Raw genomic sequence first — 115,343 nt, 5'->3', positions numbered from 1 at the left:
GGCCGATCTGGAATGGTGTAATGGTTTTGAACAATTGAAATTTCAAGATCTGATTCGACCATATATGGTATTGCAACTCAAACTGTCACGAAAATTGCACAAAGTGAGTTTTGAATTGATCCATGCAGATCAGACCTTGGCATCGGGGCGTTTGTTGTTTAAAACACAAACTGAGCAGGTTTAAAAGAGAATGTATATGCAGCATTGTTTTGTGATTCCTGTTTATAACCATCCGCATTATATTGAGGCTTTGGTTGCACATTTGAAGCCGTTTCAGTTACCGATTATTTTAGTTAATGATGGTTGTGATGCAGTATGTAGCGCACTTTTACATGACATGAAAGCCCACAATAACCGTGTTGAGTTGGTTGAGCATTCGCACAATCAAGGTAAAGGGCAGGCGGTCATGAGCGGTTTACGTCATGCCTATGCTTTAGGGTTTAGTCATGCCTTACAACTTGATTCTGATGGTCAGCATGACTGGCAGGATGTAGCCAAATTTTTAGACATTTCTCAGCAGCATCCAGAAGCGATGGTGATTGGTCAGCCAATTTTTGATGAGAGCGTGCCGAAAAAACGCTTATATGGTCGTTATGCCACGCATATTTGGGTCTGGATTAACAGTCTATCCTTCGATATTAAAGACAGTATGTGTGGATTTCGAGTCTATCCACTGGCCCAGACCATTCAAATTCTAAATTCGGCAAAATTTCAGCCGCGCATGGGTTTTGATAGTGAAATTTTAGTGCGACTCAAGTGGGCGAATGTTGCTTTTATTAATGTGCCGACCCAAGTGATTTATCCTGAAGATGGGATTTCTCATTTCAATGTATGGCGCGATAACCTTGGCATGAGTCAGGCACATGTGCGTTTATTGGGTGGGATGTTGCTACGGTTGCCTAAATTAGTGTCACAGAAAGTGAAAGGTTAATGGCGTGACTGAGCAGCTCAAGCAAACCCAATGGAATGACATCAAAGAACGCGGTGGCATGTGGTCACTGACGTTAATGTTGGCATTTTATCGTTTAGGGGGTCGTTGGCTCTGCCGTGTGGTGTTGTATTTTATTATTTTGTGGTACTGGATCTTTTCAGTCACGGCACGTCAGGCATCATTGTTGTATTTAAGCAAGTTACATCATTTTGCAGGGCAACAATCACCCTTTACCACAGAGCCGAGTCTGAGTCATAGCTATCAGCATTTAATGCAATTTGGCGAATGTATTTTAGATAAAATTGAAGGTTGGCTGGGCAAAATACCTGAGCAGCAATTGGCTTTATATGGACATGAACATTTTCGCGCACATTATCAAAAAGGTGCGGTCATTGTGGTGTCGCATTTTGGCAATATTGAATTGTTAAGAGCGATTAAATCAGAACATACACAAAAAATTAATGTTTTGGTTTATCAAAAACATGCCACTAAATTTAATCAATTTTTAAAAAAACTCAATGCGCATGCAGATGTCAATTTAGTTTCAGTGGATGAGCTGGGTATTGAAACAGCTTTGATTTTGCAAGAAAAACTCGACCAAGGCGAATGGGTGATTGTGGCAGCAGATCGTGTACCTATTGAATCTGATCGTGTGCAGCCGATTGCATTTTTAGGCGCAGAGGCGAATTGGCCACAAGGCGCATGGATTTTAGCCAGTCTATTGAAAGTGCCTGTATTGGCGGTCTTTTGTTATCGCATTGGCAATTGCTTTGAAGTGCATATCCATGCGATTGCTGAGCAGCTTCATTTCCCTCGAAAAACTCGGATGCAGGCACTGCAAAGTACCATGCGTCAATATGTCATTTTGCTTGAACAGCACTGTATGCGTGCGCCGTATCAATGGTTTAATTTTTATAATTTTTGGAACAAAAAATAATGCAAGTATTAGTTGTTGGGGAAACACCGCTCTCAATTGAAGATGTGGTGGCTGTAGCGCGTCAGGAAAAATCTGTGGCTTTACCAGTATCCACTGAATGGCGTGATCTGATTCAACGCGGTGCAGATTTTTTAGATCAACTGTTACAAGATGAAGGCGTAATTTATGGCGTGACCACAGGCTATGGCGACTCTTGTTTGGTGGGAATCCCTGCGCATCAAGTCAATGAACTGCCTTTGCATTTATTACGTTTTCATGGCTGTGGCTTAGGTCAAAATTTGGATTTAATCACGGCGCGTGCGGTATTGGTGACGCGTTTGTGTTCTCTGGCACGGGGTTATTCAGGTGTATCACATGCATTGTTAGAACGCCTCACGTGGATGCTAAATGAAAATGTCATTCCTGTGATCCCATCGGAAGGTTCAGTGGGGGCCAGTGGTGATTTAACCCCATTGTCCTATATTGCAGGGGCTTTGGTCGGTGAACGTGATGTTTATGATCAAGGTCAAATTGTGCCTGTTAGTGCGGTGTATGCTGAAAAAGGCATGCAGGCGTTAGTGTTACGTCCGAAAGAAGGCTTGGCACTGATGAATGGCACCGCAGTAATGACAGCTATTGCCTGTTTAAACTATAAAAAGGCGGAACAAATTGCTTTGGCCAGTACCTGTATTACGGCACTCAATGTTTTGGCTTTGGAAGGCAACCCAAGTCATTTTGATGAAGTGCTGTTTGCTCAAAAGCCCCATCTGGGTCAGCAAAATATTGCAGCACAACTCAGAACTTGGCTGAACAGTGAGGTGCAAACTGAGCATCAAAGTTCACGTCTGCAAGATCGTTATTCTTTACGCTGCGCGCCGCATATTATTGGCGTATTTGAAGATTCTAAAACGTGGTTACGTCAATTTATTGAAAATGAACTCAACTCAAGTAATGACAACCCATTGATTGATCCTGTTAATTTGCGTGTATTACATGGTGGTCATTTTTATGGCGGACACATTGCCCAAGCCATGGATAGTCTAAAAATCATGATTGCCAATATTGCCGATCTGATGGACCGTCAATTGGCGCAGTTGGTGGACTATAAAATGAATAATGGTTTGCCGCGCAATTTAACTGGTGCAACCGCAGAACGCTTGCCGTTGAATCATGGTTTTAAAGCTGTACAAATTGCAGTGTCAGCATGGACGGCAGAAGCATTAAAACAAACGCTTTCGGCCTCTATTTTCTCACGTTCAACCGAATGTCATAACCAAGATAAAGTCAGTATGGGCACCATTGCCGCACGGGATGCCAGTCGCGTGATTGTGCTGACTGAACAAGTGATTGCGGCGCTGTGCTGTGCCAGTGTACAAGCCATTCAGTTAAAAGCTTTAGACGGTTCGTTGGCTGAAGTATTGGCCGCATTTCAGACGTGGGTCTTACAGACGTTTGATTACGTGGTGGAAGATCGACCATTGCAACATGAATTGCAACAATTGGTCGATCATTTCGAAAATTTAGAATTATTGAATTCTGAACTTGTTCACTCAATAGGGTAGGAAACTGACGATGCATGCCGATGTAATCATTGAAGTGCCATTTCATGATGTCGATACCATGAATGTCGTGTGGCATGGACATTATTTAAAATATTTTGAAATTGCGCGTTGTAAATTGCTCGATCAATTTCACTATAACTATAAGCAAATGCTGGAATCTGGTTATGCATGGCCGGTGATTGAAAGTCATGTCCGCTATGTGCAGGGGATTGAGTTTGAACAAAAAATTCGTGTGTGTGCCATTTTAAAAGAATGGGAAAACCGCTTGAAAATTGAATATCAAATTTTTGATGCAGAAAGTGGTAGGAAGCTCACCAAAGGCTACACCAGCCAAGTGGCGGTTGGTATTGAAAGTCGTGAAATGTGTTTTCAATCGCCGCAAGTGTTGTTAGAACAATTGCACGCTTGGTCAGCATTTAAGGCGGAGTAAAGTCAATGAAAGCAATCAATTTATCCCGTCCAGTCTGGCTGTTTTTGGCGGCTGTGTTGTGTTTGATGTCAGTGTTGTCACGACCTGTACATGCGCAAAATCCACAGCTCAAACAAATTTTTACTCAGCTTGCTGCGACCCCGATTGTACGTGCTCAGTTTGAACAGCAAAAAAAACTAGCGTCACTGAACAAAACTTTTGTCTCGAAAGGCACGGTATTATTTTCCAAATCACAAGGCGTAATCTGGAATATTCAAAGTCCAGTGACAGCAGATTTGATTGTGACTCCATATAAATTGGTACAAAAAACGCAACGTACCTACAGTCAAATTGAAATTGATAAATCACCCTATGGTTCTGTAGCGACGATGTTTTTACAACTGATGTCAGGCAATGAAACCGCATTGGCTAAAAATTTCAATATTGTTTCAGCCAGTTATAGTCCTGCGCAATGGAATGTGGCGTTAACCCCGAAAAGCAGCTTATTTAAAAAATTCTTTGTTCGCGTGGATGCACAAGGGCAGCGTTATGTTGATCGCATTGTATTGAGTGAACAAGCCAATAACACGACAACCATTCGTTTTAGTCAACAAATGACTCAACCCCAAACTTTAACGGCTGAGGAAAATGCACTTTTCCAATTGGCAAAATAAATTTACAGCTCTGTGGCTGATTATTTTAAGCGTGATTGCGATTGCGCTAGGCACAGCATGGCTCAAAAAAGAGATTCATATTCAAACCAATATCTTTGCCTTATTGCCTGAAGCCAGCCAAGATCCACGGCTTGAAAGGGCACAGCAATACGTCAGTCAACAACTGAATGACAAAGTGTTTGTGGTGTTGGATGCTCAAGATGATGCTGCCCTAGCCCAAGCAACCACGGTATTGCAACAGCAGGTGGCCAAAAGTGATTTGTGGCAACCTTTGCATGCTCAGTTAGACAGTGACAAATTTACACAGGTGCTCTATCAACATCGTGCGGGTTTATTGACATTAGACGATCAAAAAATACTGGAACAACACGATTATGCTGCGCTAACAGAACAAAGTTTATTGCAAATTATGAGTCCGGGCATGCCGGTCACCGCAGCGTTATTACAACAAGATCCATTGTTGTTATTTCCGCGTTATGCCATGGGCTTAGCCGGTTTACAAAGTCATCCTGATCTTGTTTTAGAAGATGGTTTTGCCACAATTCGAGATGAGCAGGGGATTTCACGGTTACTGGTTTTAGAGCTAAAAAACAGTCCTTATAATATTGAATATCAAAAACAAACTTCAGCGTGGATTCAGCAGTTAGATACGCAATTACGCCAGATGCAGGTGAAACCGCATTGGACGGGTACTTTATTATTTGCTCAATTTGGCACTACTTCGGCTGAAAAAGAAATTTCAACGATTGGTTTAGGTTCAAGTTTTGGGATTTTACTTTTGGTCTGGTTTGGTTTTCGCTCAATTCGTCCAATGTTGACTGAAATGGTGGCTGTGGGCACAGGCTGTTTGGTGGCCTTTGCCATCACCCATTGGGTTTTTGGGGAAATTCATCTCATGACCTTGGTGTTTGGTGCAAGTCTAGTTGGGGTTTGTGTCGACTTCTCTTTTTACTTTATGGCAATGCAATCGCAGCATCGGCAGATCAATGGTTTTGCAGTGTTAAAACCTTTATTACCTAGCTTGTTTATGGGCTTAATGACCACTTTAGTTGCCTATATTTTCTTAAGTTTCACACCATTCCCTGGTTTTAAACAAATCGCGGTCTTTTCTATGGTGGGGCTGGCTGCGGCATGGATCACTAGTGTTTTATTGCTTCCCCGTTTACCTGCCTTAAATGCAGAACCTGCAATTCGCAGATTAAGTTTTATTGGTCAAGCACGTACTTTTGTACAGGCAAGAAAAGCACTACGTTATGGCTTAATTGCTGCCATTGTAGTGGTGGCAGGCAGCAGTTTGATGTTGTTGCAGAGCAATGATGATATCCGCAATTTACAAAGTATGGATCAGACTTTAAAGCAAGAAGATAAGTACGTTCGTGAGCGCTTTATGCAGCAACAAAGCAGTGAATACTTTGTGGTACATGGCAAGACTGCGGCAGAGCTGGAATACAATGAACAGCAACTGATTCAAAAACTACAACGACTACAAAGTGAAGGAGCTTTGGATGCTTTTCAGGCTTTAGGACAATGGTTACCGCCGATTCAACAGCAACAGCATCATATTCAGCTCTTACAAAGCATTCCGACACATGTTTTACAGGCATATGCCGCGGCATTACAGCTTAACCCTGCAGATGTTTTAGCGTGGCAAAAGCAATTGCTCCTGCAGCCCTTATTACGTCCAAGTGAAATGGCAGAGCATCCATTGGCATTTTTACAAATCAGCCCAACCGAACGTTTGGTACTGTTACAAAATGTGCATCATGTTACAGCTTTAGAACAGTTGAATAGCACACAGGTTCAGCTGTTACGTCCAGTAAACCAACTGTCTGAACTCTTTCAACAACATCGCATTCAGGCACAATGGTTATTGGTTTTTGCTTTACTGACTTTAATGCTTGGTTTAGGCATCATCTATGGCATGAAGTCTATTTTGCCCTTGGTCTTACCGGTCACTTTAGCTTTAATCTCCACCTTTGCCGTTCAGGCATGGTTTGGGGTTGAAATTAATTTATTCAGCATTATGGGAACCTTCCTGATTATTGGTATTGGCGTGGACTATGCGATTTTTTATCGACATGGACATGATCATCCGCAAGTGGTGGGCATGGCATTATTCCTCTGTATGATGTCGACCTTATTGGGTTTCGGGTTATTATCATTTAGCCAAACCTATGCTATTCATTGCTTTGGTTTGACTGTACTGCTTGGGGTTATTTTTTCATTTATTTATGCAACATTGTTTACATCGTCAGATGCCAAACATGTTGTACTTCAACAATATCAGCCAAAGAAGCTGAGAGATTAAGGTACAGTGCAATGAGCACCATGCAACAGACAGATGTATTGATTATTGGTGCAGGGCCATCGGGGAGTTCTGCAGCAGCATTGCTGCGTCAAAAAGGCCATCAGGTCACGATAATTGAAAAACAATATTTTCCACGCTTTTCGATTGGTGAGTCTCTGTTACCGCAATCCATGGTTTTTTTAGAAGAAGCAGGTCTGCTTGATACTGTCCGTCAACATGTGGATGAGTTTGGATTTCAATTTAAAAATGGCGCAGCTTTTTTAAGAGGAAAGCAGCGCAGTTTTTATAATTTTACTGAAAAATTTAGCGATGGTCCGGGCACAACTTGGCAAGTTCGCCGTGCCCATTTTGACCATTTGCTGGCGCAGCAAGCTGAACAATATGGCGCAGAAATTCGCTTTGGTCATGAGGTGATTGATGTCGATGTGGACTCTAATCAGCCGATTTTGACCGTGAAAGATGAGCAAGAACAGGTTTACCAGATTCAAGCCAAGTTTTTACTCGATGCCAGTGGTTTTGGTCGTATCTTGCCGAAGTTTTTAGATTTAGAAAGTCCGTCCGATTTTCCAGTCCGTCGTGCCGTGTTCACTCATATTGAAGATGGAATTTGGGATGATGCTGAATTTGATCGGGAAAAAATCCTGATTACGGTACACGCCAAAGATCACCGTGCTTGGTATTGGCTGATTCCTTTTGCCGATGGTCGTTGTTCTTTTGGTGTGGTGGCAGAACAAGATTTTTTTGAACAATATGGTTTTAATGCACAGCAAGAGATGGATTTAGATGCGTTGTTAAAACGTATTCTAGCCGATGATGAAAGTTTATCGCATGTACTGCGCAACGCTAAATTTGATACCCCTGTACGGACTTTGGTCGGCTATTCTGCCAATGTTAAACATTTGGCAGATCGTAATTATGCATTATTGGGCAATGCCGGTGAATTCTTAGATCCTGTATTTTCCTCAGGGGTGACCATTGCTTTAAAATCTTCAAGCTTAGCGATTCCTCTGGTTGATCAAGTGCTGAATGGGCAAACGGTGGACTGGATGGAACAATATGAAAAACCGCTTCGAGAAGGGATTCAAGTTTTCCGTGCTTATGTTGAATCATGGTATTCAGGTGAATTCCAAGATGTGGTGTTTTCGACTCAGCAAGATGAAAAAATTCGCCGTATGGTGTCATCCTTGTTGGCGGGTTACGCATGGGATACCACCAACCCCATCCATAAAAATGCCAAAAAACGTTTAAGTACCTTGGCTGAATATTGCCGTGAGCCGCAGCACAGTGAAGCCATAACTCATGGTGCTTAATATGCAACCGAAATGGCAATGGGCGGGGTTGTTACTTGCTGCGCTACTGTGCTGTAGCGGTTGCCAATCTCTGCTGCCCAAAGCACAGGGTTTGGCGACTACAACATGGACTGCACAAGATTATCAGCGTCAGGATCAGCTCGAAGTACAATGGAATAAGCATAGTTTTAGCTTTTTGTTGTATCAGCAGCAACAAGGGCAAAAACTGGACATGCTGGCTTTATCTCTAACCGGGCAGCAGTTATTTAAGCTCAGTTTTGATGGTCGAAAAGTACATATTGAACAGCGAATTGAGCCAATGAAATTATTGCCCTTTGAGTTTGTGGTGCGCGATATTTTATATGCCACTTATCCAAATTTTGCCCAATTACAGCCGCAAAATGTTCAGATTAAAAATGTGGCTCAGACACAGTCTATTTTTATTAATCAAAAGCATGTCTTAAATATCCTGCATCAGGATGCTGTGATTGAATTAGATAATCTGCAAGTGCCTTATCAAATGGTGATTAGTGCCATGAATGATACTTTAGAAACAACTGAATAAAGGAGGAGGATGATGAGTGAGCAAATCAGTACACAACATCCTGCGGTAGGCATTCAGTTTAGTGTGGGTTTATCTGCCTTAGGTCATACGCCTGAACAGATGAAACAGGCGTTGACGACAGCGCAAAATAGCTTGAGTTTAAGATCAGGATTTATTCCCGAAAAACAGGTTTGGGTTGGTGCTTATCAACAGCCTTTAATTGAAAGCATTCCTGACTTTTTACAAGCTGTCGATTCACGCAATTTACGTTTTGCTTTAACAGCTTTAAGTTCAATTGAAGCTGAAATACGCGACTATACTGCGCAATTTGAGTCGAAACGTTTAGCGATTATTTTGGGCACATCGACCTCTGGGATTGCCGATAATGAAAAAGTCATCAAGCCATATTTTGTTAATCAGCACGAGATTGAAGTCATGCATGGTAAACAGGAAATGGGTAGCTTAGCTAAAGCTCTACAACAGTATTTGGGCTGGGAAGGGCCTACATATACCATTTCTACCGCCTGTTCTTCCAGTGCCAAAGCAATGGCAGCAGGACAGCGATTGATTAATGCAAATTTAGCCGATGCCGTTTTGGTTGGTGGGGTGGATACGTTATGTCAGCTAACCCTGAATGGTTTTAGTAGCTTAGAAAGTTTGTCTCATGCTCTTTGTCAGCCCTGTGGGGCACAACGCGATGGCATTAATATTGGTGAGGCTGCGGGTTTATTTTTATTGTCTAAAGAAGCAGCATCCGTGATGTTAATGGCAGCAGGTGAGTCGATGGATGCATGGCATATTTCAGCACCGCATCCCGAAGGAAAAGGCGCGGCTGAGGCCATGCAAAAAGCCTTAGATATGGCGGGTCTGACCACACAGGATATTGGGTACTTAAATATGCATGGCACAGCGACACCGCAAAATGATGCCATGGAAATTAAAGCCGTTCAGACGGTATTTCAGCATCATGCTGTACCGCTCAGCAGTACCAAACATAAAACAGGGCATTGTTTAGGCGCTGCTGGGGCAATTGAAGCGGTGATTTGTCAGCAAGTTTTAGCTGATCAGTCGTGGCTGCCCCTGCATCAATTGGGTCGTATTGATACAGAATTGGATGAACAGAACTATGTGCTGAATGCACAACTGCTACAGCCAATAGACTATGTGATGAGTAATTCTTTCGCTTTTGGTGGAAGTAATATCAGTTTGATTTTTGGAACGCAGCTGAAATGATGGATGCCGTACAGTTTATTCCACATGAAAAACCGATGGTTTTTGTTGATCATTTAATTGAAGCGAATAAAAATTTTGCGATTGCGGAATTATTGATTCAACCCGATTTAATGTTTTGTGATGCACAGGGTTTACCAACGTGGAGCAGTATTGAACTGATGGCGCAGACCATTAGTGCTTATGCAGGGCATAAAGGGCAAGTGTTAGGTCTGCCGCCAAAAATTGGGTTTTTATTGGGCACGCGTAAAATGCAGTTGCCAGTGCCTTATTTTGCCTTGGGTGAAACCGTGCGTATTAAAGCAGAACAAAGCTATTTGCATGAGGGTTTGGGACAGTTTAACTGTGAAATTGAGTACCGAGAACATCGTATTTGTGCCATGTTGAGTGTATTTGAACCCGCAGAAGTGAAAGAAAATATTAGGAATATAGTGTGAATAGAAGAATTTTAGTCACCGGCTCAAGCCGTGGCATTGGTCAAGCCATTGCCTTGCAATTGGCGCAGTCAGGTTTTGATGTCACCGTACATGCTCGTTCAAGACAACAAGAAGCAGAGCAAGTGGCACAACAGATTCAGGCTTTAGGACAGGAAAGTCATGTCTTAATGTTTGATGTGAATGATCGTGAAAAAGTCATGCAATTGCTTGAGCAAGATGTTGCAGAACATGGTGCATTTTATGGGGTGGTACTTAATGCAGGACTGACCCGTGATGCAGCATTTCCAGCCTTAACCGATAGTGATTGGGATGAGGTGATTTCGACTTCACTGGATGGTTTTTACAATGTGTTAAAACCGTTGGTGATGCCAATGATTCGTTTGAAAAAAGGTGGGCGCATTGTCACCTTATCTTCTGTATCTGGTTTGATGGGGAATCGTGGTCAGGTTAATTACAGTGCGGCAAAAGCCGGTTTAATTGGCGCGACCAAAGCTTTAGCACTCGAGTTGGCGAAGCGAAAAATTACCGTGAATTGTGTCGCACCCGGTTTAATCGAAACTGAAATGGTCAGCGAAGAAGTTAAAGAACATGCATTGAAAATGATTCCCATGCAACGGATGGGTCATGTAGATGAAGTTGCTAAAGTGGTGAAATTTTTATGCAGTGATGATGCCAGTTACATCACCCGTCAGGTGATTTCGGTCAATGGAGGTTTGATTTGATGAAACGTGTTGTCGTCACAGGCATGGCAGGGATTACTTCGTTAGGTGAAACTGCGGATCAAATTTTTGCTCAGTTTGAACAGGGCAATAGCGGTATTCGCTACATGCCAGAATGGGAGCGGTTCACCGATTTACGCAGTAAATTGGCAGGACCTGTAGCGTCTTATACTGTTCCCAAACATTTTAATCGTAAAGTGACGCGTGGTATGGGACGTGTGGCTTTAATGTCGACGGTCTGTGCTGAAAAAGCATTAGAAGATGCGGCACTGTTAAATGATCCGATATTGAGCAGTGGGCAAACAGGTGTGGCATTCGGCTCATCAGCAGGAAGTGTCGATGCCATTCGTGAGTTTGGCAGCATGTTGCACGATAACAATATGAACAAACTTAATGCCACCACCTATATTCGTATGATGTCACATACCAGCGCTGTGAATATGACCGTGTATTTTGGCTTAAAAGGTTTAACTTTGCCGACGTCTAGTGCCTGTACTTCAGGTTCAATGGCGCTTGGTCAGGCCTATGAAGCAATTAAATATGGCAAGCAAACTGTGATGTTGGCAGGTGGTGCAGAAGAGCTGAGTGCAGCAGGTTCAGCTGTGTTTGATGTTTTGTTGGCAACTAGCAGTCAAAATGATCACCCAGAAAAGACACCACGTCCATTCGATGCGAAACGTGATGGTTTAGTGATTGGCGAAGGGGCGGGTTGTTTGATTCTAGAAGAATATGAACATGCCAAAGCACGGGGTGCCAAGATTTATGCAGAAGTCATTGGTTATGGCAGCAATAGTGATGGTCAGCATGTCACCCGCCCAGATTCGGAAATGATGGGGCGCTGTATGGAATTGGCATTGTCTGATGCCCAAATTACAGCGGATCAAGTGGATTATGTCAATGCACATGGCACATCCACCGATCAAGGGGATATTGCCGAAAGTCAGGCAACGGCAAGCGTTTTGGGCAAGAAACCGATTAGCTCACTCAAAAGTTATTTTGGACATACTTTAGGGGCTTGTGGTGCGATCGAAGCTTGGCTGAGCATTGAAATGATGCTGCGTAGCCAGTTTATTGCCACCTTAAATTTAGAAGAAATAGATGCTTTATGCGGCGATTTAGATTACATCGTCAAGCAATCTAGAAAGATGAATGCCAATATGATTATGAGCAATAATTTTGCTTTTGGAGGAATTAATACCTCCCTGATTTTTAAACGGGTTTAACAATAACGAGAGGGTAAACTCATGTTCATGAAAAAAATAGTACTGACTGCCGTATTGTCTTTGGGTGGGTTGGTTTCTGCACAGGCTGCGGATACTGCACATAATTTGGATTTTAAAAGTGCTGTTGAGCGTGCCGTTGCCGATGGGACTTTGGATGGTTCGGTCAAATTTTATTTAGCAGGCACCAATTCTGGCGGTCAAGTTTTGCAAAAAGATGCGGTGACCAATAAAAAAACCAATGGTTTTGCTAAGTCGGCAGAAACTGCGTGTGATCACGTTTTACGTTCAGCACTGATTCAGTTGCAAAATACGGCAAAAGTGCAAGGTGCAAATGCGGTCACCAATATTGTCAGTTACTTCAAAGCGAATGAAAGTAAAAGTACGATTACCTATCAGTGCTTTAAAGGCACGGCTGTGGCAGGTGTGGCTTTAAAAGGCGATCTGGTTAAGTTCTAAGCCTTTGATTCATTAATAAGCTATAAAGTTGAATGAGCATTGATATGCAATCATTTATGTAATAAAAAAGCCCATCACGTGATGGGCTTTTTAGCTCAAAGCAAAGAAATTATCGAGGAATTTCTTCTTCTTCATCAAATTCAGGTTTAACCTGAACAATGAAATCTTGACGGTTCAGACCACGCCATAAAGCGAATGCAGTACCAATATAAATTGAAGAATATGTTCCGACAAAAATACCAATACACATGGTCACAGAGAACCATTTCAGACCATCACCACCCATAAACAACATGGCAAGTACAACAAGTAACAGTGTCATCGAGGTATGGATGGTACGGCGTAAGGTTTCAGTCAATGCAATATTGACGATTTCCAAAGGAGTCGCCCCGCGAATTTTACGGAAATTTTCACGAATACGATCCGATACCACAATATTATCGTTTAACGAAAAGCCGATTAATGCGAGAACAGCTGCAAGAACGGTTAAGTCAAACGGCCATTGCATCATTGCAAAAATACCGACGGTGACAATGATATCGTGGAATAGGGAAAGTACAGCACCCATCGCGAGTTTGAACTCAAAACGGATAGTAACGTAAATCAGCATCAGAATGAGTGCAAGTGCAACAGCACCCGCTGAGCGGAGATATAACTCATTACCGACCTGACCACCGACAGAATCCACTTTATGTACTTCAGCAGGATTGTTCGGTAATTGGGCAGCTTTGGTAATCGCGTTCGTTAGATCTTCAACTTCAATGTCTTGAACGGGCATACGTACAATCAGGTCTTTATTACTACCGAGTGTTTGTACCACAGCATCATGAAAGCCTGCTTGGTCTAACGCTTTAACCACTTCGGTTTGGTTAGCAGGCTGTGCATAATTTAACTCGGCAGAAACACCACCAGTAAAATCCAGCCCCAAGTTCAGACCTTTGGTAGCAATAAAGAAAATACCGCCAATGGTCAGAATGATGGAAATAATTGCAGCTGGCAGCGCAATTTTCATAAACGGAATAACCCGTTCATCATCTGGGCGACCGTATTTTTTTGAATCAGGTTGAGTCATGTCAGTCATCATCGATCTCCTTATATGCTCAACTTTTTCAAGTTACGTTTTTTGCCATAAATGAGCTGTACAATTGCACGTGTTACTGTAATTGCAGTAAACATTGAGCAAACAATACCAATCATTAGTGTTACGGCAAAACCTTTGATCGGCCCCGTACCAATGGCAAATAGAATGAACGCAACGAGGAATGTGGTTAAGTTTGAGTCGAAAATGGTGTTATAGGCTCGCTCATAACCGGCAACAATCGCCTGTTTGGGCGATGCTCCCCATTTCATTTCTTCTCGTATTCGCTCACAGATCAGGACGTTGGCATCGACTGCCATACCAATACCAATCACGATACCTGCAATACCTGGCAGAGTGAGGGAAGCACCAAGCCACGACATTATAGTTAGAATCATGGCAAGGTTAACCACAAGGGCAAAGTTCGCAATTAAACCGAATAATCGGAAAAATGCGACCATCCAAAGTGCAACCAGTAAGAAGCCGATTTGAGTAGAGAGTACGCCTTTATCAATATTTTCCTGACCAAGGCTTGGCCCAACTACACGCTCTTCAACGAAGTACATCGGTGCAGCAAGTGCCCCAGCACGAAGCATTAATGCAAGTTCCGCAGCTTCTTGTGGTGAATCTAGACCAGTAATACGGAATTGTGAACCCAATACAGCTTGAATAGTGGCTGCATTAATCACCACAGATTCTGTATAAGGCGTACGGACTTCAGTTTGTGCACCGGTAGCTGGATCGGGGACATAGCTAATTCTTTGTTTGTTCTCGATGAACAATACCGCCATGCGTTTACCCACCGCACTACGTGTGGCATCTGCCATCAACTTACCACCAGCACTGTCTAAAGTAATATTTACTTCAGCACCACCAGTATCTTGGCTAAAGCCACTCGATGCGTTTTGTACACGTTCACCCGTTAAAATACGGTTACGGTTTAACAGTAATTGGCGACCGCTATCAAGCGATTCATAAGCAAATAGTTCAGTGCCTGGTGGCAATGCTTGACCATTTGACTTACCTGTATAAGGGTCAATGTACTGGTCATTCAAATCAGAGACTAAACGGAATTCAAGATTTGCAGTCCGACCTAAAACACGTTTTGCTTCAGCGGTATCTTGAACACCTGGTAATTCAACCACAATACGGTTGCTACCTTGGGTTTGCACCAATGCTTCTGCTACACCTAACTCATTAATACGATTACGTAACGTGGTTAAGTTTTGATTCACCGCATAAGACTGAATTTCTTGCTTACGTACATCGGTATAGTTCAAACGTAAAGTTGAACCCATCTCTGATGCAATGGCTTGTTGAGTGAACTCATTGCCATTACGACGTAAGAAATCCATCACCGCATCACGGTCACTGTTATTGGCAAACTGCATCGTAATAGTATTGTTATTCAAAGCAAGACTATTGAATTTCAGTTTGTTATCACGAAGTTGACGACGTAAGTCCGTTGCGGATGTTTCCATACGCTGACTGATGGCTTTATCCATATCCACTTCTAGTAGGAAGTGAACACCACCACGTAAATCTAGACCCAATTTCATTGGTTTTGCACCAATTTTTTGGAGCCATTCTGGCGTGGTTGGCGCAAGGTTTAAAGCAACAACGTAATTTTCACCAAGACCACGATGTAATACTTCTTTGGCTTTTAATTGCGCTTCAGAAGAACCGAGACGTAAAAGGGCAGCATTATTACTAAAGCTGTTGTCATGGCTTGGAATTTTTTCACTTTCTAATAATTGCTCTGCTTTTTGTACGATGCTTTGATCAATTTGAGTACCAGCTTTGGCACCCGAAATTTGAACAGCAGGTTCATCTGGATACAAACTAGGCAGGGCATATAATGTACTAATCACCAGAACAACAATGATCAGCAGATATTTCCATGCTGGGTAACGCATTTATTTTCTTCTTAAAATGAAAAAGTCGTGCTAGGGCACGACTATTTTTGATTAGAGATTATTTAATGTGCCTTCAGGAAGAACTGAAATCACACTTGCGCGTTGAACTTTTATTTCTACACCACGGCTTAATTCAACCACGACAAAATCACCTTCAATTTTCAGGATTTTGCCCATCAGACCGCCAGCAAAAACAATTTCACTACCCACACCAAGGCTTTCAACTAAAGTGCGGTGTTCTTTAGCGCGTTTTGCTTGAGGACGCCAAATGAGGAAATAGAAAATTGCGACAAATACCGCAATCATCAAAAGGTTAGTGACCAAACTTGGTTGGCTTGCAGCTTCACCCGCTGCGTGAGCAGTAGAAATAAAAAGGCTCATTTCATTTTCCTAAAATAAAAAACTGTATATCAACAATATGATAATAAATTAACTTGTTCTGCAATTTACCTTGTCTTTTTCTTCAGCGCAAATGCTGAAAGACTAATCTTCAGGACAAGGTGGAACTTCTAGACCACGACGCGCGTAAAAATCTTGGACATAGGCATCAAAAGTACCATTATCCAACGCATCACGAATGTCTTGTGTAAATCTTTGGTAATAACGTAGGTTATGAATGGTACCCAGCATAGAACCGAGCATTTCACCGCATTTTTCCAAGTGGAATAAATAAGCACGGGTGAAATTTTGACAGGTATAACAATCGCATTCTGAATCTAGTGGACTTTGGTCATGACGATATTTGGCATTCCGAATACGCACTAAACCATCGGTCACAAAATAATGACCGTTACGTGCATTACGTGTTGGCATCACACAGTCAAACATATCGACACCGCGACGAATCGCTTCAACGATGTCTTCTGGTTTACCGACACCCATCAAGTAGCGTGGTTTGTCTTCAGGCATGAGTGCAGGAAGATAATCCAGAACTTTGATCATTTCTTCTTTCGGTTCGCCCACCGAAAGACCACCAATGGCAAAGCCATCAAAGTCAATTTCTTTTAAGCCATTGAGTGATTCGTTGCGTAGGTCTTCGTACATGCCACCTTGAATAATACCAAACAGCGCATTGCGATTTTTTAGTACATCATGGTGCTGGGTTTTGCAGCGTTTTGCCCAACGTAGCGACAGCTGTAATGATTTTTGTGCTTCTTCATGTGTAGCAGGGTATGGTGTGCATTCATCAAAAATCATCACGATATCTGAATTCAAGGTATGTTGAATATCCATTGAAATTTCAGGTGATAAAAAGACTTTTGAACCATCAATCGGTGAACGGAAGGTCACACCATCTTCTTTGATTTTACGCATTGCGCCCAAGCTGAACACTTGGAAGCCGCCTGAATCAGTCAAAATCGGTTTATTCCATTTCATGAACTCGTGTAAACCACCATGTTCACGAATCACATCTAAGCCTGGACGTAAGTAAAGATGAAAGGTGTTACCTAAAATAATTTGAGCTTTAATATCCTCAATATCACGTGGCAACATACCTTTAACAGTACCGTAAGTACCGACAGGCATAAACACGGGTGTTTCAATGACCCCGTGCTCAAGCGTTAAACGACCACGACGGGCACGACCCGACTGACCTAATTTTTCAAACTTCATACAATATCCTGAACAAAGAGCAAAGCACTGCGTGCAGTGCAAGAGCGAAAAAACAGTTCGCCGCTAAAAGTCGGCTATTTTCCTAGATTACGCAGATAAACACCAGTGTTGTCGAGTTTTAACTCAATACTTTCTCGATTAAAGGTCGTTGGCAAAATAAAGTCCACAGCAACCAAGTTGGTAAGTGCTTGGCATAAATGAGGTATTTAACTGGGGGATTGTTTTTTTAATGTGTCGCTGGCTTTGATTTCTTAATGCGGGTGAATATTAAAGAGCAATAAAAATATTTTTAAATAGAGCGTCTTGCATCTTTCATGGCAAAGGATGCAAAACGTCTGTATAGGTTAAAAATTCGGTCGGTAGTCAAAATTTTGAGTGGCTGCTTGGTCTCGAAAGGGACGAACGGCTTTTTTACCAAGAGTCATGGTATTGACAATGTTATTCGGGAAAATTTGAATGTGGTTGTTAAATAATTCTACATTACGGTTAAAGATGGTAATGGCAGCACCGACATTTTCATTTTGTTCTTCAATTTCATTCATCATTTTAAGATAAATTTCATTGGCTTTAAGTTCAGGATAGTTTTCAACTACGACATTTAAACTATGCATCAGTTCTTTATTTAAGCTTTCAATGCGTTGTAATTGCGAAACATCAGTATTGTTCACATTTAAATTTAAAATATTTTGACGCAGTTCGGTGACTTTTTCTAAAGTCCCTTTTTCAAAGTTTGAATATTGTTCCACCAATGGTTGTAGAGCATCTAAAATTTTAATTTTTTGACGTTCATAAGTGGCAACATCTGACCAAGCTCGAATAGACGCATTGTGATGGCGAACGATATTATTTCGAATCATGACACATGCGACAACCGCAGCGATGATCAAGAGTAAAAAAATCAATAACCCCATGGATAAGTCCCCAAATTATGAATGATTTCTATTTTAAAAAATGTGTTAAATCACGCTGTAAGCTTTCTAGATAAGGTAATTTAAAAGTACGTAAGTGTCCACGTAATGCAGAAATATCTTGAATGTTTTTTGCTTGTGTTGAAATTTTAAATAAATTTGCTGGTCCTAAAAAGCATAAGGTATGACTGCTAGGATGGAACATTAAGTCTCCCTGACGCTGGGCAAAAAAGTCTGCCAATCTCAGTACAAATGCAGGTGACAGGAGCTTTGCGGTTTGCATTTCATCGCTGCCAAAAATGTTTAGCTTTTGATTGGTTTGTATATCGCTGGTATGCCAAGGAAAACGATAAGGATAATCAAAGTCTTTGTTTGCTGTTGTGATGGCAAGCCCTTGTGTTTCTACATCAAAAACAAAAACACCCCATAAGTCTTTATGAATTTCTTTGACTTTGACATCATCACCGTCTTTATCACGGACACGAATTTCATTGATATAGTGATATTGAAAAACCATCACTTGATGTTGTTGACCCTCTTCATCTTCCCAGACGGTACTGGCATAGTAGGGTAGGTCATTAGAAATCGTACCTTGATTAAACACGGGGAATAGTCGTTTTAAATGGGCAATAAATAAAACAGGTTGTAATGGAACAGAGATATGTTGTGGTTGTTGATGCAAAGCTAACTGGTATTTTTTATTAATGCTTTGTTGTTCTAAGAATTCGATCACATCATCAATGGGTTGTTGATCTTCATAACTGATATAGGCCCAAAAAATCATAAGTAGCCCACTGATCAGCCCCAATTGCATCCAAATATTAGTGGGGGCAATAAAAATCAGCAACATAAAAAATAAACCTACCACTGCTAAAAGCACAGGTAAGACATTTTCAAATTTAAGCACAATTGGTGCATTCCATGGATGCAGACCGTCTAAAATGTCCTGATGGCTTTGCGCTTTACGTCCAAGATCCTGTAGCCGCGCGATATTTTGAAAAACACGTTCATTTTTTTTACGTCGAATATGAATCGAATGTTGAACGCTATCGAGCGGCATGGTGTTCTTCTTTTATGAGTCAAGATGAAGGTGTAATTTTATCAATCAGCATGGCATCACCATAACTAAAAAAGCGGTATTTTGCTTCGACAGCATGATGATAGGCATGCAAAATATTATCACGATTTGATAATGCTGAAACGAGCATTAATAGCGTAGATTCAGGTAGATGGAAGTTAGTGATTAAGCGATCGACCACCTTAAACTCATAACCTGGATAGATAAAAATTTGTGTATCACCTGTCCATGCAGCTAATGTTCCGCCATGGGCTTGCGCGGCACTTTCAATGGCACGTGTTGCAGTTGTGCCCACAGTAATCACTTTATTACCACGTGCTTTGGTTTGACGAATCAATTCAACGGTCTGTTCAGGAACATCACACCATTCGCTATGCATAATATGATTATGGATGTCTGTCGTGCGTACTGGTAAGAAGGTCCCTGCGCCAACATGCAGCGTCACAAAGGCTTTTTGAATGCCTTTGGCTGCTAACTTTTCCAATAAGTCTTGGTCAAAGTGCAGACTCGCTGTAGGAGCGGCGACGCTTGCCAGTTTAGTTGGGTCATTAAATACCGTTTGATAACGTTCGGTATCAATAGCTTCGGCTTCACGATTAAAATACGGAGGAATGGGTAAAGCACCGTATTGATCGAGCACATCTAAAATAGGTTGTGAAAACTCGACAATAAATAAGTTTTCATGACGACCTTGCACTGTGACTTTTATTTCATCATCACCGATAAAAAGTTCAGCACCTGCCTTAGGCGAATTACTGGCTTTAATGTGGCAATGCGCAATAAACTTATCCTGCATCCGTTCCACTAAAACTTCAACAGCACCACCCGTTGCACGTTTTCCTTTCAGCCGTGCTTTCATCACTTTAGTGTCATTTAAAATCAGTAAGTCACCGGCATCGAGTAAATCAAAAATATCCGTAAAATGGCAGTCGTGATATTGCCCTTGCTGATCTAAATGCAAAAGGCGCGAAGCACTGCGGGTATCTAAAGGGTAGCGAGCAATTAGCTCGTCAGGGAGATCAAAGTTAAAGTCGGAAAGTTGCATCTTCAATGTATAACAATAAAAAAAACGTCTGCATTATAGTCCTGAAAAGGGTTGACTAGATGGTATTTGATGTTTTTTAAGACAAAGTTTTTACTTTTGCTGTAAAAGTGATCAGTTGGCTGGGTTAGATAATTGACAATTTAAAGTTTAATAGTAATATAGCGACCACAAGCTCATATGCTTGTAAGCCCCTTTCCCGAGGTGGTGAAATTGGTAGACGCGGTGGATTCAAAATCCACTATCAGAGATGATGTGTCGGTTCGAGTCCGACCCTCGGGACCAGATTCAAAAAAACCCCAAGCTGTACGAAAAGCTTGGGGTTTTTTTATGGTTAAAAATTGATTAAATTCTGAGGCTTAACGTCAGGTCAGCAACAATGAAAATACGGCCTGTCTAAAATTGTCACTTTGGGACTATTTATGTCTTTTTTGCATTGTGTTCTATGTTAAAGTTTGTTAATAGAGTAAATAAGAAATAGTTGTTTTTTAACTATAGAGGGTAAAATTTACGAGGCAGAGATGAAAATGCAGTTACTTGAAATAGGCTCAGCAACAGAGCAGCTCAGTGCATGTAAAATATCATTATTGCTTGGTGTTTTTACTCCAGATAATCGTGTCGAAGGTTTTTTGAAATTTGCCCGTGGCATTTTACAAACAGATTGTGGCATTCTTGGTTTTCATAATGAGCCATACATTTGGTATGCTTCAGCCAAAGGATTTAAAGCATTTCACTCAGAAAAAGAAACTAATTTAGCTGTATTTTTTGAAGGCGATATGATTCTAAGCGCCAAGCATAAAAATTATGCTGCTTTTTCTCAACATGTGCATGATTTGGGCGTTGTACATAATCGAATTGTGGCTTTTGATTTAAAAATAAATAAAACAGAATCTATCGGGCACGTTATTTTATTTGATGAGCAGTGTGATGAATTTAATGAGAAAAATTTAGAACTTGTGCATGAACTTGCCATGAGTTTGATTAAGATTATTGAATTACATTCAGATTATGCCGAACTAAAAGAATTATATGAACAACAATGTGCCTTAAACTCGAGTAAAACCAAGTTTTTTCAAATTATAGCACATGATTTACGTGCGCCATTTCACGGCTTAATTGGCTTCTCAGAAGTTTTGGCTCAAGAACGAGCCACGCTTGATGATTCAAACATTCAGAGTATTGCTGATTATTTATTAGATACCTCACAATCGACTTACAATTTTTTAGAGAGTTTATTGAATTGGGCAATGGCAGAAGGTGGGCGCTTTATTTACCATCCCATCAATTTCAGTTTAAAACAATCTTCAAAAATTGTTTTTGATGTCTTGAATACTTTGGCGATTAAGAAAAATATCCAACTGATTGATCAAGTACCCGATGATTTAAAAGTCTATGCCGATATTAATATGGTGACCTCGGTTTTACAGAATCTGGTTTCTAATGCGCTAAAATTCACCTATGTGGATGGTACGGGTAAAGTCACCATGTACGCTGAAAAATCAGAACAGAGTATTGATATTTATGTTCAAGATAGTGGGCTCGGCATGACGCAAAGCCAAATTGATGAATTGTTCCAACCACGCTTAACGGTCAGTTTTAAGGGGACTGCGGGTGAGAAAGGTATGGGTTTAGGTTTGGTGTTATGTCAACGCTTTGTTGACTTAAACCACGGTGAAATTTCGGTACAGTCCAAAGAAGGCGAGGGAACGATATTTAAAGTTTCTTTGCCGATTGCGGTGAATACGCATCAAGCTTTACCGTTAGATGGCATTAAGCAGGCGATTGCTGAATAAAAAACAACAGAAGCTTAAATTTCTTTTCCCCTATTTCTTTTCAGCTGATATAACTAGAAAAAAATGAGGCTGAAGGTTTAGAAATGAATGCGGAACAATTGCAGAAGACATTACGTGCGAGCCAATATGCAGAACTTGTATTGGGCAATCACAGCGTATTTTTAGAACAAGATTATGCAGTTGACCAATTTCTAAAGCCTTTAACGACACAACAAATTCAAAACTTTGTGCAAAGCTCTTTAGATCACCTCAGCGATGAAGCGACATGGATGCGGGAAATTCGTATTCTTCGCGCACGTCTCATGTTTCGTTGGATTTGGCAAGATGCGAACCAATTGACCGATGTGGTGACCTTAACACGTGAGCTGTCCGATTTTGCCGATGCAGCAATTTGCGCAGCAAAAGATTTTGCCAGAATTCCGCTGGTGGCTAAGCATGGTGAGCCTGTTGGTTATAATGGCAAAGTGCAGGATTTAATTGTTGTGGCGATGGGGAAACTTGGTGCGCAAGAACTGAATCTGTCTAGTGATATCGATCTTATTTTTGCCTTTGATGAACAGGGTGAAAGTAATGGCCGAAAATGCATTGATGTACAGCAATTCTGTATTCTCTGGGGACAAAAATTAATTTATTTGCTGGATCATATTAGTGCAGATGGTTTTGTCTTTCGTGTCGATATGCGTTTACGTCCGTGGGGTGATGGCTCGGCTCTTGCGATTAGCCATGTCGCTTTAGAAAAATATTTAAGCCAGCACGGACGTGAGTGGGAGCGCTATGCATGGATTAAGGCGCGCATTGTTACAGGTGGAAAAGAAGGCGGTGAGTTGCTGGATATGACCCGACCCTTCGTGTTTAGAAAATATGTCGATTACAGCGCTTTTGAAGCCATGCGCGAAATGAAAGCCATGATCGAGCGTGAAGTGTTGCGTCGTAATATTGAGGATGACATCAAGCTTGGTGCAGGTGGTATTCGTGAAGTTGAATTCATTGTTCAGGTTTTTCAGCTGATTTATGGCGGCTCTAAACTGGAATTACAAGATCGCCAATGTTTAGTCAGTCTGCATCATTTGGGTGAAGTCGGGCTTTTGGATACGCAAGCGGTGACTGAATTAGAAGATGCTTATCTTTTCTTGCGCCGTGTGGAGCATGCGATTCAAGCATTGAATGATCAACAAACCCAATCTTTACCTACTGAGCCTGAATTGCGTCAACGTATTGTGGATACTTTAGCTTTTAGCAATTGGGAGGCATTCCTTGAAACGTTAAATACGAAACGGGGCAAAGTTATTTATCAGTTTGAACATCTAATTAAAGAAAAAGAGCCCGATCCTTTAATTGAAAGCTTTAGCCAGTTGGAAAAACAACTGGAGGCTGTACTGGATGATGGTGCAAAAAATTTGGTGCATGAGTTTTGGTATGGGCATGCCTTAAAAAAATTACCAGCAAAAGCGGTACAACGCTTAAAAACCTTTTGGCCACATCTCATTGAAGCAATTTTACAGTCAGATAAACCACAAGTTGCTCTTTTACGCCTTATGCCTTTGGTTGAGTCGGTGATGCGCCGTACTGTGTATTTAGTGATGTTGATTGAAAGTAAAGGGGCACTACAGCGACTGGTGAAAATGGCGACAGTCAGTCCGTGGATTTGTGAAGAATTGACCCATTACCCAGTGTTACTTGATGAGTTTTTGTCGATGGACTTTGAGTTGCCAAAACGCAAAGATCTAGAAGATTCATTACGCCAGCAATTACTGCGTATTGAAATTGATCAGGTTGAAGACCAACTCCGTGTACTGCGACTCTTTAAAAAATCTAATGTTTTGGCTGTCGCAGCAAGTGATGTCTTGGCAGAAAGTCCTTTGATGAAAGTGTCAGATGCTTTAACCGATATTGCTGAAGTTTCGGTCAATGCAACGTTAAATTTGGCCTATCAGATTACAGCGAAAAAACATGGTTATCCTATTGATGCGGATGGTCAGCGTTGCGCAATTGACCATATGGCATTTGCTGTCGCAGGTTATGGCAAAGTCGGTGGCATTGAGCTGGGTTATGGTTCAGATTTGGATTTGGTGTTTATTCATTATATGGATGAACAGAGCGACACGGATGGTTCGAAAAAAATCAGTGGCTTTGAATTTGCGATACGTGTGGCACAGAAATTTATGTCGCTCATGACCACGCAGACTTTAGATGGACGTGTGTATGAAATTGATACCCGTCTACGCCCATCAGGTGAAGCGGGACTGTTGGTCACCAGTTTAAAAGCCTTTGAACAATATCAATTGAAGAGTGCATGGTTATGGGAGCATCAGGCTTTGGTTCGTGCCCGTTCAATTGCAGGCGAGCAAAGTTTACGCGCTAAATTTGAAGCATTGCGTTGTCGTATTTTGACTCAGCCTCGTGACGAAGCCCACGTTCGTGAAGAAGTGCTCAAAATGCGTCAGAAAATGAAAGACCATTTGGGCTCGTCAAAAGAACAGCAAAAAGATGGGATTTTTCATTTAAAACAGGATGCAGGTGGTATCGTTGATATTGAATTTATGGCACAGTATGCGGTACTCGCATGGAGTGGGGCGAATTCTGATCTCGCCCATTATTCCGACAATGTAAGAATCCTTGAGGATGCCGCAAACGCCGGTTGCTTATCCAGTAACGACGCGACAGCATTGATTCAAGCCTATTTAAGTGAACGCGCTGAGAGCCACCGTTTAGCCCTTGCCAATCAATCGATGCAAGTGAATGCTGCGGACTGGTTCGATACCCGAGAGGTGGTTTGCAAGCTATGGCAGAGATTAATTGATCCAACAGCGACCTTCGCTTTGGAACGTGAATAATTGTATAAAAATTTGGAGTTTGTGTCATGAATTTGGCTGATCGTGATGGTTTTATTTGGCAAGATGGACAAATGGTTGATTGGCGTGAAGCGAAAATTCACGTTTTAACTCATACATTACATTACAGTATGGGGGTTTTTGAAGGTGTCCGTGCCTATGAAACTCCGAATGGAACTGCGATTTTCCGTTTGCAAGATCACACTAAACGTTTGCTGAATTCTGCAAAAATTTATCAAATGAAAGTTCCATATAATCAAGCGACTTTAGAACAAGCTCAGATTGATGTTGTGCGTGAAAATAAATTGGTTTCTTGCTATTTACGTCCAATTATCTTTATTGGTTCTGAAAAATTAGGGATCGCTGCAACAGACAATACAATTCATGCCACTGTTGCTGCATGGAGCTGGGGTGCTTACCTTGGCGATGAAGCAATGGCGAAAGGTATTCGTGTTAAAACGTCATCTTTCACACATCACCATCCAAACGTGACCATGTGTAAAGCAAAAGCATCGGGTAACTATACCTTGTCTATTCTTGCACATCAGGAAGTGGCACACTCTGGCTACGATGAAGCAATGCTCATGGACCCACAAGGTTATGTATGCCAAGGTTCAGGCGAAAACGTATTCTTAGTGAAAGATGGAGTGCTGCATACACCGGAAATTTCGGGTGGTGCTTTAGACGGTATTACGCGTCAAACGATTATCACCATTGCTAAAGACTTGGGTTATGAAGTGATTGAACGTCGTATTACTCGTGATGAGTTCTATATTGGTGATGAAGCATTCTTTACCGGTACTGCTGCGGAAGTAACGCCAATTCGTGAATATGATGACCGTGAAATTGGTTGTGGTTCGCGTGGTCCAATTACAACGCAAATCCAGAAAGCATACTTTGATGCAGTTCAGGGTAAAGACCCTAAATATGCACACTGGTTAACTTACGTAAAATAAGCTGATCAGTTAAGATGAAAAGGCGAAAACTTGGTTTTCGCCTTTTTTATTGGTTATGTGTTTTCTAGATTTAGGTTGATTCTCTTCGAAGGACATTTTTATGCATATTGTCTATGTTAGTGATGGAAAGGCAGGGCATCGTTCACAAGCAATCGGTTTGTATCAGGCAATGCAAAGACAGCGTATAGAAGCGGTGAATTTTGAAGAGATTCTCATTGATCAATTGCCCATTTTTAGCTTGTTATGCGCCACATTCAAACATAGCACTTCGGCTGTTTCTCAGCCACCCGATTATATTTTTGGTGTAGGAAGTCATACCCAAGCACGTGTTTTATTGCTGGGAAAAGTGTATCCGCAAGCCAAAACCGTAATTATGATGAAGCCAAATTTTCCATTTACTTGGTTTAATTATGCCGTGATTCCAGAACATGATGACGTTGAAGCATCTGCTCATGTTATCACTACAAAAGGTGCGTTGAATCCAATTGTGAATGAACAACGCCATCAAAAAAATAGAATTTTAATTGCATTAGGTGGGGCATCGAAACGCCATCAATGGAATGAAGAAAAGGTTTTGGCTTCCATTGATGAAATAGTGAAGAACCATCCTCAAGCAAACATTATTTTGACCACTTCACGGCGTACACCCCAAGAGTTCTTAGCTCATTTGCATGAAAAATTATTTGCATCTCATCTACACATATTTCCAGTTGAACAAACACCGCAAGGTTGGATTTTTGAGGAAATGCAAAAAGCAGAAGCAGTTTGGGTCACTGAAGATAGTGTTTCGATGATTTTTGAGGCATTAACAGCGGGCTGTAAAGTTGGGGTGATGAAAATTGACCGTTTGAAATCTGATAGAATTACTCAATCGATAGATCAAATTATTCAATCTAATTTAGTGTCTGACCATACATCTATTGAAATGTTAGTTGAACCTCATGCTTTTAAAGAAGCAGAGCGTGTGGCAACATATCTTTTAACCCAATAATTAGGTTTAACTGTGATTTATTTATTCATTCTATTGCTCATATTAGTCACCGTATTTAGTTATAAATATGCATGGTGGAAGCCTGCTATAGATTGGAAGCGACCTCGTGTGCTGATGTACCATATGGTACGTGAACATATTGATGGCGCTAAGTTTAATAAATTACGGGTAAAGCCTGAGGAATTTGAAAAGCAAGTGGCATGGATGAAAGCTGAAGGTTTTCATTTTGTAACGATGCAAGAATTACAGAAAAATTGGGGTAAACATCCTGAAAAAACTGTAGCCATTACTTTTGATGATGGTTATTTGGATAATTTAGAAAATGCCTATCCAATTTTGGAAAAATACCAAGTCAAAGCCACAATTTATGTGGTGGTCGATCGTCATGATCGCGATTGGTCTACTTATAAAAAGGCACATCATAATAGTGGTGAATTGGCACGTGAAGCAAAACTGAATGATGAGCAAGTCCAATTTTTAGCAAATAGTCAATGGGTTGAAATTGGTTCACATACCATGACTCATGCTAATTTAAATAAATTAGATGATATCGAGTGCTTGGCAGAATTAACTCAATCGAAACAACAATTAGAAAATTTAACGGCTAAATCGGTGACAAGTTTTGCTTATCCATTTGGTATTTATTCACAGCGTGATGTTGTTTTGGCAAAACAAGCTGGCTATAGCAATGCCGTAACTACAGAAGAAGGAATCGATGGCTTGGATCCTGATTTTATGCAATTACAGCGCATTAAAATTAGCGGTAAAGATTCGATGTTTACGGTTAAATTACGCTTGAAATTGGGAAAACGAGCTTAAAATGATTGAAATAAAAAGCAGACTCATTATTTAGTCTGCTTTCTTTAGGATTTAAGTCTGTTATTGAATTTGATTTAGTGTTGGAATTTGATCCAACTGAAAACTTTTCATTTTTCTTATAGTATTTTTACTTATGATAAAAAGAATAATAAAAACAATAAAAATCGGTATATTAAATAGCAGTCCTATCCACGAACTATAATTAATCAGCAATGAAATTAATGAGCATAGCAAACCGACCATACTTAAAGTATTTGTTATTTTGAGAATTTTATTGATGCGTTTTTGCGACTTTATATGCAAATATGCGACATTAAGCGGAGACAGTAATTGCATGTCATAATAATCTTTATGTGCTTGATAAAGATTGAAATAAGCTTGATGAACTGTCAATTTATCTTTGCTCATTAAATCTGTCAGGCTTGAGCTATTATTATGTTTGCGATAGAAAAATAAATATTCAGGAATAATATGTATATGGGCATTAATTTCAGCAATCCGTAAATATAAATCCCAATCTTCGCAGACTTTTAGTGCTGGATTGTAGCCATTGATTTGGTCGAAATATTGCTTTTTAACAGAAATAATAGAAGGGAATAAGCTGTTATGGAAATAGAAATCTTTTAGATCAAAAGGTTTAATTTTCGTTTTACTTGTCGAACGGCCAAACTCTGTAACATAACAAGCAACCATAGAACTCTGTGGATGCTGCTGAAATGCTTGGACAACCTTTTCTATGTAATTTGGAGCAAGTAAATCATCTGCATCTAAAAAAACTAAAATTTCTCCAGTTGCTTGTTGAGCCGCATAATTTCGTGCAGCCGCTACGCCTTGGTTTGACTGTCTAAAATATTTGACTTGTTGAGCGTCAATGAACTGCTGAATAGTTTTTGCGATAGGCGTATTTGATCCATCATCAACAATAATATGTTCAATCTTGGAATAACTTTGTTTTTGTACACATTCAATTGTTTCAATAATTGTATCGTGATTATTGAAACAAGGCGTGATGATCGACACTAAAAGCTGATTCATTTTAGAAATAACCATTGAACTTGAGCTGAATAAAGTAACTTAATTGGGTTTACGCACATGGTCTAACTGCTCAAAATAAGATTTTAATTGAGCTTGACGCTTAACCCATAATTTTTCAGGATAAGATTTACCTAAGATATAATAAATAAACTCAATAAATGTTTTTTTATTTCTAAATTTTAAGCTTTTCCAATAGGTTGAAAGTGCTTTTTGTTTTAACTTGTGTTGTTGAGATTGAGTGAGCTGATTTGAATTTAGAAAATCATAAATAGTAATAAATGTGTCATGATGCTGCTGATTTAAATTTTGAGAAAGACGATTGTTCCCCCTTTTTTGTTTAGTTTCTTCTTCATCGAGAATAACAAAAACAGTAGGGGTTTCTGTAAAAAGCAGTTTTTGAGCTACACGCCCTAATTGTAAAGAAAGTGATTCATCTTGAATGAAGAGCGAAGGATTACATCCTCCCGATTTTTGCCACACTGACTTAGTACTCATCACACACATTTCCATAATGTTGTGCTGAATAATAAAACTTAATGGATCTTCACTAATGCTAGTATCCATGTTTGGATGCTGCTGAATGACATCAAGATTATGTGTTTTGACTTTATTACCATAAAATAAATCACAATTGCTTACTTGTAGTTGATTAGCAATATCTTTTAAACGGTTGGGAACCAACACATCATCTGCATCCATAAAGAAAATGTAATCACCTTGCGCATTATTTCCACCCTGATTGAGTCGACGTGCAGGTCCTTGATTATCTTGATTACGAATAATTTTTAGTTTTGGAAAATATAATTCTTCTAAGTGTTTTGAAAATTCTGGCCATTGAGGATCTGTAGAGCAGTCATCTACAACAATGATTTCACTTAATTCAGGCAAATCAGGATTCAATGACTCTATTGTACGTTGCAATAAAGGGCCTTTATTGAAATGAGTAAGCACAACTGAAATGCTAAGTGAAGCCATCATATTAATTCACTTGTTTATATTTAATGGTCTTATTTAACCATAAAAAGAATTGTTTAAGCTGACCCGTAAAGCTGTTACATGCTAAAAACTGTATTTGTACGTATTGAATATTATATTTTCGGCAAAAAAACATCCGATGATGTCCCTGATGAAGCTTATCTTTTACACCTAAACCACGACATAGCATAATTGCCATAGGATAGCGTTTGTCATAGCCATCCTTTTTAAAAGATTCATCAATTTCATGAAAACGCGCTTGTCTTTGATCTTTCGGCACACCCCATTTATTGCGGTCACTATAATTGTATGCTGTTTCTTCAGACTTGATATTACGTTCTAATTTATTCTCAATAATATCTGACAATTGAATTTCATAGCTAAGCATTGAAAAATCTTGGTATTTTTTGCGTAAAGGTTTTAATAATGCGAAGAATTGTAATTGTGGTGCTCTTTGTTCAAATAAGATGCGTGTTGGATAATGGGTGAGTCCATTATTCAATGCCTGAACTAAGACATCTCGTCCACAGGCTAAAGTATCGGGGAGTTTTTTCTTTTCTTGACCAATAAATAAAACAACGTCATCACTGTATAGGTTTTCAAATGGTGACTTAAAATAAGCATCTGAAAGCGCAAGCAATTCTTCAATTTTAATATGATAAATGTCTGAAGAATACGCAAGTTTGGTCATGAATACATCGTCACTATTTAGTGTTGCAAGCGAAACATCATAGGAGATTTTGGTAAAAAAATCTATGATGCCTCTAAAATGCGAAGAGTGTTCCTGATAAAATATATAGATCTGAAAAAAGGTGTGGTTTTCTCTTGAAAAAGTATCTGATTAGCATTGAAAAAGAACCAAGCCGACGCTTACAGCAATTTTTTGCTCAGGATACTTTTAAAAATTTTAAAAGTGATTTTGTGGTGAAAGGTGTAAAAGGTGTAGATGTACCGACTAAAGACTATTTTCAGCTTGCTGTACTCGGGAAAAAGAAGGCTTTAACCCCTGGGGAGTTAGGGTGCACCTTATCTCACTTAGCTGCATATCAAGATTTTTTGAAGGGCAGTGAGGAATATGCAATTTTTTTTGAAGATGATGCAATTCAAAACCAGTTTTATGATCTAAATGAATTGGAAAATAATGTTAAAGATTTACAGCTCGCTTCAGGTTTTTTATTGAGTTTGGGAGGGATTCAACTTCCTTATAGTCGCAAGGTGAAAGGTCGATTTTTAGTCAATAAGTTATTTGATCAACCCATTTTAGACATCCACCCTTTCTTTTATAAAAATCTATCTTCAACTTATGCTTATATGGTTGACCGCCAAATGGCACAAATTTTAGTGGATTATCATCAATCCCCGCGTGGTTGTGACCATTGGGAAGAACTCGCATATTTAAAACCAATTCCACATTTATATGCGACTTATTTGTTTGAGCATCCGCCTATTGAAGGGGGAGGCAGTCATAGTTATATAGATGCAGAACGCCAGAATTTTTTTCCCCATCATAAAGTTAAAGTTAATTTAATAGAAAAAATCTGGTATTCATTTATTAAAAGGATTTTGAAATTGGTTTTGAAATCCTTTTAATAAATTAAAAAATATTCATTTATATAATTTGTATAATAAATTATATATGCCTTAATTTTAATCTTCGAAGTTTTTAATGAATAATATGATAAAAGTTTTAATATCCTTTGGAACACGCCCAGAAGCCATAAAAATGGCACCCCTCATCCAGTGTTTGAAACAGGATTCGAGATTTGAAGTTAAGGTTTTAGTTACGGCACAGCATCGTGAAATGTTGGATCAGGTATTGGACGCTTTTAATATACATACTGATTTTGACTTGAATTTAATGCAAAAAAATCAAAGCTTGAATAAGCTATCTGCGAATATTTTGAATTCAATGGATGAGGTTTATGATCAATATAGGCCTCATATTGTGTTGGTCCATGGTGATACTCTATCGGCATTTGTTGTTGCTCAATCGGCTTTTTATAATCAAATCGACATTGGTCATGTCGAAGCTGGTCTACGCACCTATAATTTAAAATCACCTTGGCCTGAGGAAGGCAACCGGCAATTAATTTCTAAAATTGCGAGTCTACATTTTGCTCCAACAGCGTTAGCAGCTCTGTGTTTGGAACAAGAAAAAATAAAATCAGAAAGTATTTTTATTACAGGAAATACCGTGATTGATGCGTTGTTAAGTGCCTCAGAGCAAAAATTACCTTTACCTAAAAATTATGATATGAGCGAATTTATCTTTAAGAATCATACAAAAAAAATTCTAATCACTGGGCATCGACGCGAGAACTTTGGTCAAGGTTTTATTAATATATGTCAGGCTATAAAAGATTTAGCATTAAAAAATCCACAAATTGAATTCATTTATCCGGTTCATATGAATCCAAATGTTAAGGACACCGTTTTTAATCTATTAAAAGATATAAATAATATTAGTTTATTACCACCACAATCTTATTTTGAATTTGTAAATTTAATGAAAAATAGTGACTTAATATTAACCGATTCAGGTGGTATTCAAGAAGAGGCTCCTAGCCTTGGTATTCCTGTTTTGGTCATGCGTGATACAACAGAAAGACAGGAAGCTGTTGATGCTGGAACGGTTAAATTGGTCGGAACAACAGAGTCATCTATAAAGTTTTGGGTAGAAAAATTATTAGTAGATCGTGATTTTTATCAAAAAATGTCTCAGTCAAGTAATCCCTATGGAGATGGTAAAGCTAGTTTGAGAATCAAAGATATTCTTCTAGAAAATTACTCTACTTAACCCGAATCCTGTACGTGATTTTAAATGCCCGTTAATTCTTTAAATCTATCTTTCATTGTATCTAAAGATAGATTTCTCTTATCTATTTCAGTAATTGTATAAGCAGATTCAGATACATGGTTGATCGTTTGTGCCAGAACCTTGATATTTTGAGGTGGAACTAATCCACTTGCTAGTTGGTTTGATAGCTGATGACAAATACCTTCACAGCATTTATAAGCAACAACAGGGGTGTCAAGTAAAATGGCTTCTGAGACTACTAGGGGGTATCCCTCAGTCTGGGAGCTCAAAATCAATAAGCGGCTAGAATGAATATGCTGTGCTACTTGATCTGGGGCAAGCCATCCTAAAAAACAGACTCGATCTTGTATGTTTAAATCGTGAGAGAGCTGTATTAAAGTATCTTTTAAATATCCATCACCAACGATAGCCATCTTCCCAGTCAAATTACTTTGAGAAAATGCTTTAATAGCATGATCAACTTGTTTTTCTGAAGATAAACGCCCTACATAGATTGCATCCCAAATGATATTTTTTTCTTGATTTATTGATCGAGATTGAATGCCATTATATAAAGTTTTGATCTTTGATTCTGAACAAATTTTTGCTATTTTTTTATTTAAATCTTTATTAACAACAATAATATTCTGACCATTCATAAGGGATTTAAAAAAATAAGGTTGTCTAATTTTACGGAAAAAATTTCGTAATATATATTTAAAAGATTTAGCTTTGTGTTGGTAAAAAATATCCCCATGAATCCAGTAATAAAGTTGAGGGTGCTTTAAAAAAGATGCTAAATGTAAACTATTCCAAAACCCTATAATTAAAACATTTGCATTAAATTTATCAACAGCATTTTGAATTTCATGTTTATATTCAGCAGAATGGTTTTTTATTCGCCAAAAATTTGAATTAATAAATTTACTATTATTTTGAATAATAATTTGAGTAATACTATCAGGGATATTTATGCTTAATTTAGTTCTATCTAGAATAATTAAACCAACGTGATACTCATGACTTAAAGACTCAGCTAAATTTATAGTAATACTTTCAGCACCACCGCCATATGCATGGTCTAGAATAAATAAAAGACGTTTTTTACTCATGATATATGTGTTGACTCTAAAATGTATAAAAGGGTGGGTAGTCAATAATCAGGATTTTACCAATATTTTATTCGGATATTATATGAATTCAATAAGACGATAAGAATTATGAGCGATTTATTGTCAATAATTAAGAGGGAGAATGTATAAGTTTAACTTGTAATTGGAATTGTTATTTTGTTTTTTATTCAAAAAAACAATAAATAATAACTTGCATAAATCAAAAAAATTTCAATATGCGATTCTTTAAAATCAGTACCACTTTATTTTATTGATTTAATTTTTATAGCTTTGCCTAGGCATTAGCTATACTTTTGAAAGGTTAAAATGAGGACTTCAAAATATATTTTGAGTCCGTAAGAAAAACCTTTTGTTTCCCATACAGGATATTCTGAGCAAGTTTTAACGCACTGCTTTAAATGCAGTGCAAGGGTGATAGGAAACGTGTGGTATCCATACCACTCTCATGAATCCAATACTTCCTAAATTTGTTTTTTAATTTTGGCTTTACAAATTGCTTATATTGATTAAAAAACGACTTATGGAAGTCTAATGAAGGTATTGTAATCATGGCACTATGCTTTTGAATATTGCAAGTATATGATTAGTCGGGTTAAACTCTATTTTAATCTCTTCTAAACATTTGAAATACTAAATATATTACTTTAATAGAGCACTATTTATTACATCTTTAGATGTAGATTAATGACCTTTTTTACCTATTATTTAACATTCATTTGGTGATATTACAGAACTCCTATTTATTTTTTACAAATTGACGTATTAGGTACCATATAGATTTAAGGGTCAGCACTTTAGCTAATGCTCGCAGGTAACTTTTGCTGTTGATACAATCAGTATGAAGATTTAACTGCTTGATTTGATATTGACTATTTAGATAGTTTTTAGCAGTTTGATTTTGATTTTCTACCCACGAACCAAAAAAATGATGAGTGGCATAATTTACTGGAAGATCTAAGCAAAAATGAGTAGAGGGATAAATGTCGATGGTATATTGTCCATCAAAACCTTTTTGATATGAATCATCTTGGGGAATGATGCCAAAATCGTTAATAATTAATCTGGATACAGAAACAGTATTTGTTTCTTGATTCATTTCATAATGGCGGTCGGCATAATAAGCTAAAACGTTTTTAGTCAATGAGTGCTTTGGTATTGCACCCCATACAGCTGTAAAAGGATACCCCGTGGATTCAAATCCAGAAAAAGCCTGACATTGTAAAAAAGGCTCTAGAGGTGCTTTCAGTTCTACGTCAGTATCTAGATATACACCGCCATACTCATAAAGCACCCATGCTCTAACATAGTCTGAAACAAAAGCATATTTTTTGTGTTCATAGGCAGATCGTGTAAATGGATGGGCAGATAAGTTAAAACTCTGCTCATTCCATAATCTTATTTCCCAATCTGGGCAATAAATTTTCCAATCGTTAATTAGTTTTTGACATTCTTCAGGAAGCTCTTTAGTCCCAAACCAGCAGTAGTGAATAATTTTGGGAATCATTATGTCATCCAAATTATAGAATTATAGGAAAATAAATCGGAGAAGCTTTATTTTTGGTGAGCTAGTTGTATGATGAACTGACTTTTAAACAATTATATGGCGATTTAGGGTGTGTATACATGAGAGAATATCCTGTATAAAAAATCCAGAAGATTATGCCATTTTTTATAATTCATCTCAATTGAAGAAAAATAATTATCTGAAAAAGTAATGAATATTCTATTAAATAAATTTGGATTTCAAAGCAGATATTAATATATCTGAATTCAATTTCGCTGTAGGCGGTAGATATTATTTTGCCCTTCAATCTTACGAAAACGTTTGTAAGACCATATATATTGTTCAGGAGCGACATTAATCATATCTTCTAAATTTTGATTGAGACTATCCACGGAAGTTTGTAAATCTTTGGATAAAATATCATCGGAAAGTTGTGAACAATGAACATTAAAACCAGAAATTCCATCACGAATACAACTAACTCCAATTACATTACATTGAGTTTTACTGGCTAACTTTGACACCAATGTTGTAGATAACGTTTTTTGACCAAAAAAATTGGAATAAATCCCTCCGGATTCTTTGGGTAGATGGTCGGGTAATATCACAGTCAAGCCACCTTGTTTAAGGTGTTTAAAAATAGCACGCACACCATTTTCATCGGTTGGAACCAGCGTTGTACTCAGTCGTTGGCGTGCTTCTAGCATAAAACGATTAATGCCTTTGTTTTTATGGGGCTTGTACATAATCATTGGTGAGCTATATAAATTTAGCCATGTAGTTAAAAGCTCCCAACAACCAAAATGTGCAATCACCACAATCACCCCTTTTTTATTGGCTAAGGCTTCCGTAAAATACTGTTCACCATAGGTATTTTTTAACAAAGCTCGATTATATTCGGGTGGCATACCCCAACATTTAATTGACTCAACATAGCTCATGCATTGGCTTTTTAAGCTATTTTTGATGAGTAGTTGTTGCTGTTCTGGGCTTAAATCTGGGTAGGCCAATTGCAGATTAATGCGGGTAATTCGTTTCATGGATGAATCATGGCTATTGAGTAAAATAGCAATCCAAGAGGCGACTAACTGCAAGAGAGGAAGCGGGAGTAAAGCAATTATTTTGAATAAAAAATACATAACAGCGCAACTTATTTATGGCCAATATCATTATAAAAGAATAATTCTGGAAAGATTTTAGCGCATGAATGCGGCTGCGCCATTTCTAAAGTATAGAAAATGGGGTCAAAAGTCTTGAGAACAAAATAAAGTACGACCACTAGGCAATAAGATGAGGTCAACCTAGTGGTGATAGAGAGAAAAGTTATTCAGCTTTGTCGGTATTACCTTTTAAGACCATATAAATTAAACTCACAAAAATGAGTAAGGCACCACCTAAGCTACTGACACAAAAATAAAGAATACGTTGATTAGTATCAATATTAAACAAACCATTGGCTAAAATGTAACGCATAAACAACCATTGAGCTATAGCAAATATAATGATTACAAGTGCACGACGGCGGACAGCAGGACGCATAGCCATAAAGTTGCTCACAACAATGGAAAAATAGGTCGCTATTATGCCATTCTCAAGACCTGATCTCAATGCAATAAAAAACCCTGCATGGGCAGGGTCTTTTAGCACTGAATTTAAAGGATTAAGCTTCTGCTTTAACCTCAGCTTTGGGTTTTTCGCGTAGGCGAATACCCAAATCACGTAACTGATTCGCTTCAACTGGCGCAGGTGCTTGAGTTAAAGGACATTCCGCAGTCTTGGTTTTCGGGAATGCAATCACTTCGCGAATCGAAGAAGCACCTGTCATGAGCATCACTAGACGGTCAAGACCGAATGCCAAACCACCGTGTGGAGGCGCACCGTAACGTAATGCATTGAGTAGGAAGCTGAATTTTTCTTCTGCTTCTTCTTCAGAAATACCCAATGCGGCAAAGATCGCTTGTTGCATTTCTAAATTAAAAATACGTAAAGAACCGCCCCCAACTTCAGTACCGTTCAATACCATGTCATAAGCAACTGAAAGCGCAGCACCTGGATTGTTCTTCACTTCTTCAACGCTTGATTTTGGTAGCGTGAATGGGTGATGTACAGAAGTCCATTTGCCATCATCAGTTTCTTCAAACATTGGGAAGTCAACCACCCAAAGTGGAGCCCATTCGCAAGTTGCTAATTTCATGTCATGACCGACTTTGATACGTAACGCACCCATCGCATCATTCACAACTTTGGCTTTGTCCGCACCGAAGAATACGATGTCGCCATTTTCAGCACCAACACGTTTTAACAAATCAAGCACGATTGGCTCGATGAATTTAACGATTGGAGACTGAAGACCTTCAATGCCTTTTTCAAGTTCGTTGACTTTAATATAAGCCAAACCTTTAGCACCGTAGATACCGACAAATTTAGTATATTCATCAATTTGGCTACGTGGTAATGAACCTGCACCCGGTACACGAAGTGCAACAATACGACCTTTAGGGTCTTTAGCTGGACCTGCGAATACTTTGAACTCAACGTCTTGCATCATGTCTGCAACGTCAACCAATTTCAAAGGAATACGCATATCTGGTTTGTCAGATGCATAATCACGCATTGCATCTGCATAAGTCATACGTTGGAATTTTCCGAAGTCAACATTCAGAAGTTCTTTGAACATCTTAATGGTTAAAACTTCCATCAAATCCATGATGTCATCGTCACTCATGAACGATGTTTCAACGTCGATCTGGGTGAATTCTGGCTGACGGTCAGCGCGTAAGTCTTCGTCACGGAAACATTTCGCGATTTGGTAATAACGGTCAATACCACCGACCATCAACAATTGTTTAAACAACTGTGGTGATTGTGGAAGGGCATAGAAGCTACCGTTAGATACACGACTTGGCACTAAATAGTCACGTGCGCCTTCAGGTGTTGCACGCGTCAAAATTGGTGTTTCAACGTCTAAAAAACCGTTTTCTTCGAAATAATTACGAATAAGGTTAGTGAGCTTAGAACGAAAACGTAAACGATCAAGCATTTCAGGACGACGAATATCGAGGAAGCGATATTTCAAACGTACTTCTTCAGAAATATTGGTATTTTCATCATTCAATGGGAATGGTGGTGTTTCAGAAGCAGCAAGAACTTCGATGTCCTTAGCTAGAACTTCGATTTGACCACTCACCATATTGGCATTTTCTGTGCCTTCATAACGACGACGTACACGACCTGTGATTTTGAGTACGAATTCAGAACGCACTTTATCAGCAGTTGAAAACGCTTCAGGAGTATCTGGATCAATAACCACTTGCACAAGACCATCACGGTCACGCATGTCTAGGAAGATGACACCACCGTGGTCACGACGACGATGTACCCAACCGCATAATGTAACGGTTTGGTCAATTTGAGATTCGGTTAAAGTACCGCAGTAATGAGTTCGCATCATAGCGTAAAAAATCCAACTATATGGGTTAAGGCAAGCGTATACGTAAACAGCGTACCGCCTTTGAATGTTGAATTATGCCTCTTTGGGCAGGGTGTCACAAGAAGTAGAGCTAAAAACAATGTCAAATCACTGAAAATTGCTGAATCATTTCACTTTAGTGCATCAACCAAGTCGATGATTGCGATCAAAAAACAAGAACAACAGACTACCTAAGGTAAATACGGATAAAGCCCCTTGAGTAAACTCATTGATGGATTTACCAATAAAAAAGTACAGATCTGCATGCCAGATTTCTGTGGAAAAATAACGCGCATAATCCCAAGTAGAAAAGCAACCAACGACGAAAGAAGTCAGTAAGAGTACGGCAGCAAAGCATTTAATTTTTGAACTAATTGGGTGATGTTGCTGATGTTGTCGGTAATATTGAATGCACATCCAAAGCAAAATAGGCAAAACCACAATAGAACTGCCAATTTGTAAGATGCGATGCATAGGATATTGATGATTAAACAAAGTGAGGCTTTGACTTAGAAAGTCTTGAAACGCAAAGGTTCTGAAATCAACATGGGTTAAACCATCCCAAATTATATGCGTTGCTGTGCCGACAAGTACGGCTGTAATGACTGCAATTAAAAATTTAACAGTTGATTTGAAATTCTCAAGGTTTAATGGGTGCTGAATACCGCTTAAACGGTAAATCACAGGGCGGTAGAGCAGATACCAAAGTAGACAAAAGCCCAAGCCAATCCATAAGTCAGGATGAACAATTGATGTCCAGAGATGCGTTTTATCAGCTTGATCATTGATGAACAAACGAATTAAATCGGGCACCATACAACCAATAGCAAGTGCAGCAACAGGCAGTGCATGACCTGTTAACTTAGAAATGGGCGGTGCAAGTACAGCATGTGATAAGGTAAAAGGCATCTAAAAGTCTTTAAAATTCAATCATGATTTAATGGCGGAAACACAGTCTAGCCGAAGCTAGTTAAAAGAAATGTTTTTTATTGCAAAAAAAATGAAATGTTATATTATAACATTATTCAGATTTTGTCGCTTTGAGCCTGCACATGTCCTTTCATAAGAATTTAATTACCTTGTCTATCTTTGCTGTCATTACGCCTGTCGTTTTTGCTGAAGATCATCCGAAAAATCAACAATTAGAAACCATCCAATTACAAGCACACCCTTTGGTTCAGTCGGCTGCAGATTTTGCAGTGGCAGATCATGTTATAGAACATCAGGCTTTGGCTGAACGTGGAGCAACTATTGGTGATGCACTTGCAGATGAACTGGGAGTGTATTCCAACCAATATGGTTCAGGTTCTAGCCGACCTGTGATTCGTGGGCAAGATGGGCCGCGCGTTAAAGTATTACAACATGCCTCAGAAACAGCCGATGTTTCTACATTATCTCCTGACCATGCGGTGACTGTAGATCCGATTTTAGCCAAGCAAGTGGAAATTATTCGTGGCCCATCGACCTTGTTGTATAGCGCAGGCACAGTGGGTGGATTGGTCAATGTGACGGACAATAAAATTCCCACCCAAATGCCAGAAAAAGGTTATGACGGTCAGGTGGGATTGCGCTATAACTCAGGCAGTGATGAGAAATTAGCCAGTGCAGGTGCAACCGTTGCTTTAGGGAGTCAAGTTGCACTACGTGTAGAGGGTTCGAAGCGCGATGCAAACAGTTATATTGCACCTGATTATGTTCATGAGGGTGAAAAAGAACGTCGGGTCGATAATACCTTTGCCAAAGGTGAAACCGTAAATGTAGGACTGTCTTGGATTCATGACCGTGGATTTACAGGAATTTCCTATAGTAATCGCCAAGATCAATATGGTCTGCCTGGGCATAGTCATGAATATGAATCATGTCATCCACACGACAATCATTTGCATTGTGATAGTGATGATGGCCATGGACATACAGATGAACATGACCATTCAACCCATGATGAACACGAGCATGCCGCTGGCCCTTGGGTCGATCTTAAATCGGAACGCTATGATTTCCGTACTGAATTGAATGATCCATTTGCAGGCTTTGAAAAATTACGTGCCCATGCCAGTTATACCGACTATAAACATGATGAACTGGAAGAAAATACGGTTGCAACCACCTTTAAAAGTCAGGGTTATGATGCACGTTTAGAATTGGTACATCAGCCAATTGCCAATTGGGAAGGGGTAATTGGTACGCAATACAATCAGCAAAAACTGGATATTACGGGTGAAGAGTCTTTATTGAATCCAAGTAAAACACAAAAATGGAGTCTCTTTGCTTTAGAACATAAACAATTTGATGATGTGCATGTTGAATTGGCTGCACGTTTAGATCAGCAAAAAATTGAAATTGATTCTAATCAAAAAGATTTTGACGATTATGGTTTTTCTTATTCAGGTGCTGTGAATTGGGCATTTGCACCGAGTTATAAATTGTCTTTGGTTGGTTCGCATCAAGAGCGTTTACCTTTAGCACAAGAGCTTTATGCAGATGGAAAGCATTTTGCGACCAATACTTATGAACGTGGTAATGAAAATTTAAGTGCCGAAAAATCCAATAATCTAGAGCTTGGTTTGCATTATGCGCAAGATAAGCTGGATTATCATGTGCATGTTTATCACAACTGGTTCGATAACTACATTTATGCACAAACGCTAGATAATTTTAAAGATTTCCGTCTGGTTGAATACAGCCAAGATAAAGCCAAATTTTATGGCGCAGAAGCGCAAGCATCGTATGCTTTAACCGATGTGTACAAACTGAGTGTGTTCGGTGATTATGTCCGTGGCAAAATTGATAGTGAAAATGCACCACGCGTTCCTGCAGGTCGGGTCGGTACGAAAATCAATGCCAGTTTTGATGACCATTGGTCGGGTCTGGCCGAGTATTATCATGTGTTTAATCAGGATGAAATTGCCAGTTATGAGCATGAAACCAATGGCTATAATATGGTCAATGTCGGTGTGTTTTATGCAGGACAATACGCGAAAAACAATGATTATCGTGTGTATTTTAAAGCCAACAACCTGTTAGATAATCAAGTGTATTCGCATGCCTCCTTCCTATCGAATATTCCGCAAGTGGGACGTAACTTTACAGTTGGTTTAGAGTTTGGTTTCTAAGTAATGTTGTTATTGGATTAAATTTCTGTTATTGGATTAAATTTCTCAATCAGGTTTCACAGAAATCCTCTTGAAAAATAAAACAATAAAACCTAGTCTGATACGATTGGACTAGGTTTTTTGTTATGCGTATTTTTCAACGAATTCATCAAAAATTGAATTGGTCACGCCGTCGTTATGTCAGCGTAATGGTCAGCTTGTTGGCTTTGGGCTATCTCTCGTCCGCAATTTATCATACCTATAAACCTTTACCAGAGGGCTTGGATTTTACGGGTAAGTTGCGCCATGCTGAGGTGACGTTTATTGCGGATCAAACTTATATTGATGCGCAGGGCAAACAACAACAAGAGCATCATATTTTTGATGAAATGTTAAAAATGATTGATGATGCACAAAGCACCATTGTGCTGGATATGTTCTTATTCAATAAAGAGGTTGGAGAGTCTAGTGTAGTACACCGTACACTTACTCAGCAACTCACCGATGCTTTAATTTTAAAACGCCGAGTACAACCGAATATTGAAATTAAGGTAATTACCGACCCAATTAATTCAGTTTATGGTGGTGTTGCGCCAGAGCATTACCGTCAGTTACGTGCAGCAGGTATTGATGTAATTGAAACGGATTTAAGACCGTTACGCGCACCCAACCCACTTTGGTCAGGCTTTTGGTATATCTGCTGTCAAGATGCAGGCAATAATCTTGAAAAGGGCTGGTTGCCTAATCCATTTGGTCAAGAAAAAATTACCTTGCGTAGTTATTTCAACCTATTTAACTTTAAAGCCAATCATCGTAAAACGTTGGTGGTGGATACCGCTCAAGGTTGGAAAACTTTAGTGACTTCTGCTAACCCGCACGATGGTAGTTCACGGCATTCCAATGTGGCATTAGTGGTTTCGGGCAATACCGCAATTGATGTATTAAAGACTGAACAGGCTGTGGGTAGAATGTCAAAAGGTGACATTCCGATGGTGATTGTGGGCGAGTTTGAGGCAGAGCAGTCTTTGCCTCAAGTTCAGGTGCTGACTGAAAAAGCCATTTATGATGCAACACTCAGATTGATTGAAATGGCTAAGCCGCAACAGCAAATTGATTTAGCCATGTTCTATTTATCTGAACGAGATATTGTAAAAGCCCTGATTAGCGCACATCAGCGTGGTGTGAAACTTCGCGTGTTACTTGACCCGAATAAAGATGCTTTTGGCCGTCAAAAAAATGGTATTCCTAACAGACAAGTGGCATCTGAATTAAATGATGCGGGTGTGCCAGTGCGTTGGTGTAAGACACAAGGTGAACAGTGCCATAGCAAAATGATTGTGAAACATAATGCACAACATTCCGAGCTGATTTTAGGTTCAGCGAATTTCACTGCACGGAACATCAAAAATTATAATTTGGAAACTGATTTACGTGTCGTTGGGGCATCCCAAGCGCAGGTCTTTATCGATGCCAATCAATACTTTAATACCGCTTGGTCGAACTTAGAGGGGAAAAATATGAGTGTTGATTACAGCACGTATGCGGATGAGTCGAAACTTAAATACGCGATTTACCGCTTTATGGAATGGAGTGGGGTATCGACGTTTTAAATCACCCTCATCCCAGCCTTCTCCTGAAAGGAGAGGGAACTCTTTCCGCCTTTGGAAGATGGCTGGGATGAAATGGCTGGGATGAAGGCGCGTTGCCAATAAAAAAAGCGCATTAAGCGCTTTTTTTATTACCGATTCGGTGGAACTAACTTATCCAAATCGGCATCTTTTATTTTATCGAGTTCAGATAAGTCAGTTTTAATTTTCCACTGACTTTCATCTTCAACGGGTTGTGGTAAGCGTGCTTCTAACCAATCGCAAACTACATCGGGTGAAAAGTCTGGATGATTACACTGAATCACCCAAGCTAAAAAGTCTTTTGCTTCACCATTCATATAAGGGGGTGGTGAAACAGGTAGGAACTGCGTTGGTAAACGTTCATTCTTTGAAATGTAATTCAGCACATGCCCCAATTCTTGCACGGTTTGCCATGCCAGAGGGTGTTCTAGATTAATTTGAAATTTAAACCACCATGCATGTTGACCATCTGAACCATAAGCATCAATCAATGCTTCTTGTATACTCGGCACTTTACAAAAGAATTGATGGAGGCGGTCAAAACTTAAATCAGACACTCTGCTTGATCCAGTAACAAAAAAGAATATCTTAGCATAAACATCATCGTAGCTTAGCTGCATGAACGTGTGAAATGATTCAAATATTTAGTTTACAAAACGTTGCATTAGATGGTTTTTTATCCATTATTTATCTTAAACTAGAGATTAGAATTAGTTTAATTAATGATATTTGGAGTCTTTTATGAAAGTAGCAATTCTTTGTGCTTTGGGTGGCATGGTGCTTCTTGGGGCTTCAGCAACAACTCAAGCGGAAAACCGTTGGTCAAATTATCAAGGTGTCGATACCAGTAAGTATCAACATCGACCTCATTATCCGCAAAATAGTTACCCACAACATCGACCTCATTATCCGAGTCGTCCAACACCATCTTATCCATCACGTCCGCCACATGGTGGCTACCCACCAATACACAATGGGGTGAGTATTCAATATGTTGCCCCAACGACCATTACGCAGAACTCGCAAAGTTATAGCTGGGTAAATGGTGATCCGAATATGGCACAGATAGAGAGTTCAAACTCGATTTTAATTACAGATTGGCGTCGTTTAGGTTTGCCTGCACCACCTACGGGGATGTATTGGATTTATGAACATGGGCGCTATATATTGGTGCCGAATCGATAATTAAAAAAGATTTGTGTTTAGCGGCTATTTTTGAATAAAAAAATGCCTCCTTAATATTCAATCCCCCTTTACCCAAAGGGGGATTGAAAAAGTATATGCTTTAAGCCAATTCATCATCTTGCGGACGAGGTGTTTTACCCTCAGGTAGCGGCTTTTCACTGTGTTTGTCGCGAATTACAGAGGGGTAATTCCAAGATGCAAAACGTACAATCCAAATTGAAAAAGCCAAAATAAGAATAGAACCAGTGATAATGATTAGATCTAAATCAGCTTTGTGGTCATGCTGAATATCGGAAATGAGTAGGCGAGTTAGTGCTGTAATTGCAACATAAATAAGAAAGCGCACTGGCATATGGTTTGTTTTAAAATAAATCCCCACCATTGCACCTAATTCTAAATAGATAAATAACAATAAAATATCATCAATGGTTGCGTATTGTTTAACAGTTAAAATATCAATCACGGTATGTACAGCAGACCAAGCCACCATACAGCCAATAATAAACAGCGCAACATAGTGAAAGGTTTCAACGGCTAAATTGCCTAATTTATCGAGGAGGGTTTCAATTTTTTCAACTTTGGGATTTCGTTCAGACATTTTTTCCTCCTTAGGTTATACAAACTGAGATTCATTAAATACTATGCAAATTTCATGCACATGAAAGATAAATCAAAAGTTATTGATTCCATTTTATGTTTAAATTAGAGTGGTTTTTTCACAGTTTATTTACTTTTTGAGCATAAAAAATGTATTTGCCCACGCATTTTCAACAGGAAAATCTTCTTGAACTTTTCGATTTAATTGAAAAACATTCATTGGCGAGTGTCATTGTAACTCATGATGGAAAAATCGAGGCGAATCATATTCCACTAGAGTTAGATTCAACTCAAGGCGAGTTGGGTGTACTTAAAGGGCATATTGCAAAAGAAAACCCATTATTTGAAATTTTAAATCAACCCTTATCCGTGTATGTGATTTTTCAGGCAGAGCAGGCTTATATTTCTCCGAATTGGTATGAGGGTAAACATGAACATCATCGCGTTGTTCCGACTTGGAATTATCGTGTGGTACATGTCATAGGAAGCATCCAAAAAATAGAGGATCAGAAATATTTACGTGGCATATTGGCACGTTTAACGCGTACTCATGAATCATCACAGGATATTCCTTGGAAAATGGGGGATGCGCCGAATGATTTTATTGAAGAACAACTTGAGAAAATTGTAGCAATCGAAATCGAAATTTCTTCGATTATAGGAAAATTTAAAGTCAGTCAGAATCGTTCAAAAGTAGATGCTGAAAATGTCGCACATGCTTTAGAAAATGATCATCCTGAAATGTCTGAGGCGATTCGAAAATTTTATCCAAAATAAAAAAGATCATCCAAAAAAAACGCCTGACAATGCAGGCGTTTTTAAAGCTTAGTTCGGAAAATTAAGCCTGAGTAGTAAAGTAGTCTTCGCTAAAGTTCATAATCACTTCTGAACCTGCTTTTACTTTGGTAATACGCAAGTCGATTTCAGGCAAAATACGTTGTGCAAAATAAGCAGCCAAAGCCAATTTATTTTGATAGAACTCGCCATCTTTTGCTTTCGCTGCATTGGCAATTTTTGCAAACATATACGAGAAGCTTAAAAGACCAACTGCATGCAGGTAATCAACAGCCACAGAGTTCGGGAATTCTATATTTTCACTTGCAGCTTCAATCACATATTGAGTCACTGCTTCAATTTCAGTTGCAGCATCTAATGTTGCATCTTTAATGAAGTTTAACTCAGCGTCTAAACCGTTGGCAAAGTCACGAATCTCAGAGATATATTCTGCAATGAATAAACCATTGCATTTAATGGTTTTACGACCAATTAAATCTTGAGATTGAACACCATTGGTGCCTTCGTAAATTTGTGCAATACGTAAATCACGTACGCATTGCTCCATACCCCATTCACGGATATAACCATGACCGCCAAAGACCATTTGCGAATCAATCACCGCATTAAACGCTGTATCGGTTAAAAATGCTTTTGCAATTGGGGTAAGCAATGCCACACGGTTATTTGCCGCTTTAATTGCTTCAGGATCTGTTGAGAATTTAGTGATATCGAGTTGTTGACCTACGTAAACTGCAAATGCACGAGATGCTTCATTATTGGCACGTGCATTGAGCAACATACGACGAACATCACCATGAACTAAAATACTGTCTGCAGGTTTCGCAGGCGATTGAACGCCAGATGCACTACGACCTTGTAAACGGTCAGTCGCGTATTGTGCTGCATTTTGGTAAGCATATTCAGAAGCACCTAGACCTTGAATACCCATAGATAAACGTTCGTAGTTCATCATCACGAACATCGCTGCTAAACCTTCGTTTTCTTTGCCCACCAAATAACCTTTGGCAGCATCAAAGTTCATGACACATGTTGCAGAGGCTTTGATGCCCATTTTGTGTTCGATTGAACCTGGACCTGCTGTATTACGTTCACCAATAGAACCATCTTCATTAACCATGAATTTAGGCACGATGAATAATGAAATGCCACGTGAACCCGCAGGTGCATCGGGGGTTTTAGCCAGAACCAGGTGAATGATGTTTTCAGCTAGGTCGTGGTCGCCACCGGTAATAAAGATTTTAGTCCCAGTGATGTTATAGGTACCATCTGCATTTGGTTCAGCTTTGGTTTTAATAATACCCAAATCTGTCCCTGCATGTGGTTCGGTTAAGCACATCGTGCCTGACCATTCGCCAGAGTAGATTTTAGGTAAATAGGTTTCTTTTTGTTCTTGAGATGCATAGCTGTTTAACGCCATACCCGCACCAACAGAAAGGAGAGGGTAAAGCATAAATGATGGGTTGGTCGCGAATAACATTTCATCAGAAAGCACAGTCAGCATTTTTGGCATCGCCTGACCGCCCCATTCTTCGTCAGCGCCTAAACCAATCCAACCACCTTCAGCATATTGTTTGAATGCTTCTTTAAAGCCAGCAGGAGTAGTCACATTGCCATTGCTAAATGTTGCGCCTTCTTCATCACCGGTACGGTTGATCGGCAAAGTCACATTTTGCGCAAATTTAGCCATTTCTTCAAGAATAGCTTCTGCCGTCGCAGCATCGATATGTGCAAGATTTTCATTGGCTTGCCAGAATTGCTCTGCATTGAATACATCGTTAAGGATGAATTTCATATCTGCAAGTGGCGCATTGTAGATTGGCATGATTCGGACACCTGTTTTTGTTTAAATTTTGGTATTAGTCAGTCTAAGCAAGATATTTCGATTAGGCGACTAAGGGTTAACATTTATGTGTATTTATAAAGAAAAAGGACCGTCAAAGCTATGACCGTCCTTTTTCTTTTTTGTACTCATGAGTACAGTTTTTTATAATGTCGGATTAGAAAGCGAAATGTTCAGCATCTAAAGACATCAATGGCTCTAAGCCACCAGCAATCACGTCAACGTGTGAGCGAACGCGCGGCAGGATTTTCTTGAAGTAGAAACGAGCAGTAGTCACTTTCGCGTTATAGAAGTCAACGTCAGTTGTACCAGCAGCAAGGGTTTCTTGTGCAACAAGTGCCATACGTGCCCATAGGTAAGCGAGGGTTACGTATCCAGAGAAGTACAGGAAGTCTACCGCAGCAGCACCCACTTCATCTGGGTTTTGCATCGCACGCATACCAATTTGCATAGTTAAATCACCCCACTCTTTATTTAGAGCAGCAAGTGGTTCAACAAATTCGCTCATTGCAGCGTTGTCTTTGTTTGCGTCGCAGAATTTATGGATGATCTTAGTGAAGTCTTTCAACATTGCACCTTGAGTACCCAAAACTTTACGACCTAATAAATCAAGTGCTTGAATTTCAGTTGTACCTTCGTACAAGCAAGCAATACGTGTATCACGTACGATTTGTTCCATGCCATGTTCAGAAATAAAGCCATGACCACCGAACACTTGCACACCGTGTTTCGCAGATTCTGAACCAGTTTCAGTTAAGAATGCTTTTGCAATCGGAGTAAGCAGTGACAATATGTTGTCAGCAAATTTACGTTCTTCTTCTGTTGCGCCTTGTTCAACTGTATCTGCATATTGAGATAATAGGTAAACCAATGCACGACCGCCTTCAGCAAATGATTTTTGCGTTAAAAGCATATTACGTACAGCAGGGTGAACAATGATCGGATCTGCTTCTTTTTCTGGCGCTTTAACACCTGAAAGTGAACGCATTGCTAAACGATCTTTCGCATATGCAAGCGCACCTTGGAAAGAACCTTCAGACGCTGCAAGACCTTGTACAGCAGTACCAATACGTGCAGTGTTCATGAATGTGAACATGCAGTTTAGACCGCGGTTTTCAGGACCAATCAAGAAACCTTTTGCGTTATCAAAGTTGATGACACACGTCGAGTTACCATGAATACCCATTTTGTGTTCGATTGAACCACAACGAACGGCATTGCGGTCAGCCATTGAACCGTCAGCATTGACGTTGAATTTAGGTACGATGAATAACGAAATACCTTTAGTGCCTTTAGGTGCACCCGGTAGACGAGCAAGAACAATATGAATAATGTTCTCAGCCATGTCGTGTTCACCAGCAGAGATAAAGATTTTCTCGCCAGAGATTGCAAAGCTACCGTCTGCATTTGGTTCAGCTTTAGAACGGATAAGACCTAAGTCAGAACCTGCATGAGATTCTGTTAAACACATGGTTCCTGTCCATTCACCTGTCACAAGTTTAGGTAAATAAAGCGCTTTTTGTTCGTCAGAACCATGATGCTCAACGGTACGTACTGCGCCGTGAGAAAGACCTGGGTACATACCCCATGACCAGTTCGAAGTACCGACCATTTCTGAAATTGTTACGCCTAATGAACCAGGTAGACCTTGACCGCCATGTTCTTCTGGTACAGAAAGAGATGGGAAGCCGAGTTCGATGTATTTTTGATACGCTTCTTTAAAGCCTGTTGGAGTTGTAACAACGCCATCATTCCAAGTACAACCTTCACGGTCGCCGACTTGGTTAAGAGGAGAAAGTTCGTTTTCACAGAAGTCAGCAGCAGCTTCTAAATATTGATCAACCAACTCACGGTTTACGGTGTCTTGATATGCTGGAAGTTTTGCATAGTGTTCTTCGGCATTTAATAATTCATGTAAAACGAATTGCATATCACGTAAAGGCGCTTTGTATTGTGGCATATCGGTTTCCTCAATACTGGTTTAACCAGCTTATAATCCTAATAAACATTGGAACGTGCCTTCTTTAGACACGTATTTCTATGGGGTAATCGTGCAACATCTTCTTGCTTGGTACAAGCTTTTCCATGCTTTTTCTTGGTGACTGTAAAGTCAAAGATTTTTAGCTTGAAATTGCTAAGTATGTTGAGTGTAAATGCTTTTATGCTTTATTTGATGTCATAAATAGTCAAATACGTAAATTTTTATGTCCAATAAAAAAGGTGCATAAATGCACCTTTTAAACGTGGGGAGATATTTATGTGGCTGATTTCACTGGAGCTGGGGACGACGCAATAGAGGCTTTAGGTTGGAAGCGAACTTTACATTGACCATCAATGGTTTGCGCAGCAACTTTTAGTTGAATCACTTTGCCGTGTGTTTGACCCTGACAGGCTTTAGCAATGGCTTGTTGCGTTGCTTGGCGTTCAGCTAAGCGTTGATTAAATTGCTTGGTTAACTCAGCACGTCGAGCATCTGTTAATGGTTCGTTACGCTGCATATGCATAGTATTACGCATTTCACCGCGCATTGGACGATGTTCACGCGTACCTTGTTGATGTTGACGATCATGCATTTGTTTCATTGCTTTGCGATCTGGTTTAAATGTCATGGTGCAAGTACCATCAAGGGTCTTTTCACCCGCTTTAATTTGTACTGCTGTACCCGCTGCTTTGCTATCACATGCATTTTTAATTTGTTCAACTACTTGTTTACGTTCATGACGTGCTTGTTGGAATTGTTCACGTTGTTCTGCTGTCATTTTGCGTTCATGCTGAGGATGATGGTCTTTCATCATACGAGCATGGTCGTTATCTTTAATTGTATTGTTCGATTGGCAAGCTGTTAAAGCCCCTATGCTCAGAACACTGGCGCTCACTAAAGCAAGTTTTGTCATGGAATTCATTGTTTTTATCTCCAATGAAAAATAATGTAATTTTGATCAGTTAAAGAATAAATAATAATGATGTAGAAACAATGGAGAGTTTTTTAGCATGGTGTTGGTTACAATAATAAATTGAAAAGAAATTTTGAGATTTTGCATTTGAAAATTCGTCGTGTTCCAATTGCCCTACGCCTATTTTTAACCGTGTTACTCACAACTTTAGTGATTACGACGGTGAGCCTTGGTGTCTTGCATTGGACCATGCAAAAAAACTTTGCTCGCTATGTGGCAGATGTTGAAATGCAGAAGCTCGATCATATTATCGGTAATTTGGCAGGGGTTTATACGGTCTATCATGACTGGGGCAATGCCATTCAAGCACAAATTTTGCAAATTGAAGGTAAGGCAGCCCCCGATGATTATGACAAGTTGTCACGTTGGTGGTTACGCCGTCAGTACGATATTGCCTTGCAACAACGTTATTTTCAGGACAATTCTTTAATGAATGTCTCGCCTGATTTAGATAAGGCTGGACAGCATAAGTCGATATTAAATGAAGAAGAACTGAAGATGATCGAGTTGAATTTGCCTTCAGAATATCAACCTTTTGAAGGGCTTAAATTTCCATTAAGTTCTAATCAAAATAGCTTTCGTCCGAATCAAAAAACTGACGGGACGCAAACAAATTCAACACATAATCAAAGTAAGAAAAAGCAGTTTATTTCCATGCCTGACCGTTTGGGCTTAAGTTCTCGATTGTCCTTATATGATGCGGACCGACAGTTTGTGGTCGGTGAACCTTCGGATATTCCCGTGTCTTATCGTCCAATCATGGTTAATAATAAAGTCATTGGTTATTTGGGTTTAAAGCCTGTGCTAGACCAAGATGATGCTTTGAGTATTAACTTTTTTAGTAATCAAAAGCGCTATTTACTGCTGGTTTATGGTTTAACTATTTTTACCAGTTTGATTGCGGCTTTATTGTTGGCAACCTATTTTAAAAAGCCAATTCAACGCTTGTTAAATGCGACACGTGAATTGACCAAAGGACATTATCAGCATCAGGTAAAAATTAATCGGAATGATGAATTGGGTGATTTATCCACTGAAATTAATCAATTGGCGGTCATTTTAGATCAGCATGAACGTTCACGTCGTCAGTGGGTAGCCGATACTTCACATGAGTTAAAAACACCATTGGCAGTATTACAAGCTCAAATTGAAGCGATGCAGGATGGTATTCGTAAACCAACCCCAGAGCATTTTGAAGCGATGTTGCGTCAAGTCACCAGTTTGAAAAAACTGACCCAAGATTTGGCTGACTTAGCCCAAGCCGAAGCGCAGCAACTGACATGTTATATGTCCGAAGTGAACCCGTGGAATGTACTATTGCAGGAAATTGAAAACTTTAAGCCTAAATTTGCCCAAGCCAATCTATCAATTTCAGTGCAAGGTGAAGGTGCGAATTTACAATTAGATATAGATCGCTTTAAACAAATTATGGTCAACTTACTCGGCAACAGCATTCGTTATACTGAAGCAGGCGGTGAGGTACGTGTGCATACTGAACAGTCTGCAACGCATTGGAGCGTGATTGTCGATGATAGTCCATTTGGCTTAACGGATGAACAACTGGCACGTTTAGGTGAGCGTTTCTATCGTGTTGATGACTCACGTACCCGCAGTACAGGTGGTACAGGTTTAGGGTTGGCATTATCTGGTAAAATTGCGCAGGCATTGGGTGGGAAATTGAGTTTTGAACATTCACCCTTGGGTGGTTTGCGTTGCAAACTGACTTTCCCAAAACAGTTAAACTCATAAGGAATAAGATTCATGAAACATGTCATGCTGGTTGAAGATGAAGTTGAACTTGCACAATTGGTGCGAGATTATTTAGAAGCAGCAGGCTTTGAAGTCAGTATGTTTCATGATGGTCAAGAGGCCTATAATAGCTTTATGCAGCGTAAACCTAGCTTAATGATTTTAGACTTAATGGTGCCGCGTATGGATGGTTTGACCATCTGCCGTAAGGTGCGTGAACAGTCAGACTTACCGATTATTATGGTCACTGCACGCACTGAAGAAATTGACCGTGTATTGGGTCTAAATATGGGCGCGGATGATTACCTTTGCAAACCATTTAGCCCGAAAGAGTTAGTGGCTCGTGTACAAGCGGTGTTACGTCGTTTAGACCGTCAAGCTGAACCTGAGCAAAATAGCTTATTCCGTATGGATAAAGCGCAACAACGTATTTGGTATCAACAAAAAACTTTGAATTTAACACCAACTGAATTCCGTTTACTTGAGTTGTTTTTAGAACATGTCGGGCAAGTGTATTCACGTGCACAGTTATTAGATCATATTAACCCTGATAGTTTTGACGTGGCAGATCGGGTGATTGATAGCCATATTAAAAACCTACGCCGTAAAATTTCGGATGCAGCTGAAACGGGTAACCGTCATGAATGGATTCAAGCAGTGTATGGCGTGGGTTATCGTTTTGAATATCCTGAAGATTGATTTTGCTTGTATGACTCAATAATGGCAAAGCGAATAGCTGTGAACTATTCGCTTTTTTATTGGATACTTTTCAGTAGATTTAAGCGTTGTTTTTGAATTTTATTGAGTTTATTGACCACCATTTCATAAGAGCCGATAACTAAGTCTGTTATGAGTTGAGTATCCAGTGCATCATCTTGATATACGCTAATCCAGTGCATCATCTTGATATACGCTAATCCAGTGTTGTTTATTCATATGATAACCTGCGTGAATAAAGGGATAAAAATCTCGAAGCATTTCTCCACGCTGAGGTTCTACTTTAAGGTTAATGACACGCTTTCCTTGTAGTTTAAAGATCATTAAAAAAACTTTATCAAAAACCTTGTAGACATCACAATCTGGACCAAAAGGCTGGCTACAGCTCGTTTCAGAGAGTTGAGAAGCGATGTTTGCTGCAACTTGATGAATATTTATGATCATTTTGTATATACCTTGAATACTCAAACGCAGTTAAGGATAAATTTCGATAATCGTGCCGTTATCAACCAGTTTCCAAATTTCATCCATATCGACATTACGGACGGCAATACAACCCCAAGTCCAATCTTGTTGGGGCATATAATCCATCAGTTTAGGAAGTTTCTCCATCTGTTTACTTGTGGCGGAGCCGTGAATCATCACATCGCCACCAGCAGAGACGCCTAAGCGAGCCGCTGTTGCTTTATCTTGCTGGTTTGGGTAGGAAATGTGCAAAGACTTATAAAAAGCACTTTGCCCATTGCGCCAGTCGATTACATAACGACCTTCTGGTGTTTTACCATCACCTTCTTGAATTTTGTGCCCTATAGGGTCGAAACCAAGTCGCATCGGATAGTTTCTAATGACTTGATCTTGATGTAATAATTTGACCACTCGAGCGGCTTTATAAACATGAATACTGCTAATAGGCGTTTGCTTACGGATATCAGTGATTTCGATATCCGACAATGTCTTGGGAAATTGAACTTGATTAGGAAGTTCAACTTGATGAGAAAATTCAACTTGATTGGGCAGGGTTGGAATAAATTTTTGATATTTCCAATAAAGACCACCACAAGTCATGATGAGCAGAGTAATAAAACCCAGTACGAAAATGTATTTTTTATTCATTGTTGGTTCAAACATATAATCTGAACATAAAGTTCAATAATGAAAAGGATTTGTGGATAAAGTTTAATTTATCCACAATTTTATATTTTATTTAAGATGAACAACTGACCATTACTTCAGGTACATCACTCGGTAGTGGTGCTAAGTCCGAAGCCTGTTCTAAATGTTCTTGTTTAGTATACGGTGTATTGAATAACTTAAATAAGCGATCGACTTCAGAGAAATCATTGCGTTCCGCCAGTTCAATGGCTTTTTGTAGCATGTGATTGCGTAAAGTATATTGTGGATTCACTTTAAACATTTCAGCATCTAGCGCATCGGTTGCTTGGTCTGCTCGAATGCTTTGATATTGGCTCAGAAAAGTATCGAACTGACGGGTATCTAAGCAATCATCACGTAGGGCAGAGTAACTCTTGTTTTGTAGACGGATAAAGCTGTCTGTATAATCGAGTTGTTCTGCTTGCAGAATGCGAAGAAAAGCCATACTGCAATCAAAACTGTCTTTATGGACACTTGGTAGCCCCATTTTCTGGCATAGCCCAAGCGTGTAGTGTTCTAAAAATGTTGTTTCAAAATGCGCTAAACATTGGGCCAAATCTTCTTTAAATTGTTCTTTATTTTCCGCAGGGGCAAGCTGAATCAGGTTGTTGAGCCATGTCCATAAATTCCAGTGCCCGATACTTGGTTGTTGCTGATAGGTATAACGCGCATTGTAGTCTGAATGGTTGTTAATCCAATTTGGACGGAAGCGCTCCATAAAACCGTAAGGACCGAAGTCTAGTGTGGAACCTGTGATATTTAAATTATCGGTATTCATCACGCCGTGGGCGAAGCCGACCAGTTGCCATTTTGCAATCATCACGGCTGTACGCTGAATGACTTTGGTGGCAAATGCTAAAATAGGCTGTTCCGCATCAAGGCATTCAGGATAATGCCATTCAATACATTTCTGTACAAAGTCTACTAATAGCTCAGGCCGATATTGATTAATCCATTCAAAATGACCCAGACGAATATGGCAATCTGAAGTACGAAGCATCATCGCGCCAAGTTCTAATTTTTCCCGTTGTACACCTTGCGTTGAAGAGGTAAAACCCACCGCATTACTCGAGGGTATACCTAAAGCATTCAGTGCATGACCTGCTAAATATTCACGAATAACAGAACGTAATACCGCACGACCATCACCCATACGTGAGTAAGGGGTCGAGCCTGCACCCTTTAAATGTAGGTCAATGGTTTGATTGTTTTTATCTAAAATTTGGGCAATCAGTAAGCCACGTCCATCACCCAATTGTCCTGCCCATTGTCCAAATTGATGTCCTGCATAGACCATTGCAAGCGGTTCAAATTCAGCAAAGGTTTTCTGCCCACTACAGATTTCAACCCAAGCCGCTTGGTCTGCATCCGACCATTGCAATTGATCGGCAAGTGCTTGGTTAAAATGTCCTGCTTTTGCCCCTTTTAGCGGAACTGGCATTTGCTGATGAAAAAGCTTGGGATTGAGCAAAGGATAGCGGGGATTGAATTGCATAGTGGAAAATACTGAGTGGGGTTGGATTCACTATACTTGATATAGATGTACGATTAAAACAGGATTAATCCACAATAAAGAGTTTTGTACCTGTAGCCGTGGAGGAGCGGTGAGCTTCGGCATGATCTGCAACTTGATAACTCATACCAGAGGTCAATGTAAAGCTACGACCATCCTCAAGTTCAGTGTGTAATTCACCTTCAAGACAGAATAAGATATGTTCTTTTAAGAACCATGAACAAAAATAAAGCGCTGCTTTATTTACAGTGCAAGGCTAAATAACCTGCTGAATATTCCACAATACGTACCCGAATATTGTCAAACTGCTGCGTATGCCATAGGGCATGACCATGTTCACTTGCATGTCATTCAGTTTTAATTTCTGTCCAATTGGTGAATCCAAATGGAATGTTATTTAAATTCATTTTTTTCCTTCTTTATATGATTTTAAATGGCTTAGATAAAAGAAAAGCCCCAAGAAGGGGCCTTATCGTAACAGTATCTTATCCAGAAATAGGATTCTTTTTAACACTGCGCATGAGGATTTTTAACGTATTGCGGTGGTGTGCAAGACGCTGCTCAACCAATTGGAAATCCACTTTAAGTTTGTGATCCATTTGTTGAATTTTTTCAGCGACAGATGCTTTCTTGGCTTGAATTTCTTGTTCTTTCAGCTTTGCCCAGTCATTTAATGTTTGGGTAAATGCTTCATATTCCTGTGCAATACGGAGTTTGGCAGTCGCCATATCTTCATTGAGATTGTGCCCATACACAGCCAAATCTTGTTCAGCATATTTAAAGCGCATTGCCAATTCTGCTTTTTTAATATTAAAGCTTGGAATACGGCGTAAATTTTTGGCTAAACCTAATTTTGAACATGACCAAATTAGCCATTTCGTTGGGTCGTATTGCCACCATTTAACACCATTACGGTAGTCATATTGGAAAATGTGGTGGTAGTTGTGGTAACCCTCACCCCAAGTTGCAATGGCTAACCAGAAGTTGTCACGTGCAGTGTTTTCGTCGGTATAAGGACGTTTGCCCCACATGTGGCAGAGTGAGTTAATGAAGAAGGTAACGTGATGGCTTAAGATCAGGCGAAGCAAACCACCCAACAATAATACGCCCCACATATCGCCAACCGCCCAACCAACCGTGGTAAGAATCACGGCATGTACGGCAACTACAAGAAGAATGTAATATTTGTCTTGGAACATTACTACTTTGTCATTTAACAAATCGGGTGCATTTTTATAATTTGATTCTGCTGCTGGATAGTTACGAAGCATCCATCCAATGTGCGCATACCAAAAGCCATTATTAATTGAATATGGATCTTGTTCGATATCATCAACATGACGGTGATGCGTACGATGACCTGACGCCCAGAACAAAATACTATTTTGCACGGCAAAAGTACCCATAAGCATTAAAATGATTTTTAATGGTAAGGTCGCTTCATAGGCACGATGTGCCCATAAACGGTGATAACCCGCAGTAATCCCCAAACTACTTAAACCAAGTAGTACAAATAAGCTGATCCATGCGCCTAAACTAAAATCATGATGATAAGCATATAAAGGGATAGCGATTACAGCCACAATTGGTAGCAAGACCAATGCAAACACTGCAATCCAGTTAATTGGGGCTTTGGGTAGGGGAGCATTCATCTCCAACAGCACTCCTAGAACCTTGTAAAGGTAAGGTATAAATGAATTTGTTAATTCAATACAATTTATATGGATTAAAACTTTCTCATATTAGCATGAGCTAATAAATATGCACTAGCATTATTCTACAGTTGTATTGTACTAAACAGTAACAGAATAATAAGTAGATTTGATTGATTTTATCGAAGATTAAGACGGCTTATTTAGAGATCGACGATAGGACTTAAAAAATGATACTCAAAGCATAGAATAAGAGCTTGTTCTGTTTAGGATTATCTCATTTGTTTTTAATGTTGAGTATATTGAAAGAGATCGTTTCATCAGCATTTATCAGCATAAAATAAAGCGCATTCATTTCCCAAAATGACATCACTCGATCTGGTTGATGTCATATGGATAAGTGTTCTAGCATCATTTTTGGAAAGTCGGTAATTAAGCCATCAATACCTAAACTTTGAAGATACTTTGCACGTTCAATATCATTGACTGTCCACACACTAATGTTGAGTTGGGCTTTTTGTGTGGCTTGAATAATGTCATCTGTTGCAAGTTGATTCATCCAGCCAATTTGACCACAACCTAAGCTTAAAGCCTGTTCAATAGCCAATTCTTTAATGTCATCTTCAACCAGTAAGCCTCGTTTGAAGATGGATTGTTGCTGTTGTAAGGCTTGATGGATTTTAAGGTCAAAGCTGGTGATCACCGCAGTGTGTTCAAAGCCACTTAATTGCTTTTGTAGTTCCGAAACTAGTTTTTCAGCTTGTTGCATTGTTGTGACGGCTTTGACCTCAACTTCAAGGTGTTCAAAGTCGTGCATGATTTTTAAGCATTGTTGCAGCGTGGGCGTGACTTCAAATTTGTTCCAATCTGGCCAAATAGATGCTTGATTATAGGGCTGTAATTTAGAGCTGGAACAGTCATACAAATTTTGATTAATACCTGTAGTACGAATAAAATTGTCATCGTGCATGATTACCAGTTCGCTATCTTTAAGTTGGCGAACGTCAAATTCGACGGCTCGAATGCCTAAATCATGAATGTATTGAAAGCCTCCTAACGTATTTTCAGGGGCCTCACCACGCGCACCACGATGACCAATAATTTTCATATCTGATTTTTCCATTGCAGCGTTTTTATTATTACGACGGAGTCGGAGAGTTTAAAGCGTTAAATGAGCTACAAGTAGTGCAAGTAAAACTTCGCCATTCACAAAACTCGTCGAATATTCTTACGAGTGTTAATTTATCGCAGAAACATTCAGATTTTAATCTTGCGGTGCAATGCGCCTCATGCTTTGAACAATTGTGAATGGCATTTACGCGGAACATGTTTGAGGGATGATCTGCGGTTATTTAATATACTGTTATTTAATGAATAGTATTTCAAATGGTCTCATTAATATTTTTTTGCCACAATACTTCGCTACCACCTTCAGCACGTTGCAAAGTACGTGAAGCAACAAATAACCAATCGGATAAACGATTGAGTAATTGTAGTGAAGTGGCTTGAATATTTTGGTCGCGGCTATGTACGGTCATCAGGCTACGTTCTGCACGGCGGCATACTGAACGGGCTTGATGTGCATAGCTACACGCCAAAGTGCCCGCAGGTAAAATGAAGTCTTTGAGCATGGGTAAGTCTTCATTCATACGGTCAATTTCATTTTCTAAAAATTCAACAGCAACAGGTAAGACCATATTGTAGTTTGGAATGCAGACTTCGCCACCAAGGTCAAATAACCAGTGTTGAATCAGGCTTAAAGATTTGTCCCAAGCTGCTTTGTCTTCAATTGAACTGACAGTAATTTGTGAACGTAAAATACCAATACATGAGTTCAGTTCATCAACATCACCTAAAGCAACAATACGCAAATCATCTTTTGCGACACGTGAACCATCGCCAAGTCCTGTTGTGCCTGAATCGCCTGTACGGGTGTAAATTTTACTTAAACGGTGGCCCATAGTGTTTCCTAGAATTTTTAAAGTCATAAAAAAGGATAATGTCGGTCAGAGCATTATCCATAAACTGCGCTGTTTTAAATGTATTTTTGAGGCTTTAGGTTAAATTAATAACGGAAAGTTACCCCAGCAGAAGCAAGGCGACCGCCGTTGACATAGTAAACACCGTTGCCGTTGTAAGCTGTTTTATAATTTACATCGCCAATGTTCTCAATATTTGTGAATAATTTGATCATTGGAGTTGGTTGCCAGTACATATTTACATTTGTGGTGACATAGCCAGGATTGGTGGTTGGTGTTGTAGATGGGTAATCTGCAAAATCTTTTGAATTCGATTTTGCGATAACAGAAGCTGATACACCATACTCACCATCATCCCAACCCGTTGTAAGTGTTAGGCTTTGACGTGGGCGACGAGTTAAATCTTTCTTGGTTTCATCATCTTTGGCTTGAACATAAGCATAAGTGGTACTTAAAAACAGCTCATCTTGCTGCCATTTGAATGATGCTTCACCGCCTGTAAAAGTGGCTTTCTTGATATTTTCTAGTTTTCCTGCTTTAGAACTAATCAGGTTATCCACTTGATTATGATAAACAGATAAGCCTAAATTGATATTGTAGTTTAATTTTTGATCCACACCAACTTCATAAGAGAAGCTTTCTTCTGGTTTTAGATCAGGGTTTGCACCCCAAGATATTGCATATAGATCATTGGTGGTTGGTGCACGGAATGCTGAACCTACATTGGCATATATACTAGTAAGCGGTAAAATCTGATAGCGAATAGCCCCTTGACCTACAGTATGCGTACCAAACTTCTCATTATCTTCAACGCGAACACCAACTTGTGTTTCTAAGCCGTTGTTTTGATATTGATGCTGAGCAAAATAGCCAATCGTATCTACAGAATCATTGTATTTAACATCTTGTCCGCCCCAAAGATTCTTAGAATAAACATCACCTTTGATATCTTTGAATGTTGAACCTACTAAAATATTTTGTGTAGGTGTAAATTTCCATTTTGTATAAAGCTCTGCTTCTTGAGTGGTGCTGTGAACATAATCTGATGATTTGTTTTGGTCGATATTATCTTTATATTGAGAAAGACGAGCATGTACTGCAATGTTGTCTAAAATATTTAAACGACCTTTTAAGTTGATTATCTCATTGTTGAAATCTTGAGAAACTAAGTTGCCATAGTTATCGTAATCGCTATAGCCTTCATTTTCACTGTAATCAACAGATGCTGCGAAGCTTTCTTTTTCAACACCTACTTTTGCACTATAGCCTTTTTGATCAAAGCTCGCTTTTTTATTATTTTTTGCATCAGTTACAGCGGTACCATCAGTTTCTAAACGTTGACCACGAATTTGGGCATAGAAACCATTTTCGGCTAAATCAGCACCAATAACAGATTTATAAGTGTTATTTTCACCAATTTCACCTGTAACAAATGCAGATGTTTTTTCAGGTGTTTTTGAAATAAGTTGTACTACACCACCAATTGCATCTGTACCATATAAAACAGAAGCAGGGCCCTTTAGTACCTCAATCTGTTTAATATCAGTGGTATCAATAAAAGGCAAAGATGCAGTACCAGAGGTATTTGAATTGAGACGAACACCATCTCTTAAAAGTAAGGTGTGGTTAGAGTTCGTACCACGTAAGAAGATGGATGCTATTTGTCCATAACCACCGCTTTGCACCATATTAATAGAGGCATCTGTTTGTAGCAGTTGTGGTAAAGATGCAATTGGAGATTGCTCCAGAATTTTAGGCTCAATAATATTAATTCGTGCTGGAATATTTTCAATTTTTTCTTCAGAACGAGAGGCAGTAACCACCAAAGTTTCTAAAGATGTATTAACAGAGGAATTTGTATTTGCTTGTGCAGATACGGAGAAACCCATTGCAATAGCAATAGCGCCTACAAGCGCAGTAGGTTGAAAAAGAGTAGACATGTTTTACGCTCCATACATTCACCCCCCGTGAATGATTGAGTTAAAGGAGCAACAAGCAGGTTTCCGGACTTAAATGTAATATCAAATCGTTGATATTTGCATATCCACCTTCCCACACTTTTAGTGCAGTGGTGTCAATCTTAAAAAGATTACATTGATATGCTTTTCATTTTTACCGTTGCGGGGGCAGTGTTGGATTTTTACCAACTTCCCTAAAGCGAATGCTTAGACTTGTTGCATTTTGCGCGAAGTATAAAGTTTGTATGTGAATTACACAATGTATGTAAATAATATTCGGGATGAACTTTACTCAAGCTTTTAAAATTGCATTACAATGATTCGCCCAAGATTTATATACAGCTTATAAATTGGGCTTAAATAGAGCTAAAACCAGAGCCAAGACTGTATGCGAACGCGCGCCAAAATTTGCGGAATTACACGAATTCAAGATATTCAATCTGTTGTACAGGCAGGTGCAGATGCCATTGGATTTGTCTTCTATCCACCGAGCCCACGCAGTGTCACAATTGAACAAGCAAAAGAGCTTGTAAAATACGTACCTGCTTATGTGCAAACGGTTGGCTTATTTGTCAATGCAACAGGTGACGAAATTGCACAGGTCTTGCAACAAGTACCATTAGACATGATTCAATTTCATGGTGATGAAACACCTGAACAATGTCAGGTGATTGCGCAACAAATAGGTCGTCGCTGGTATAAAGCCATTCAGGTTAAACCTGATTTAGATATTGTAGAAGTGATAAAAAGCTATCAACACGTCGGTGCGAGCGCAGTATTGTTGGATGCTTGGCATCCTGAGCTTAAAGGCGGAACAGGGCACCAATTCGATTGGGCACAGTTCCCAAAACTGAATATTCCTTTAATTTTGGCAGGCGGCTTAAAGCCTGAAAATATTGAAGACGCTATCAAGACGACTGGGGCTTACGCAGTCGATGTCAGCGGAGGCGTAGAGTCCGCAAAAGGTATCAAAGACCAACAACTCATTGAACGATTTATGCAAGGAGTCCAACGTGGATCAGCAAAGTGTTAGTCAGAACAGTCAGGTCGTTGACTATACCCAATTCCCCGATGAGCGTGGGCATTTCGGTATTCATGGTGGGCGTTTTGTGTCAGAAACGCTGATGGCGGCTTTAGAAGATTTAGAAAAACTCTATTTCCGCATGAAAAATGATGCCCAGTTTTTGGCTGAATTCGACCGTGACTTAGCCTACTATGTCGGTCGTCCTAGTCCACTTTATCATGCTGAACGATGGTCAAAAGAATTAGGTGGTGCACAAATTTACTTAAAACGTGAAGACCTGAATCATACAGGTTCACACAAAATAAATAACACCATTGGTCAGGCACTTCTTGCCAAACTTTCCGGTAAAAAACGAATTATTGCGGAAACTGGCGCAGGTCAGCATGGTGTAGCAACCGCAACGATTGCCGCACGTTTAGGTCTTGAATGTGTTGTGTTTATGGGCGCAGAAGACGTAAAACGTCAAGCGATGAATGTCTATCGTATGCGTTTGCTTGGTGCAACAGTTGTTCCAGTAGAAAGTGGCTCTAAAACACTCAAAGATGCCATGAACGAAGCGATGCGTGACTGGGTCACCAATGTAGACTCAACTTATTATGTGATTGGTACAGTTGCAGGGCCACATCCATATCCACAATTGGTACGTGATTTTCAATCGATTATTGGCCGTGAAGCACGTCGTCAAATTCAAGAACAAGCGGGTCGTCTACCTGATGCATTGGTTGCATGTGTAGGTGGTGGTTCAAATGCAATGGGCTTGTTCTATCCATTCTTGAATGATTCAGATGTGAAAATGTATGGTGTTGAAGCGGCAGGTTATGGCATTGAAACAGGTAAACATTCTGCGCCATTGAACGCAGGTCACGTGGGTGTATTACACGGTAACCGTACTTATTTAATGTCAGATGATCAAGGTCAGATTGTTGAAACGCATTCGATTTCTGCTGGTCTAGATTATCCGGGTGTCGGTCCTGAACACAGTTTCTTAAAAGACATGCACCGTGTTGAATATGTGCCGATTAATGACCAAGAAGCATTACAAGGCTTCCGTGATTTGACGCAAATTGAAGGGATTATTCCTGCGCTTGAAAGTTCACATGCAATGGCATATGTGACTAAACTTGCGCCAACCATGTCGAAGGATCAAATTATTATTGCGACGGTTTCAGGTCGTGGTGATAAAGATTTAATGACAGTTGCGCGTATTGATGGCGTGGAAATGGTTGAGATGTAATTACTTCTTTGAAGCCTCCCTATTTGGGGAAGGCTTGGAGAGGAGGATTTAAAGAATCGTGTTGGGTGAAAGCTCAGCACGATTCTTTTATTTACTTTAATGAAAATGGCTTAGGTCATTTAAAAGAGGGAAAATTGATAAATGCACTTCCTCATTTTAAGTGATGAATTGTGATTGGTTTGCGTAGGAAATAGCTTACTTTTGTTTTGGCAAAAGTAAGCAAAACCATTTGTTTTACTGATGCTGCATCCTTGCAGCACAGTAAAACGGCGACATCCATGTCGCCTCCGCGTCTCCCATACTTTTAATCTATCATTATTTTTATCATGACGGAGTCTTACCGTTTATTCATCTGATTGTAGGAGTTCGTAATGTTACTTTTAAAAAAGTAACCAAAATACGATTCATCAGCAAAACTCGTCGAATATCATCATGTGATTTATACTTCGCAAAAACATGATTTATTTAATTTTAGTCTGACTCGAACAGTTGCTGATGGGTTTGGCGTGTATCATTTAGATTAATGTTTTTGTTGGAAAAGTATGTTTTCTGTCTCGTAAATGATTAATTATTTTGCGATGTAAGAGAAATTATTGAATAGAGGGAATCTAATGCCCAGCCTATTTATCGTCATGCTCGGCGGTCGTCATGCCCGTGCTAATACAGAAGTGCATGATGTGGTTTTAGCCGTTGGTGATTCGCTTGAAGGCGTGTATCCACAACTGAAAAATGCATGGTTTGGCGAACAAAAAGGTTTACATATCGATGCTTGGGCACAGATTTATGGTGTGACATTTGAAGGCAAAAATTATCAAATTCAATTTACTGATGCTGCGCCGAAGCAAGCCGATCAAAAACTCTATTTGATTAACTTAGGTGGTTACGATGCACGTGAGTTTGGTGAATTGCATCGCTATGTTTTAGTGGTTGCACAAAATACAATGGTGGCCAAACAACAGGGCAAAGCCCACTTTGCACAGCATTGGCAAAAACAACATACAGACCGTATATTAGATGTAGATGATTGTATTACCATTGATCAGGTACATGGTCGTTATGTACAATTAATCGAGGGTGAGTTTTCAGGGAATCAGTGGGAAAACACATATTTAATGCTCAATGATTAGTGTGCATATCTTTATGATTAATAAATGTTATTTATGTGTAAACCAACTTAAAAGAATGAGATGGAGTTTTTGTAAATTTTGGATGAATAACGATTAATTACACTGTTTTCATCTATTTTTATAGGCATAATAAGATTATGGAATTTATGATCTCTTAGCTAGATGGAATTTGATAAATGGATTTGATTCAATCAAATGGACAACCGAATTATGGACGTTTCAGTGCTCTTCCAACAATTATCGATTTAAATAAATATCAATATAAAACGCCTTATGGCGAAGTGCTCACAGGTTGGCGTAAGCGGCTAAAATATAAAAAATTCAAATTTTGTTCTATTCAACATGAACACTACACCATTGGTTTAGCCATTGCTGATATTGCTTGGGCAGGGCATGGCTTTGTGTATATCTATAACCATATGACCGATGAAGTTTTAGAATGGAATGCAATCAACTTTTTATCTCGTCATACAGTCGTTGATGAACAGCCACTTTATAATCAAAGTTCTTTTTCTAAGTCACCTTTTCAAATTGATATTCAGCATGCCAATGGGGTGCGCTATATTCAGGTGACTAAATACGGTGAAATTAAACTCACTGCGCGAATTTTCTGTGCAGGGACAGATGCACTGAGTATGTGTAGTCCAACAGGAATTAATGGCTGGACTTATACGCAAAAGCTCACAACTTTAGCTTGCGAAGGCTTTTTTATGAATAAGCAGGGGGAAGCGATACAGTTTAATGAAAAAACTTTTGCTTCTTTGGATGACACTTGTGGTTTTCTGCGCCCAGAAACGGCTTGGTTTTGGTTGTCGTGTAATTTCTGGGATTCACAAAATAACCGTATTGGTTTGAATTTAGCTTCTGGGGTGAATGAAAGTTTTGGTAATGAAAACTGTTTGTGGGTGAATGGGGTTTTGTATCCATTAAGCGATGTTTTATTTCAACATCAAGAAGAGGGGCACTGGACCATTCGCTCACTCGATGAAAAATTGAATTTGGATATAAAGACTGGATGGCGACGCTATGAAAATCTTAATTTAAGATTAGTGGGAAGTCAATTTAGCCAATGGCAAGCTAAAATTAGCGGTACGATTCAGCAAGATGAGCAAGAAATTGTTTTGTTAAATGAGTATGGTTTGTTAGAGCAACATTACGCCAAATGGTAATAACGCTGTAGCATAAATAATAAGACCAAGTCCAAATTAATTTGGACTTGGTCAATAATAGACAACTTACATAAATCAAAAAATTTTCAATATTCGATTCTTTAAAACCAACACTGCCTCATTTGATTGATTCAATTTTTATGCCTTTGCGTAGGCATTATCTCTACTTTTGAAAGGTCAAAAGTAGCCAAAAACCTTTTGTTCCCCATACACGACATCCTTGTCGTGATGGGAAACGTGTGGCATCCATGCCACACTCATGAATCCAATATTTCCTAAAGTTCATTTTTTGGAATTTACGAACTATTTGTATTGATTAAAACAATTTATTAAAAGAAGTTTAATGAATAAATTATTTCTAGTCTTTAGCCGCCTGCCAAAAAGCTTCTCCTGCTGTAATCGGATCACCTGTTTCTTCTAAGGTTTTTACCCAGACATCATATTGAGCAATCACAGGATGTTGACTAGGATGGAAGTCTTTGCTAAACCAATCACGGTATTGCTGGCCCATTCTTATAAAGATGCCATTTCTACCCAAAAACCAAGGCAAGCCTCGAATATTCATTTGTAGACGTTGTAATGGTGTAAACCCATCATGTCTTAACATCACATTGGTACGGTAAATGGTAAAACCAAGCATGAGTACTGTGGTCCATACAAGTGTAAATTTACGTGTCAATTCAGACACATTTCCAACCTGTTTCATAACATCAAAAGCGACATCACGATGTTCCATTTCCTCAATCGCATGCCAAGCAAAGAGTGCTCGAACATAAGGATGAGCTTCACGTAGGGTCTCTTTTTTATTGTAAAAGGTTTCTGCCATAAGAGCAGTCAAGTGTTCTGCCGCAGCGGTCATGGCAATATTGTATTGAGGTGAACGCGTTTCTAGTTCGAATTTAAAAATTTTAGTTAAACGCTGAATAAACTGGTCAACAGGCATACCTTGCTCTTTCATGACCTGATTCATTTGATCATGGGCGATACCATGTTGCGCTTCTTGGCGAATAAAGTCCGCGACGCGTTGCTTTAAATCTGGATTGGTAATTTGATCGCGGAACAGACGAACCGATTGAATAAAGTAGCGTTCGCCATCTGGAAAAGTTAGGCTTAATGCATCAAACATACGGGTAATAAAGGGATCTCCCCCAAACCAAAAACGAGGGACTTCATTCAGTTTGAAATCAAGATGGCTACGAACTACGGGAGTTGCTTGATATTGGACAATGGCATTCATTTTGTTTTACTTAAATCGCCTTGGATAATTGCAGTATGTCGGGCTTTTTGAATTTTGTTTTGACAGTAATTGCCATTTTTTATACATTTGACGACAGAATAAAAAGTTCCCATGTCCAAATAATCTGAAAATATAGAGCAAAGCCATGCAAGAAATACAGATACCGAATGGCTATTTTCAACTCTGGCAAATGTATTTGGCAGAACGTGGTTTAGATGGATTGAACCTCGACTTTCTTCAACAGGAGCAAGCACAATTACGTCACGTGTTAAGCATGCCTATCGATACACAGTCATCTTATACGTTTTTTTTAGATGTGATCCATCGTACGCAGCAGCATCTAGATTGCCCACAACTTATTTTTGATATGGCACGGCATATACGACCTGAGCATTTTGGTGTTTTAGGTTATATGGCATCTAGAAGTAATAACGTCGCAGAGGTCATTCACTATATGATGCGTTTTAGCCGGTTGGTCATTGATGGTTCTGCGGCAACGCGGGTACACGTGTATCAACAAGGAGGCGCGATTCATTTGGCATGGCCCAATATTCATGAAAAATATGCCTTGATTCATGAAATGACTTTTGCCTGTATTGTACAATTAGCACGACAAATTTTTGGTTTGGGTCAGCCTATTTTAAGAGCTATCCATTTTGCCCATGCAGCGCAAATGAGTGTGTATCCTTATCAGAAATTTTATGGCTGTGAGGTGTTATTTAAACAAGCTGATTATCAACTGGTATTGAATTTGGAAAGTTTAAACTTGCAGCCGCACCAATCCGATCCCTCACTGATTCATTTACTCACCAAACAAGCTGAAGAAGCGATTGCTTCTAGGTTAAGTTATGAAACTTTAGATCAGCATTTACATATGAGGGTGGCTGAATATTTGCGCTTGCAAAATAGTGTGCCGAAAATTGACCAAATTGCCGAAGAGTTACATATATCTTCACGAACATTACAACGTCAACTTAATGACAAAAATTTATCTTTTAAAAAAATTATTGAAATAGAGCGAATGAAGCGCTGTGAGCAATTATTACTGCAAAATTTCAGTTTGACTGAAATTGCAATATATTTGGGTTATTCGGACCAGTCTGCTTTGGCACGTGCTTATAAAGCTTATAGTGGTCAAACTTTATTACAACGAAAGCAACAGTTGAAAGAGTAACTTGAACTATATAAAGCAGCACATTTAGGGGCTATACCGTATTCTTTTGTCACTTCGCAGGTCATAGAAAATAAGAAAAAGGAAAATCGTGTGTAGTGAAGAGCAGGTTTTGCTATTTCATGAAACATTAAATTTAAAATATAACTTATTTATTTTTATCAAATTTTTACCAATAAAAATAAGTTTATCTTCATGTTGGCTATTTTTTTAATAGCAAAATTAGGCATCTTTGATCATTGAGAAAAAATCGTAAATATCAGTAAATGGTGTTCTCGGATTGTTCTGAAAAAATGAGATTGTTAGTCTAATGTAGCGTGAAATTTTCAGACTCTATTCAATGAGTAAAAAATAACGTTACAATGCGTTGTCTTGTATTTCTACAAAGCCAACTCCTCAGTTTTTAAATAATTCAAGGAAAGCATACCCTTATGTCACGTTTAGCCACTCGTTTTGGACAGCTTAAATCTCAACAGCGTAAGGCGCTGGTTTCGTATGTGATGGCTGGTGACCCTCACCCAGAAGTAACAGTTCCATTGTTACATCAGATGGTTGAGGCAGGTGTAGATGTGATTGAACTTGGTCTTCCATTTTCAGACCCTATGGCAGATGGCCCAGTGATTGCCCTTGCAGCAGAACGTGCATTGGCAGGCGGGACCAATACCTTAGATGCTTTGAATATGGTGAAAGAGTTCCGTCAAAAAGACACAGAAACACCTGTCGTTTTAATGGGTTATTTAAATCCCGTTGAAGTGATCGGTTATGAAAAATTTGTGTCTTATGCCGATGAATGCGGTGTAGATGGTTTACTTCTGGTGGATTTACCGCCTGAAGAAGCAAAAGATTTAGATGAAGTGTTGAAAAAATTCAACATGGATCAAATTTTCTTACTTGCGCCAACATCTACAGATGAACGTATTCAATATGTGGCGAATCAAGCCAGTGGCTTTATTTACTACGTGTCCTTGAAAGGGGTAACGGGTGCAGCAACGCTAGATGTTTCTGAAGCTGCAACTCGTATCCAAAAAATTAAAGCTGTGACTGATATTCCTGTTGGTGTGGGTTTTGGTATTAGTGATGCTGCCTCTGCGAAAGCGATGGGTGTAGCGGCTGATGCTGTGATTGTTGGTAGTGCTTTTGTCAAACAATTTGCGAACTTAGCGCCAGAACAAGCCGTTGTCGAAACGGTTAATAAAGTCAAGGAGCTTCGAGCAGCGCTCGATGAGTTAGTATGAATCAAGAAGTGAAATCAGGCAAAATTCTGAGCCCAGCGACGCCGTGGACGGAACGTCATGTTCCGGGTATTCACACACCTGATGAGCAAACTGTACTCAAAGCAACGTTTACAGAACCAACGATTGAATGTCCTGAATGTCACGCACTGGTTACACGTACAGCCATATCATTTAATGCTTATGTTTGTCCGCAATGTGACGAACATTTGCGTATGAAAGCGCGAGATCGTTTAACGTGGTTCTTCGACCACGTTCAAAATGAATTGGGTCAAGAATTTGTTGCCAAAGATCCACTCAAGTTTGTGGACACTAAGCCATATCCAGACCGTATGACCGAAGCACAAAAGAAAACGGGTGAAACTGAAGCATTGGTGGTAATGCAAGGTTTGTTGAAAGGTATTCCTTTGGTTGCATGTGCATTTGAATTCGACTTTATGGGTGGTTCAATGGGTACGGTTGTAGGTGACCGTTTTGTGCAAGCGGCTGAACGTGCCATTAAAGACAAACAACCGTTAATCTGCTTCGCTGCATCTGGTGGCGCACGTATGCAAGAAGGGATGTTGTCACTCATGCAAATGGCACGGACTTCAGCAGTGATTCAACGCATGAAAGATGCAGGTTTACCGTATTTAGTGGTATTGACCCATCCAGTGTATGGTGGTGTAACTGCTTCACTTGCCATGTTAGGTGATGTGCATATTGCTGAACCTAAAGCCATGATTGGTTTTGCGGGTAAACGTGTGATTGAGCAAACCGTCCGTGAAACATTGGAAGAACCATTCCAACGTGCTGAATATTTGCTTGATCATGGTGTAATCGATCAAATTGTTCATCGTCACGCATTACGTGATACAGTCTATCGTATTGTCGCGAAACTGATGAATTTGCCTTGAACACAGCACCACTTGCAACAGACTCTTTAACTACATGGCTCAATTATTGGAGCCATGTTCACGTTACGGGCATTGATTTAGGTCTGGAACGCGTCATTCCAGTGGCTGAAAAGCTCGGGGTGACACAACCACAGGCAAAAGTACTGACCGTAGCAGGAACCAATGGTAAAGGTTCAACCACCACGACTTTAGCTGCCATTTTAAATGCGCAAGGCTATCAAGTCGGTTTATATCAATCACCACATATTTACCGTTTTAATGAACGAGTGAAGTTGTCGGGGATTGAAGTGGATGACCAGACTTTGGTCAATGCGTTTGTACAAGTGGATCAAGCACGTCGCGAGTGTGATTTAAGCTTATCGTTTTTTGAAGCAACCACGCTGGCTGCTTTTGTGATTTTTAAAAATAAACAATGTGATGTTTGGGTTTTAGAAGTTGGTTTAGGCGGTCGCCTAGATGTGGTCAATGTTGTAGACCCAGATGTGGCTGTGATTACCAATATTGGTTTAGATCATATTGATTGGTTAGGCGACACGATTGAAAAAATTGCCTTTGAAAAAGCAGGCATTATTCGCCCGAATATCCCCGTAATTTTTGGTGGTTTACAACCACTGCCACAGGCGATTCAAAATAAAGTCGACGAATGTCAGGCTCAACTTTATGTGGCAGAGCGTGATTATTTTTATCAATATACCGAAGATGGTCAAGCTTGGATGTTTGCATCATCAGGCACGACTTTAAAACTTCCACTTGGTTCTTTGGCACTGGAAAATATTTCCACCGCAGTTGCCGCTATTTTAGTGAGTGGTTTAACAGTTAGCCAAGCAGCTATTGCACAAGGCATACAACAGGCAAAACTGCAAGGTCGTTTTGAAATCTGTCAAATTCAAGGTCAAACGGTTATTTTTGATGCTGGGCATAATCCGCATGGTGTTAAATTTTTGTTAAAGCAGTTGCGAAAATTCTTAGAATACAATAAACAGTACACAGAAGTGATCAGTGTTTTTTCAATGTTGGCAGATAAAGACATCAATTCCGTCGTAGAATTGTTGAAAGATACTGTTTTAACATGGAAAATTGCAGCATTAACCGTTCCACGAGCAGCGGAAAGAGCACAGCTTGATGACGCGTTACGGGGCGAAACAGTACAACACTTTGAAAGTGTTCAATTGGCTTTTAAATCAGCGCTGAATGAAACAAAAAATAATCAGCTGATCTTGGTATGTGGTTCATTTCATACCTTAGAAGCGGTATGGGAGTATTTGGAAGAATGTCAATGAATAGCACACAACGTTGGATGGGTGGCGTTGTTTTATTAGGTGGTGGTGTTCTATTGGCAGCATTGCTTCTGAAGGGTAAAGACGAAATATATCAAAATGAATTTAAAACCCCAGAGCGTGCTTCCCAAGTCGAGCAGCAAAAACCTGCTACAGCAGGAGAAATGATTCAGCTTCAACCTTTAACAGTTGATGTTGAAACTGAAAAACGTTTACTAGAAGAACAACGTCGGGCTCGTGAAAAATCAGTTGCGGAACAAGAAGCGCGTGCAGCAGAGTTTTTAGTAATGCAGCAACAAGCAGAAGCAGAAGCAGCACGTAAGGCAGCAGAAGAATATGCGGCTTTGAATGCACATCGTACAGGTGCACAGCAAAGTTCGGACAATATTCCCCCTGAACTGATTGAAGATGAAAAAGTAAAACAAAAGCGTTTGGCTGAAGAGAAACTGAGCGCTGAAAAAAAGTTACAACAGCAAAAAGTGCAACAACAAACTGATGCTGATAAAAAAATAGCTGCAGATAAACGTAATGTTGAAGCAGAAAAAAAGTTAGCTGAAAAGAAAGCTGCTGAGAAAAAAGCAGCGGAGGATAAGGCGCAGCAACTGGCTGAGGAAAAACGTAAAGCAGCTGAGAAGCAGGAAGCTGCAAGAAAAGAAGCTGCAAGAAAAGAAGCAGAACAGAAAGAGGCTGAAAAGAAACAAGCACAAACCAAGCATGAGGCAGATTTAAAGAAAAAAGCCGAGGCTGAAAAAGCGCGTGATTTATTGGAAAATGGTGATAAACAATGGATGGTGCAAGTGGCATTGGCAGCAAATGAAGCCAATGCAGATGCAGTTGCATCTAAGTTACGTGCCAAAGGCTATAAGGTCACCAAGAGCCCAACCTCGAAAGGTATTCGAATTATGGTCGGGCCTGCTAAAAATCGAGATGTTGCAGATTCAGCACGTAAGAAAATTACCAGTGATACAAGCCTAGGTATGAAATCAGCATGGGTGATTGACTGGATGCCACTTGATAAACGCTAAATCGAGTTGAAGCAAAAAATTAAGATGGGTTTGACAGTTGCTGTCGAATCCATTTTATATTTTCAGGGCTAAATATTTTTTCGATATTTATCCAAACAGGATGAAAGCCATAACCCCCATGTTTCATTTCATTCAGTGCATCTTCAGTTTGCCAGTTTTCAAAAATAATGCGATACATGGCAATACTTGCACCCGTGCGGTCAGAGCCATGATAGCAATGAATCAATACTTTTTGATTACGGGTTTGTGCTTGTTGAATGTGCTGCATCACTTGTAATAAATCTTCACGGTTCATTGCCCACGTATCAATTGGAATATGAATCAATTTAAAATCTGTTGATGGCAGTACGGCTAGATCAGCATTTCTCGATCTTAAATTAATTACAGCATCAATATGCTGTGTTTTTAATTGTGGAATCAGTTCTGCATTCGGTTGTTCACTACGAAATAACTGCTCACTGATTTGATAAAAATTATTTGCTTGATGAATGACTTTGCCCCAATTTGATGGGCGATGTTCTGCTGAAATGGTTGGTGTAGTGACACATCCGAGCAAACTTGAGCTACTGATAAAAATGACGAATAGGGTTCTTTTAATCATGGTCGATATCGTTCCAATTCAATAGGATCATGCGCACAAATGATTTCGATATTTTTTTGGCTTTGTGCGAGTTGTTGAATTTTATATAAGTTATCTAAACGCATTGGATTATTTTCAGCAAAAAGGCGTTCCAATTTATTTAAAGTCCTAAGTTTGTTCTTGGGGTCAAGTTGTAGATGTGAATAATAGGCATCGCCACAGAAGAACAGCCAACCATCTTGCTGCTTAATGGCAATTCCACAATGACCTTTGCTATGACCCAATAATGGAATCATTAAAATTTCATCTTGAAATAAGCGAAATCCTTGGACTTGGTGCAGGTTAAACCATGCTTCGCCTTGCTTTGGTTCGATGAAATTCCAGTAGCGATGTTGTTTAAATTGTTGGGTTTTATAACGCGCTTTATTTTTGAGTGAGAAAAAACTTTGTGTCGCATTATATTCAGTCGATAGCACATGTACCGTGGCATGCGGAAAGTCTGAAATTCCACCAGCATGATCAAAATCGAGATGCGAAACTAAAATATGCTTAACATCTTGAGGGCTAAAACCTAAGCGTTGAATTTGGGTAATGGCGGTTAGTTCTAAATTATGTTCTATACGCCCGAGTCGTGAAGCAAAATTACCTAAACGGACTTGGGGGTGTAGATAATCTTGTATACCTAAACCAGTATCCACCAATACCAATCCTTGATCTGTTTCAAGCAGTAGACAATGACAAATCAATTTGGCATGTAAACCTTTTTGCCCAAATAGAGGGCCACAAACAGGGCACATGGTGCCGCAATGTAAATGATGAATCTTATAAATCACAATATTTATTCTTAAAATTAAGTCAGCGTATTTATAAACGGACTGCAAAATAAATACCAACTTGATTTTGTAATTCAACTCTTTAGTGAAATGAAAAGCCCGTCATAAGACATAATGCCAGTTAGTTCAGAAATTGATTGGCTTATTTATTTTAAATTCATGATGTTATGTAATTCACGGAAACGTCATCCGCAACTTGAGCAATAAATAAAGCACAGCTTTATTTATTGCTCAAGGCAAGATTACTTTGAAAACGTAGGGTTTCTGCGATTAATGGGTCAATAAAAGGTATTTGACGAGTTTTGCGGGTGACAAATGTTTTTGGTTCTTTGGGCTAAACAAAAGAATAAATGAGCTCCAGAAATTTGATTTAAAACGATAAGACTCCGTCGTGAATAACTAAAAAGCTAAGGAGTTAATTGTAAAACCCCTTAACTGATCAGTATTAGTCATAAGACAGGTTGTGTAGAGCAATCAGGATTTGGCTCGTCATATTAATCCTATATTTCTAGCGAGTGATGCTGGCTTTATTTCTATACTCCGTACTCCGTTTATTTTGTACTTTAGTTTTTACTCGAAGCATAGCTTCTCGTCTTGTGTTCGTGTGGAGCAGTGCTCCACTTATCCTCACTCAGGTTGTGGGGTTAAACGCAAGTATGGCTTAACCGCTGTATAGCCTTTAGGGAAGCGCTGTTTAATTTCGTCTTCATCCTTAAGAGAAGGGATAATGACTACATCATCACCCTGTTGCCAATTGGCAGGCGTAGCAACTTTATGCTGATCTGTCAGTTGTAGCGAGTCTACAACGCGCAAAACTTCATGGAAATTACGTCCTGTCGATGCAGGATAGGTAATGATTAAACGAACTTTTTTATTTGGGTCAATAATCACTAAAGAACGCACGGTAAGTGTTTCACTGGCATTTGGATGAATGAAGTCATAAAGCGTAGAAACTTTACGGTCTTTATCAGCAAGAATGGGAAAATTCACCGTGGTATTTTGGGTTTCATTAATGTCGTTAATCCAGCCTTGATGCGATTCAACATCATCGACAGACAGGGCAATGGCTTTCACCCCGCGTTTGCTAAATTCATCTTTTAGTTTTGCGGTAAACCCAAGTTCAGTGGTACATACAGGGGTGTAATCAGCGGGATGGGAAAATAAAATTCCCCAACGATCACCCAAATAATCATAAAAATTAATCAAACCTTCACTTGAGTCTTGCTCAAAATTCGGTGCAGTATCGCCTAAACGTAATGTCATTTTTATCGCCTCAAATTATTTGTTATGGACTTTGCTGAGATCGAATATGGCGCATTTTTTTTGCCAAGGAAAATAGCATTTTTGTATTTCTTTATGCGTATATGGAATATAGCTGCCTGACTTGATTTGTAAAAACTGTATAAATGACGAATTCTATGACTATATTGGTTGTTTAAAATTTGTTACATTGATTTCCCTTGGCTGTCACGTGCTAGAACAAGTGTGCAGAATTTTTTTATTGGTTTTGTCTAAAGCCCTTGTACTTCAAATTTCTAGCACCATAATAACGACTGAGAAAAAATTTATTCATTTGACAAGCAAGATTTAGAGAGTCTATTCATGTTGGCAAGTCTGATCGGAGGCATCTTCGGTACCAAAAATGAGCGCGAACTCAAACGCATGCGTAAAATCGTAGATAAGATTAATGCGCTCGAGCCGACGATATCTGCACTAAGCGATGCAGACTTATCTGCTAAAACTGAAGAATTCAAACAACGGTATAACAAAGGCGAAAGTCTGGATAAATTATTGCCAGAAGCATTTGCTGTTTGTCGTGAAGCGGCAAAGCGAATCATGGGGATGCGTCACTACGATGTACAGTTGATTGGTGGTGTTACGCTGCATGAAGGTAAAGTTGCAGAAATGCGTACCGGTGAAGGTAAAACCCTCATGGGAACTTTGGCCTGTTATCTGAATGCGATTAGTGGTCAGGGTGTACATGTCATCACGGTGAATGACTATTTGGCACAACGTGATGCCGAGTTAAACCGCCCGTTATTTGAATTCTTAGGTTTAAGCATTGGTATTATTTACTCGATGCAGAATCCGACCGAAAAAGCTGAAGCCTATCGTGCGGATATTACCTACGGTACCAATAACGAATTCGGTTTTGATTACCTTCGTGACAACATGGTGTTTTCACTGGCTGAGAAAAAACAGCGTGGTCTAAGCTATGCCATTATCGATGAGGTCGATTCGATCTTAATTGATGAAGCACGTACACCATTGATCATCTCGGGTCAAAGTGATGACTCTTCACAATTGTATGCGGCAATTAATAGTATTCCACCTAAACTTCGTGCACAGAAAGAAGAAAAAGTTGCCGATGGTGGACACTTCTGGATTGATGAAAAGCAACGTTCAGTTGAAATGACTGAAATTGGTTTTGAAACAGTGGAAGATGAACTGATTGGTATGGGCTTGTTGGCGGAAGGAGAAAGCCTCTATTCGGCAGCAAACTTAAATTTGGTTCATCATGTGACTGCCGCGATTCGTGCGCATTATTTGTATCAACGTAATGTTCAATACATCATTAACGATGGCGAAGTAATTATTGTTGATGAGAACACCGGTCGTACCATGCCGGGTCGTCGTTGGTCAGAAGGTTTGCACCAAGCGGTTGAGGCAAAAGAAGGTTTGGAAATTCAACCTGAAAACCAAACATTGGCAACCACGACATTCCAGAACTATTTCCGTCTTTATAAAAAGCTTTCGGGTATGACCGGTACAGCTGATACTGAAGCTGCGGAAATGAAAGAAATTTATGGTTTGGATGTAGTCCTTATTCCTACACACCGACCAATGGTTCGTAATGACATGAATGATTTAATTTATTTAAATCGTAATGGTAAATACGATGCCATCATTCAAGAAATTCAAAATATTCATGAAGCAGGTGTTGCACCAATTTTGATTGGTACAGCGACCATTGAAGCCTCGGAAATTTTGTCTGATAAATTAAAAGAAGCTGGTATTACGCACGAAGTGTTAAATGCAAAACAGCATGAGCGTGAAGCCGACATTATTGCGCAAGCAGGTTCACCAAATGCGGTGACCATTGCAACCAATATGGCGGGTCGTGGTACCGATATTTTGCTCGGTGGTAACTGGAAAGCGAAACTTGCCAAAATTGAAAATTATACGGCTGAAGATGAAGCACGCTTAAAAGCTGAATGGGAACAACACCATGATATGGTGTTAAGTTCAGGGGGTTTACATATTATTGGTTCGGAGCGTCACGAATCACGTCGTATTGATAACCAGTTACGTGGTCGTGCAGGTCGTCAAGGTGATCCAGGTGTGTCACGTTTCTATTTGTCATTAGAAGATGACTTGATGCGTATCTTCGCGGGTGATCGCGTTGTAAGCATGATGCGTGCCATGGGCTTGCAAGAAGATGAAGCCATTGAACATAAAATGGTGTCACGTTCAATTGAAAATGCGCAACGTAAAGTAGAAGCACGTAACTTTGATATTCGTAAGAACTTATTAAAATACGATGACGTCAATAACGAACAACGTAAAATTATTTATTCGCAACGTGATGACGTACTCGCTGAAAGCACCTTGCAAGATTACATTGAAGAAATGCATCAAGAAGTGATCAAAGGTGTGATTGAAAATTATATTCCACCTGAATCAATTCATGATCAATGGGATATTGCGGGTCTAGAACGTGCACTACGTGATGACCTCGGCATTGATTTACCTGTTAATCAATGGTTAGAAGAAGACCGTCGTTTAGATGAAGAAGCTTTGGTTGCACGTATTTCAGATGAAATCGTGACACGCTATCGTAATCGTCGTGAACAAATGGGTGCTGAATCTGCAGCCATGCTCGAACGTCACTTTATGCTGAGTGCGTTGGATCGTCACTGGAAAGAACATTTGGCAGCTATGGATTACTTGCGTCAAGGTATTCATTTGCGTGGTTATGCACAAAAGAATCCTGAACAAGAGTATAAAAAAGAAGCATTTAACTTGTTTGTGAACATGTTGGCTGTGATTAAATCTGATGTGATTACAGATCTTTCACGTGTGCATGTGCCTACAGCCGAAGAACTCGCTGAAATGGAAGCACAGAAACAAGCACAAGCTGAAGCAATGAAATTGAATCTTTCTCATGCAGAAGTAGATGGTTTGACAGGTGATATCACATTGTCAGAAGACAGTAATTTTCAATTCAACGCTGTTGATGAACAAAATATCATTCCACCGTCAAATCGTAATGCGGTTTGTCCATGTGGTTCGGGTTTAAAATACAAGCAATGTCACGGTAAAATTTAATTTTACCTCGATTAATCAGCCACTTTAACGATTGTTCTGCTGTATTAAGAGACAATAGATAAAGTGGCTTTTTTATTCAATTTGAATGCGCAATTTAGTTTTTCAATATGTGAATATGTTTGCAGAGAGTGAAATTAAATGGTATTTAGTTGCATATCTAACTCTGAAAAGCGGAAAGACAATGAAAAAAGCATTACAAACATTGATGATTGCAGCTTTAGCTCTACCTGCTTTAACTTTTGCAAATACGGCTCAAACAACCACTGTAGATAAAGTACAAGCTGCTCGTGGAGCAACAACTGCTCAAGCCGTAGTTAAAGATGACAACATTACGGTGATGAGCCCTCGTACAGGAATTCGTTATACTTTTGCGAATCCGAATCAACGTCCAGTTATCTTAAAGACTGCAGCAGTAACTGCTGCTAATGCAGCAAATGTAAATCGTATTGTGGCTTCCAATCCTGCATTATCCACTGCAAGTCAAGAGAAAGCGAAACAAGCATTATTGTCAGAATCTGCACAATTAGCGTCAAACTAAGCGTAGTTTATTTTTTAGACCAGTCTTCGGACTGGTTTTTATGCTTTGAAAGCACCATTGAATAAAAAATAAATCAAACAAAGTGTTCTGCTCGATTTTTTAATCAATTTCTACTAAGCTGTCATTTTATCACGCACTTATTGGGAAGTTTGAAAATGGCGGTGGGCGACGTAACAATGCCACAAATGCATGTGGTTAAAGGTGTAAAAATTGGTTCTGCTGAAGCTTATGTACGCTATCAGAACCGACGTGACCTTGTCATTTTTGAATTTGCAGATGGTTCAAATGTTGCGGGTGTATTTACCCAAAATGCATTTTGTGCCGCGCCAGTCCATGTATGTAAAGCGCATCTTCAGCTGGGTAATCCACGTTATTTAGTGATTAATACCGGTAATGCCAATGCGGGTACAGGCAAAATTGGCATGGCGAATGCTGAAGCAACCTGTGCGAAATTGGCTGAACTGGCAGGTGTATCTAAAACAGAAATTTTGCCTTTTTCAACAGGCGTGATAGGGGAGCAACTTCCTTTAGAGCGCTTATTGACAGGTTTACAGCCTGCGCTCAATACCCTTAAAGATGATGCTTGGTTAGATGCTGCGTCCGGCATTATGACTACAGATACTTTACCTAAAGGTGCATCTGAACAATTTGAGCTAGATGGTATCACTTATACCATGACGGGTATTTCTAAAGGCGCAGGCATGATTCGCCCAAATATGGCGACCATGTTGAGCTATGTTGCGACCGATGCCCCTATCAGTCGTGAATTGGTACAACAGCTTTTAACAACCACTGTGGATGTTTCATTTAACCGTATTACGGTCGATGGTGATACCTCAACCAATGACTCATGTATTTTGGTTGCTACAGGTCAAGCCGGTGGCACAGAAATTACATCAGTGGATGATGCACGTTATGCAAAGGTTCTCGAAGTTCTCACCCGCGTGATGACACGCCTCGCACAACTCATTATTCGTGATGGTGAAGGGGCAACTAAATTTATTACGATTACTGTTGAAGGCGGAGCAGATACGCAAGAATGTTGCGATATTGCTTATAGTATTGCGCATTCACCTTTAGTGAAAACTGCCATTTTTGCATCCGATCCAAACTGGGGGCGTATCCTTGCTGCGATTGGTTATGCGGGTGTTAAAAATTTAGACGTTGAAAAAATCCAAGTTTGGTTAGATGATGTACAAATCTGTAAAGATGGTGGTGCAGCAGCGGACTATACGGAAGAAGCTGGCGCACGTGTAATGTCTCAAGCTGAAATGACCATTCGTGTCGATTTAGGGCGAGGGCAAGCAAAAGATACGGTCTATACTTGCGATCTTTCTTATGACTATGTCAAGATCAATGCAGATTACCGTTCTTAAGTTTTGTTGAATGAAAGGCCTCCGTTGTGAGGCTTTTTTGTAATAAAAAGTTTTTAATGATTGATCAAAAAAGCATGATGCCATTTTGATCAGTGGATTGAGTGTATTGCTTGTTAGTAAACAGGCACTAAGGATAGAGAAGACGTTTTTATGAATGATGCGACCAATTTAATTGCCAATGAGGCTAAATCTATTGTGCAGGCGCATTTAGATCGTTTAGGCGAGCCTAAAAATATTCATTTGAGTGATGAGGTCAAACAGCAAAAATTTGCGCAAATTCTTGCAGAACTCAAAAAACGCGATGCTGTCCTTGTCGCACACTACTATTGCGATCCTGAAGTTCAAGAGCTGGCTGAACTGTCTGGTGGCTGTGTTTCAGATTCATTAGAAATGGCACGTTTTGGTCGTGATCATGAGGCTTCAACCTTGGTGGTGGCTGGTGTGAAATTTATGGGCGAGACCTCAAAAATTCTCTCTCCAGAAAAAACGGTGCTCATGCCAACTTTAGAAGCCACTTGTTCTTTAGATTTGGGCTGTCCTGTAGATGAGTTCACCGCATTTTGTGATGCGCATCCTGATTACACTGTTGTGGTTTATGCCAATACTTCTGCTGCGGTTAAAGCGCGTGCTGATTGGGTGGTCACTTCAAGCTGTGCGGTGGAAATTATTGAACATCTAGATAGTTTGGGTGAAAAGATTATTTGGGCACCAGACCAGCATCTGGGGCGTTATATCCAAAAGAAAACGGGTGCAGAGATGTTGCTTTGGGATGGTGCTTGTATTGTGCATGAAGAGTTTCGTGCACGTGGCATTGCCAATATGAAAGCATTGTATCCAGATGCAGCGGTATTGGTGCATCCTGAGTCACCAGAATCGGTGGTGGATATTGCTGATGCTGTGGGAAGTACCTCTCAGCTGATTAAAGCTGCACAGACTTTACCGAATAAGTATTTAATTGTAGCAACGGATCGTGGCATCTTCTATAAAATGCAACAAGCGGTTCCCAATAAAATTCTAATTGAAGCACCAACAGCTGGTGAGGGAGCAACGTGTCGCTCTTGCGCACATTGTCCTTGGATGGCAATGAATGAATTGGATGGAATTTTAGCTGTTTTACAAAAAGCCGATCAAGAAATACACGTTGATCCAGCACTCGCGGAACGGGCTAAATTACCTCTAGATCGCATGTTAAACTTCAGTGCCAATTTAAAACGCTAATATTTGTATATAAAATATCTAAGATGCTTGATAAATATACACTTGATGTGGTTTTTTAAGTTTTTTTGAATATAGGTGTTGACGTTACTAAGCGTCACGCCTAGAATGCACACCGTACCGCACGAAGTGTAGTATAAAGCTAAGATGAATCGGAGCATGGCGCAGCTTGGTAGCGCACCTGGTTTGGGACCAGGGGGTCGTAGGTTCGAATCCTACTGCTCCGACCAATTCTTCAAGGCGAAGGTTTAATGATATTTTAATATCATAGGTCATGCGCCTGTAGCTCAGTAGGATAGAGCATCCGCCTTCTAAGCGGATGGTCACAGGTTCGAATCCTGTCAGGCGCACCATTTATGGTAGCTTGATATTTTAGAATCTAAAATGTTGTAACGGTGGATGTAGCTCAGTTGGTAGAGCCCCGGATTGTGATTCCGGTTGTCGTGGGTTCGAGCCCCATCATTCACCCCAATTCGGAGCATGGCGCAGCTTGGTAGCGCACCTGGTTTGGGACCAGGGGGTCGTAGGTTCGAATCCTACTGCTCCGACCATCTTCTAGAAGATGATATAAATAATCCGCTTAAGTGCGGTTTTTTTATGCCTGAAATTTGTGAAATTAAATATAAGAAAATAAAAAACCCTCTTCTTGGTGGAGAGAGTTTTTGTATTAAAAGTCGATTAAGGAATAATAACGACGTTAACACGACGGTTGATTGCCCGATTTTCATTGGAGGTATTCTGTACTAATGGTTGGCTTGAGCCACGTCCAAAAGTTTGAATATTTTGTTGTTTATAACCAGCTTGAATAAAAACATTGGCAACATTCTGCGCACGTTTTTCTGAGAGTGTTTGGTTGTAATTTTCATTTCCAATATCATCGGTATGCCCAATGATTTTTAATTTATCTAAATCATACTTTTGCAGTTGCGAGGATAGGCGGTGGAGAGATGTTTTGTGTGACTCTTGAATTTCTGTGCTGTCAAAACCAAACAATAGTTTTTCGGGTAGCGCGAGTGTCCAGCCTTCATTGGTTAATGAGAATCCTTCTTTTTTTAACATGTGCACTTGTTTGTAATTGAGATGACCGAGATTCATACATGCTGTTAAAAAAGCACAGAATAAAATGGTTAAAGTTGTCTTAATTATTTTGACATGCATCTGCTTGAGCCTCTGTGTTATTTAGATTGGGGGAGATAAACCAGTGGTGCGGCAACGTTTTTGCGCGATACATTGCACTGTCGGCTTGAGTAATCAATTCTTCTGGGGATGTGGCGTGTTTTGCAAAAGCAATACCAATACTGAAACTGAAATAAATTTCAGCTTTTTCGAAAATAAGAGGTGCTTTGCTGCAACTTAATAGGTGTTCGCAAATACTGGCTAATTGCTGTGGCTGTTGAATATTGTGGACAATAATCGCGAATTCATCTCCGCCCAGACGAGTAATAAAATCATGTTGACGTAAGTTTGATTTTAATCGTTTTGCCATTTCTTGCAGTACAGCATCACCCGCTAAATGGCCGTATTGGTCATTAATATCTTTAAAGTTATTGTTATCAATAAAAAATAAAGCAATATGTTCTCTGTGTTTAGAGTCGAATAAACTAAATAAAGTTTGGTAGAAATAATGTCGATTGGGGAGTTCGGTGAGTTCGTCGTGATGTGCTTGATGGCTGAGTTTGATATTTTCGGTTTGTAGTTGTTGGCTCGATGTGTGGATTTTTTCTAACAGCTCGTTGAAGGCGATATTAAGCTCTTGAAATTCTTGTATATCTGAATCAGATAAGCGTAATTGATAGTTTTTTTCTTCACTAATCATTTGTGCTGTTTCGACAATTGGTTGTAATGACCTCATTAGATGTTGATATAGGTTGCTCACAGACCAAAAAAGAACAGCAAGCATCATGAGAAAGCCAAGTATTAAACCGAGTAGTAGTTTATAGAAAAAGCTAACTAAAGCAGATGAATTACCATAAACAATTAATTTGCCATAATTCTCTTGATTGTGTTGAATATTAATAATTGCTGGTTGGTTGAAAAATAGATGATCTAAAATTACCTGACTTGAGGGGGTTGAGCTTTCGTTGTATTTGACCTGTGCAAGTGGGTGGTTTTGATTGTCTAAAACCTGAATTGAACGAATAGGATGTTTTTTTGAATATTCTGCAAGGATCTGTGTGATTGTGGTTTGATCTTTAAAGACTACAGCTGGCTGAATTCGTTCGCCAAGAGCTTCTGATAAAACATGTAAGTTGCGATTGGCGTAAGTTTCCATTGTGTAAGTGGAAATTACCGCAAAGATCATGGTGCAAATAGCAAAAGTGAGTATAAAAATGGCAAGTTGTGATCGTTTAAATAGCTGCTGTAGTGAAGTAATGTTATTAATATTTTTCATTATTACTGCTCACTTGGCTTTGCTAAAAGTAAAACGCGCGGATCGATGTGAACTTTGGATTGACTTAAACTTTCTAAATTAATTTTAAAGCTTAGATGCTTATTTTTTTTATAAAGGCAAAAAGCACTTCCTATTTCGCAATTCAGATTATTTGCACTAATAGATAGTGCTGGGTAGCGAACAGCTGTATTGAGAAGATGTTGCTCTTCTTGGGCTGTAAGTGAGGAAAATATGATTGCTTGGCAAGAGGTGCTTGCCAACTCAGTGGTGTTGATTGAGTAAATTTGATGATGCAGGTTGTTTTGTTGGTTGTGGATTTTAAATTGAGTGGCAAGTGCTTCATTACTAATGATGCAGATATTAGATAGATTACTTAATCTTGAATAACTTAAAATTGAAAAAGTTGTTGCAACAATACTGTTATTTTGATGAGGAGCAGCATAGTTTGAGGTTGTGTATGATAGCGCCAGTAAAAGTAGGATAATTTTTTGTTTTAGTGATGGCATTTTGAGGGTGTTTTAGGGTGGGGAATGTAGGAAGGATGAGTTTAACTAAAAAAAGAGTATAAGAATAGTGATAAAAACGGACATCAAGTAATCAAAAAAAGCCTTTTTGTAGAATAAACAAGCAGACGATAAGAAAGTTTTGAAAAAGGGGTTGCGTGGGGATTTTTTTCGCCTATAATGCGTATCCATCGGCGGTGATGTTAAATAAAACCTCTGGTAAATCAATAAGTTGATTGGGTTGTTAAGATTTCGAATGAGATTTTAGGATTAGATTTAAACTTGGATTTGTCGGAAAAATATTTAACAAAACCAGTTGACTTTCTCTGGAAAGAGAGTAGTATTGCCGACCTAGCTTGCTGATGACGAATCAGTAAGAAGATCATTAAGAGATTATGAAGAACAACTTGTGTGGATTTTTACTGATTGATTGATCGAAATTATTTTCATTGATTGATGGTAGAAATTACTCGAAGTTTATTTGAGAAATATTTGTCAGAAAATTGATGAGCCAAGATTGGTGCCCTTTAAGGCACTAAGCAATATTAAACTGAAGAGTTTGATCATGGCTCAGATTGAACGCTGGCGGCAGGCTTAACACATGCAAGTCGAGCGGGGAAAAGTAGCTTGCTACTTAACTTAGCGGCGGACGGGTGAGTAATACTTAGGAATCTGCCTATTAGTGGGGGACAACATTTCGAAAGGAATGCTAATACCGCATACGCCCTACGGGGGAAAGCAGGGGATCTTCGGACCTTGCGCTAATAGATGAGCCTAAGTCAGATTAGCTAGTTGGTGGGGTAAAGGCCTACCAAGGCGACGATCTGTAACGGGTCTGAGAGGATGATCCGTCACACTGGGACTGAGACACGGCCCAGACTCCTACGGGAGGCAGCAGTGGGGAATATTGGACAATGGGGGGAACCCTGATCCAGCCATGCCGCGTGTGTGAAGAAGGCCTTTTGGTTGTAAAGCACTTTAAGCGAGGAGGAGGCTCCCTAGATTAATACTCTAGGAGAGTGGACGTTACTCGCAGAATAAGCACCGGCTAACTCTGTGCCAGCAGCCGCGGTAATACAGAGGGTGCGAGCGTTAATCGGATTTACTGGGCGTAAAGCGTGCGTAGGTGGTCTTTTAAGTCGGATGTGAAATCCCTGAGCTTAACTTAGGAATTGCATTCGATACTGGGAGACTAGAGTATGGGAGAGGATGGTAGAATTCCAGGTGTAGCGGTGAAATGCGTAGAGATCTGGAGGAATACCGATGGCGAAGGCAGCCATCTGGCCTAATACTGACACTGAGGTACGAAAGCATGGGGAGCAAACAGGATTAGATACCCTGGTAGTCCATGCCGTAAACGATGTCTACTAGCCGTTGGGGTCTTTGAGACTTTAGTGGCGCAGCTAACGCGATAAGTAGACCGCCTGGGGAGTACGGTCGCAAGACTAAAACTCAAATGAATTGACGGGGGCCCGCACAAGCGGTGGAGCATGTGGTTTAATTCGATGCAACGCGAAGAACCTTACCTGGTCTTGACATAGTAAGAACTTTCCAGAGATGGATTGGTGCCTTCGGGAGCTTACATACAGGTGCTGCATGGCTGTCGTCAGCTCGTGTCGTGAGATGTTGGGTTAAGTCCCGCAACGAGCGCAACCCTTTTCCTTATTTGCCAGCGGGTTAAGCCGGGAACTTTAAGGATACTGCCAGTGACAAACTGGAGGAAGGCGGGGACGACGTCAAGTCATCATGGCCCTTACGACCAGGGCTACACACGTGCTACAATGGTCGGTACAAAGGGTTGCTACCTAGCGATAGGATGCTAATCTCAAAAAGCCGATCGTAGTCCGGATTGGAGTCTGCAACTCGACTCCATGAAGTCGGAATCGCTAGTAATCGCGGATCAGAATGCCGCGGTGAATACGTTCCCGGGCCTTGTACACACCGCCCGTCACACCATGGGAGTTTGTTGCACCAGAAGTAGGTAGTCTAACCGCAAGGAGGACGCTTACCACGGTGTGGCCGACGACTGGGGTGAAGTCGTAACAAGGTAGCCGTAGGGGAACCTGCGGCTGGATCACCTCCTTAACGAAAGATTGACGATCGGTAAGAATCCACAACAAGTTGTTCTTCATGAAGATGTATCTGAGGGTCTGTAGCTCAGTTGGTTAGAGCACACGCTTGATAAGCGTGGGGTCACAAGTTCAAATCTTGTCAGACCCACCAATCTAACGAACACTAGATAGAGTGATCTATTTAGAGAGACAGAGAAGAAGATATATCGAATCTAATGATAAGCTGGGGACTTAGCTTAGTTGGTAGAGCGCCTGCTTTGCACGCAGGAGGTCAACGGTTCGACTCCGTTAGTCTCCACCATATATTAAGCAAGTTGATTACAGAATTTAGTAAATATGCGAATCAAAGATTTGATTGGTATTGTGTTTATTAAATTCTGTGATTTATCACAGTTACCTGCGATCTGACGAAGACGTAGTTAATCATTAACAGATTATAAATTTGAGTTGAAATAAATTGTTTAAACTCAGAACTGAATTGATTTTAGCAGTAACTTGTTACTGTTGAATGAAATAAAGAACTGAGCACTAGCGATTAACTGAATCAAGCGTTTTGGAAAACGAACTAGATTGAAGCTGTACTGTAGTTAAATCTACAAAACTTTAGGCAAGGTCATCAACATTAACTTGTAGTGTTGAAACGACTGTTTGGGGTTGTATAGTCAAGTAATTAAGTGCATGTGGTGGATGCCTTGGCAGTCAGAGGCGATGAAAGACGTAATAGCCTGCGAAAAGCTCCGGGGAGGCGGCAAATATCCTGTGATCCGGAGATTTCTGAATGGGGAAACCCACTTACCATAAGGTAGGTATCGCATGATGAATACATAGTCATGCGAAGCGAACGAGGGGAAGTGAAACATCTCAGTACCCTTAGGAAAAGAAATCAATTGAGATTCCCTTAGTAGCGGCGAGCGAACGGGGAAAAGCCCATTAAGTTATCTAAGTTCTAGTGGAATGCTCTGGGAAGTGCAACCGTAGTGGGTGATAGTCCTGTACACGAAAGGGCTTAGATAATGATGTCGAGTAGGGCGAGGCACGTGAAACCTTGTCTGAATATGGGGGGACCATCCTCCAAGGCTAAATACTCCTGACTGACCGATAGTGAACCAGTACCGTGAGGGAAAGGCGAAAAGAACCCCTGTGAGGGGAGTGAAATAGATCCTGAAACCGCATGCATACAAGCAGTGGGAGCCGGCATTGCGTCCGGTGACTGCGTACCTTTTGTATAATGGGTCAGCGACTTATATTCAGTAGCAAGGTTAACCGAATAGGGGAGCCGTAGAGAAATCGAGTCTTAATAGGGCGCATTAGTTGCTGGGTATAGACCCGAAACCGGGTGATCTATCCATGAGCAGGTTGAAGGTTGGGTAACACTAACTGGAGGACCGAACCCACTGTCGTTGAAAAGCCAGGGGATGACTTGTGGATAGGGGTGAAAGGCTAATCAAACTCGGTGATAGCTGGTTCTCCCCGAAAGCTATTTAGGTAGCGCCTCGGACGAATACCATTGGGGGTAGAGCACTGTTTCGGCTAGGGGGTCATCCCGACTTACCAAACCGATGCAAACTCCGAATACCAATGAGTACTATCCGGGAGACAGACTGCGGGTGCTAACGTCCGTAGTCAAGAGGAAAACAATCCAGACCGCCAGCTAAGGCCCCAAAATTATAGTTAAGTGGGAAACGATGTGGGAAGGCATAGACAGCTAGGAGGTTGGCTTAGAAGCAGCCACCCTTTAAAGAAAGCGTAATAGCTCACTAGTCGAGTCGGCCTGCGCGGAAGATGTAACGGGGCTAAAACTATATGCCGAAGCTGCGGATTTGCAATTTATTGCAAGTGGTAGGGGAGCGTTCTGTAAGCCGATGAAGGTGGATTGAGAAGTCTGCTGGAGGTATCAGAAGTGCGAATGCTGACGTGAGTAACGACAATGCGAGTGAAAAACTCGCACGCTGAAAGACCAAGGGTTCCAGTCCAACGTTAATCGGGGCTGGGTGAGTCGACCCCTAAGGCGAGGCCGAGAGGCGTAGTCGATGGGAAATTGGTTAATATTCCAATACTTCTGTGTAATGCGATGAGAGGACGGAGAAGGTTAAGTCAGCCTGGCGTTGGTTGTCCAGGTGAAAGGTTGTAGGCATGTATCTTAGGCAAATCCGGGGTACTCTATGCTGAGAACTGATAGCAAGCTGTACTTGTACAGTGAAGTGGCTGATACCATGCTTCCAGGAAAAGTCTCTAAGCTTCAGTTACACAGGAATCGTACCCGAAACCGACACAGGTGGTCAGGTCGAGTAGACCAAAGCGCTTGAGAGAACTCTGCTGAAGGAACTAGGCAAAATGGTACCGTAACTTCGGGAGAAGGTACGCTGCCGACGGTGATGGGATTTACTCCCTGAGCGGTTGGCAGCCACAGAAACCAGGCCCCTGCAACTGTTTATTAAAAACATAGCACTCTGCAAACACGAAAGTGGACGTATAGGGTGTGATGCCTGCCCGGTGCTGGAAGGTTAATTGATGGGGTTAGCGTAAGCGAAGCTCTTGATCGAAGCCCCAGTAAACGGCGGCCGTAACTATAACGGTCCTAAGGTAGCGAAATTCCTTGTCGGGTAAGTTCCGACCTGCACGAATGGCATAATGATGGGGGCGCTGTCTCCAGCAGAGACTCAGTGAAATCGAATTCGCCGTGAAGATGCGGTGTACCCGCGGCTAGACGGAAAGACCCCGTGAACCTTTACTGCAGCTTGACATTGAACTTTGATCTTACTTGTGTAGGATAGGTGGGAGGCTTTGAAACTCGGACGCTAGTTCGAGTGGAGCCAATCTTGAAATACCACCCTGGTAATATTGAGGTTCTAACTCTGCTCCATTATCTGGAGCGAGGACCATGTCTGGTGGGTAGTTTGACTGGGGCGGTCTCCTCCTAAAGAGTAACGGAGGAGTACGAAGGTGCGCTCAGCGTGGTCGGAAATCACGCGTAGAGTATAAAGGCAAAAGCGCGCTTAACTGCGAGACCCACAAGTCGAGCAGGTACGAAAGTAGGTCTTAGTGATCCGGTGGTTCTGTATGGAAGGGCCATCGCTCAACGGATAAAAGGTACTCTGGGGATAACAGGCTGATACCGCCCAAGAGTTCATATCGACGGCGGTGTTTGGCACCTCGATGTCGGCTCATCTCATCCTGGGGCTGAAGCAGGTCCCAAGGGTATGGCTGTTCGCCATTTAAAGAGGTACGCGAGCTGGGTTTAGAACGTCGTGAGACAGTTCGGTCCCTATCTACCGTGGGCGTTGGAAATTTGAGAGGATCTGCTCCTAGTACGAGAGGACCAGAGTGGACGAACCTCTGGTGTACCGGTTGTAACGCCAGTTGCATCGCCGGGTAGCTATGTTCGGAAGGGATAACCGCTGAAAGCATCTAAGCGGGAAGCCTACCTCAAGATAAGATTTCCCAAGGACTTTATGTCCTCTAAAGAGCCGTTGAAGACTACGACGTTGATAGGTTGGATGTGGAAGTGCAGTGATGCATGAAGCTGACCAATACTAATTGCTCGTGAGGCTTGACTATACAACACCCAAACAGTTGTATTGCTCATCTAATTCGATACAAAATACTTGATTTAGTGTAAAAGCTAGTTACAATGTCAACTCAAATTTAGCATAATCTGTTAATAACTCATTTGGAAAAAGCGAAGGCATACACTGAAAAGTGAATAAATAAGACCCAAGCAAGTATCCATAAACAGTTGTGCTGGCGACAATAGCAAGAGTGAACCACCTGATCCCTTCCCGAACTCAGAAGTGAAACCTCTTCGCGCTGATGGTAGTGTGGGGTTACCCATGTGAGAGTAAGTCATCGCCAGCTCATTATTCCTAAAACACCCCCAACAAGCGTTGGGGGTGTTTTTTTATCCCTGATAAATGATTACTAAGCTTAGATTAGTATTTGAAGTACAACACTCTTCTCTTGCAATACTATCTAACTCGGACTTTTAAATCCGAGTCTTTTTCTTGGGTGATGATTCAATCGGTGAGTGATCTCAGCAATATAGTCGTCTGAATAATCATTTAAATGATTCCCTTTTCTAATATATTGTCGTATCAACCCATTGGTATTTTCATGCGTCCCTCTCTGCCATGCGCTGTAGGGATCAGCAAAGTAGAAGTCAATTCCCAGCTCATCAGCGATTTGTTCATGCAGGCTAAACTCTTTACCATTATCTGCGGTAATCGTTTGTAATTCTTCTTTGAACGAGTGGAGCAAATCAACAGTTGCTTCACGAATATCCTGACTCTTACGGGTACGGCACTTTTTTAGCCATAGATAACCAGTTTTTCTGTCCACAATCGAAACTAAAGATTGCTGATGATTCTTGTCAACAATTGTATCTATTTCTAGATCGCCAAAACGTGACCGCTGATCAATAATCTGAGGTCTTTCATGAATACTTCTTCGATTACTCAATTTCCCGCGGGTTTCTGGATGTCCATACTTTCTCTTGCGTTGATTCCTAAAACGTAAATGCTGATATAGATGACCACCTCTCATTTTATCTTGTTGGATATAGCGGTAGATTGAATGCATGCTGACAGCGATATGTGAGGCAATCTGTTCAGGACTCCATTGCAGAGCAAGATAACTTTTAACCTGTTTCCATAAAGCAGAATCAATGATTTTATGATTCGAGATTTGACGTCTTTTAGCCAGCTTATGCACATGCTTGGCGAAGTAACCATTTCTGTTTCGATTGCGTTTGATTTCTCTCAAATTGTAGAGGGCGCGCGTTTCAATCTGAGCACAAGATGACGTGTGGAAAAACCTTCACGTAATAAAGTATAAATTTGATATCTTTCTTCTTGAGTGAGATGAGCGTAGTTCATTGTGCAACTTTGACTTTGGTCGGTCTGAAAGCAAAATGCTATCTCATCTCACTTCCCACCTAAATTAATCTTTGTTGCACTTCATCTAAGATCTTAAATTGATGGCTGTATTCAAGAATAAATTGATACTTTGCTCTGGCAGGCGCTTGCAAAGCGGTGTGGTTGAGCAATCCATTTAAAGATTTCATCTTTAGAGATTCTGGGTATAGCATTGTCCACTCATAATGTTTCTTCTATGCAAAAAGAATAGACAGAATTTGTCTAAAGGAGGGATAGTTATTCACTACTTGTTGATAGGTGAAACTCTTTTTTATTTTTGGATAATATTCATCATGTGTATGAAAAAAGCCTCGACATTATGCCGAGGCTTTTTCGTATTCGTTTAAAGGTATTACTTTTGTTCTACCTCAGCATCCTGCTGTTTTGTACTTTTTGTTTTTTAGAAACACCCTGTTTCTGTATAACTTAAATATAGGGAAAATTACTGTACTTGAATAGCGGTTATTTTCTGTATTTCATGTAAGCCCAGACTTACAATAAGGCTAAAAATGTACATCTATACCCAAGTAAGGACCTTTAAATTTTAATTTAGCTTCTTGGTTGGAACCCTCTTCGAGCTGAATATCTAAAATGCGATAACCTACTTTAGCCCCGACATCGACCAGTATTGTATCGACGAAGTTATATTTGAGTTCAGCTTGTGCATCGGTAATTTTATCATCATCTAATGCAGCAAAACTGGCTTCAGCACTGACACTGAGTCCAGTAAATGGTAGTTTAACACCAGCTTGCGCATAGATCATCGGCACAGTACCACTGACTTCTTGTGTTTGAGTATAGTTTTGGCGAATATCACCTTCCACACGCTTGGCACCGAAGCCAACATCTGCAGATACAATATTATCCAGTATTTCGTAATACAGAATAAAGTCTGAATAATCGAGATCGACCTGATGGTTTTTTACTCCTGCAAAACTCTGATCACTTTCAGCCTGTAAATTGCTATGTTTAATTTTTAGGTTGGGTAAAAATGGCACTGGATGTTCCACTGCAATGAAAAATGACATGCCGTGATCATCTTCAAGCTCTGTTTGTGGTCCTACAGATGCTGGATGATTTAAATCAGCATTATAGTGCCAGTAATCAATACCGCCTTTGGCTGCAATAATATCGGCTTGTGCTGCGTTAAATGCACTTAGTCCGAGTACAAAACAAAAAAAATTGAGTGTTTGCATGGAAATCCTAAATATGGTGTCTATTATTTCTTGTAAAATAATTTGGTGATTTAAAGAGCATCAGTGAATGCTGAACTGACGAATCATATAGTGAATGAAAGTAAATTGCATCGCTGTTATTTGTAAAAGAGGTGGTATGAGATTACTAACATGCCGTTTGTTTATGGCGATGATGTTATGTCGAATGTTGCTGTAAAAATTTAAGTTTGGATAATAAAAAGTGCAATATACCAGTCGTGACTTGAAAAAAAGCTATTTTTTTGATCAACTAGTAATATATAGATTATAAAATCAAATAATTTCCGTAAAAAATACAGAAAAAAGCCCAAAAAATGGGTATTGTTCAAGCATTGAAAGGCAAAAAGAAGCAAAAGACTTTAAGCAAGATTTTGTAATGACTGCCTGTTTGCAATTTAGAACAGAATGCTCAAAAGGCGTAGAACTAACTTCAGACATAAAAAAATTAATTTTTGAATGGTACTTTTTTTGCTTGCGATATAACCAGACAACAAGCAGCATTTAAAGGTGCCGAAGTTTAGGTGTTCTATGACAGATACTCGTGAAAACTGGACGTCACGATCGGGCTTTATTATTGCAGCGATCGGATCCGCAGTTGGTTTAGGTAATATTTGGCGCTTTCCATATGTCGCTTATGAAAATGGCGGTGGGGCGTTCTTAATTCCTTATTTGATCGCGTTAATTACTGCAGGTTTACCGCTTTTATTTCTAGATTATGCAGTCGGACATAAAAGTAATCGTTCTCCTCCGAAAGCGTATCGTGCCATTTTTAAAGGCGGCGAAACACTGGGATGGTGGCAAGTTTGTGTTTGTATCATCATTGGTTTGTACTATGCCAGCGTTTTGACTTGGGCAGGGAGTTATATTTACTTCTCTATTGGTCAAATGTGGGGCAGTGACCCAGAAGCATTTTTCTTTAAAACGTATTTACAGACTTCAGAAGCGACAGGTTTTGACCCGCGTTTTGTGAGCCATATTTTCTGGCCATTGGCTGGTATTTGGGCGTTAACTTTAATCATTTTATATGGTGGTGTGAAAAAAGGCGTTGAGCTTTCCAATAAAATTTTCATGCCTTTATTATTTGTTTTATTCATACTTTTAGTGATCCAAGCACTTCGATTACCAGGTGCAGCGCAAGGTTTAAATGCCTTCTTTACTCCGAACTGGTCTGCGATGATGGACTATAAAGTTTGGTTGGCAGCCTATGGTCATACCTTCTTCTCGCTTTCAGTGGGTTTCGGGATCATGGTGACCTACGCGTCTTATTTAAAACCAAAGACCAATTTAACTGGTTCAGGTTTAATTGTTGGTTTTGCCAATGCTTCAACTGAAATTTTAGCGGGTATTGGGATTTTTGCTGCGCTTGGTTTTATGGCACATGCTGCAAATAGCAATGTGCAAGATGTGGTGAGCGGCGGTATTGGTCTAGCATTTATTGCCTTTCCTAAAATTATTTCTAGCTTAGGTGCAGGCGCTGATTTATTCGGGATCTTATTCTTTACCTCGCTCTTTGTCGCTGGTATTTCATCAATGGTGAGTATTTTGGAAGTTCCAATTTCAGCCATGATGGATAAGCTAAAATGGAGCCGTAAAAAAGCCGTTTCGATTATCGGTGGTGGTAGTGCGTTGGTTTCAATCGGGCTCTTTTCAAGTGTGAATTCGATTAAATTGGTCGATATCATTGACCATTTCATCAATAACATTGGCATCATTGGTGGAGCATTGCTTTCGATTATTTGTGTGGCGTGGTTTAAGCGTTCAGCACTGGCAGAGATCAGAAATCATGTCAATGCCATTTCAACCGTGCAATTAGGCAAAGGCTGGGATTTCACTCTAACGGTGATCACCTCTTTGATTTTGTTAGTCACTTTAGGTCTGACCATTTATAACTTGCTGTTAAAAGGCTATGGAGATTATAGTTTAAGTCTGCAGTGGTTATTTGGATGGGGCTGCGTAATTTTCTGTGCAGTCATTGCCTTTATTTTGACTCGTGTCAAAGACCGCTAGGAGAGCAAAGATGAATACTTCAGCAATCGTAATGATGATTATCTCGATGGTGTTTTTGTGGGGCGGTTTAGCTTTGTCCATTCTTCATTTGATGAAAAATCCTGAAGAACTTGATGATGTTCTTGAAGATGTCAAAGATCAACATACGCTCTAAGTAAAAAATTCAGTCCATACTGATCAAGTGTAAAAATGAAAGTCATTATCTTTATGGTAATGACTTTCTTGTTTCTAAAATGGAGCATAGAAATGCACACCATTTTGCCGCATTAAGTCTTGATCTTATTTGTCATGTATAGGGCAGGGTAGGAAATTTATTTAGACTGTGATGCTAAAATTAGTTCAATGGTTGGAATTAATTAAAGCTGTGCTTATTTTAAAATAAGACCTTTGAATATGTTTTGAGTGGTGTACGTTGTTTAGAATTTGCATAAATAAAAAGGTGGCTTTAAGCCACCTTTTTATGTTCATATCTTCAATAGTTATGCAGTTTTCTGGATACGGCAATAGAAGAAGCCATCGCCACGCCCTGTTTGTGGTAACAATTGACGACCATGAATCTGCTCAATACCCCAATCAGCATCAATTTTAATTTCTTTCGCATCGGTATGTTGGGCAAAGAAGTCGACCATTTGCTGTTCATTTTCCACTTTTAAAATAGAGCAGGTGACGTACAGCAAGGTACCGCCAACTTTGAGTTGTTGCCACATATTTTCAAGAATTTGCTTTTGTAACTGCACTGTTTTGGCAATATCACCAGACTGGCGCAGTAAACGAATATCTGGATGGCGACGGATTACACCAATCGCTGAACATGGTGCATCCAGTACGATACAATCGGCAAGTTCAGGCGATGTCCATTTCACAGCATCGGCAGTGATAATCTCAACATGTTTGCCATCGAGAACTAGACGTTCTAAGTTTTCAGCAACGCGTTTTAAACGTTTTTCATCTTGGTCGAGTGCGATCAGTTTTTTCGGCTGATATTTCTCTAAAATATGCGCTGTTTTACCACCGGGTGCTGCACAGGCATCAATCACGAATTTGCCATTCAAGTCTGGCAACAATGTTGCGCATAATTGAGCATGTTCATCTTGTACTGAAAAACCACCCGCTTCAAAACCAGGGAGGCTTGGGACATGAATACTTTCATCTAGCACAATACCGACATTTGACAGTTCACAAGCGTGTGCTTCAATGCCTTCATCTTCTAAAATTTCAAGATATTCGTCACGGCTGACTTGTAAGGTGTTGACGCGCAAGGTTAAGGGTGCAACTTGTTTAAGCTCGTAGCTTAAAGCTTCGAAGTCATCGCCCCAATCTTTCTTTAAGCGTTTAAACAACCAACTTGGTAAGCCATGGGCTTGTTCAAGTACATCGTAAAATTGTTCTGTTTCACGTGTTGCACGGCGTAAAATGGCATTTACCACACCACTTAAGCTTTCCATACCCAATTGTTTTGCTGCTTCTACTGTTTCAGAAATAGCGGCATGGGCTGCAACGCGGGTACAAAGCAATTGATATAAACCAACGTATAAGCAGGTTTCAATGACTTGGTTTTCCAGTGGTTTAGACAACAGCGGTAAAGTCACTTGTTTGAGCGCGTGCCATTGGCGTAAACAGCCAAGAACTAATTCATGGTACAAGGCACGGTCTTTGTCAGACACAATAGACATGTGTTGCTGAAGAACCGATGCCAGTGATTGACCATTTTGGACAGCCAATAACGTTTTAACAACCTGAGCACGTAAGTTTAAAGTCTTACCAGAGGCATGGGGAGATTGTCTCATTATAAAATTTGTCCAATATTTAGTTTTTGGGTTTGTAAAATTTGTACGGCATTAAGCGGTTTACCACCTGGCCATTGTAAAGCAGTTAGCGTGATGACGGTATGATTTGCACAAGCAACATGTACACCGTGTTTATCAATGGCAATAATTTCACCGACTTGAGTATTTTCTGTCGTTTCATGCGATAAGGCCGAATTCCATACCCGTAGATTGTTTTGCTCATCTAGTACAATAAATGCCACAGGCCAAGGATTAAAAGCACGGATATTACGATCAATTTGTACTGCGTCTAAAGACCAATCAATTTGCGCTTCAGCTTTGGATAATTTATGTGCATAGACGGTGAGTGCTTCATCCTGCACTTCACGGGTTGCTAAATAGTGTTGTAATTTTTCTGTAGATTCTAAAACCGCCACAATTGCCGCTGTGCCTTGAATGGCTAACTTGTCATGCAAACTCGCAGAAGTGTCCGTTGCCTCAATGGGGCAGATGGTTTTATACATCATATCGCCCGTGTCTAAACCGGCTGCCATTTGCATAATGGTCACACCTGTTTCTGCATCACCTGTTGCAATTGCGCGTTGAATGGGCGCAGCACCACGCCAGCGCGGTAAAAGCGAACCATGAATATTGAGGCAACCGTATTTAGGTGTGTCTAAAACAGCTTGTGGCAGAATAAGGCCATAAGCCGCAACCACCATTACATCAGCATTTAAAGTAGCCAGTTCTTGTTGTGCTGCTAAGCCTTCTTCTGTTGATGCTTTGAAATGTAAAGGTTGATAAATTGGCAAATTATGCTCGATTGCCAATTGTTTAACTGCCGATGCCGTTAATTTTTGCCCACGACCTGCTTTGCGGTCAGGTTGGGTATAAATAGCGACAATTTCATGCTCTGTTTTGAGGAGTGCGTCTAAAGCGACCGCTGCAAATTCAGGAGTACCCGCAAAGATGATTTTCAACTTTATTTGGCTCAATTCGTAAGATGTTTTCTTATTATAGCAAACTGAAAATGCATATCTTGATCAGAATCAAAAATAGCTGTAAAACGCGTCCTTGAACATTAAAAACCTGAAATGAATCAGTACGAATTGTGCAATTATCTTTATTGATTTAATTGTTATTGATAAATTTAATTTATATAAAATTTAAATATTATTCATGAAAGTTTTGTATTTAAATCGCTGCGATAGCGTTATATTAGTTTCTAGTAACAATTTTTTTGATATAAATTGTCGAAATATCACTAGATTTATCGCATAAAAGATCATCGCTATGGGGCTAGGTTAAACAACTGGCTATAGTATGATGGGTCTATATTTCGACTGCTTTAGCATTATATATCAGTATCATTCAGCCAGAGTGAATCATAGAATTCATTTCGAGCACAAACTTTGTTGGAAATACACAATGCCTGACTATCGTTCAAAAACATCGACACACGGAAGAAATATGGCTGGCGCACGTGGCTTATGGCGCGCGACAGGCATGAAAGATGAAGATTTTGGCAAACCGATTATTGCGGTGGTCAATTCCTTTACCCAATTTGTTCCGGGTCATGTACATCTGAAAGATTTAGGTCAATTGGTTGCAAGACAAATTGAAGCTTCAGGTGGTGTAGCCAAAGAATTCAACACGATTGCGGTGGATGATGGTATTGCGATGGGGCATGATGGCATGCTGTATTCATTGCCTTCACGTGATTTGATTGCTGACTCGGTTGAATACATGGTCAATGCCCATTGTGCAGATGCAATGGTGTGTATTTCTAATTGTGACAAAATTACCCCGGGCATGCTGATGACAGCAATGCGTCTTAATATTCCAGTGGTCTTTGTCTCTGGTGGGCCGATGGAAGCGGGTAAAGTGAAAATCCGTGGCAATGAAAAAGCCATCGATTTGGTTGATGCCATGATTGTGGCAGCAGATGACAGCTTTAGCGATGAAGAAGTGGCTGAATATGAACGCTCTGCATGTCCAACCTGTGGTTCATGTTCAGGGATGTTTACAGCAAACTCAATGAACTGTTTGACCGAAGCTTTAGGTTTGTCTTTACCGGGCAATGGTTCAACTTTAGCAACCCATGCCAACCGTCAAAAATTATTCGAACGCGCAGGTCAGTTGATTGTAGAACTGGCAAAACGTCATTATGAACAAGATGACTACAGTATTTTACCGCGCTCAATTGCCACCAAAGCGGCTTTTGAAAATGCCATGACTCTTGATGTGTCTATGGGCGGATCAACCAATACGGTACTGCATTTATTGGCGGCAGCACATGAAGCTGAAGTCGATTTTACCATGACCGATATTGATCGCCTTTCGCGTAAAGTTCCTGTGCTGTGTAAAGTAGCACCAGCAAAACAAGACGTACATATGGAAGATGTACATCGTGCTGGCGGCATTATGTCGATTTTGGGTGAGTTAGACCGTGCTGGATTGTTGGATACGTCAGTGCCAACGGTACATGAAAAAACTTTAAAAGATGCCTTGGACAAATGGGACATCATCCGTACTGAAGATGCAGATGTATATGAGTTTTTCCGTTCAGCACCGGGTGGTGTGCCAACGCAAACTGCATTCTCACAAAACCGTTATTATCAAACTTTAGATGGTAACCGTGAAACAGGTGTGATTCGTAACGCAGCCAATGCCTTCTCACAAGACGGTGGTTTGGCGGTGCTTTACGGCAACATCGCACTGGATGGTTGTATTGTCAAAACTGCAGGTGTTGATGATTCCATCTTGAAATTTAACGGTACAGCACGTGTTTTTGAAAGCCAAGATGCTGCGGTAGAAAGCATTTTGGGCGGAGGTATTCAAGCCGGTGATGTGGTGGTGATTCGTTACGAAGGTCCACGTGGTGGCCCGGGTATGCAAGAAATGTTGTATCCAACCAGTTACTTAAAATCGAAAGGTTTGGGTAAGGATTGTGCTTTACTCACCGATGGTCGTTTCTCTGGCGGTTCATCAGGTCTTTCCATTGGTCACGTTTCACCCGAAGCGGCTGAAGGTGGTGCAATTGGTTTGGTGGAAGATGGCGACCGTATTGAAATTGATATTCCAAACCGTACCATTCACCTTGCTGTGGATGAAGCCACGATGGCAGCGCGTCGTGAAATACAAGATGCCAAAGGTTGGCAGCCTGCTGAAGAGCGTCCACGTAAAGTGTCTAAAGCCTTAAGAGCCTATGCTAAACATACCACCAGTGCTTCGAAAGGTGCGGTACGTGAAATTTAATTTATAGTTTTACAGATTAAGTAAGAAAGCACTCCAAATGGGGTGCTTTTTTAATGTTACCAGAAAATGTCACGATCACATTTTGCTTTGAGATTTTAAAATGGTAATTCGTAGATAATTACTTACTTTTGAGAGATCAAAAGTAACAAAAATCTTTTATGGCACTGTGTGACAAGGATGTCACACAGTGCCATAGCGACATTCATGTCGCTTGGTCATGTGATTAAATCTCAGTGGAACAGCTTTAAAAGATAAATTTGCTTAAGCAGCGTTAGACGTTTACATACCAGCTGCTTTCTATACAATCAAAAGAATAATAATTCGCCATGACTTCATTTAAATCAGAATGAGTCTAAGCCACGGAGCGCTTCATGAGTAAAGACAATATCCGCGAACATTCAGCCCCTGTTTATGAAGGCATAGAAAATGCCCCAGCACGTTCCATGATGCGTGCTACAGGTTTTAAAGATGCAGATTTTGAGCGTGCATTTATTGGTATTGCCTCGACTTGGGCCAATGTGACGCCCTGTAATATGCACATTGATGGTTTAGCACGTGAAACTGAAAAGGGCGTGAATGCAGCAGGCGGTAAGGGCATTATCTTTAATACCATTACCATTTCTGACGGGATCTCGAACGGGACTGAAGGGATGAAATACTCGTTGGTTTCTCGTGAAATTATTGCCGACTCGATTGAAGCCGTGGTGGGTTGTCAGGCCTATGATGGAGTGATTGCTATTGGTGGTTGTGACAAAAACATGCCGGGCTGCATTATGGGCTTGGCACGTTTAAACCGTCCGGGTTTGTTTATTTATGGCGGAACCATTAAACCAGGTGCAGGTCATACCGACATGATCTCTGTGTTTGAAGCGGTCGGACAGCATGCCAAAGGTGAAATTAGTGCCATTCAAGTCAAACAAATTGAAGAAGTGGCATTGCCGGGGCCGGGTTCTTGTGGCGGAATGTATACCGCGAATTCGATGGCATCGGCTATTGAAGCACTTGGTATGAGCTTACCGGGTTCATCTGCGCAAGAAGCTGTTTCAGACGAGAAAAAAATTGACTGTATTCGCGCGGGCGAAGCGGTGATGAACTTACTGCGTTTAGACATTAAACCACGCGATATTATGACCAAAGCGGCATTTGAGAACTCGATTAAAGTGTTGATTGCACTGGGGGGGTCGACCAATGGTGTGCTGCATATGCTTGCGATGGCACATACCGCAGGCGTTGAGCTGTCACTGGATGATTTTGTACGGATTGGAAAAGATATTCCAGTGGTGGCAGATGTGCGTCCATCGGGTAAATATCTGATGTCGGAACTGATTGCCATTGGTGGTATTCAACCATTAATGAAGCGTATGTTAGATGCAGGGATGTTAGATGGATCATGTTTAACAGTGACGGGCAAAACCTTGGCGGAAAATTTGGCCGATGTAGAAGATTATCCAGCAGGTCAGCAGATTATTTTACCCTTTGATGCCCCGATTAAAAAAGACTCGCATCTTGTGATTTTAAAAGGAAATTTATCACCTACAGGTGCCGTGGCCAAAATTACCGGTAAAGAAGGTTTATATTTCGAAGGTCCAGCACGGGTATTTGAAGGTGAAATTGGTGCCATGCGTGGAATTTTGGATGGTGAAGTACAAGAAGGCGAAGTGGTGGTGATTCGTGGTGAAGGTCCTAAAGGCGGGCCGGGGATGCCGGAAATGCTTAAACCGACTTCGGCTATTATTGGTAAAGGTTTAGGTAAATCGGTTGCGCTTTTAACCGATGGTCGTTTCTCTGGCGGCAGTCACGGTTTTGTGGTTGGTCATATCACGCCTGAAGCCTATGAAGGCGGGCCAATTGGATTGGTTAAAAATGGTGACAGAATTTCGATTAATGCTGAAACCCGTGAAATGACTTTACATATTTCTGATGCAGAAATGGTAGCGCGTAAAGCAGTTTGGGTGAAACCAAAACCTAATTACACCTATGGTGCTTTAGCCAAGTTTGCTAAATTGACCACAGGGGCGGAAAAAGGGGCAGTCACAGATCTCAATTTAGATGTATAATTGATCATTCCCTAACAAATTGTTATAAACCCTTGTAGCACTACAAGGGTTTTTTTCGAGGTTTATCTCATGTCACTGTTACGCCGTTGGTTTGATCCACTTCGATCGCGCTGGTTTTACCAAAAGCCGACGCGCCAAGTGGTATTATCTACGGAACACGGTTTAAGTATTCACTTACGTTTAGATGATGTGTATAGCTATTTGGCTGTACAGCAGTTACCTGAGCTTGAGGAAATTTTGAGTGATGAACTCAAACCTTTAAAAGTGATTATTTCTAGCCGAACGGCAGAGCCTCCCAACCATATGTCACAGGTAGAGTGGCAAAACTACTGCTTAAACGATGCACAAATTTTATCTAAACAGCACCGTTTTAGTTTTCATGAGACCCCCGAACAACCGCCAGCTGAAGCGATAAAACAAGCAGAAACCATCCTTCGCAACACGCCATTACGTGGACAAGATTTCCTGTATTTACTCGAAGATGTATTTCACATGCTGTGGCAAAAACAGTATGGGAAATTACGTACTTTATATGCGATGGCCAGTCGACATCATTCAGCGCAAGATTTTCCAGAACGTATTTTTAACGATGATGCAGTACTTACCAGTTATTTTGAATTGAGTGATCGTAAATATCATGCGGTCGATGATCTATTGCGATTGGTGCGCCGTTTAAAACAGCAAAAACAATTAACGGGCAATCCCATCTTCCTGATTAATCATATTGATTGGCGTGAGCATCTGATTAGTGATGCTGAGGAACTCAATGAAATTCAAGCCTTAGATCCTGAATTGGATTTATATATTGCACTTGAAGATCCAATTTCATGGTTATTGTTGGCTTATATTAAAGAAGAACTGGCAAATTATTATAATATTCAACTGAATGTCTATCCGCTTTCTTATCATGGACGTGACTTGTTTGATTGGAGTTTGGCGACACGTCTTTCAAAGCGTACAGAAGTGACCTTTACCCCATTTTGCCGTCCTACACAGCAGTCAATATGTGACATGGCACGGCTGTTTTATAGTGTTCCTGAGGAGCAACGGGTTGAGGCGATGTATCGCATTTTACAAGCGGTATGGACCAAAGGGCAGGACATGTCGTTTAAAGCCCATTTTGAGCAGCTCAAGCGTGATTTAGACATCAATGAATTAACCCATGAAGATATTACTGCCAAACTGAAAGAAAATGACATACTCTGTGAGATGAAATCACAACCTGATTTTCCAGTACTTGAACTTCGTATTGATGGTCAAAGCTATGTCTTCAATAGTTTGTATCGGGTCTGGATGATTGAAAGTATTTTTAGTAATGTCTTAGAAGATAAATATAAAAGTGAAAATGATGATAGCAACGATGAAAAAAGAAAAATGTGAGTCTTTAGAGCAAGCACGTGAAAAGATTGATGCCATTGATACAGCACTGATTGAAATCATTGCAACGCGTCAATTTTATGTGGATCAAGCAGCCCGTTTTAAGAACAGTGTGCAGGATGTGCAATCACCAGAACGCGTCGAGCAAGTGATTAACAAGGTCCGTACCCAAGCCATTGCATTGGGAACAGATCCAGATTTGGTTGAACACTTATATCGAGAAATGATCCAACGTTTTATTCAAAGAGAATTGAAAGAAATTCGCCCTTAAATGGATCATTTAAATCGCGTTTTTATAGTCCCCATTGTAATTCTAAGTCGGTAATTTTATTGGTGACTAATTGGTATTCATATCTTTTGCAAGCCGTCCATAATTGCATAAAATCGGCACCTAAATATTGTTTAAGAACGGCATTTTTTTCAAAGAGTTTTAACGCCTCGAGTTGGTGATTGGGCAATAATATTCTTGCATCATGTGGTTTCATTTCATGGGTTGCTTTGGGTAATTTAAGTGCATCATGGGTTAAGCCATGTAATACACCAATTAAGATCACACCAATACATAAATAGGGATTCGCATCGGCACCCGCAACCCGATATTCTAAACGACAATTTTCTTGGTCTGCACAGGGCAATCGAATGGCAACATTGCGATTATTCACGCCCCAATTGGCTTCTAAAGGCACATGATGCGCAAATTGAAAGCGGCGGAAAGAATTAATATTGGGCGCTAAAATGGCCATAGATGCAGGCATTAATTGAATTAGACCTGCAATAATTTGCCCCATGCGTTGATTGGGTTTTTTAAGATCATCCGTTGCACAGATATTTTGTTGAAATTGATTTAAAAGACTCATGTGAAAGTGCAAGCCGCTGCCAGCACTCAACATATTGGGTTTTGCCATAAAGCTGGCATTTAAATCATTTAGGTTGGCAATATGTTTGACAATTCGTTTAATCGCCATAATATCATCACAGAGTTTTAAGATATCTGCACTGTGTTGAATATTAATTTCGAATTGACCAGATGAACTCTCTGCGACAATTGCAGTGATATCGATATTTTGTTTTTTAGCTTCTATTTCGATGTTTTCTAATACGGTTTGATAATTGTTGGGAGCATCGACATCAAAACATTGCGTTTGCCCCATTTTTTGCTCGGGATTGCTGGGTTTTGCATATAAATAAAATTCGACTTCTCCTGCCATAACGGGAAAATAATTCATTTGATTTAAGGTTAAGAGTATTCTTTTTAAGATATTTCTTGGTTCAAATTCGCAGTCTGAGCCATTTTCAGATTTCATGGTTAAATATATTTGTGCATGTTTTTCTGACTGGTTTGCGCAAGGGCGTAAAGAACCTAAAATGGGTAAGCAAAGATGGTCAGGTTCCCCAATATATTTCCCAAGACCACTTTCTTCAATCACTTTGCCTTCTAAACTCATGGCGTAAACAGATAACGGAAAATAACAACCTTTAGAGAGATTTTTAAGGCTCTTGATATCAATTCTTTTACCGCGGAGATGACCATTTAAATCATGCAAGCAAATATCAATATGCTCGGTCGCGGGATATTTATTTAAGTATTGATCAACTTCTAATAAGAATTGATCAGCATCTTTAGATTCCAAATAAAGCGTATTTATTGAACTTGAAGCTTGATTATCAATGGGCATATTCATATTTTTAACACTGCTGTAGAGATAAAAAATTATAGAAATATTGATCTCAACAGTAACGTAAAAAGAGCGTAAATTTTTTTGACCATCAAAATACAGAAATAACGAAGGCAGCCTCAAGAAAATATTGAGGCTGCCTTCCAAAAACAATGATTTTTTAATTTCACATCTTCCTCTAGCATGACTGCAACGTTTGAGAGGTATTTTCATAGTGTGGTTTGTGATAGGGGTATTTGCGCTTGCAGGCATGATTAAAGGAACCATTGGTTTAGGTTTGCCCGCAGTTTCTATGGGGCTACTCACGCTTTTTATGAGTCCTTTTCAAGCTGCAACTTTACTGATTATTCCTTCAATGGTCACCAACATTTGGCAGCTCTTTGCCGAGGGGCATGTTCTACGATTAGTTCGCCGTTTTTGGCCTTTATTACTGGGTATTATATTAGGTTCAATTTGGAGTATTTTTCCAACTTTAGGTCATGGTGAATTTCAAAGTGAAGCTTTGTTAGGTGGAATGCTTGCACTATATGGTTTGTACGGTCTATTTGCTAAAAACATGCCAAATTTGGCGCCCTATGAAAAATGGCTATCTCCTGTTATCGGCTATCTAGGTGGAGCGCTGACAGTAGCAACCGGTGTGGTGGTGATTCCTGTTGTACCTTTTTTGCAATCCTTACATTTAAAGCGTGATGATCTGGTGCAATCTTTAGGTTTGGCTTTTACTGTTTCAACCATTTGCTTAGCTGTGTTTCTACAGCAAAACCCCATTGAAGATATTCCAATCGATTATAAAATGTCATTGATTGCATTATTGCCTGCACTCGTTGGAATGTGGCTAGGGACAAAAATTCGTTATCGCATTCCTGAACAAAAATTTCGCAAAGTATTTTTTTGTGGTTTGGTGATTTTTGGTGGCTATATGGTATTGCATCAGTTTGGAATTATTTAAAACTGGGTTTTAACCACAATAATTTGCTGAAATTAAATGCATGATTTAGATGTTTTTGAAAGTAAAAATTGACTGAAATGTTGATAGGAAATAGGGAGTTCATCAAAATTCTTCGCTGCCAATAACAGTTTACGGTTCGCCCATTCTCCCGTTAATTCAATTTGGTGCAATGGGTAAGCAGAATTTAAACGTTTTGCTGCACGTTTGGGTACGATGGCAATACCAACACCATTGGCAACCACTTGTGCGATTGCGGAAAAATTGGGTAAGCGTAAACGATACTGAATTGCGCAACCTAATAATTTGGCTTGGGTTTCAATGGATTGTTGTAAGGAATGATATTGCATTAAACCAACAAAGGGATAATGGATCACCTTTGCCAGTTGCAACTGAGTTTTGTCCTTTAGTTCATGATCTAATGGGCAAATAAGAACTAAGGGATCATCTGAAAAGGGCAACGTTTGTAAATGATTTGAATTAAAAAAACTCGAAATTAGGCCTAATTGCGCTGTACCTTTGTCCAAGGCTTGAATAATGTCAGTGGTTTCAGCTTCTTTTAAATCAATCTGTATATTGGTGTTTTCGACCAAATATTGTGGCAGTAGGAAAGGAAGATATTCACTTTGGGCCGAGGAATTACACCACAGCGTTATTTGCGAATTTATACCTTGCGTATAAGCGGCCATAACCTGTTGTAACTGGTTGCTCTGCTGGATAAGTAACTGCGCTTGTTCGGTAAATGTTTGACCCGCAATGGTGAGTTTGACTCCAGAAGCATGCCGAGTAAATAAACTGACTGCAAATTGCTGTTCTAGTTTTTTAATCCGTTCACTGGCGGCTTGTAAAGAAATAGCAGAGCGTTCAGCACCTTTGGTTAAACTGCCTGTGTCGACAATATTTAAGAACAGTTGTAGGTCAAAAAAATCGAGGCGCATAGGTGGGTGTTATTGCCGTGAAATTGATCTTATCATACTAAAATTTGCTTAAGGTAAAACATAAAAAAAGCAGCCTATCGGCTGCCTAAAAATGGGTATTTATATTTATGATTTATCGGCTAAGCTAAAGAACCAGTTCAGAATCAGTGCTGCAAAAGTCGCTGTACCAATACCACCTAGGTTGAAGTTACCAAATTGAAGGGCAAAATCACCTGTGCCTAAAATAATGGTTACCGCAGCCACCATTAAGTTTTTGTTTTTCGAAAAATCGACTTTATTTTCAATCCAGATTTTCGCACCGGCAATGGTAATTAAACCAAATACCACAATCGAAGCACCGGTTAAAATTGCAGTTGGAATGGTATGAATAATCGCACCAAATTTTGGTGAAAGACCCAAGAAAATTGCGAAGATACCGGCAATAACAAAGACAATGGTGGAATACACACGAGTCACAGCCATCACACCAATATTTTCACCATAAGTGGTCATACCTGGGGCACCAACACCACCAGATAAAGTGGTTGCAATACCATCGGCTACGAAGGCTTTACCAATCTGTGGATCGAGATTTTCGCCCGTCATTGCACTCACAGCTTTAATATGACCTAAATTTTCAGCCACTAAAATTAATGCAATTGGCGCAATAATGAGCATGGCATTAAAGTTAAATACAGGTGAATGGAAGGTTGGAATACCAAACCATGATGCTTGTTGAATTGGGGTGAAATTAATCGCGCTACCGTAACCCATGACATTCGCAACAATGTAATAGATGAGGTAAGCCAGCAATAGCCCAACCAATAATAACAAGCGTTGTAATAAACCTTTAGTGAATACGGCAATAGATCCCATGCACAGTACGGTGACTAGTGACATCCACATATTAAAGTTATTGCCCATCACACCTTTAACCGTTACGGGTGCAAGGTTTAAGCCAATAATCATGACCACTGCGCCAGTAACCACTGGAGGCATGAGTTTTTCAATCCAGTTGGTGCCTGTTGCCATGACAATAAAACCAAAAATGGCATATAACACGCCACACGCCATGATACCGCCAGCAGCTAAAGCAATATTGGCATTTGGTGCACCTGTGCCTGAAGCCGCATAACCTGTTGCTGCAATCACCACACCAATAAATGCAAAGCTGGAACCTAAATAGCTGGGTACACGACCACCTGTAATCAAGAAAAACAGGATAGTACAAATCCCTGACATTAAAATGGCCAGATTTGGGTCAAAACCCATCAAGAAAGGCGCAAGGACTGTTGCACCAAACATGGCAAAGGCATGTTGTATACCTAATACAACACTTTGTGCAGGAGGGAGGTATTCATTTGTACCTACAGGACGGGCATCGATATTGCCTTCATATGGGCGCCAGTTGGGAAACCAATTGGACATAAAATGAGCACTCTAAAAACAAATTGAGCACATCATACTCTTGTTTTTGTAAGATTTAATCTATGCCACTCTATTTTTATTAAAATTAATATACTGACTTTTTTAGTTTTTTTACCAATTGGTAAATATTTTTTTATTTAAAATTAAAGTGAAATCATGCAATTAATTTGGCTGACGGTTGTTGGAATAATGAATATTTTTTTTATAAGGCTTATCAAAAAAGATGATTTATTTTGCCAATTGGCGCTGAAATATAAAAAGCACATCTAAAGATGTGCTTTTTGAGTCAGAACTTTGAACCGTTAACCCGTATTACGTAATCCTGCTGCAATTCCAGCAATGCTCACCATCAGCGCGTGGTCGACAGGGGTATGTTCTGCCTGACATTCTGCCAAATAGCGACGACGACGTTTCATCAGTTCAGCTTGTAATAAATGTAGCGGCAATAAATAGGGTTTACGCACTTTCATGGATTGATCGAGTACATCATTGCTGCTGAGCAGTTGTGATTCACCTTTTAATGCCAACAAGGTTTGTACTGCATCTTTTAAACGTTGACGTAGTTGTTCACCCAATATTTTTAAATCTTCATCATCAGTTAAATGTGATTCGTAATATAAGGCAACATGACCATCGGCTTTAGAGAGCACCATTTCCAACATATCAATCAGGGTTTGGAAATAGGGCCATTGTTGCAACATCTCATCAAGCAAAGGTTTTTGCCCTTGGTCAATCACTTGATTAATCGCTGCACCTGTCCCGAGCCAAGCCGGAAGCATTAAGCGAATTTGTGTCCAAGCAAAAACCCAAGGAATGGCACGTAAGGATTCAATCCCGCCGCTGACTTTACGTTTGGCAGGACGTGAACCTAGCGGTAACATTTGTAATTCAAGTTCGGGCGTGACGGTGCGTAAATATTTCACAAAATGTGGATTTTCACGTACGGTTTCACGATACACCTGTACTGATAAATCGGTCATGCGATGCATCAAGTCGCGCCATTCATCTTTAGGCACAGGTGGCGGTAGTAAAGTTGCTTCCAAAGTCGCTGCGGTATAAATCTCTAAATTTTGCAGCGCAATGCCTTCAAGTCCAAATTTAAAGCGAATCATTTCACCTTGTTCTGTGACCCGAATGGCACCTGAAATAGACCCTGGTGGTTGGGAAAATAATGCTTGTTGTGTAGGTGCGCCACCCCGACTGATTGAACCTCCGCGACCATGGAATAGCGTTAGTTGCACCGCATGTTTTTGCGCTACAGCAGTCAATTCTTCTTGTGCACGATATTGCGCCCAATTGGCAGACATAAAGCCTGCATCTTTGGCGGAGTCTGAGTAACCAATCATCACTTCATGTTTGCCTTGAATATGCTGTTTGTACCAATGCATATTGAACAAGGTGTTTATGGTGTCGGCTGCACCATCTAAATCTTTCAGGGTTTCAAACAAAGGCACGACGCGTAGCGGATGTTTAATACCGGCTTCTTTTTGCAGCAGTAACACCGCCAAAACATCACTTGGGTATTCCGCCATGGAAATAATATAGGCACCTAAACTTTCTTCAGGTTGTTCTGCCAAAGTTCGCATGGTGGCAAAGACTTCTTGCACATCGGGATGTTCAATCAGGCTTTGTTTCGGTTCATTTAAATGCTTAGGTAGTAATGGACGTTTGCTTTGTAATTCTTGCAATAGGAAATTTTGCCGTGCTTGTTCAGTCCATGTTTCAAAATTGCCTAAACCTAAATATTCAGTAATGGCTGAAATGGCTTGGCGATGGCGACCCGATTCCTGACGAATATCCAGTTTCAGCAATTCAATGCCAAAGCAATTGACCCGATGAATAAAGTCGAGCAGTTTGCCATTGGCAATTTCAGGCAAGTTACAGGCAATCAGTGAACGGTAGCACAGTAATAAAGGCTGTAATAATTCATTTTTGCTTTTGATGACACGACTGTCATCGGCATCTTGACCTTGTAATCTTTGCGCCAGCCAGTAATGTGTGGCTTTTAAACGCTCACGGGTATCACGCAGATATTCACGGTACGGTTCAGGATGTTTGTGTCCCAGTGCCTGTATGAGTTCATCGCTACAGTTCTGAATCGACAGTTCCCAACGTAAAGCTTCAATGTCACGTAAGTATAAATCCGCTGCTTTCCAACGTGACAGCCAAAGCACTTCTTGGGTGATGTTATGGGTCACATTCGGATTGCCATCACGGTCGCCACCCATCCAAGAGGCAAACCGTACTGGAGCAATAGTGAGAGGTAAACGCTGACCACAATGGTCTTGCACCATTTCATCTAGTTCACGAATAAACTTGGGTACAGCATTCCACAGGGTTTGCTCTATGGTGGTGAAGCCCCATTTTGCTTCATCGACAGGAGTAGGGCGATGTTGACGAATCTCATCAGTTTGCCATGCAGAACAAATTAGTTGTTTTAATTCATCCAGTACAGCTTTACGTTCGCGCGGTGTGAGTTTTTGTTGATCTGCTTTAAAGAGACACTCATTAATGCCATCATATTTTTGAATTAGGGTGCGACGACTGATTTCAGTGGGATGCGCGGTGAGCACCAATTCAATGTTCAGCTCACAAATTTGCTGAAAGAGCGTATCTGAGGAAATGTTATGGTCTTTGAATTTTTGGAATAGATGATCGAGTGGATTGGGTGATGGTGTATGTTCATCAAATTCACTTTTACGACGACTGCGAACCACATTGTACTGTTCGGCAATATTGGCAAAATTCAGAAAATGCGTAAATGCACGGGTGAGAGGAAGAATTTCATCATCTTCTAAATTAAAGAACAGTTGTTCCAGTTGTTTTTCTGCTTCAACTTGACCATCCCGAGCACCTTTAGACAGCGCACGAATTTGCTCGACCTGATTAAACAAATCTTGTCCTGCATGTTCCTTTAAGGTTTCCCCTAAAAGATTGCCGAGTAAGCGTACATCCTCACGCAGTGGAGCATCAATTTGTTGAATCATTTTTCACTCTCCGATTCTTGTTATTTCGACTATAGCGTGAAATATCTACATTCCAAGTAGGGGCATACAAAAGTATGTAACGTTTTGCTGAATTAATTCGCGCTCTACTGCTATGAGTATGCCTGAACCTGCTTTGATGCGTTATTTAGAATCTTAATATTATCGTGTCGTACTATATTTCATCAGAAATAGATCAATACTGGCTAAAATAATTTGCTGTTTTTCTGCCGCGTTGGGAACAGTACGAATACCGAGCAGTACTTCATGATGACGCATACCCAGTAATAACGATAAGATCAGTAAAGTCAGGGTTTTTAATGTTTCAGTACGAATAAACCCCAGTGTAATGGCTTGCTGAAAAAAGTCTTCCCAGACTGCATTCATCCGCAGATGCGAAGCATTGTAAAACTTCTGTGCCAGTGGATTTTGTTCAGCCGCCAGTTCCAGTAATAACAGTTCTAATTTAATGGCTTCGGGTAAATTAATAACATGCAGTGCTAATGCACAGATATAGATAAATTCTTTTTTAAAATCACTGTCTGCATATAATTTTAATGGACGTGCACTGATGGATTCTTCACAGGTTTTTTCAATCGCGCAGATAAATAAATTGGCTTTATCTTGAAAGTGATTATAGATGGTCAGTTTGGTGACACCTGCTTCTTGCGCAATTTGGTTCATGCTCGAGCCATGATAACCACATTTTAAAAATACGCATTTTGCCGCAGTTAAAATTTGCTGACGTTTTTCTAAGTCTTTCGGGCGACCCACATTTGTTTGCACAATTTTTTCCAAAAAAATCAAGACAGGTCATTGATTTGACCCTCAAGTTATAATTAATGTACCACGCAGTATATTAATTAAAAAATAATCAATTTAAGATACTCCTTATTTTGCCTTAAAAATCATTTTTAAATAAGAGCGAACTTCATGAGCATAAGTAAGACCGTTGTTGCCAGCATGATCATCGTTTGCAGTGTGACCTTATGGGGATGCAGCAAGGATGTAGCCGAAACAGAATCCATCCCATTTGTCATGGTGACTCAACCCAATAGTACCCAGAACGAACAAAAAAGCTATGCGGGAGATGTACAAGCACGCCAGCAGACCGCTTTAGCATTTCGAGTTGGGGGACAAATTATTGAACGTTATGTCGATGTGGGTGATCAAGTCAAGGTTGGGCAAGTGTTGGCAAAATTGGATGTTAAGGATGCGCAACTACAACTCAATGCGGCGAATGCTCAATTGGAAAGTGCTCAATCTGCGGCAAAAAATGCAGAAGATGAACTGAAACGTTTTAAGCAATTGTTGCCTATGAATGCGGTTAGTCATTCGCAATATGATGCAGCAGAAAACCAATATAAATCGGCGATGTCAGCCTTAAAACAAGCGCAATCCAATTATGAAGTCAGTCGTAATCAAACTGGTTATAACCAATTGTTGGCGAATAAAAATGGCGTGATTACCGCACGAAATATTGAAGTTGGACAGGTGGTTGCTGCAGGGCAAGCCGCTTATCAAATGGCGATTGCAGGGGATCGTGACGTGGTCATTGGCGTGCCTGAACAAGCCATTTCAGAAATTAAAGTCGGTCAAACGGCATGGGTCACTTTATGGTCTAAACCTAAAGATAAATTTGCAGCCTATGTACGTGAAATTTCACCTGCAGCAGATCAATCGCGTACCTTTAGTGTCAAGGTGGCTTTGCGTGAAGGTAATACTGCGATTCAACTGGGGCAAAGTGCGCGCGTATTTTTTAACAAGCAGCAACACAATGTCTTGAGCGTACCGTTATCGAGTGTTTCTGCCAATGACCAACAAGCCTATGTTTGGGTGGTGAAAAAAGACCATACCATTCATAAAGTGCCGGTAAGTTTAGGCGCTTATGGGCGTGATAGCGTGCCGATATTGTCTGGTTTAAATGCCACTGATTATGTGGTGATTGGTGGCGTACATTTATTGCGTGAAAAACAAAAAATTCAGCCGATTGATCGTGAAAACCGTGCTGTGAAAATTCAGGCAGGAGCGCCATCATGAAGCCAGAACACAAGGCAGCCATGAACTATAACTTGTCCGAATGGGCACTGAAAAATAAAGGTTTAATTCTTTATTTTATGTTGCTATTGGCGATTGTTGGAATCGTATCTTATTCCAAACTTGCACAAAGTGAAGACCCACCTTTTACTTTTAAGGTGATGGTGATTCAAACCTATTGGCCGGGTGCAACAGCCAAAGAAGTTTCCTTACAGGTCACTGACCGTATTGAAAAAGAACTCATGAGCACGGGCAATTATGAACGGATCATGGCATATTCGCGTCCCGGTGAATCGATGGTGACCTTTGTTGCGAAAGATTCATTGCGCTCGAGTCAAATTCCAGATGTGTGGTATCAAGTCCGTAAAAAAGTCGGCGATATCAAACAACAACTCCCCAGTGGTGTACAAGGGCCTTTCTTTAATGATGAGTTTGGCGATACTTTCGGTAATATTTATGTTTTGACCGGCAAAGATTTTGACTACGGTATATTAAAAGAATATGCCGACCGCTTACAGCTACAACTGCAACGGGTTAAAGATGTCGGTAAGGTCAATTTAGTCGGCTTACAAGACCAAAAAGTTTGGGTTGAACTCTCCAATACTAAAGCCGCGCAACTGGGTATTCCAGTGACAGCGATTCAACAAGCATTACAACAACAAAATACGGTGGCCAACGCAGGGTTCTTTGAAACGGGCACAGATCGTATTCAAATACGGGTCAGTGGTCAGTTACAAAGTGTTGATGAACTGAAACAAATGCCGCTTTTGGTGGCGGGTAAAACCATTCAATTGGGTGATGTTGCCGAGGTCTATCGTGGCTTTAGTGAACCTGCTCAGCCACGTATGCGTTTTATGGGTGAAAATGGTATTGGCATTGCCGTCTCCATGCGTAAAGGTGGAGATATTCTTGCCCTCGGTAAAAACTTAGAAACGGAATTTGCCCAATTACAAAAAGCTTTGCCCTTAGGTATGGAGCTGAAAAAAGTTTCCGATCAGCCTGTGGCGGTAAAACGCAGTGTCAATGAGTTCATGAAGGTATTGGCTGAAGCGGTGATTATTGTATTACTGGTCAGCTTTTTCTCACTGGGTTTCCGTACGGGTTTGGTGGTGGCATTTTCAATTCCACTGGTGCTTGCCATGACCTTTGCAGGCATGCATCTATTTGATGTTGGTCTACATAAAATTTCATTGGGTGCACTTATTTTGGCACTCGGTTTATTGGTCGATGATGCCATTATCGCTATTGAAATGATGGCGATTAAGATGGAGCAGGGTTATAGCCGGTTAGAGGCAGCAGGATTTACGTGGAAAACCACGGCTTTCCCGATGCTGACAGGGACTTTAATTACCGCAGCAGGATTCTTGCCCATTGCCACCGCAGCATCGAGTACCGGTGAATACACGCGTTCTATTTTCCAAGTGGTGACCATTGCCCTGATTATGTCATGGTTTGCCGCAGTCCTTTTTGTGCCGTATTTAGGCGATAAACTGCTGCCAGATTTTACCAATCTGTCGCAAAAAGCGCCGTGGTATCAGCGTTTGTGGGCACGTTTACGCAAGCAACCTGAACCCAAACCTGTGCTGCATCATGTGGGCGAACATCATGATCCTTATCAAACCAAGTTCTATCAAAAGTTTAGAGGCTGGGTGAATACCTGTATTACCTATCGTAAAACAGTCATTGCGACCACCGTCGGTATTTTTGTGTTGTCGGTATTGATGTTTAAAATGGTGCCGCAGCAGTTCTTCCCACCATCGAACCGTGCAGAAATTTTGGTCGATTTAAAGCTAGAAGAAGGTGCATCTTTAACTTCAACCGAAAATGCGGTGAAAAAGGTCGAAAAATTCTTGTCGACCAAACAGGGCATTGATAACTATGTGGCGTATGTCGGTACAGGTTCAACCCGTTTCTATTTACCACTCGATCAACAATTGCCACAGGCCAGTTTTGCTCAATTTGTGGTGTTGGCTTCATCCTTAGATGATCGTAATGAAATTCGCCAATCATTAGATCAAGAAATTCGTAAATTACTGCCTGATGTTCGGACGCGAGTATCGTTGTTAGAAAATGGCCCACCGGTGG

Annotated in this window: 93 protein-coding genes, 7 tRNA genes, 3 rRNA genes, 2 pseudogenes and 1 riboswitch (2 of these 106 only partly in view); of the genes and pseudogenes, 59 read left to right on the top strand and 46 right to left on the bottom strand. The window is 40.2% G+C overall.

The genetic code is table 11. From position 1 onward, the window contains the following. The 14 genes in view from B9T25_RS09605 to B9T25_RS09540 are tightly spaced (at most 58 nt apart) and all read left to right on the top strand, a layout consistent with a single transcriptional unit that may run on beyond the window. Positions 1 to 184, top strand: partial view of an AMP-binding protein gene (locus B9T25_RS09605; protein WP_086188204.1) — the end only. The gene continues 1,487 nt to the left of window position 1, outside the view; 184 of the gene's 1,671 nt are visible here — the last part of the coding sequence; its start codon lies beyond the left edge, outside the window; its stop codon occupies positions 182 to 184. 12 nt (positions 185 to 196) lie between these two features. Beyond that, on the top strand, positions 197 to 931 hold the full coding sequence (locus tag B9T25_RS09600) for a glycosyltransferase family 2 protein (RefSeq protein ID WP_086188203.1): 735 nt from the start codon (positions 197 to 199) through the stop codon (positions 929 to 931). Positions 932 to 989: 58 nt separating this feature from the next. Beyond that, entirely contained in the window at positions 990 to 1,868 is an 879-nt protein-coding gene (locus tag B9T25_RS09595) for an acyltransferase (protein WP_086188256.1), read from the top strand. Next, positions 1,868 to 3,409, top strand: a complete 1,542-nt coding sequence (locus tag B9T25_RS09590) for an HAL/PAL/TAL family ammonia-lyase (protein ID WP_086188202.1) — start codon at positions 1,868 to 1,870, stop codon at positions 3,407 to 3,409. Before B9T25_RS09595 ends, B9T25_RS09590 begins: the two co-directional genes overlap by 1 nt. A 10-nt stretch (positions 3,410 to 3,419) precedes the next feature. After that, positions 3,420 to 3,839 carry an acyl-CoA thioesterase gene (locus B9T25_RS09585; RefSeq protein ID WP_086188201.1) on the top strand — a complete coding sequence of 140 codons (420 nt, stop codon included), beginning with the start codon at positions 3,420 to 3,422 and terminating at the stop codon, positions 3,837 to 3,839. Positions 3,840 to 3,844: 5 nt separating this feature from the next. Further along, entirely contained in the window at positions 3,845 to 4,492 is a 648-nt protein-coding gene (locus B9T25_RS09580; protein WP_086188200.1) for a LolA family protein, read from the top strand. Beyond that, positions 4,467 to 6,800, top strand: a complete 2,334-nt coding sequence (locus B9T25_RS09575; protein ID WP_086188199.1) for an MMPL family transporter — start codon at positions 4,467 to 4,469, stop codon at positions 6,798 to 6,800. Before B9T25_RS09580 ends, B9T25_RS09575 begins: the two co-directional genes overlap by 26 nt. Positions 6,801 to 6,811: 11 nt before the next feature. Next, positions 6,812 to 8,110, top strand: a complete 1,299-nt coding sequence (locus B9T25_RS09570; RefSeq protein WP_086188198.1) for an NAD(P)/FAD-dependent oxidoreductase — start codon at positions 6,812 to 6,814, stop codon at positions 8,108 to 8,110. A 1-nt stretch (position 8,111) separates the two neighbouring features. Next, entirely contained in the window at positions 8,112 to 8,654 is a 543-nt protein-coding gene (locus tag B9T25_RS09565) for a DUF3261 domain-containing protein (protein WP_171262755.1), read from the top strand. 12 nt (positions 8,655 to 8,666) lie between these two features. Beyond that, positions 8,667 to 9,866, top strand: a complete 1,200-nt coding sequence (locus tag B9T25_RS09560; protein WP_086188196.1) for a beta-ketoacyl-[acyl-carrier-protein] synthase family protein — start codon at positions 8,667 to 8,669, stop codon at positions 9,864 to 9,866. Next, complete coding sequence (locus tag B9T25_RS09555) at positions 9,863 to 10,300, top strand: 3-hydroxylacyl-ACP dehydratase (protein WP_086188195.1); 438 nt, start codon at positions 9,863 to 9,865, stop codon at positions 10,298 to 10,300. Before B9T25_RS09560 ends, B9T25_RS09555 begins: the two co-directional genes overlap by 4 nt. Further along, on the top strand, positions 10,297 to 11,022 hold the full coding sequence (locus B9T25_RS09550) for a 3-ketoacyl-ACP reductase FabG2 (protein ID WP_086188194.1): 726 nt from the start codon (positions 10,297 to 10,299) through the stop codon (positions 11,020 to 11,022). Before B9T25_RS09555 ends, B9T25_RS09550 begins: the two co-directional genes overlap by 4 nt. Beyond that, complete coding sequence (locus tag B9T25_RS09545; protein ID WP_086188193.1) at positions 11,022 to 12,242, top strand: beta-ketoacyl-ACP synthase; 1,221 nt, start codon at positions 11,022 to 11,024, stop codon at positions 12,240 to 12,242. Before B9T25_RS09550 ends, B9T25_RS09545 begins: the two co-directional genes overlap by 1 nt. A gap of 21 nt (positions 12,243 to 12,263) precedes the next feature. Beyond that, complete coding sequence (locus tag B9T25_RS09540) at positions 12,264 to 12,698, top strand: excinuclease (protein WP_086188192.1); 435 nt, start codon at positions 12,264 to 12,266, stop codon at positions 12,696 to 12,698. Positions 12,699 to 12,807: 109 nt separating this feature from the next. Here the strand turns inward: B9T25_RS09540 and secF are convergent, their stop codons facing one another. The 7 genes from secF to queA form a co-directional block, all read right to left on the bottom strand. Continuing rightward, complete coding sequence (gene secF, locus B9T25_RS09535) at positions 12,808 to 13,782, bottom strand: protein translocase subunit SecF (RefSeq protein ID WP_086188191.1); 975 nt, start codon at positions 13,780 to 13,782, stop codon at positions 12,808 to 12,810. A gap of 8 nt (positions 13,783 to 13,790) precedes the next feature. Beyond that, positions 13,791 to 15,692, bottom strand: a complete 1,902-nt coding sequence (gene secD, locus B9T25_RS09530) for a protein translocase subunit SecD (RefSeq protein WP_086188190.1) — start codon at positions 15,690 to 15,692, stop codon at positions 13,791 to 13,793. Positions 15,693 to 15,743: 51 nt separating this feature from the next. Beyond that, entirely contained in the window at positions 15,744 to 16,073 is a 330-nt protein-coding gene (gene yajC, locus B9T25_RS09525; RefSeq protein WP_004650211.1) for a preprotein translocase subunit YajC, read from the bottom strand. Between the two features lie 102 nt (positions 16,074 to 16,175). Continuing rightward, positions 16,176 to 17,306 (bottom strand): tRNA guanosine(34) transglycosylase Tgt, encoded by a 1,131-nt coding sequence (gene tgt / locus B9T25_RS09520; RefSeq protein WP_086166174.1) that lies wholly within the window; start codon positions 17,304 to 17,306, stop codon positions 16,176 to 16,178. Between the two features lie 344 nt (positions 17,307 to 17,650). Continuing rightward, positions 17,651 to 18,217, bottom strand: a complete 567-nt coding sequence (locus B9T25_RS09515) for a LemA family protein (RefSeq protein ID WP_086188189.1) — start codon at positions 18,215 to 18,217, stop codon at positions 17,651 to 17,653. A 28-nt stretch (positions 18,218 to 18,245) separates the two neighbouring features. Beyond that, positions 18,246 to 19,274: a hypothetical protein gene (locus B9T25_RS09510; protein WP_086188188.1), complete on the bottom strand. Its 1,029-nt coding sequence runs from the start codon at positions 19,272 to 19,274 to the stop codon at positions 18,246 to 18,248. A 19-nt stretch (positions 19,275 to 19,293) separates the two neighbouring features. After that, positions 19,294 to 20,337, bottom strand: coding sequence for a tRNA preQ1(34) S-adenosylmethionine ribosyltransferase-isomerase QueA (gene queA / locus B9T25_RS09505; RefSeq protein WP_086188187.1), 1,044 nt, complete (start codon positions 20,335 to 20,337; stop codon positions 19,294 to 19,296). A gap of 195 nt (positions 20,338 to 20,532) precedes the next feature. Here queA and B9T25_RS09500 point away from each other — a divergent pair. The 6 genes from B9T25_RS09500 to B9T25_RS09475 all read left to right on the top strand — a co-directional run bounded on the left by B9T25_RS09500 (position 20,533) and on the right by B9T25_RS09475 (position 27,724). Beyond that, positions 20,533 to 20,619: transfer RNA gene (locus B9T25_RS09500), tRNA-Leu, on the top strand. 236 nt (positions 20,620 to 20,855) lie between these two features. After that, on the top strand, positions 20,856 to 22,127 hold the full coding sequence (locus tag B9T25_RS09495; RefSeq protein ID WP_086188186.1) for a sensor histidine kinase: 1,272 nt from the start codon (positions 20,856 to 20,858) through the stop codon (positions 22,125 to 22,127). A gap of 83 nt (positions 22,128 to 22,210) precedes the next feature. Continuing rightward, on the top strand, positions 22,211 to 24,961 hold the full coding sequence (gene glnE / locus B9T25_RS09490; RefSeq protein ID WP_086188185.1) for a bifunctional [glutamate--ammonia ligase]-adenylyl-L-tyrosine phosphorylase/[glutamate--ammonia-ligase] adenylyltransferase: 2,751 nt from the start codon (positions 22,211 to 22,213) through the stop codon (positions 24,959 to 24,961). A 26-nt stretch (positions 24,962 to 24,987) separates the two neighbouring features. After that, positions 24,988 to 25,914, top strand: a complete 927-nt coding sequence (locus B9T25_RS09485) for a branched-chain amino acid transaminase (RefSeq protein WP_086188184.1) — start codon at positions 24,988 to 24,990, stop codon at positions 25,912 to 25,914. Between the two features lie 100 nt (positions 25,915 to 26,014). Continuing rightward, complete coding sequence (locus B9T25_RS09480) at positions 26,015 to 26,905, top strand: ELM1/GtrOC1 family putative glycosyltransferase (RefSeq protein WP_086188183.1); 891 nt, start codon at positions 26,015 to 26,017, stop codon at positions 26,903 to 26,905. Between the two features lie 12 nt (positions 26,906 to 26,917). Continuing rightward, positions 26,918 to 27,724, top strand: a complete 807-nt coding sequence (locus B9T25_RS09475) for a polysaccharide deacetylase family protein (protein WP_086188182.1) — start codon at positions 26,918 to 26,920, stop codon at positions 27,722 to 27,724. A 60-nt stretch (positions 27,725 to 27,784) separates the two neighbouring features. On the opposite strand, the gene B9T25_RS09470 is transcribed toward B9T25_RS09475, so the two are convergent. From B9T25_RS09470 to B9T25_RS09460, 3 genes are read right to left on the bottom strand one after another with little or no spacing between them, the layout of a single operon-like run. Then, positions 27,785 to 28,759, bottom strand: a complete 975-nt coding sequence (locus B9T25_RS09470) for a glycosyltransferase (protein WP_171262754.1) — start codon at positions 28,757 to 28,759, stop codon at positions 27,785 to 27,787. Positions 28,760 to 28,798: 39 nt separating this feature from the next. Continuing rightward, on the bottom strand, positions 28,799 to 29,734 hold the full coding sequence (locus B9T25_RS09465; protein WP_086188255.1) for a glycosyltransferase family 2 protein: 936 nt from the start codon (positions 29,732 to 29,734) through the stop codon (positions 28,799 to 28,801). A gap of 4 nt (positions 29,735 to 29,738) precedes the next feature. Continuing rightward, a complete protein-coding gene (locus B9T25_RS09460; protein ID WP_086188180.1) occupies positions 29,739 to 30,425 on the bottom strand; it encodes a hypothetical protein in 687 nt (228 codons plus the stop codon). Positions 30,426 to 30,559: 134 nt separating this feature from the next. Between B9T25_RS09460 and B9T25_RS09455 the strand changes: the two genes are divergently transcribed. Both B9T25_RS09455 and wecB read left to right on the top strand, forming a co-directional pair. After that, positions 30,560 to 31,324: a glycosyltransferase family 25 protein gene (locus B9T25_RS09455; protein ID WP_086188179.1), complete on the top strand. Its 765-nt coding sequence runs from the start codon at positions 30,560 to 30,562 to the stop codon at positions 31,322 to 31,324. A gap of 85 nt (positions 31,325 to 31,409) precedes the next feature. Then, positions 31,410 to 32,531, top strand: a complete 1,122-nt coding sequence (gene wecB, locus B9T25_RS09450) for a non-hydrolyzing UDP-N-acetylglucosamine 2-epimerase (RefSeq protein ID WP_086188178.1) — start codon at positions 31,410 to 31,412, stop codon at positions 32,529 to 32,531. Positions 32,532 to 32,551: 20 nt separating this feature from the next. Here the strand turns inward: wecB and B9T25_RS09445 are convergent, their stop codons facing one another. From B9T25_RS09445 to B9T25_RS09420, 6 genes are all read right to left on the bottom strand, one after another. After that, on the bottom strand, positions 32,552 to 33,643 hold the full coding sequence (locus tag B9T25_RS09445) for a glycosyltransferase (RefSeq protein WP_086188177.1): 1,092 nt from the start codon (positions 33,641 to 33,643) through the stop codon (positions 32,552 to 32,554). 757 nt (positions 33,644 to 34,400) lie between these two features. Further along, positions 34,401 to 35,168 (bottom strand): glycosyltransferase family 32 protein, encoded by a 768-nt coding sequence (locus B9T25_RS09440; RefSeq protein WP_086188176.1) that lies wholly within the window; start codon positions 35,166 to 35,168, stop codon positions 34,401 to 34,403. A gap of 266 nt (positions 35,169 to 35,434) precedes the next feature. After that, positions 35,435 to 36,307, bottom strand: a complete 873-nt coding sequence (locus B9T25_RS09435) for a lysophospholipid acyltransferase family protein (RefSeq protein WP_086188175.1) — start codon at positions 36,305 to 36,307, stop codon at positions 35,435 to 35,437. Positions 36,308 to 36,491: 184 nt separating this feature from the next. Next, positions 36,492 to 36,713 carry a hypothetical protein gene (locus tag B9T25_RS09430; protein ID WP_086188174.1) on the bottom strand — a complete coding sequence of 74 codons (222 nt, stop codon included), beginning with the start codon at positions 36,711 to 36,713 and terminating at the stop codon, positions 36,492 to 36,494. Positions 36,714 to 36,828: 115 nt separating this feature from the next. After that, on the bottom strand, positions 36,829 to 38,619 hold the full coding sequence (aspS, locus tag B9T25_RS09425; protein WP_086188173.1) for an aspartate--tRNA ligase: 1,791 nt from the start codon (positions 38,617 to 38,619) through the stop codon (positions 36,829 to 36,831). Between the two features lie 162 nt (positions 38,620 to 38,781). Next, a complete protein-coding gene (locus B9T25_RS09420; protein WP_086188172.1) occupies positions 38,782 to 39,546 on the bottom strand; it encodes a DUF4184 family protein in 765 nt (254 codons plus the stop codon). Positions 39,547 to 39,689: 143 nt separating this feature from the next. On the opposite strand from B9T25_RS09420, the gene znuD reads away from it, so the two are divergent. Both znuD and B9T25_RS09410 read left to right on the top strand, forming a co-directional pair. After that, entirely contained in the window at positions 39,690 to 41,750 is a 2,061-nt protein-coding gene (gene znuD, locus B9T25_RS09415) for a zinc piracy TonB-dependent receptor ZnuD (protein WP_086188171.1), read from the top strand. 125 nt (positions 41,751 to 41,875) lie between these two features. Continuing rightward, positions 41,876 to 43,339, top strand: coding sequence for a phospholipase D family protein (locus B9T25_RS09410; RefSeq protein WP_086188170.1), 1,464 nt, complete (start codon positions 41,876 to 41,878; stop codon positions 43,337 to 43,339). A 128-nt stretch (positions 43,340 to 43,467) separates the two neighbouring features. On the opposite strand, the gene B9T25_RS09405 is transcribed toward B9T25_RS09410, so the two are convergent. Further along, entirely contained in the window at positions 43,468 to 43,914 is a 447-nt protein-coding gene (locus tag B9T25_RS09405) for a hypothetical protein (RefSeq protein ID WP_086188169.1), read from the bottom strand. A 184-nt stretch (positions 43,915 to 44,098) separates the two neighbouring features. Here B9T25_RS09405 and B9T25_RS09400 point away from each other — a divergent pair, with 184 nt between their 5' ends. Then, positions 44,099 to 44,542, top strand: coding sequence for an RcnB family protein (locus B9T25_RS09400; RefSeq protein ID WP_086188168.1), 444 nt, complete (start codon positions 44,099 to 44,101; stop codon positions 44,540 to 44,542). A gap of 100 nt (positions 44,543 to 44,642) precedes the next feature. On the opposite strand, the gene B9T25_RS09395 is transcribed toward B9T25_RS09400, so the two are convergent. After that, entirely contained in the window at positions 44,643 to 45,140 is a 498-nt protein-coding gene (locus B9T25_RS09395) for a phosphate-starvation-inducible protein PsiE (RefSeq protein WP_086188167.1), read from the bottom strand. A 149-nt stretch (positions 45,141 to 45,289) separates the two neighbouring features. On the opposite strand from B9T25_RS09395, the gene B9T25_RS09390 reads away from it, so the two are divergent. Continuing rightward, positions 45,290 to 45,916: an FMN-binding negative transcriptional regulator gene (locus tag B9T25_RS09390; RefSeq protein WP_086188166.1), complete on the top strand. Its 627-nt coding sequence runs from the start codon at positions 45,290 to 45,292 to the stop codon at positions 45,914 to 45,916. 61 nt (positions 45,917 to 45,977) lie between these two features. On the opposite strand, the gene B9T25_RS09385 is transcribed toward B9T25_RS09390, so the two are convergent. From B9T25_RS09385 to B9T25_RS09375, 3 genes are all read right to left on the bottom strand, one after another. Next, positions 45,978 to 47,759, bottom strand: a complete 1,782-nt coding sequence (locus B9T25_RS09385; protein ID WP_086188165.1) for an acyl-CoA dehydrogenase C-terminal domain-containing protein — start codon at positions 47,757 to 47,759, stop codon at positions 45,978 to 45,980. Between the two features lie 175 nt (positions 47,760 to 47,934). Further along, positions 47,935 to 49,737: an acyl-CoA dehydrogenase C-terminal domain-containing protein gene (locus tag B9T25_RS09380; RefSeq protein WP_086188164.1), complete on the bottom strand. Its 1,803-nt coding sequence runs from the start codon at positions 49,735 to 49,737 to the stop codon at positions 47,935 to 47,937. 295 nt (positions 49,738 to 50,032) lie between these two features. Further along, on the bottom strand, positions 50,033 to 50,680 hold the full coding sequence (locus B9T25_RS09375; protein WP_086188163.1) for a hypothetical protein: 648 nt from the start codon (positions 50,678 to 50,680) through the stop codon (positions 50,033 to 50,035). Positions 50,681 to 50,818: 138 nt separating this feature from the next. On the opposite strand from B9T25_RS09375, the gene baeS reads away from it, so the two are divergent. Beyond that, entirely contained in the window at positions 50,819 to 52,480 is a 1,662-nt protein-coding gene (gene baeS, locus B9T25_RS09370; RefSeq protein ID WP_086188254.1) for a sensor histidine kinase efflux regulator BaeS, read from the top strand. A 12-nt stretch (positions 52,481 to 52,492) separates the two neighbouring features. Next, positions 52,493 to 53,179 (top strand): response regulator, encoded by a 687-nt coding sequence (locus tag B9T25_RS09365; RefSeq protein ID WP_086188162.1) that lies wholly within the window; start codon positions 52,493 to 52,495, stop codon positions 53,177 to 53,179. Positions 53,180 to 53,235: 56 nt separating this feature from the next. Here the strand turns inward: B9T25_RS09365 and B9T25_RS14870 are convergent. The 8 genes and pseudogenes from B9T25_RS14870 to B9T25_RS09325 all read right to left on the bottom strand — a co-directional run bounded on the left by B9T25_RS14870 (position 53,236) and on the right by B9T25_RS09325 (position 61,433). Then, positions 53,236 to 53,635 (bottom strand): annotated as a pseudogene (locus B9T25_RS14870) (MmcQ/YjbR family DNA-binding protein). A gap of 36 nt (positions 53,636 to 53,671) precedes the next feature. Then, entirely contained in the window at positions 53,672 to 54,310 is a 639-nt protein-coding gene (locus B9T25_RS09355) for a L,D-transpeptidase family protein (RefSeq protein WP_086188161.1), read from the bottom strand. A gap of 91 nt (positions 54,311 to 54,401) precedes the next feature. Beyond that, on the bottom strand, positions 54,402 to 55,844 hold the full coding sequence (locus tag B9T25_RS09350; RefSeq protein ID WP_086188160.1) for a protein adenylyltransferase SelO: 1,443 nt from the start codon (positions 55,842 to 55,844) through the stop codon (positions 54,402 to 54,404). A gap of 64 nt (positions 55,845 to 55,908) precedes the next feature. After that, positions 55,909 to 56,269 (bottom strand): annotated as a pseudogene (locus B9T25_RS09345) (DHCW motif cupin fold protein). Between the two features lie 78 nt (positions 56,270 to 56,347). After that, on the bottom strand, positions 56,348 to 57,514 hold the full coding sequence (locus B9T25_RS09340) for an acyl-CoA desaturase (protein ID WP_086188159.1): 1,167 nt from the start codon (positions 57,512 to 57,514) through the stop codon (positions 56,348 to 56,350). 388 nt (positions 57,515 to 57,902) lie between these two features. Next, positions 57,903 to 58,622 carry a glycerophosphodiester phosphodiesterase gene (locus tag B9T25_RS09335; protein WP_086188158.1) on the bottom strand — a complete coding sequence of 240 codons (720 nt, stop codon included), beginning with the start codon at positions 58,620 to 58,622 and terminating at the stop codon, positions 57,903 to 57,905. A 274-nt stretch (positions 58,623 to 58,896) separates the two neighbouring features. Further along, on the bottom strand, positions 58,897 to 59,475 hold the full coding sequence (locus B9T25_RS09330; protein WP_086188157.1) for a cob(I)yrinic acid a,c-diamide adenosyltransferase: 579 nt from the start codon (positions 59,473 to 59,475) through the stop codon (positions 58,897 to 58,899). Between the two features lie 104 nt (positions 59,476 to 59,579). Further along, the gene (locus tag B9T25_RS09325) at positions 59,580 to 61,433 is read right to left on the bottom strand and encodes a TonB-dependent receptor plug domain-containing protein (RefSeq protein WP_086188156.1); all 1,854 of its coding nucleotides are present in this window, start codon (positions 61,431 to 61,433) and stop codon (positions 59,580 to 59,582) included. Between the two features lie 36 nt (positions 61,434 to 61,469). Further along, positions 61,470 to 61,683, bottom strand: a riboswitch (cobalamin riboswitch). Positions 61,684 to 61,839: 156 nt separating this feature from the next. Here B9T25_RS09325 and B9T25_RS09320 point away from each other — a divergent pair. The 4 genes from B9T25_RS09320 to B9T25_RS09305 all read left to right on the top strand — a co-directional run bounded on the left by B9T25_RS09320 (position 61,840) and on the right by B9T25_RS09305 (position 66,005). Beyond that, on the top strand, positions 61,840 to 62,484 hold the full coding sequence (locus tag B9T25_RS09320; protein ID WP_086188155.1) for a phosphoribosylanthranilate isomerase: 645 nt from the start codon (positions 61,840 to 61,842) through the stop codon (positions 62,482 to 62,484). Beyond that, positions 62,465 to 63,709, top strand: coding sequence for a tryptophan synthase subunit beta (gene trpB / locus B9T25_RS09315; protein ID WP_086188154.1), 1,245 nt, complete (start codon positions 62,465 to 62,467; stop codon positions 63,707 to 63,709). The genes B9T25_RS09320 and trpB overlap by 20 nt, the downstream gene beginning before the upstream one ends. A gap of 611 nt (positions 63,710 to 64,320) precedes the next feature. Beyond that, positions 64,321 to 64,836 (top strand): DUF1543 domain-containing protein, encoded by a 516-nt coding sequence (locus tag B9T25_RS09310; protein ID WP_086188153.1) that lies wholly within the window; start codon positions 64,321 to 64,323, stop codon positions 64,834 to 64,836. Between the two features lie 176 nt (positions 64,837 to 65,012). Further along, complete coding sequence (locus B9T25_RS09305; RefSeq protein ID WP_086188152.1) at positions 65,013 to 66,005, top strand: DUF2804 domain-containing protein; 993 nt, start codon at positions 65,013 to 65,015, stop codon at positions 66,003 to 66,005. Positions 66,006 to 66,363: 358 nt separating this feature from the next. On the opposite strand, the gene B9T25_RS09300 is transcribed toward B9T25_RS09305, so the two are convergent. Then, complete coding sequence (locus tag B9T25_RS09300; RefSeq protein ID WP_086188151.1) at positions 66,364 to 67,242, bottom strand: metal-dependent hydrolase; 879 nt, start codon at positions 67,240 to 67,242, stop codon at positions 66,364 to 66,366. Positions 67,243 to 67,387: 145 nt separating this feature from the next. Between B9T25_RS09300 and B9T25_RS09295 the strand changes: the two genes are divergently transcribed. From B9T25_RS09295 to B9T25_RS09275, 5 genes are all read left to right on the top strand, one after another. Further along, positions 67,388 to 68,416, top strand: a complete 1,029-nt coding sequence (locus tag B9T25_RS09295) for an AraC family transcriptional regulator (protein ID WP_086188150.1) — start codon at positions 67,388 to 67,390, stop codon at positions 68,414 to 68,416. Positions 68,417 to 68,844: 428 nt separating this feature from the next. Next, positions 68,845 to 69,648, top strand: a complete 804-nt coding sequence (trpA, locus tag B9T25_RS09290; RefSeq protein WP_086188149.1) for a tryptophan synthase subunit alpha — start codon at positions 68,845 to 68,847, stop codon at positions 69,646 to 69,648. Beyond that, on the top strand, positions 69,645 to 70,541 hold the full coding sequence (accD, locus tag B9T25_RS09285) for an acetyl-CoA carboxylase, carboxyltransferase subunit beta (protein ID WP_086188148.1): 897 nt from the start codon (positions 69,645 to 69,647) through the stop codon (positions 70,539 to 70,541). The genes trpA and accD overlap by 4 nt, the downstream gene beginning before the upstream one ends. After that, positions 70,538 to 71,821, top strand: coding sequence for a bifunctional tetrahydrofolate synthase/dihydrofolate synthase (folC, locus tag B9T25_RS09280; RefSeq protein WP_086188147.1), 1,284 nt, complete (start codon positions 70,538 to 70,540; stop codon positions 71,819 to 71,821). Before accD ends, folC begins: the two co-directional genes overlap by 4 nt. Further along, a complete protein-coding gene (locus tag B9T25_RS09275; RefSeq protein WP_213032993.1) occupies positions 71,812 to 72,843 on the top strand; it encodes an SPOR domain-containing protein in 1,032 nt (343 codons plus the stop codon). Before folC ends, B9T25_RS09275 begins: the two co-directional genes overlap by 10 nt. Before the next feature lie 19 nt (positions 72,844 to 72,862). Here the strand turns inward: B9T25_RS09275 and B9T25_RS09270 are convergent, their stop codons facing one another. The 3 genes from B9T25_RS09270 to B9T25_RS09260 form a co-directional block, all read right to left on the bottom strand. Then, a complete protein-coding gene (locus B9T25_RS09270) occupies positions 72,863 to 73,444 on the bottom strand; it encodes a dual specificity protein phosphatase family protein (RefSeq protein WP_086188145.1) in 582 nt (193 codons plus the stop codon). Next, positions 73,441 to 74,256, bottom strand: a complete 816-nt coding sequence (locus tag B9T25_RS09265; protein WP_086188144.1) for an MBL fold metallo-hydrolase — start codon at positions 74,254 to 74,256, stop codon at positions 73,441 to 73,443. The genes B9T25_RS09270 and B9T25_RS09265 overlap by 4 nt, the downstream gene beginning before the upstream one ends. Before the next feature lie 627 nt (positions 74,257 to 74,883). Next, on the bottom strand, positions 74,884 to 75,519 hold the full coding sequence (locus tag B9T25_RS09260; protein WP_086188143.1) for a peroxiredoxin: 636 nt from the start codon (positions 75,517 to 75,519) through the stop codon (positions 74,884 to 74,886). A gap of 339 nt (positions 75,520 to 75,858) precedes the next feature. On the opposite strand from B9T25_RS09260, the gene secA reads away from it, so the two are divergent. From secA to B9T25_RS09220, 8 genes are all read left to right on the top strand, one after another. Next, positions 75,859 to 78,585, top strand: a complete 2,727-nt coding sequence (gene secA / locus B9T25_RS09255; protein ID WP_086188142.1) for a preprotein translocase subunit SecA — start codon at positions 75,859 to 75,861, stop codon at positions 78,583 to 78,585. Between the two features lie 181 nt (positions 78,586 to 78,766). Beyond that, a complete protein-coding gene (locus B9T25_RS09250; RefSeq protein WP_086188253.1) occupies positions 78,767 to 79,123 on the top strand; it encodes a hypothetical protein in 357 nt (118 codons plus the stop codon). Positions 79,124 to 79,278: 155 nt separating this feature from the next. Then, positions 79,279 to 80,499, top strand: coding sequence for a bifunctional glutamate N-acetyltransferase/amino-acid acetyltransferase ArgJ (argJ, locus tag B9T25_RS09245; RefSeq protein ID WP_086188141.1), 1,221 nt, complete (start codon positions 79,279 to 79,281; stop codon positions 80,497 to 80,499). A gap of 150 nt (positions 80,500 to 80,649) precedes the next feature. Continuing rightward, complete coding sequence (nadA, locus tag B9T25_RS09240; RefSeq protein ID WP_086188140.1) at positions 80,650 to 81,717, top strand: quinolinate synthase NadA; 1,068 nt, start codon at positions 80,650 to 80,652, stop codon at positions 81,715 to 81,717. 150 nt (positions 81,718 to 81,867) lie between these two features. Next, a tRNA-Pro gene (locus B9T25_RS09235) sits at positions 81,868 to 81,944 on the top strand. Between the two features lie 46 nt (positions 81,945 to 81,990). Beyond that, positions 81,991 to 82,067, top strand: a tRNA-Arg gene (locus B9T25_RS09230). Between the two features lie 42 nt (positions 82,068 to 82,109). After that, positions 82,110 to 82,185 (top strand) — tRNA-His (locus B9T25_RS09225). Between the two features lie 3 nt (positions 82,186 to 82,188). Next, positions 82,189 to 82,265, top strand: a tRNA-Pro gene (locus B9T25_RS09220). A gap of 127 nt (positions 82,266 to 82,392) precedes the next feature. On the opposite strand, the gene B9T25_RS09215 is transcribed toward B9T25_RS09220, so the two are convergent. Genes B9T25_RS09215 through B9T25_RS09205 form a run of 3 tightly spaced genes read right to left on the bottom strand, consistent with a single transcriptional unit; the run spans position 82,393 to position 84,612 of the window. Further along, on the bottom strand, positions 82,393 to 82,872 hold the full coding sequence (locus B9T25_RS09215) for an OmpA family protein (protein ID WP_086188139.1): 480 nt from the start codon (positions 82,870 to 82,872) through the stop codon (positions 82,393 to 82,395). Then, complete coding sequence (locus tag B9T25_RS09210) at positions 82,853 to 84,106, bottom strand: sensor domain-containing diguanylate cyclase (RefSeq protein WP_086188138.1); 1,254 nt, start codon at positions 84,104 to 84,106, stop codon at positions 82,853 to 82,855. Before B9T25_RS09210 ends, B9T25_RS09215 begins: the two co-directional genes overlap by 20 nt. Positions 84,107 to 84,108: 2 nt before the next feature. Next, positions 84,109 to 84,612, bottom strand: a complete 504-nt coding sequence (locus tag B9T25_RS09205) for a YfiR family protein (protein WP_086188137.1) — start codon at positions 84,610 to 84,612, stop codon at positions 84,109 to 84,111. Between the two features lie 544 nt (positions 84,613 to 85,156). Here B9T25_RS09205 and B9T25_RS09200 point away from each other — a divergent pair. From B9T25_RS09200 to rrf, 5 genes are all read left to right on the top strand, one after another. Beyond that, a 16S ribosomal RNA gene (locus tag B9T25_RS09200) occupies positions 85,157 to 86,694 on the top strand. 61 nt (positions 86,695 to 86,755) lie between these two features. Beyond that, a tRNA-Ile gene (locus B9T25_RS09195) sits at positions 86,756 to 86,832 on the top strand. Positions 86,833 to 86,906: 74 nt separating this feature from the next. After that, positions 86,907 to 86,982, top strand: a tRNA-Ala gene (locus B9T25_RS09190). 359 nt (positions 86,983 to 87,341) lie between these two features. Further along, a 23S ribosomal RNA gene (locus B9T25_RS09185) occupies positions 87,342 to 90,239 on the top strand. Between the two features lie 182 nt (positions 90,240 to 90,421). Beyond that, positions 90,422 to 90,536: ribosomal RNA gene (rrf, locus tag B9T25_RS09180) — 5S ribosomal RNA — on the top strand. Together the 16S, 23S and 5S rRNA genes with 2 tRNA genes alongside form the textbook arrangement of a ribosomal RNA operon. Positions 90,537 to 90,650: 114 nt before the next feature. On the opposite strand, the gene B9T25_RS09175 is transcribed toward rrf, so the two are convergent. The 3 genes from B9T25_RS09175 to B9T25_RS09170 all read right to left on the bottom strand — a co-directional run bounded on the left by B9T25_RS09175 (position 90,651) and on the right by B9T25_RS09170 (position 92,787). Next, positions 90,651 to 91,439: an IS30 family transposase gene (locus B9T25_RS09175; protein WP_171262753.1), complete on the bottom strand. Its 789-nt coding sequence runs from the start codon at positions 91,437 to 91,439 to the stop codon at positions 90,651 to 90,653. Then, positions 91,436 to 91,552: a helix-turn-helix domain-containing protein gene (locus tag B9T25_RS14865; protein WP_143222467.1), complete on the bottom strand. Its 117-nt coding sequence runs from the start codon at positions 91,550 to 91,552 to the stop codon at positions 91,436 to 91,438. The genes B9T25_RS09175 and B9T25_RS14865 overlap by 4 nt, the downstream gene beginning before the upstream one ends. A gap of 542 nt (positions 91,553 to 92,094) precedes the next feature. Beyond that, on the bottom strand, positions 92,095 to 92,787 hold the full coding sequence (locus B9T25_RS09170; RefSeq protein ID WP_086188136.1) for a TIGR04219 family outer membrane beta-barrel protein: 693 nt from the start codon (positions 92,785 to 92,787) through the stop codon (positions 92,095 to 92,097). Between the two features lie 546 nt (positions 92,788 to 93,333). On the opposite strand from B9T25_RS09170, the gene B9T25_RS09165 reads away from it, so the two are divergent. Together B9T25_RS09165 and B9T25_RS09160 are read left to right on the top strand one after the other, a co-directional pair. Continuing rightward, positions 93,334 to 94,812: a sodium-dependent transporter gene (locus tag B9T25_RS09165; RefSeq protein WP_086188135.1), complete on the top strand. Its 1,479-nt coding sequence runs from the start codon at positions 93,334 to 93,336 to the stop codon at positions 94,810 to 94,812. Positions 94,813 to 94,822: 10 nt separating this feature from the next. After that, positions 94,823 to 94,966 carry a methionine/alanine import family NSS transporter small subunit gene (locus B9T25_RS09160; protein WP_004649714.1) on the top strand — a complete coding sequence of 48 codons (144 nt, stop codon included), beginning with the start codon at positions 94,823 to 94,825 and terminating at the stop codon, positions 94,964 to 94,966. 325 nt (positions 94,967 to 95,291) lie between these two features. Here the strand turns inward: B9T25_RS09160 and rsmB are convergent, their stop codons facing one another. Together rsmB and fmt are read right to left on the bottom strand one after the other, a co-directional pair. Continuing rightward, positions 95,292 to 96,599: a 16S rRNA (cytosine(967)-C(5))-methyltransferase RsmB gene (gene rsmB / locus B9T25_RS09155; protein ID WP_086188134.1), complete on the bottom strand. Its 1,308-nt coding sequence runs from the start codon at positions 96,597 to 96,599 to the stop codon at positions 95,292 to 95,294. After that, complete coding sequence (gene fmt / locus B9T25_RS09150) at positions 96,599 to 97,558, bottom strand: methionyl-tRNA formyltransferase (RefSeq protein ID WP_086188133.1); 960 nt, start codon at positions 97,556 to 97,558, stop codon at positions 96,599 to 96,601. Before fmt ends, rsmB begins: the two co-directional genes overlap by 1 nt. A gap of 448 nt (positions 97,559 to 98,006) precedes the next feature. Between fmt and ilvD (B9T25_RS09145) the strand changes: the two genes are divergently transcribed. The 4 genes from ilvD (B9T25_RS09145) to B9T25_RS09130 all read left to right on the top strand — a co-directional run bounded on the left by ilvD (B9T25_RS09145) (position 98,007) and on the right by B9T25_RS09130 (position 103,541). Further along, entirely contained in the window at positions 98,007 to 99,836 is a 1,830-nt protein-coding gene (ilvD, locus tag B9T25_RS09145; RefSeq protein WP_086188132.1) for a dihydroxy-acid dehydratase, read from the top strand. A 371-nt stretch (positions 99,837 to 100,207) separates the two neighbouring features. Next, a complete protein-coding gene (gene ilvD, locus B9T25_RS09140) occupies positions 100,208 to 101,893 on the top strand; it encodes a dihydroxy-acid dehydratase (protein WP_086188131.1) in 1,686 nt (561 codons plus the stop codon). A gap of 69 nt (positions 101,894 to 101,962) precedes the next feature. Beyond that, entirely contained in the window at positions 101,963 to 103,273 is a 1,311-nt protein-coding gene (locus tag B9T25_RS09135; protein ID WP_086188130.1) for a hypothetical protein, read from the top strand. After that, a complete protein-coding gene (locus B9T25_RS09130; RefSeq protein WP_086188129.1) occupies positions 103,254 to 103,541 on the top strand; it encodes a chorismate mutase in 288 nt (95 codons plus the stop codon). Before B9T25_RS09135 ends, B9T25_RS09130 begins: the two co-directional genes overlap by 20 nt. A 22-nt stretch (positions 103,542 to 103,563) precedes the next feature. Here B9T25_RS09130 and B9T25_RS09125 read toward each other — a convergent pair whose 3' ends face one another. Further along, a complete protein-coding gene (locus B9T25_RS09125; RefSeq protein WP_416202362.1) occupies positions 103,564 to 104,991 on the bottom strand; it encodes a glutamine synthetase family protein in 1,428 nt (475 codons plus the stop codon). 166 nt (positions 104,992 to 105,157) lie between these two features. Between B9T25_RS09125 and B9T25_RS09120 the strand changes: the two genes are divergently transcribed. Then, positions 105,158 to 105,895, top strand: coding sequence for a sulfite exporter TauE/SafE family protein (locus tag B9T25_RS09120; RefSeq protein WP_086188252.1), 738 nt, complete (start codon positions 105,158 to 105,160; stop codon positions 105,893 to 105,895). Positions 105,896 to 105,927: 32 nt separating this feature from the next. Here the strand turns inward: B9T25_RS09120 and B9T25_RS09115 are convergent, their stop codons facing one another. The 4 genes from B9T25_RS09115 to B9T25_RS09100 form a co-directional block, all read right to left on the bottom strand. After that, positions 105,928 to 106,830: a LysR family transcriptional regulator gene (locus B9T25_RS09115; RefSeq protein WP_086188127.1), complete on the bottom strand. Its 903-nt coding sequence runs from the start codon at positions 106,828 to 106,830 to the stop codon at positions 105,928 to 105,930. Positions 106,831 to 106,935: 105 nt separating this feature from the next. Then, on the bottom strand, positions 106,936 to 108,237 hold the full coding sequence (locus tag B9T25_RS09110) for a solute carrier family 23 protein (protein WP_086188126.1): 1,302 nt from the start codon (positions 108,235 to 108,237) through the stop codon (positions 106,936 to 106,938). Between the two features lie 302 nt (positions 108,238 to 108,539). After that, complete coding sequence (gene ppc / locus B9T25_RS09105) at positions 108,540 to 111,224, bottom strand: phosphoenolpyruvate carboxylase (protein WP_086188125.1); 2,685 nt, start codon at positions 111,222 to 111,224, stop codon at positions 108,540 to 108,542. A gap of 159 nt (positions 111,225 to 111,383) precedes the next feature. After that, on the bottom strand, positions 111,384 to 112,007 hold the full coding sequence (locus B9T25_RS09100) for a TetR/AcrR family transcriptional regulator (protein ID WP_086188124.1): 624 nt from the start codon (positions 112,005 to 112,007) through the stop codon (positions 111,384 to 111,386). A 147-nt stretch (positions 112,008 to 112,154) separates the two neighbouring features. On the opposite strand from B9T25_RS09100, the gene B9T25_RS09095 reads away from it, so the two are divergent. Next, positions 112,155 to 113,261, top strand: a complete 1,107-nt coding sequence (locus B9T25_RS09095) for an efflux RND transporter periplasmic adaptor subunit (RefSeq protein ID WP_086188123.1) — start codon at positions 112,155 to 112,157, stop codon at positions 113,259 to 113,261. Positions 113,262 to 113,281: 20 nt separating this feature from the next. Continuing rightward, positions 113,282 to 115,343 carry the 5' portion of an efflux RND transporter permease subunit gene (locus B9T25_RS09090; RefSeq protein ID WP_086188251.1) on the top strand. Its footprint extends 1,073 nt past the window's final position, so the window shows 2,062 of its 3,135 coding nt (coding positions 1-2,062); the start codon lies at positions 113,282 to 113,284; its stop codon lies off the right edge, out of view.

It is taken from the genome of Acinetobacter sp. ANC 4470 (assembly GCF_002135335.1).
GTDB lineage: Bacteria > Pseudomonadota > Gammaproteobacteria > Pseudomonadales > Moraxellaceae > Acinetobacter.
The sequence above is the reverse complement of the archived record's forward strand: the minus strand, read 5'-3'. Positions and strand labels throughout refer to the sequence as shown.

What these genes read in the sequence shown, in the direction of transcription:
- B9T25_RS09365 (WP_086188162.1), top strand. Translation starts at nt 52,493, where the DNA reads ATGAAACATGTCATGCTGGTTGAAGATGAAGTTGAACTTGCACAATTG.
- ppc (WP_086188125.1), bottom strand. Translation starts at nt 111,224, where the DNA reads ATGATTCAACAAATTGATGCTCCACTGCGTGAGGATGTACGCTTACTC.
- B9T25_RS09205 (WP_086188137.1), bottom strand. Translation starts at nt 84,612, where the DNA reads ATGCCATCACTAAAACAAAAAATTATCCTACTTTTACTGGCGCTATCA.
- B9T25_RS09465 (WP_086188255.1), bottom strand. Translation starts at nt 29,734, where the DNA reads ATGGCTTCACTTAGCATTTCAGTTGTGCTTACTCATTTCAATAAAGGC.
- B9T25_RS09385 (WP_086188165.1), bottom strand. Translation starts at nt 47,759, where the DNA reads ATGCCAATCTACAATGCGCCACTTGCAGATATGAAATTCATCCTTAAC.
- B9T25_RS09510 (WP_086188188.1), bottom strand. Translation starts at nt 19,274, where the DNA reads ATGCCGCTCGATAGCGTTCAACATTCGATTCATATTCGACGTAAAAAA.
- secA (WP_086188142.1), top strand. Translation starts at nt 75,859, where the DNA reads ATGTTGGCAAGTCTGATCGGAGGCATCTTCGGTACCAAAAATGAGCGC.
- B9T25_RS09160 (WP_004649714.1), top strand. Translation starts at nt 94,823, where the DNA reads ATGAATACTTCAGCAATCGTAATGATGATTATCTCGATGGTGTTTTTG.
- B9T25_RS09300 (WP_086188151.1), bottom strand. Translation starts at nt 67,242, where the DNA reads ATGAATGCCATTGTCCAATATCAAGCAACTCCCGTAGTTCGTAGCCAT.
- B9T25_RS09275 (WP_213032993.1), top strand. Translation starts at nt 71,812, where the DNA reads ATGTCAATGAATAGCACACAACGTTGGATGGGTGGCGTTGTTTTATTA.
- nadA (WP_086188140.1), top strand. Translation starts at nt 80,650, where the DNA reads ATGAATGATGCGACCAATTTAATTGCCAATGAGGCTAAATCTATTGTG.
- B9T25_RS09485 (WP_086188184.1), top strand. Translation starts at nt 24,988, where the DNA reads ATGAATTTGGCTGATCGTGATGGTTTTATTTGGCAAGATGGACAAATG.
- B9T25_RS09215 (WP_086188139.1), bottom strand. Translation starts at nt 82,872, where the DNA reads ATGCATGTCAAAATAATTAAGACAACTTTAACCATTTTATTCTGTGCT.
- B9T25_RS09540 (WP_086188192.1), top strand. Translation starts at nt 12,264, where the DNA reads ATGTTCATGAAAAAAATAGTACTGACTGCCGTATTGTCTTTGGGTGGG.
- B9T25_RS09420 (WP_086188172.1), bottom strand. Translation starts at nt 39,546, where the DNA reads ATGCCTTTTACCTTATCACATGCTGTACTTGCACCGCCCATTTCTAAG.
- B9T25_RS09355 (WP_086188161.1), bottom strand. Translation starts at nt 54,310, where the DNA reads ATGAATAAAAAATACATTTTCGTACTGGGTTTTATTACTCTGCTCATC.
- B9T25_RS09570 (WP_086188198.1), top strand. Translation starts at nt 6,812, where the DNA reads ATGAGCACCATGCAACAGACAGATGTATTGATTATTGGTGCAGGGCCA.
- B9T25_RS09325 (WP_086188156.1), bottom strand. Translation starts at nt 61,433, where the DNA reads ATGTCTACTCTTTTTCAACCTACTGCGCTTGTAGGCGCTATTGCTATT.
- B9T25_RS09250 (WP_086188253.1), top strand. Translation starts at nt 78,767, where the DNA reads ATGAAAAAAGCATTACAAACATTGATGATTGCAGCTTTAGCTCTACCT.
- B9T25_RS09320 (WP_086188155.1), top strand. Translation starts at nt 61,840, where the DNA reads ATGCGAACGCGCGCCAAAATTTGCGGAATTACACGAATTCAAGATATT.
- B9T25_RS09330 (WP_086188157.1), bottom strand. Translation starts at nt 59,475, where the DNA reads ATGGGCCACCGTTTAAGTAAAATTTACACCCGTACAGGCGATTCAGGC.
- B9T25_RS09165 (WP_086188135.1), top strand. Translation starts at nt 93,334, where the DNA reads ATGACAGATACTCGTGAAAACTGGACGTCACGATCGGGCTTTATTATT.
- B9T25_RS09435 (WP_086188175.1), bottom strand. Translation starts at nt 36,307, where the DNA reads ATGTATTTTTTATTCAAAATAATTGCTTTACTCCCGCTTCCTCTCTTG.
- aspS (WP_086188173.1), bottom strand. Translation starts at nt 38,619, where the DNA reads ATGATGCGAACTCATTACTGCGGTACTTTAACCGAATCTCAAATTGAC.
- accD (WP_086188148.1), top strand. Translation starts at nt 69,645, where the DNA reads ATGAATCAAGAAGTGAAATCAGGCAAAATTCTGAGCCCAGCGACGCCG.
- secD (WP_086188190.1), bottom strand. Translation starts at nt 15,692, where the DNA reads ATGCGTTACCCAGCATGGAAATATCTGCTGATCATTGTTGTTCTGGTG.
- ilvD (WP_086188132.1), top strand. Translation starts at nt 98,007, where the DNA reads ATGCCTGACTATCGTTCAAAAACATCGACACACGGAAGAAATATGGCT.
- B9T25_RS09395 (WP_086188167.1), bottom strand. Translation starts at nt 45,140, where the DNA reads ATGTCTGAACGAAATCCCAAAGTTGAAAAAATTGAAACCCTCCTCGAT.
- B9T25_RS09480 (WP_086188183.1), top strand. Translation starts at nt 26,015, where the DNA reads ATGCATATTGTCTATGTTAGTGATGGAAAGGCAGGGCATCGTTCACAA.
- B9T25_RS09340 (WP_086188159.1), bottom strand. Translation starts at nt 57,514, where the DNA reads ATGAATGCTCCCCTACCCAAAGCCCCAATTAACTGGATTGCAGTGTTT.
- B9T25_RS09390 (WP_086188166.1), top strand. Translation starts at nt 45,290, where the DNA reads ATGTATTTGCCCACGCATTTTCAACAGGAAAATCTTCTTGAACTTTTC.
- B9T25_RS09585 (WP_086188201.1), top strand. Translation starts at nt 3,420, where the DNA reads ATGCATGCCGATGTAATCATTGAAGTGCCATTTCATGATGTCGATACC.
- B9T25_RS09440 (WP_086188176.1), bottom strand. Translation starts at nt 35,168, where the DNA reads ATGATTCCCAAAATTATTCACTACTGCTGGTTTGGGACTAAAGAGCTT.
- B9T25_RS09270 (WP_086188145.1), bottom strand. Translation starts at nt 73,444, where the DNA reads ATGATTAAAAGAACCCTATTCGTCATTTTTATCAGTAGCTCAAGTTTG.
- B9T25_RS09430 (WP_086188174.1), bottom strand. Translation starts at nt 36,713, where the DNA reads ATGGCTATGCGTCCTGCTGTCCGCCGTCGTGCACTTGTAATCATTATA.
- tgt (WP_086166174.1), bottom strand. Translation starts at nt 17,306, where the DNA reads ATGAAGTTTGAAAAATTAGGTCAGTCGGGTCGTGCCCGTCGTGGTCGT.
- B9T25_RS09555 (WP_086188195.1), top strand. Translation starts at nt 9,863, where the DNA reads ATGATGGATGCCGTACAGTTTATTCCACATGAAAAACCGATGGTTTTT.
- B9T25_RS09600 (WP_086188203.1), top strand. Translation starts at nt 197, where the DNA reads ATGCAGCATTGTTTTGTGATTCCTGTTTATAACCATCCGCATTATATT.
- wecB (WP_086188178.1), top strand. Translation starts at nt 31,410, where the DNA reads ATGATAAAAGTTTTAATATCCTTTGGAACACGCCCAGAAGCCATAAAA.
- B9T25_RS09135 (WP_086188130.1), top strand. Translation starts at nt 101,963, where the DNA reads ATGTCACTGTTACGCCGTTGGTTTGATCCACTTCGATCGCGCTGGTTT.
- B9T25_RS09400 (WP_086188168.1), top strand. Translation starts at nt 44,099, where the DNA reads ATGAAAGTAGCAATTCTTTGTGCTTTGGGTGGCATGGTGCTTCTTGGG.
- B9T25_RS09095 (WP_086188123.1), top strand. Translation starts at nt 112,155, where the DNA reads ATGAGCATAAGTAAGACCGTTGTTGCCAGCATGATCATCGTTTGCAGT.
- trpA (WP_086188149.1), top strand. Translation starts at nt 68,845, where the DNA reads ATGTCACGTTTAGCCACTCGTTTTGGACAGCTTAAATCTCAACAGCGT.
- B9T25_RS09575 (WP_086188199.1), top strand. Translation starts at nt 4,467, where the DNA reads ATGCACTTTTCCAATTGGCAAAATAAATTTACAGCTCTGTGGCTGATT.
- B9T25_RS09470 (WP_171262754.1), bottom strand. Translation starts at nt 28,759, where the DNA reads ATGAATCAGCTTTTAGTGTCGATCATCACGCCTTGTTTCAATAATCAC.
- B9T25_RS09445 (WP_086188177.1), bottom strand. Translation starts at nt 33,643, where the DNA reads ATGAGTAAAAAACGTCTTTTATTTATTCTAGACCATGCATATGGCGGT.
- B9T25_RS09565 (WP_171262755.1), top strand. Translation starts at nt 8,112, where the DNA reads ATGCAACCGAAATGGCAATGGGCGGGGTTGTTACTTGCTGCGCTACTG.
- B9T25_RS09115 (WP_086188127.1), bottom strand. Translation starts at nt 106,830, where the DNA reads ATGCGCCTCGATTTTTTTGACCTACAACTGTTCTTAAATATTGTCGAC.
- B9T25_RS09560 (WP_086188196.1), top strand. Translation starts at nt 8,667, where the DNA reads ATGAGTGAGCAAATCAGTACACAACATCCTGCGGTAGGCATTCAGTTT.
- B9T25_RS09380 (WP_086188164.1), bottom strand. Translation starts at nt 49,737, where the DNA reads ATGCCACAATACAAAGCGCCTTTACGTGATATGCAATTCGTTTTACAT.
- B9T25_RS09375 (WP_086188163.1), bottom strand. Translation starts at nt 50,680, where the DNA reads ATGAATTCCATGACAAAACTTGCTTTAGTGAGCGCCAGTGTTCTGAGC.
- B9T25_RS09595 (WP_086188256.1), top strand. Translation starts at nt 990, where the DNA reads ATGTGGTCACTGACGTTAATGTTGGCATTTTATCGTTTAGGGGGTCGT.
- B9T25_RS09590 (WP_086188202.1), top strand. Translation starts at nt 1,868, where the DNA reads ATGCAAGTATTAGTTGTTGGGGAAACACCGCTCTCAATTGAAGATGTG.
- znuD (WP_086188171.1), top strand. Translation starts at nt 39,690, where the DNA reads ATGTCCTTTCATAAGAATTTAATTACCTTGTCTATCTTTGCTGTCATT.
- B9T25_RS09110 (WP_086188126.1), bottom strand. Translation starts at nt 108,237, where the DNA reads ATGTCCAATTGGTTTCCCAACTGGCGCCCATATGAAGGCAATATCGAT.
- secF (WP_086188191.1), bottom strand. Translation starts at nt 13,782, where the DNA reads ATGATGACTGACATGACTCAACCTGATTCAAAAAAATACGGTCGCCCA.
- glnE (WP_086188185.1), top strand. Translation starts at nt 22,211, where the DNA reads ATGAATGCGGAACAATTGCAGAAGACATTACGTGCGAGCCAATATGCA.
- B9T25_RS09545 (WP_086188193.1), top strand. Translation starts at nt 11,022, where the DNA reads ATGAAACGTGTTGTCGTCACAGGCATGGCAGGGATTACTTCGTTAGGT.
- B9T25_RS09310 (WP_086188153.1), top strand. Translation starts at nt 64,321, where the DNA reads ATGCCCAGCCTATTTATCGTCATGCTCGGCGGTCGTCATGCCCGTGCT.
- B9T25_RS09210 (WP_086188138.1), bottom strand. Translation starts at nt 84,106, where the DNA reads ATGAAAAATATTAATAACATTACTTCACTACAGCAGCTATTTAAACGA.
- queA (WP_086188187.1), bottom strand. Translation starts at nt 20,337, where the DNA reads ATGCAACTTTCCGACTTTAACTTTGATCTCCCTGACGAGCTAATTGCT.
- B9T25_RS09260 (WP_086188143.1), bottom strand. Translation starts at nt 75,519, where the DNA reads ATGACATTACGTTTAGGCGATACTGCACCGAATTTTGAGCAAGACTCA.
- yajC (WP_004650211.1), bottom strand. Translation starts at nt 16,073, where the DNA reads ATGAGCCTTTTTATTTCTACTGCTCACGCAGCGGGTGAAGCTGCAAGC.
- B9T25_RS09410 (WP_086188170.1), top strand. Translation starts at nt 41,876, where the DNA reads ATGCGTATTTTTCAACGAATTCATCAAAAATTGAATTGGTCACGCCGT.
- rsmB (WP_086188134.1), bottom strand. Translation starts at nt 96,599, where the DNA reads ATGAGACAATCTCCCCATGCCTCTGGTAAGACTTTAAACTTACGTGCT.
- B9T25_RS09460 (WP_086188180.1), bottom strand. Translation starts at nt 30,425, where the DNA reads ATGACCAAACTTGCGTATTCTTCAGACATTTATCATATTAAAATTGAA.
- B9T25_RS09305 (WP_086188152.1), top strand. Translation starts at nt 65,013, where the DNA reads ATGGATTTGATTCAATCAAATGGACAACCGAATTATGGACGTTTCAGT.
- ilvD (WP_086188131.1), top strand. Translation starts at nt 100,208, where the DNA reads ATGAGTAAAGACAATATCCGCGAACATTCAGCCCCTGTTTATGAAGGC.
- B9T25_RS09515 (WP_086188189.1), bottom strand. Translation starts at nt 18,217, where the DNA reads ATGGGGTTATTGATTTTTTTACTCTTGATCATCGCTGCGGTTGTCGCA.
- B9T25_RS09170 (WP_086188136.1), bottom strand. Translation starts at nt 92,787, where the DNA reads ATGCAAACACTCAATTTTTTTTGTTTTGTACTCGGACTAAGTGCATTT.
- B9T25_RS09295 (WP_086188150.1), top strand. Translation starts at nt 67,388, where the DNA reads ATGCAAGAAATACAGATACCGAATGGCTATTTTCAACTCTGGCAAATG.
- B9T25_RS09350 (WP_086188160.1), bottom strand. Translation starts at nt 55,844, where the DNA reads ATGCAATTCAATCCCCGCTATCCTTTGCTCAATCCCAAGCTTTTTCAT.
- B9T25_RS09495 (WP_086188186.1), top strand. Translation starts at nt 20,856, where the DNA reads ATGAAAATGCAGTTACTTGAAATAGGCTCAGCAACAGAGCAGCTCAGT.
- argJ (WP_086188141.1), top strand. Translation starts at nt 79,279, where the DNA reads ATGGCGGTGGGCGACGTAACAATGCCACAAATGCATGTGGTTAAAGGT.
- B9T25_RS09580 (WP_086188200.1), top strand. Translation starts at nt 3,845, where the DNA reads ATGAAAGCAATCAATTTATCCCGTCCAGTCTGGCTGTTTTTGGCGGCT.
- B9T25_RS14865 (WP_143222467.1), bottom strand. Translation starts at nt 91,552, where the DNA reads ATGAACTACGCTCATCTCACTCAAGAAGAAAGATATCAAATTTATACT.
- B9T25_RS09130 (WP_086188129.1), top strand. Translation starts at nt 103,254, where the DNA reads ATGAAAAAAGAAAAATGTGAGTCTTTAGAGCAAGCACGTGAAAAGATT.
- B9T25_RS09335 (WP_086188158.1), bottom strand. Translation starts at nt 58,622, where the DNA reads ATGAAAATTATTGGTCATCGTGGTGCGCGTGGTGAGGCCCCTGAAAAT.